Origin of the sequence: Vannielia litorea (genome assembly GCF_900142295.1) — a bacterium.
GTDB lineage: Bacteria > Pseudomonadota > Alphaproteobacteria > Rhodobacterales > Rhodobacteraceae > Vannielia > Vannielia litorea.
Map to the genome: position 1 here is coordinate 817,365 of NZ_FSRL01000001.1, position 111,329 is coordinate 928,693.

The window sequence follows — 111,329 nt, forward strand, 5'->3', positions numbered from 1 at the left end:
GCGACCTGGCCCGCGAGCGCCAGCAGATCGTCACCGATGGCGACCGGCTGGTGCAGGTCTTCATCAACCTCATCGCCAATGCCGCCAAGTATTGTGACGCGCCGGCGCCCGAACTCAGGATCGAGGTGGGCGAGGAGGGCGGCCAGATGACGGTGGACTTCATCGACAACGGCAGCGGGATTGCCGAGCGCTCGCGGGAGATCATCTTCGAGAAATTCGCAAGGCTGACCGATACCGCCGCCGCCGGAGGCGCGGGGCTCGGGCTGGCGATCTGCCGCGAGATCATGACCCGGCTGGGCGGCACGGTGGAATATCTGCCGGGCAAGGGCGGCGCCGCCTTTCGCACCCGGTTGCCGATGGCCGGGCAGGCCGGGCGTGCGGCCTGAGGCAGGGCTTGGCGCGGGGCCGGATCGCAGGCCGGGGTTAACCAATTTCAAACCTCGGCATGGCACAACGGGCCGGAATCCGCCCCGCGTGGGACATGCCCGATGGAGCCATGACCGACACATCACGAGACCCTGTGCTGCGCCGGAAGCTCGCCGCCGCCGCGCCCGACCCGGCGCTGGCCGTGGCCGGGCTGCCGCCTGTCGAAAAGGCGCTGGGCCTCGCCATGGCGCGGGTGTCGGACAGGATGATGCGGCTGGTGGTGGCCGCCGAGGCCGCCGCCCAGGCCACCCGGTCGCTGGCCGAACTGCTCGACGAGCTGCCGGCCAACGGGCTCTATGCGGTGCTGGAGGGCCCGCAGGAGGCGCAGGGCGTGATGGTGCTCGACAACGCGCTAATGGGCGCGCTGATCGAGCAGCAGACGGCGGGCGCGCTCTCGCCCGGCGCGCCGGTGGCCCGCAAGCCGACCCGGACCGATGCCGCGCTCTGCGCCGACTGGATCGACGCGGTGCTGCGCGCCCTGGCCGAAACCTACGTGGAGGCGGCGCAGGCGAGCTGGCTCTCGGGCTTCGGATTTTCGTGCCACCTGCCCGATGCCCGCCCGCTCGGCCTGATGCTGGAGGACGAGCCCTACCGCGTGCTCGATTTCGCGCTCGATCTCGGGTCCGGCGCGCGCAAGGGCGCGGGCAAGCTGATTCTGCCCGCGCTGGGCCGCGCGCCGGAGGGGCGGCCCGCCAGCACCGGCGAGCCGGGCGCGGCGCCGCATCCCGATGCCCGCGCGGCCTGGGAGCGGCGGATGGAGGCGCAGGTGATGGATGCCGAGGTCACCCTGCTCGCCGTGCTGCACCGGACCGAGCGCAGCATCGGCCAGGTGCTCGATTTCGCCCCGGGCGACCTGCTGGCGCTGCCGCCGGGCGCGTTGGGGGCGCTCCGGCTGGAAACCGGCGATGGCACGGCGGTGGCCTGCGGGCGGCTCGGCCAGAGCGCCGGCGTGCGGGCCGTGCGTCTGGTCGAGGCGGGCGAGACGGGCGAGGCGCAGGAGGATCCGCTGGGCGCGGCGATGGCGGCGCTGGACGACGAGGGGGCCGACCGCGCGGCGGGGCTGCCGAGGATGCCGGAGACGGAGCCGCTGCCCGATCTGCCCGAGTTGCCCGATCTGCCCGAACTCGACGGGTTCGACGGCATGGGCGAGGATCCGGACAGCCTTGCCGGGCTGGACGACGACGACCTGCCCGAACTGCCCGAGCTGCCGGGCGGGGGTGGCGCCGGGGCGGGCGGCCTGCCCGACCTGCCGGAGATGGCCGATCTCCCGGACCTCGAGAGCCGGACCGCCAGCTGAGGGCGCGGCGGCGCAACCAAGGGGGCCCGCCCGGCGGCGCGGATCCGACGAGGCAGGCGGTTGATCGGCTTGGAGGGCGGCGGCTTGGGCGGGTTGCCGGGCCTTGGGGCGCCTTGCGGGGCGGTCGGCCCTCGTGTCAGGCCTCGCTCTGGGCTGCGCGCGGTGGCGTTCATCGGCTTGGAGGGCGGCGGCTTGGGCGGGTTGCCGCGCCTTGGGGTGCCGCGCGGGCGGTCGGCCCCGGTGTCAGGCCTCGCTCCGGGCCGCGCGCGGTGGCGTTCATCGGCTCGGAGGGCGGCTTGGGCGGGTTGCCGCGCCTTGGGGCACCTTGCGGGGCGCTCGGCCTTGGTGAGGAGCTTCGTGGAGGGCCGCGGGTCGTGCGTTTGGTCGGCTTGGAAGGCGGCCGCTTGGGCGGCTTGCCGGGCGGCGCCGCTGCGGTCGGCCCCGGTGAGGAGCCTCGCTCTGGACCGGGCGTGCGGTGGCTATAGTCGGCTTGCACGGCGGCTTGCGGGTCTGCCGCGCCTTGGGGCGGGAGGCCGGGTGATGCGGGGGCGGTCAGCCCTGGTGCAGGGCCTCGAGCCGGGGTGTGAGCATGCCCAGGTCGTAGCCCGCGCGGGCGGCGGCCTCGATCAGCTCGGCGGGCGGCGTGTCGGGCGCGGCGCCGAGCATCCAGAGCACGGTGCAGCGGGTGCCCGACTGGCAATAGGCCAGCACCGGGCCGGGGGCGGCCTCGATCGCCTCGCGCTGCCGGGCGATCACCTCGTCGGTCATCGACGAGTGCACCACGGGGTTGACGATGAAGGTGAGGCCCGCCGCCTCGGCTGCCGCGCCCACGTCGCTGGCCTGGAGCCCGGGCGGCACCTCGCCGTCGGGCCGGTTGCAGATGATCGTGGCGAAGCCCGCCTCGGCCAGGGCCTGGACCTCGTCGGGAGAAATCTGCGGCGAGACCGAGAGCTTGGGCGTGAGCTGGCGAAGCGCTGGCATGGGTCATCCTTTCTGAGGCGCTGTCTGCTGGGGCCGGTGCAACCACCGGGCCCCTGAGGTTTGATATACCTCAAGGAAGCCCGACTGCCAGCGGTTTAGCCTCTGGACAGGGCAGCGAAGGAGGACCTCGCCGAATGACCGACCTCATGACCCGCAAGGCCGCGCTGGAGAAGCGCCTCGCCGAGCTTGACGATCGTCTGCACGAGATCCGCGACGAGCTGGTGAGCCACAACTCCGCCGATTGGGAGGAGCTGGCGACCGAGCGCGAGGAGGACGAGGTGCTGGAGGGGCAGGGGCTTCAGGGCCAGGCCGAAATGGCCGCCATCCGCGCTGCGCTGGACCGCATCGAGGCGGGCGACTACGGGTTCTGCACCCGGTGCGGCACCGAGATCTCGCAGGAGCGGCTCGACCTGCTGCCGCATACACCCTTCTGCAAGGCCTGCGCGCGCTGAACCTTCGCCCCCCGGTGACTTGTCTTTCCACGCCCGCCCGGTTTTGATGCGGCAGGCCGCGGGGCAGGCGGCGTGAGGCAGCAGAAGAGGGCGGGGCGATGGCATCTCCGGTCAAGCTCAAGGTTTTGGATGGCGTGGCGCGGATCGTGATCGACGCGCCCCCGGTGAACGCGCAATCGCTGGCGGTGCGCAGGGGCCTGTGGGAGGCCGTGCGCATGGCCGAGGCCGATCCGAAGGTGCGGGCGCTGGCGATCCTTGGCGCGGGGCGCAACTTTTCGGCCGGGGCGGAGATCTCGGAATTCGAGGGCGCGGGCCAGGAGCCGTGGTTCGGCACGGTCTTCAACCGGATCGAGGCCTGCGCCAAGCCGGTGGTCGCGGGCATTGCCGGCGCGGCGCTGGGCGGCGGGCTGGAGCTGGCGCTGGCCTGCCATTTTCGCCTGGCCGCGCCCGATGCCAAGCTGGGCCTGCCGGAGGTGAAGCTGGGGCTGGTGCCCGGCGCGGGCGGCACCCAGCGCACGCCGCGCCTGATCGGCGCGGAAGCCGCGCTCAGGATGATGCTGACCGGCGAGCCGATGGGCGCGCGGGCGGCGGAGAAGCTGGGGCTGGTGGATGGCGTGGTGGAGGGCGACCTGGCCGAGACCACGCTGGCGCTGGCCCGCGAGCTGGGGCAGGCCGGCGAGGGGCCGACCCGGCGCAGCCGCGATGCAAGGGCCGGGCTGGAGGATCCGCGCGGCTTCGAGGCGGCGATCGCCGCGGCCCGGGCGGCACTGGCTGCCGATCCGGCGCGGGCGCGGCTGGAGGCGCCGCACCGGGTGATCGACTGCATCGAGGGCGCGCTGTTGCTGCCCTTCGAGACCGGGCTGGCCTATGAGCTGGACGCCTTCGAGGAGCTGCGCGCCGGCCGCCAGTCGGCGGCGCTGCGGCATGTGTTCTTTGCCGAGCGCGCCGCGGCCCGCCCGGCGCGGCTGGGCGGAGAGAAGCCCGGCGTGGTGGCCAGGATCGGGGTCGTGGGCGGCGGCAAGGCGGGGGCCGAGCTGGCCGCGGCGGCGGCGGCGCGGGGCGTCGGGGTGCGGCTGATGGAGCAGGACACCGCCCATGTGCAGGCGGCGAAGGTGCGGATCGAGGCGCTGCTGGCCGCCGAGGTGGCGGCGGGTCGGATGAAGGCCGAGGCAGTGGCCTCGGCGCTGGAGCGTGTGACGGGCACCGAGGAGGACGACGGGCTCGCAGGCTGCGACCTCGTGATCGAGACCCTGCCCGACGAGAGCGGGCTGAAGGGCGACCTCTTGGCGCGGCTTTCGGAGCTTCTGGGCGCGGGGCCAGTGCTGGCGACCTGCGCCCGCAGCCCGGAGCTGGACCTGCTGGCCGCACCCCTGGCGCACCCTGACAGGTTCATCGCCCTGCGCTTTTCGGAGGCCGCGCACCAGGCGGGGCTGGTCGAGGTAGGGGCGCTGGAGGGCGCCTCTGGCGAGGCGGTGGCGCTGGGCTTCGGGCTGGCGCGGGCGCTGGGGCTCCAGGCCGTCTTTGCCGAGCCCGCGGTGGTGGCGCTGGTGGCCGGCGCGGGCCGGGCCGCGGCGGAGGAGCAGGTGGCGCGCGGCGAGGCCAGCGCCGAAGAGGTGAACGCGGCCTGGGCCGGGTTCGGGCTGGCGCCGCCGATGGAGGGGGCCGGGATGGCCGACCTCGCGGCGTGGCGCGCCGAGGCGCTGGTGCGGCCGGCCTGCCTTGCCATGGCCAACGCGGCTGCGCTGATGCTGGCGCAGGGCGCGGTGGAGACCGCCGCCGCGCTGGATGTGGCAATGATCGCCGCGGGGACCTTTCCGCGCGAGGCGGGCGGGCCGCTGCACTGGGCCGAGGCCGAGGGGCTGGCGAAGGTGGAGGCGGCGCTGGCGGAGCGGGCCGAAAGCCACGGCGCGGCGCTCTGGGAGCCTGCGCCGCAGTTCGGCGAGCTGGTGAAGAACGGGCTGGGCTGGGCGGATCTCTGAGGCGCCCGGCGGGCGGGCGCGCCGGCTCAGCCGAGCAGCAGGCCGATCGTCACCAGTGCGAGCCCCATGGCGGAGACCCCGAGGGCGGCCATGTTCCAGGCGCCCATCTTCTGCATGTGGGCCACCATCGCCTCGTTGGAGAGCCCGGCGTTGCGGGCCTTCATGACCGAGCGCACGCAGGCGAGGATCCCGGCCACGCCCAGGAGCGCGAGCAGGGCGCCGGGCCAGACGAGCAGCGAGAGGTCGAGGGCAGGGGTTTGTTCCATGGGCGCGGGGTAGCACCGCGCGGTGGGGCTTTTCAAGCCGTCGCGGCGCGGCTACTCAGGGCCCCGAGTTGAAGAACAGTGTTGAAGAACGAGACCGAGGCAGAAGGAGAGAGACATGAGCGACGTCTACGAGGGCGAGAGCGGGACCAGCGCGCCGAGCACCTATCGTGTGGCCGCGGACGAGCTGCGCCAGTTCATCGAGCGGTTCGAGCGGCTGGAGGCCGAGAAGAAGGACATCGCAGACCAGCAGAAGGAAGTGATGGCCGAGGCCAAGGGCCGGGGCTATGACACCAAGGTGATGCGCAAGGTGATCGCGCTGCGCAAGCGTGAGCCCGACGACATTGCCGAGGAAGAGGCCGTGCTCGACATGTACAAGCAGGCGCTCGGCATGAGCTGAGGCCCTGCGCCGACCGGGCAGATTGCGCCGCCTCCGGGCGGCGTTTTCATGTCTGCGTCATGTCTGAGGGGCGGGTTTGCTCAGGCGGCGATGAGGCCCGGCGCGGTGCCGCGCGGCTCGGCGGGCAGGTCCACCCCCCACATCAGCGAGGCGAGAAACCGGGCCTCGTAGAGCTTGAGCGCGGGCCGGGCCAGTTGCAGCGAGGATCGGCCGTCGGCCTGGGGCAGGTCAAGGCTGCCGCGCAGACCGGGGAAGACCGAGGCGATCTCGCGCTGGGCCTCGGTGCCGATCCGGGCCCGGGCGACATCGCCGAAATAGAGGCTTTCGCAGGCCAGCCCCTCGGCCTCGACCACCTCGTGCCGGGGCAGCAGGAAGTGGGCGTAGCCGATCTCGCGAAGGTTGACGAGGTCGATCCCCGGCAGGCCGACCAGGGCGCGGGCCGGTACGAAGACCTCGGCCGCCCCGAAGTGCAGCTCGGCCAGCGGATCGGCCATGAGCACCCGGTGCTGTTGCGACAGCACCAGCGGCGCCGAGTTGCCGAAGGCGCCGGCGGAAAAGCGCACCGGCGCGGCCTCGGCCCGGCCGGGCACCAGGCTCTGGCCGATCCAGAGCACCGGCTGCGCGCCGTGGTCATGGGTGAGCACGCGCTGTCCGGCGCGGAGCCGTTCCACCGGCACGGGCCCGTCCTCGGTGGCGATCCGGGTGCCGAAGCCGAAGCAGACATAGCCGTAGCTCGTGGCGGCGCTCTGGTCGGTGGTGAAGAAGCCGGGCGGGTAGCCCGGCTTGGAGTTGGCCCAGTACCAGCCCTCGAGATCGAAGCCGGGAGACCAGACCACCTGGATCACCTCGCCGCCGCTGTCGAGCCCCTGGAACACCACCGCGCCCCCCTGGTCGCCGTTGATGTCGACATGGTCGGATCGCACAACGACCGCGTCTTCCAGCAGGGTGCTGCCGTCGGTGGTTGAGTAGGAAATATCGTAGGTGTCGCCGACCGAGAACTGGTAGGGAGTCCCGTCGCCCTGGTTGGAGGAGATGGTGAGGTTGGAGTTGGCGCTGAGCGGGGAGTCGAACGTGGAGGTGCCGGGCCCGTTGTTCACGTTGGCCCCGCTGGCGATGGCAAACTCGTTGTCGAGCGCGGTGATGGTGATGGGCATCCACGGCCTCCCGTCGGTCTGACAGGGGATAGGCCGCGGGAGGCGAAGACCTGGTTAACGGCTGCCCGGCAAATCGCTAAAACTGGATGCAGTTGCGGGCACCGCGCCGCTTTGGGCGCAACATGGGAGACGCGCCGGTCAGGGCGCAACAAGAGTGACGCGCCGGTCAGGGCGCGATGAAGGTGACGCCCTCGACCATCCGGATGCGCTCGAGATCTTCGAGGTAGAGCTGGGTGAGCGTCTCCACTGTCGCCTCGTTCCAGCCGGGCAGGTCCATCACCACCTCCACCGCGTCGGGGCGGGCGTATTTGTCGAGGAAGGCGGTGACGACGCGCTGGCGCTGCTGGGGCGTCTTGACCGGGTGGGTGGCGAGGTAGCTCTCCATCCGGGTCACCCCCTCGTCCGACATGATGGTGGCGAGAAAGTCGTTTTCGCCCTCGATCGGCATCTCGGCGGGCATGCCGCCCATCTCGCGCAGGATCTCGGGCCAGATCAGGGGGGTATCCTCGTTGCACCAGACCACCAGCCGGGCGTCGGGCACGGCGGAGCGAATCGCGGTGAGCGTGTCGGACCAGCGCAGGTCGGTGGGCGTGACCCCGGTGAGAAAGCCGCCGAAGTCGGACTCTTCCTTGCAGCGCCCGAAGAGGTCGGGGATGAAGGTGGCCGGGTTGGCGATGCCTATGAAGAACTCGTTTCCGGCATCGGGAAACAGCGCGCTGATCCACTGCACCTTCTCGCCCATCTGCGGGTAGATCCGGTTTTCGGCCAGCACGGCGCGGGCGGCGCAGATGAACTGCTCGTTGGAAAACACCAGCCGGTCGGCGTGGTCCTCGTCCATCACCGCGGCCAGCACGTCCTCCTGCAGTTCGGGGGTGGCGGGCACGCCCTTCAGCGCGTTGATGGCCTCGCGCAGCACGCGGCGATAGCGGCCGGGACCGGAGACCATGGTGCCGATCTTCGCCAGCGCGCCCTTGTTCTTGAGCAGGCAGCGGAACAGCTTGTCTTCATCGGTGCAATGTGCGCCCAGGTGGTACACGACCTGCATCGGATCGTCCCCTCGTTACTCGTTTTGCCTCTTCGCCCCCGGCGATGCCGCACAGTATGGGGGATTGAGACGTAGATAAACCGCTTTCCACCGGGCGGGGAGGGGGTATTAACGGGAGCCATGAGAGAGCGGCCATGGCAGAACTGAGCACGGGGCAGGGGGCGCGGCGGCGCTGGCGGTTCGACGGCTGGTCGGCCGGGGCGGTGCTCATTGCGCTGCTGGTTCTGCTGCCGATCGCGGCGGTCGTGGTGATCGCCTTCACCCCGCGGGTCAACCTCTGGCCGCATCTCGCCTCGACCGTGCTGCCGCGCTACCTGGAAAACACCGGCGTGCTGATGCTGGGCGTGGCCGCGCTTTCGGCGGCGATGGGCACCGGGGCGGCGTGGATCGTGACCATGTACCGCTTTCCGGGGCGGCGCTGGCTGGAGTGGGCGCTGTTTCTGCCGCTGGCGGTGCCGGCCTACGTGGGGGCCTACGCGCTGGTGGACTTTCTCGAATACGCGGGCCCGGTGCAGACCGCGCTGCGCGAGGCCTTCGGCTGGGAAAGCGCGCGGGACTACTGGTTTCCGCGGGTCCGGTCGCGCGGGGCGGCGGTGCTGGTGCTCTCGGCCTCGCTCTATCCCTACGTCTACCTGCTGGCGCGCGCCGCCTTCCGCGAGCAGCCGGGCGGGGCCTACGAGGTGGCCCGCGCGCTGGGCGCGGGGCCGATCGCGCGGTTCTGGCGGGTGGGCCTGCCGCTGGCCCGCCCGGCCATCGCCGCGGCCACGGCCATCGTGATGATGGAGACGGTGAGCGACTACGGCACGGTGAACCACTTTGCCGTGCAGACGCTGACGACGGGCATCTTCTCGGCCTGGCTGGAGAGCAACAATGCCGGCGGCGCCGCCCAGCTGGCCTGCGTGATCCTGGTGCTGGTGCTGGTGCTGGTGACGCTGGAGCGGCTCTCGCGCCGCCGCGCCCGGGTGCACCAGGGCGCGCGCGGGGCCCGCCCGGTCAGCCCCGAGTCGCTGGGCCCGGTGCGCCGCTGGCTGGCCTTCGGGCTCTGCATGGTGCCCTTCGCGCTGGGCTTCCTGCTGCCGGTGGGGGTGATGCTGGAGCACGGGCTGGGCCCCAGGGCCGACTGGCTCGACCCGCGCCTGCTCGACTCGCTGGCCAACTCGCTGGTGGTGGGCGGGATCGCCGCAGTGGTGACGGTGACGGCCGGGCTCTTCATGGTTTATGGCGTGCGGCTCTCGGGCCATGCCCTGCCGCGACAGCTGCTGCCGGTCACCACGCTGGGCTATGCCGCGCCGGGTGCGGTGCTGGGCGTCGGCGTGCTGCTGCCGCTGGCCGCGCTCGACCATCGGCTCGCCGACGGCGTGCTGGCGCTCACCGGCTGGGACCCGGGGCTGATGCTGACCGGCTCGGCGGCGGCGCTGGTCTTTGCCTATGTGGTGCGGTTCTTCGCCATCGCCCAGGGCGCGGCGGATGCGGGCTTCGGGCGGATCTCGCCCAACATCGCCCACGCCGCCCGCTCGCTGGGGCGCAGCCGGCGCGGCGTGCTGGGCGCGGTCTACCTGCCCTTGATGCGCGCCTCGGTGGGCACGGCGCTGCTGCTGGTCTTCGTGGACTGCGTGAAGGAGCTGCCCGCGACCCTGCTGCTGCGTCCGTTCAACTACTCGACCCTCGCCGTGCGGGTCTACGAGGAGGCCTCGCTGGAGCACCTGCCCCAGGCCGCCCCGCCCGCGCTGATGATCTGCGCGGTCGGGCTGGCGGCGGTGGCCCTGCTGGCGCGGGCGAACCGCTAGGGTCTTGCACGAGACGGAAGCGCAGGCTACCTCTCCCGCCGAGTGCCCCTATAGCTCAGCTGGTAGAGCAACTGATTTGTAATCAGTGGGTCCGCGGTTCGAGTCCGTGTGGGGGCACCATCTCGCTGGCTGGCACAGAGGTATAACGGGCCGCTGCTCTGGTGCGGGCATGGCCTGGTGTTGTGCTGCGTTGGGTCAGGGCAGGCGGGTCTTGTAGTCGCTGACCAGAAGGTGCGTGGGGGCTTCGTCTTCCTCGATCTCGGCAAAGCGGCCGATGGGGTCGCGGAAGATGTTGTCGGTTTCGTCGTCGTTGACGGTCGAGACCTCGCCGATCAGCACGTCGCCGCCTTCGCCCCAGAAGGCGTGCCAGTCGCCCGGGCGCAGCGTGACGCTCTCGCCCGGGGCCAGGTGCAGCTTTTCGCCGGGGGCGTAGTCGTGGCGCAGGCCGTCGAGCCAGACGGTGCCGCCCCTGTCCTCGGCATAATTCCCGGCGTCGTCGGAGCCGTAGAGCTCCACCACCAGCGTGGCGCCGCCGCGGTTGATGATGTCTTCGGCCTTGAGGGCATGGGTGTGCATCGGCGAGAGCTGGTCTTGCCGCGAGATCAGCAGCTTCTCGGCGTAGCACATGCCGCCGCCGCGTTGCAGGTCGCCCAGCAGGCCGTTGCGCAGGGTGAACAGGAACAGGCCCATTTCGTCAAACCGGCCATCGCCGTAGTCGGTGATGTCCCAGCCGCAGCGGGCGTCGATCACGTGGCGCGCGTCGGTGGCGCGGGCCTTGAACTCCTCGGGCGTCCAATAGGCGAAAGGCGGCAGGGTGAAGCCGTTGGCGCGGATCATCTCGTCGGCCGCGGCCATGATCTCGTTGATGCGGGAGCGTTTCATGCGGCCATCTCGCAGGTGTTGAGGATCTCGATCACCATGGCGGCGGTCCAGGTGAAGTGGGGGCCGCCGCAGGGTTCGGCGGTGATCGGGTCGTGGTATTCGGCAAAGCCGCTGGTCTCGATCAGCCGCAGGCAATCGCCGATGATGCGGGGGACGATCTCGCCTTGCCCGGCCCGCGCCAGCCCGTCGGCCACCATGTAGTTGACGATCAGCCAGACCGGCCCGCGCCAGTAGCACGGCCCGTCGAAGGCGGCGTGGGTCGGGTCGTGGCTGGGGATCAGGTAGTTGCAGCTCTTCGCCAGGGTCTCGATCCGCCGCACCAGCGCGGCGGCGCGGTGGTGCGGGATCGGGGCGAAGGCGGTGAGGATGCCGCCGACGGAAGGGCTCTCGATCGGGGCACCGATGGCGCGGTCGTAGCAGACGTATTGGCCCAGCGGCTCGTGCCAGAGGGTTTCCAACGCCTCGATGCCCTTTTCGGCCATGGCGCGGGACTCGGCGGCGATCTCCTCCATGCCCAGCCGGGCGGCGAGGTCGGCCGTGTCTTCGCAGGCGCGGATCAGGATGGCGTTGAAGCCGGGATCGACCACCAGGAAAGGCGAGGCGTCGTGCATCTTGCTGGTGTCCCAGCCGAGGCTGCGGAACTTCTGCACCAGCCAGATGTAGCGCTTGTACTGCTCGTCGGTGGGGCGGTGCGCGGGGTTGGCGTGGCTGGTGTCGCGGCGGGTGAAGCTGCCGACGCCCTCTGTGGGCACGCGCTCGAAGGCGGCGTCCCAGTCGGCGGAGTTGTCACGGCCGGATTCCCAGGGGTGCACGATCGCCACCAGCCCGGTGCCCTGCGGGTCGCGGCAGCGATAGAACCACCGGTGCCAGGCGTGGATCTTCGGCAGCATGGCGCGGGCCTTCTCCTCGGCCAGCGCCCTGTCGCGGGCGCGGTCGAAGATACGGCGCACGGCGAAGCCCGCGACGGCGGGCTGGGTGATGCCGGTGGTGGGAACCTCGCGGCCGGTGGACCAGACATCGGGGCCGGGAAAGTAGCCATCGTCGGGCTGGTGGAAGATGATGTGGGGCACCATCCCGTCGTCCCATTGATGGGCCAGCAGGGTCTCGATCTCGAGCCAGGCGCGGGGCTCGTCGTAATGCGCAAAGCCCAGGGCGCTGAGCGCGGAATCCCAGTTCCACTGGAAGGGATAGAGCCCGTGGGTGGGCACCGTGTAGGTGCCGCGGTCGTTGTCGCTCAGCACCTGGCGGGCGTGGCGGATCATCTCGTCATGGTTCATGGATTTGCCTTTCACGCCACGGCCTTGGTTGTTTCGGGGTCGAACCAGCGGATGCGGTCGGGCTGCGGCGCCAGCGTCAGCGTCTCGCCGGGCTTGACCACCATGTCGCTGTCGAGCACGGCACGGAACAGCTTGCCGTCGACATCGCAGGTGACCAGCAGGTGCGCGCCCAGCGGCTCCACGATCCGGACCCTGGCCTCCAGCCCCTCGGTGGCGGGCTGGATGTCTTCGGGGCGGATGGCGAATTGCAGCGGGCGGTTGGCGGCGCCCTTCGGGCCGTCGATGACCCGGCCCGCCACGTTCCACTTGCCGTCTCCTGCGGAGGTGGCGTCGAGAAAGTTCATCGGCGGGTTGCCGATGAAGCTGGCGACGAACTCGGCCGCCGGGTTGCGGTAGACCTCGATGGGCGTGGCGGCCTGGACGATTTCGCCGCTGTGCATGACGCTGATCCGGTCGGCCATCGACATGGCCTCGACCTGGTCGTGGGTGACGTAGACGGCGGTGGTCTTGCTCTCGGCCAGCACGCCCTTCAGCTCGGCCCGCATCTCCATGCGCAGAAGCGCGTCGAGGTTCGAGAGCGGCTCGTCCATCAGGATCACGTCGGGCTCCATGGCGAGCGCGCGGGCCACGGCGACACGCTGGCGCTGGCCACCGGAGAGCTCGCCGGAGTAGCGCTTGAGCAGCATCTCGATGTGCATCAGCCCGGCGACCCGCTCGACCCGTTGCCTGACCACGTCGTCGGGCAGCTTCTGCATCCTGAGGCCGAAGCCGATGTTCTCGAAGACCGTCAGGTGCGGGAAGACCGCGTAGTTCTGGAACACCATGGCGATGCCGCGATCCTTGGGCGCGAGGTGATCGACGCGCTTGCCGCCGATCCAGATCTCGCCCTCGGTCGCGGTTTCGAGGCCGCAGATGATGCGCAGGAGGGTGGTCTTGCCGCAGCCCGAGGCGCCGAGAAGCACCATGAATTCCTGGTCGGCGATTGTCAGGTCGATGTCGTGCAGCGCGGTGTAGGCGCCGAAGGACTTCTGGACGTTCTTGATCTGGATTTCAGCCATATCATCGGTTCCTTTCGTGAAACGCCCCGCGTCAGCGGTTGGCGATGCCCCACATGGCGAAGAGGTACTTGCGCACCGCGAAGATGAAGATCAGCGCGGGCACGACGAGGATGAAGCCACCTGCGAACTTCAGGTGCAGCGGCGAGGTGTCGAGGCTTTGCAGCAGGAAGGCGGTCAGCGTGCGGTTCTCGATGGTCAGCACCGCGGCGGCAAAGACCTCGTTCCAGGAGATCACGAAGGCGAAGATCGCCGATGCGGTGATTCCGGGCAGGATCAGCGGCAGCACCACCTTGGTGAAGGCGGTGAACCGTGTGCAGCCCAGCGTCCACGCGGCCTCCTCGAGCTCCAGCGGGATGCCGGAGAAGAGCGAGAAGGTGATGAGCACCGCGAAGGGGATCGCCAGGGTGGTGTGCACCAGCGCCAGGCCGAAGGCGGTGTCGTCGAGGCCGGTCTGGATGAACATGACCGCGAGCGGCAGCGCCAGGAGCGGCAGGGGGAAGGCCCGTGTCAGCAGGATCAGCAGCCGGAACAGCTCCTTGCCGCGGAAGTCGAAGCGCGAGAGGGCATAGCCTGCCGGCGCGCCGATGGCGATCGACATCACCATCGTCATCGCCGCCACGATCACCGAGTTCTTCAGCGCGTCCAGCATGCCTGCGAACTGCAGGAAGAAGGAGAGCGAGCCGAGGTCGAACTCGGGGAAGAACGGCTTGGGAAAGCTGTTCACCGTGTCGGGCGAGGAGAGCGTGTTGATCGCCAGGAAGTAGATCGGCACGAGAACCCAGGCACAGAGCAGGACCACGCCGGCGACGTAGAGTCTCCGCCCGGCGCTGCGGGTGTCTTTCGCGGCGGGGGCTTCGGTGGCAACAGTGGTCATATCGTTGCTCCTTTCGGAACGCGCAGGGCGCGCAGGATGACGAGGGTCGCGGCGATGGAGATGACGAGGATGATCAGCGCCATGGCCGCCGCGGCGCCGTTGTTGAGAAGGTCGAACTGGTAGGCATAGGTCTCGCCCATCAGCACCGGGAAGAGCGTGCCGCCAAGGGCCGCCACCACGGCGAAGACCTCGAAGGCCATGATGACCCGCAGCACCAGCGCGGTTTGCAGCGAGGGCCGCAGCATCGGCAGGGTGATGCGCAGGAAGCGCTTCCAGGGCGATGCGCCGAAGACCTCGGCCGCCTCGTAATATTCCTTGGGGATCAGCCCGATGCCCGCGACGAGAATGACCAGCATGATCGCGGTCGCCCGCCAGATCTCGGCCAGGGCAATGGCGATGAAGACCAGCCCGGGGTTCTGGAAGGTCAGCAGGTTGACCGGCTTGTCGACGATGCCGACGCCCTGCATCATCGAGTTGAGAAAGCCCGACTGCTCGAAGATCGCCAGCCAGATCAGGCCGGCGGCGAGGTCGGAGATGCCCAGCGGGATGGTCCAGACGTAGAGCACCAGGTCGCGGCCGCGCTTCATCTTGGTGACCATGGTGGCCATCAGCAGCGAGAGTGCCAGCTGGATCGGCACGACGGCTGCGGCCAGCAGCAGGGTGTTCTTCAGCGAGATCGGAAACTTCCAGTAGCTCACCACCTCGCGGAAGTTGTCCATCGTGAAGCCCGCGCCGGTGGTGAAGGCCTGCTTTGCGACCAGCACGAAGGGGTAGATGAAGAACAGGCACAGAAACAGCGTCACCGGCAGGATCAGCACGTAAGGCAATATTCGAGCGTTCATGGAATCGCTCCTTGTTCCGACGCATGTCGCGCCTTGGGTGGGATCATCGGGGGCAGGGGGTGTGTCCGGACCCAGGGGAGCCCGGACACGAGGGGTGAGAGGGGGCAGGGAGGCCCCCTCCGGGAGGTCACTCGACCGGGCATGCGCCTTCGGACGGGGCGTCCGGGGCCCAGCAGGGGGCGCCGGTCTCGTTCATGATCGCCGCGAGGCGGCCCTTCTGATCTTCCAGCACGGCTTCGATCGGCTGGCCGGCGAGCACGATCCGCTCGAAGGTGTCGACGTAGATGCGGTTGAAGTCGCCGCCCATCTCGCCGAGGCCGGCGGGCAGGAGGCCCGGGTTGGCATCGGCAGAGGCCGACATCTTGGCCACGGCCTCACCGGCGGCCTTGACCGAGGGCGGCAGGTCGTCGGGCAGGTCGACATCGACCACCGGGAAGAAGTTGGTGGCCTTCAGCGTGGCGATCTGGGTTTCGGGCTTCATCAGATGCGCCAGGAGGGCCTTGGAGGCCTCCATGTCGGGCGCGGTGCGCGGGATGGCGACACCGGCCAGAACCGGCATGAAGCCGCGACCCTTGGGGCCTGCGGGCGCCGGGAAGGCGACAAAATCGTCGGGCCGCTCGTTGAAGGCATTGGCCAGGCGCGAGGTGTGATCGAAGACGATCCAGGCGTCACCGGAGAGCAGTTGCTCCTGCATGAAGGAGAAGTTGGTCGAGCCGGGGTTGGTGTGCGCCCAGAGCTCCTTCATCTTTTCCCAGGCGGTGACCGCGTCGGCCGAGGCGAAGGTGCGCACCACGCCGTCGGTGTAGGACGGGTAGAGATAGCCCTGGAAGAAGCGGTGCTTCAGGCCCTTGGGGCCGGCGGGGAAGCCGAACTTGGGCTCGCCTGCCGCCTCATGCGCGTTGGCCGCCCATTCGATCAGCTGGTCATAGGTCAGCGCGTCGATATCGGCGCCCTCGGGGAGATACTGCAGCGCCTCCTTGTTGGCCGCCATGATGTAGCTGGCCTGCATCCAGGGCATGTACTGCAGGGTGTCGGTGCCGAGCTTGGCGAGATCGTTGAAGGTGCCCGAAGCCGACATCATGCCGGTATCGCCAAGGTCGACGAGGTCATCGGGGTTCATCGCGGAGAAGTTGCCGTGCAGCGCGCCGAGGAGTCCGATGCTGCCCGATCCGGCTTGAAGCTCGGCGTCGAGGCGGGTGATGAAGGGGCCAAGCTCGTTGGACTGGTAGTCGACGGCGTCGTCATGGCTGGAGAGCACCTGGTCGCGCATCGCCTGCTGCTCCTCGACCGGGTTCGCCTGGGTCGACCAGAACAGCACCTCGGCCTGGACCGCGCCGGCGGCCACGGCAATCGCAATGCCGGACGCAGCGCCGGCAATCTTGGTGTGAAAAGACATTCATTCCTCCCGAATGTGAATTTCGGAGCCCGACCTGTGGGCCGACCCCATCGTCATCGAGCCGACCCTGAACATGCGCTCGGGGGCAGGTCTGCCATCGCGTGAAGGGCGGCGAGGTTTTCACCGTGCGACTCACCCTGTGCACTGCGGTCAGTGTGATATAACGATATACCTTATGTCAAACGAGGAAATCTCGCTGCGCCGCAGAAACGCCAATATCTGTCCAGTTCCGCTTGCTATTCCTTAATAATCGGGCCAGCATCGAGATAGAACGTTATATCAATGACCGGAAAAATGGCCTTCAAACCCACGTTGAGCAGTGTCGCCAAGGAAGCGGGCGTTTCGATTCCCACGGTCAGCCAGGTGATGCGTGGCAAGGGGCGCATTTCTGAAAAGACGCGGCAGAAGGTGCTGAAGGCCGCCGAAAAGCTGCACTACATCCCCGACAGCCGCGCCGCCTCCATGCGCTCGGGCGAGAACCGCGAGATCGGCTTCGTGCTCAACCAGTTCGCCAACCCGTTCAACGCCGAGGTGGTCTCGGGCGCGGTCGATCTGCTGGAGGCGGAGGGCTACCTGCTCTCGATCCTCGACACCCGCGACGATGCCGCGCGGCAGGGGCGCCAGCTCGAGGCCTTCATCCGCAACGGCCGGGGAGGGCTTATGTGGGTGCCCGCGCTGAATACGCCGGAGGAAACATTCGACCTGCTGCGCGCCCACGGGATCCCCACGGTCACCTTTCTGCGCCAGTCGGGAGACAGTCTTGACCATGTCGGCGTGCGCAACGCGGTGGCGACCGAGACGGCCACGACCTATCTCGCCGATCTGGGCCACCGGCACATCGCCTATCTTGGCGGCACCGACATGACCTCGGTGCGGCGGCGCCGGATCACCGGCTACGAGCGGACCCTGGCGGCGCGGGGGCTTGGCCCGGCCATCATCTGGCCCTCGGCCGACACCAAGCGCGCCGGGCTCGACGCGATGCTGGAGTTGCGCGCGGCGCATCCCGAGGTGACGGCGGTGGTCTGCAACGGCGACATGGTGGCGCTGGGTGCCTGCCTTGCGCTGACGCGCTCGGGGCTTACGCCTGGCAGAGAGGTTTCCGTCGTCGGCTTCGACGACATCAGCGATGCCGCCGTGGGCACGCCCGCACTGACCACGATGGCGGTCTCGCCCCAGAAGCTGGGCCGCAAGCTGGCGCAGGTGCTGATGGACCGGATCCGCGAACCCGACATGCCGGTGAGCGTGTCGGAGATCGTGGCCGAACTCGTGGTCCGCGAAACCACGGGGCCTGCACCGCGGTAGCGCAGGCTGGCACCCTCGCCGGGCCTTGCGCTGATGTCAGGCGTCGGTGTCCCGGGCGGTTCGGTTGAGCGCGACAGGGCGGGAGAGGACGGCGAGCGTCTTCAGAAACCTGGTCTCCACGCAGATGAGAACCCTGTGAAGGCGGCGGCAGAACCGCCTGCGTTGGCGCGGTTTCCGCGTCGGCATCTTCATGGCTGATAAACGGCGACACGCACAAAATAGTCGACGATCTGACGGTCATGATATAACAATCAGTGACGAATCGCGTTTTTGGGAGGTCGGGATGCGGGGCATTTCGGCGGCTTCGGCCGGACGGGAGAGATTTGCGCAGGGCGTGGGCGCGGCATGAGCCGTTTGCCCGACATCCTGCTCATCACGACGGACCAGCAGCGCGGCGACTGCATCGGCGGCGCCGGGCGGAGGGTTCGCACACCCAACATCCAGCGCATTGCCGACCGGGGCGCGCGCTTTGACACCTGCATCACACCGCATCCGATGTGCCAGCCCGCCCGGGCCTCGATCCTCACGGGCAAGCTGCCCTATTCGCATGGGGTCCGCGACAATGGCCGCAACCTCGACCCGGCGCTGGCAGAGGAGGGGATCGGCGCGATCCTCGGGCGCGCGGGCTACGAGACGCGGTTCATCGGCAAGGCGCATCTGTCGACGCATGAGACCTTCGAGCCGACCGGGTTTCCCGAATGTTACGAGTCGGTTGCGCAGTTTGAGGACACTTGGGCCGGGCCCTACATGGGGTTCGAGAACGTGGCGCTGACCCTGCGGCCGCACCATCATTGCGGCTGGAAGGACAAGCCCTTCACCCTGCACTACGAGGATTTTCTCGATCAGGACGGGCAGGGCGGGGCGCGTTGGGCCCGTGCGAAGGAGGCAAGGCCCCCGCTCACCACGCACAAGCAGGTCTGGCGCTCGGCGCTGGAGGACGAGTGGATGTCGACCGCCTGGGTGGGCGACCGGACCGTGGAAGTGCTGGAGGAAGATCGTGACCGCCCGCTGATGGCCTGGGTCTCCTTTCCCGATCCGCATCCGCCGTTCCTGGCGGCCGAACCCTGGTCCACGATGTACGCCCCTGAAGAGGTCGACCTGCCGCCGCATCGCACGCTGGACCTGGATCGCCGGCCCTGGTGGCACCGCGCCTTCCTGGAAAGCCCGGCGCGGCGGACGCAGAAGCGCAAGCACGCCGAGGACCAGCCCTATTGGGGCAATGACGACGCCTTGCAGGACAAGGACCTGCGCGATGTGATCGCAGTCTACTACGGCATGATCGCCGCCATCGACCACCAGGTCGGGCGTGTGCTCGATCTGCTGGAGGCGCGTGGCAGGCTGGACAATACCATCGTGATCTTCACCTCGGACCACGGCGAATGGCTGGGCGATCATGGGCTGCTCCTGAAAGGACCGATGCTCTACGACGGGTTGCTGCGGGTGCCGCTGGTCATGGCGGGGCCGGGGATCGTGCCGGGGCGCTTCGATGTGCCGGTCTCGACGCTCGACCTGCGCGCCACCTTGGCGGAACTCTGCGGGCTGGAGGCCTCTGGGGATGACGGCGCTTCGCTCTCCGACGTGATGGCCGGGGCCACGCGGGAGGTGGCCCACAACGAATGGGAGGTCGATGCGGCCCGCAGCGGCGTGGACCTCGACCTGCGCACGGTGCGGTCGCGGACCCATCGGCTCTCCGTCGATCTGAAGAGCGGGGCCGGGGAGCTTTACGACCTTGCCGCCGACCCGCATGAAATGACCAACCTCTGGGATGATCCCGGCGCCGCCGCCCTGCGCGACCGGCTGACCGCCTGTATCGCGCAGGACCGTCCCGGCATGATCCCTGCCGCGCCGCGCGTCGGCTGGCACTGAAAGGCTCACCGCATGTCCAAGATCACCGCAATCGAACCGCTCCTCGCCCGCGTCGGGATCCGCAACCAGCTGCTCGTGAAGGTCTCGACCGACGACGGGCTGGTCGGTTGGGGAGAATCCGGCCTCTCGGCCCGCGAGGATGCCGTGGCGGCCACGATCCGCCATTTTGCGGAGTTCCTGGTCGGCAAGGACTCCAACCAGATCGGCCGGATCTGGCAGGAAAGCTACCGCAGCCAGTATTTCGAAGGCGGGCGGGTGCTGACCGCCGCCATCTCGGCCATCGACATCGCGCTCCATGACATCCTCGGCAAGCGGCTGGGCGTGCCGGTCTACCAGCTTCTCGGCGGCAAGCAGCGCGACGAGATCCCGACCTTTCCCAGCGCCCAGTCCAGCGACCTGGACGCCTTGATCGAGAAGGCGCGGGTGCTGGTGGACGCGGGCTGGGATTGCCTGCGCATCTATACAGGGGAGTTCAACGGCGACGGGGTCTTCGATCCGCGCCGGAACCTCAACCAGGCCACCCGGGAGCTGATCGCCCTGCGCGAGGAATTCGGCCCCGACCTGGTGCTGGGCATCGACCTGCACCACCGGCTCTCGATCGCGGAGACGGCGGATTTTTGCAACCGGTTGCCGGCGGGCACGCTGGATTTTCTCGAAGAGCCCATTCGCTGCGAAACGCCGGAGGCCTATCGCACCCTGCGCGCCATGACCAACATCCCCTTTGCCGTGGGCGAGGAGTTTGCCTCCAAGTGGCAGGCCGCGCCCTACATCGAGCAGGGCCTGACCCAATACATGCGGCTCGATATCTGCAACATCGGCGGCTTCACCGAAGCGATGAAGGTCGCCGGCTGGTGCGAGCGCCATTACATCGACCTGATGCCGCACAACCCGCTCGGCCCGGTCTGCACTGCCGCCACCATCCACATGGCTGCGGCGGTGCCCAACTTCAGCTGGGCGGAAACCCGGCAGGGGCCGACCGAGGACCTGGGCTTTCACGATCCGGAGCTGTTTCCGGTTCAGATCCCGCTCGAGGGCATCACCTACAGGGTGCCCGACAGGCCGGGGCTGGGTGTCGAGGTCGATGAAGAGAAGATCCGGGCCTCGCAGCCCACCCATGTCGAGCCGCCGCACCTGTGGCGGCCGGATGGCTCTGTCACCAACTGGTGACGTCGTTCAACGGAGGAGGAGAAGACAGATGAACACGTGGTTGACACGCACGGCGCTCGCCGGAGCGCTGGCCCTCGCGGCGGCAAGCCCGGGGCTGGCGTTCGAGGAGGCGCCGGAGCTGGCCGAGAAGGTCGCCGCGGGCGAGTTGCCCCCGGTCGACGAGCGCCTGCCGTCCGAGCCCCTGGTGATGGACACGATCGAGGGCCCCGGCGAATACGGCGGCACCCTGCGCCGCGCCATCCTGGGCGGCGGCGATCAGCACAACATGGTGCGCACCATCGGCAGCGACAACATGGTGCGCTGGTCCCCGGACTGGACCGAGGTGCGCCCCAATATCGCCAAGTCCTGGGACATCTCCGAGGACGCCTCGAAATTCACCTTTCACCTGCGCGAGGGCATGAAATGGTCGGACGGCGCGCCGTTCAGCGCCGATGACGTGCTGTTCTGGTACGAGGACATCTTCAGCGATCCCGCACTGACCCCCAACAAGGACTCGACCTTCGTGGGGCCGGAGGGGCCGGTCACGGTGCGCAAGATCGACGACTACACCGTCGAGTTCGACTTCGGCGCGCCCAACGGGCTGTTCCTGCAGGGGCTGGCCTATGGCTTTGGCTACCACGCCACCGCCTATCCGCGGCACTATCTCAGCCAGTTCATGCCCAAGTACAACGATGATGTGCAGGCGCTGGTCGATGCCGAACCCGCGGCGGCCGACTGGGTGCAGCTGTTCAACCTCAAGGCCGGGCCGATGGACACGCCGCTGTTCTGGCAGAACCCCGACCGCCCGACGCTGCACGCCTGGCACCTGACCAATGCCTATGGTGCGACCGACCGGGTCGAGGCGGTGCGCAACCCCTACTACTACAAGGTCGACAGTGAGGGGCAGCAGCTGCCCTATATCGACCGCATCACCTATGACCAGGTGGAGGACGTGGAGACGATCCTGCTCAAGGCCTTCAACGGCGAGATCGACTACATGCTGCGCCATATCGGGCGGCCGTCGAACAAGGCCTCGCTGACCGACAACATGGAGCGCGGCCAGTATCGCTTCTTCGACGTGGGCGACCTGCCGGCCAACATCATGATCCTGATGATGAACCTCAACCACACCGATCCGGTGAAGCGCGAGGTCATCACCAACAAGGATTTCCGGATCGGCGTGAGCCACGCGATGAACCGGCAGGAGATCATCGACCTGCTCTACTTCGGGGTCGGCGACCCGGCCCAGACGGCACCGGTGAAGGGCTCGGATCTCTACAACGAGACCTGGGCCAAGCAGTTCACCGAATACGATGTCGACAAGGCCAACGAGTATCTCGACCGGGTGCTGCCCGAGAAGGATGCCGAGGGCTACCGGCTCGGCCCGGACGGCCAGCGCTTTTCGCTGATCTTCCTGGTCGCGGATGTGTTCGGCCTGCAATATCCCGACGCGATGGAGCTGATCGCGGGCTATGCGCGCGACGTGGGGCTCGACTTTCAGGTTCGTGCCACCGACCGGTCGCGGCTGATCGAGCTGCACACCTCGAACGATTTCGACGCTTACCTGTGGAACTGCTCGGGCGGGCAGGCGGATGCCTACCTGACGCCGATCTGCTACGTGCCCACGATCTCCAACTCGGTCAGCTGGGCCCGCGAATGGGCGGCCTGGGGCGTCGATCCGTCGACCGGCGAAGAGCCGCCGCAGCACGTGAAGGATATCTTCGACACCTACAAGCAGGTGCGTTCGGCGGCCACGCCGGAGGAGCAGAAGGCGCTGATGACCGAGGTCATCGGCATGGCGTCGGACGCGCTCTTCACCATCGGCCTGGTGCAGCCCGAACCGGTCTTCGGCATCGCGCGCAACAACGTGCGCAACGTGCCCGATCCGCTGCCGATTGCCGGGCAACTCTGGTTCCCGGCGCCCTATACCGCGCAGATGTACTTCGAAGGCGGCGACAACCTGCCGTGACCTGAAGTACCCTGAGGGGCGCCCGCCAGATCCTCCCGGCGGGCGCCCCCACCACCCTGCAACGCACCGGAGACGACATGGGCGGTTTCATTCTGCGGCGGGTTCTCTACATGATCCCCACCGTGTTCCTGGTCTCGATCGTGACCTTCATCATCATCCAGCTCCCGCCGGGCGACTACCTCGACACGCTGGCTGCGGAGATGGGCGAGGCGGGGGGCGACAACGTGGCCGTCGTGGAGCAGCTGCGCGCGCAATACGGGCTGGGTGAGCCCATGTACGTGCAATACTGGAAGTGGATGACCGGCATCCTGCTGGAGGGCGATTTCGGCATTTCCTTCGAGAAGAACGTGCCGGTGACCGATGTGATCTGGGACAGGCTGGGCTGGACCTTCGCGATCTCGGTGCTGACGCTGCTCTTCATCTGGGCCGTGGCACTGCCGATCGGCATCTACTCGGCGGTGCGCAAGTATTCGGCGGGCGACTACATCGCCACGCTGCTGGGGTTCATCGGGCTGGCGATCCCGAACTTCCTGCTGGCGCTGGTCATGATGTACGTGGCCTTCAAGTATTTCGGCCAGTCCGTCGGCGGGTTGGTCAGCCCGGAGTACCTCAACCAGCCATGGACCTGGGCCAAGGTCGTGGACCTGTTGCAGCACATCTGGATGCCGATCTTCGTGGTCGGAACCTCGGGCGCGGCCGCGCTGATCCGGATCATGCGGGCCAACCTGCTCGATGAGCTCTACCGCCCCTATGTCGTCACCGCCCGCGCCAAGGGCATGTCGGAATTCCAGCTGCTGATGCGCTATCCCGTGCGCGTCGCCCTGAACCCCTTCATCTCGACCATCGGATGGATCCTGCCCACGCTTGTCTCGGGCGAGATCATCGTGGCCGTGGTCATGAACCTGCCCACCACCGGCCCGCTCCTGCTGCGCGCGCTCCTGGTGCAGGACATGTACCTGGCCGGGTCGCTGATTCTGATCGTCAGCCTGCTGACGGTGATCGGCACGCTGCTGTCGGATGTTCTTCTTGCCTGGGTCGACCCGAGGATACGGTACCAATGAGCGCCATCGACACCGCCCCCGAAACTCTCGCCGCCGAGTCGGTGAAATCCCCGGCGCTGCTGGGCCCATGGGCACTGATGTGGCGCCAGTTCCGCCGCCACAGGATCGCCTATCTCAGCCTCTACCTCGTTGGCTTCATCTACTTCGTTGCGCTCTTCGGCGAGTTCCTGGCCCCGGCCAACTACCTCGAGTCCAACACGCGTGCGCCCTTCGCGCCGCCGCAAGGCATCCATCTCTTCACGGCGACCGAAGAGGGGGGTGGCGCGTTCCTGCTGCACGCCCGCGGCCTGAAGATGGAGATCGACCGCGAGGCCATGCGGCGGCACTTCGTGGAAGACCCCGAAAAGGTCATTCCGCTGGGATTTTTCGTGAAGGGCCACGCCTACAAGCTGCTCTGGCTGATCCCGACCGACCGGCACTTCTTCGGGCCGAAGGACCCTGCCCAGACGGTCTACTTTTTCGGCGCCGACCGGCTGGGCCGGGATATCCTGAGCCGCATCATCATGGGCACGCGGATTTCCATGTCGATCGGGCTGGTCGGGGTGGCTGTCTCGCTCATCGTCGGCGTCAGCCTTGGCGGGCTGTCGGGTTATTACGGCGGCTGGGTCGACAATGCCATCCAGCGGCTGATCGAGTTCTTGCGGTCAATCCCGACGATCCCGCTCTGGATGGGGCTGGCCGCGGCGATCCCGCTCGACTGGCCGCCGCTGCGCACCTACTTCGTGGTGACGCTGATCGTGTCGATGATCGGTTGGACGACGCTGGCCCGCGAGGTGCGCGGCAAGTTCCTGTCGCTGAGGCATGAGGACTTCGTCATTGCCGCGCGGCTGGACGGGCTCAAGGACTGGGAGGTGATCCGAAAGCACCTGGTGCCCAGCTTCGCCAGCCACATCATCGCCTCGCTCACCCTCGCGGTGCCGCTGATGATCCTCGCGGAAACCTCGCTGTCGTTCCTCGGCATCGGGTTGCAACCTCCCATCGTGTCCTGGGGCACCCTGCTGAAGGAGGCGCAGAACATCCGCACCATCATCGAGGCGCCCTGGCTGCTGATCGCGCCCGGCTCGGTGATCGTGGTCGCCGTGCTTGCCCTCAACTTTCTTGGAGATGGCCTACGTGATGCCGCCGACCCCTATGCACAGTGAAGCGCAAAAACCGCTGGTCGAGATCAAGGGTCTCAAGACCCATTTCTTTACCGATGACGGGCTGGTGAAGGCGGTCGAGGGTGTCGATCTAGATATCCTGCCCGACCGCACGCTCTGCCTGCTGGGGGAGAGCGGCTGCGGAAAGTCGATCCTGGCGCGGTCGATCCTGCGCATCGTGGACGCGCCGGGGCGGATCGTGGGGGGCAGTATCCTCTACCACGCCGCCGATGGCCGCACCGTGGACCTGGCCCGGGCGAGGGCCGGGTCGCGCGAGCTGAGGGCGATCCGGGGCAGCGACATTGCGATGATCTTCCAGGAGCCGATGTCGTCGCTCGGGCCGATCCAGAAGATCGGCAAGCAGATCACCGAAACCATCCGCCTGCACCGCGACGTGAGCAAGGCCGAGGCGCGCGAGGAGGCGATCGACATGCTCGCCCGCGTCGGCATTCCGCGCCCGGCGGAACGGTTCGAAGCCTACCCGTTCGAATTGTCGGGCGGGATGCGGCAGCGGGCGATGATCGCCATGGCCCTGTCCTGCCAGCCGCGCCTGCTGATCGCGGACGAACCGACGACGGCGCTGGACGTGACCACGCAGGCGCAGATCCTGGAGCTGATCGCCGAGCTGAAGGACGAGTTCAGGATGGCGGTCATGCTCATCACCCACGACCTCGGCGTGGTGGCCGAGGTCGCCGACGACGTGGCGGTGATGTACATGGGCAAGATCGTGGAAAAATCGGATGTCTACGGCCTGTTCGAGGCTCCGCAGCACCCCTACACCCGCGCGCTGCTCAATTCGGTCCCGCGCATCGGGGTGACGACGGGCGCGCGCTTGCCGGCCATTCGCGGCATGGTCCCGCACCCGCTGGCGCGGCCCTCGGGCTGCACCTTCCGCACGCGCTGCGACCATTTCATGGAAGGCATCTGCGACCTGCGCGAGCCGCAGCTGAAGCCGCGGGGGGAGGGCCAGGTGGCCTGTTTCCTGCACGAGGAGGAGGCGCGTGCCGATGTCTGAGGCCATTCTCGAGGTCAAGGACCTGACCATGACCTTCGGCAGCACCCGGGGCGGCTGGTTCTCCAAGCCGAAGCAGGGTTTTGTCGCGGTCGATGCCGTGTCTTTCGAGGTTCGGCGCGGCGAGACCTTCGGGATCGTCGGTGAGAGCGGGTCGGGCAAGACCACGCTGGGCCGCTGCATCCTGCGCGTTCTCGACCCGAGTTCCGGCAGCATCCGGTTTCGGCCCAAGGACGGGGACGAGGTGGAGCTGGTCAGCGCGCCGCTGGACCAGATGCGGCAGGTCTGGCGCAAGCTGCGCATGATCTTCCAGGATCCGCAGGCCTCGCTCAACCCGCGCCTGCGGGTGATCGACGTGGTGGGGCAGGCGTTGCAGAAATCCGAGGGGCTGAAGGGCAGGGCGCTCGCCGAACGCGTGGGCGAGTTGCTGGAGAACGTCGGCCTGCGCAAGGAGTTCATGCACCGCTACCCCAACGCCTTTTCCGGTGGCCAGCGGCAGCGGCTGGGCATTGCCCGCGCGCTCTCGACCGGCCCCGAGCTGGTGGTGGCGGATGAGGCGGTTTCGGCGCTGGACGTGTCGATCCAGGCGCAGACGCTGAACCTGTTGCAGGATCTGCAGGGCGAGTTCGACCTGACCTTCCTGTTCATCGCGCACGATCTTGCCGTGGTCGAACACATCTGCGACCGCGTCGCGGTGATGTATCGCGGCCAGTTCGTCGAGGTGGCCGATACCGGCACCCTCTTCGCCGCGCCGCAGCACCCCTATACCCGGGCACTTTTGCAGGCGGTGCCTGTCGCCGATCCGCGCCAGCGCCGCCGCAGGGCGGGCGCGGCCGAGCCGGTTGACGTGGGCGTGCCGCCCAAGGGGTGCCAGTTCAGCCCGCGCTGCCCCCATGCGACCGAGGTGTGCCGCGCAACCAAGCCCCCGGCGCGGCGCGTCCACGGCGCCGACGTGCTGTGCCACTACGCGGGGGAGATATGAAACCCCGCACCCTGCCGCTCTGGCACAGGGTGGGGGGCGCCGCTATGATGCCAGGGCGTTTAACCAGAACGAAGACAGCATGAGAACCGGCGACCAGATTGCAGAAGTTCCGCTTTATGATGCGATCCTCGACGACATCTACAGCGGTCGGCTGGCCGGTGGTCAGCGGTTGAAGGTTTCGGAAATCGCCGAACGCTACGGCACCAGCACCAGCCCGGTGCGCGAGGTGCTGCGCCGGATGCAGGGCGAAGGCTTTGTCGAGATCCATCCCAACCGGGGGGCGACGATCAAGCCCACCGACGCCGGGTCGATCCAGAACATCTTCGAGGTTCTGCAGATGCTGGAGCCCTATTTCGTGAACTGGTTCGCCGATTACGCGCCGCCCGAGCTGCTCGACGAGCTGGAAGACATCCAGGCCCAGATCAAGCGGATTCCGCACAGCGAGCAACGGGCGTTTCGCAAGCTGGATTTCCAGTTTCACGAGATCTTCTGCCGGGGTCACTACAACCAGACGGCGGCCGAGATCTGGCGCAACCTGCGCACCTCGCTCAACGTGCAGGCCGCCCGGTTGCGGATCTCGCCCGCGCGCTACGAAGCGATCAAGGAAGAACACGACCAGCTGGTCGTGGCGCTACGGGCCAACGACGTGGCCCGCGCCGACACTGTGATCCGCAAGCATGTCGACGGCTCCTTCGTGCAGATGTCGCAGCAGATCCGGGCGATGGGCATCCCGAACGGCACGAGGGGCTGAGGCGGGGCGCTCAGAGGTCGTCGCCGAAGGTTTGGCAGACCTGGTCCCAGGCCTCTTCGAGATGGGTCCGCAGGGCGGTTTCGGCGGCGTCGGGGTCGCGCATCAGGATGGCGTCGAAGATCCGCTCATGGGCCTCGAAGTTGGCCCGGTTGCGCTCGGGCAGGCGCGGCATCCGCGACCATTGCGGCGCGAGCCAGGTGACATAGGCCTTGTGCAGCGCCGGCAGCACCGGGTTGCGCGGAATCTCGTAGAGCAGCGCGTGGAAGGCCCGGTCGGTGCGGTAGAACTCCTCGCTGTCGTCGATCGCCACCTGGTTGGCCTCGAGAGCGGCCTTCAGCGCGGCGATGTCGTCCTTGCGGGCCTGTTGCGCCGCCTGTCGGACCAGCGCGCCCTCCACCAGGATGCGGGTGTCGAAGAGGTTCTTCACCCCGCCGGAATTGTTGAGGAGATGGTGCACGACCGATTCCATGGCCGAGATCGCGGCGTCGTAGCCGGGCTTGCGCACGATCGGGCGATGACGCGGGCGCGCTTCGAGCAATCCCTGTTTCGACAGGCTCTGCACCGCTTCGCGCACCACGGTGCGGCTGATGCCGAACTCCTCCATCAGGAGGCGCTCGGGGGGCAGGGGCGTGCCGTCGGAATATTCGCCGGACTGGATCTTCTCGGACAGGCTGCGCACCACGGTATCGGCGGCGCGTCCTGCTCTGCGTTCCCTGGTTTCTGCCATGAAGGTCTCCGTGATCCGTTGGAGGCTACAATATCCCCATCACCAGGTCGGCGCACCTGTCGCCCAGCATCATGGCAGGAGCCTGTGTGTTTCCGGCATTGATGCCTGGCATGGCCGAAAGGTCGCAGACCCGCAGCCCGTTTATCCCGCGCACGCGCATCCGGGGGTCGAGCACCGCCATCGGGTCGCCGTCACGCCCCATCCGGGCGGTGCCGGCGGGGTGGTAGTTGGTTTTCACGAAACGGCGGCAATGGGCGCGCAGGCTCTCGTCGTCGCGCTGGTCGGGGCCGGGCAGCATCACCCGGTCGATCTTGTCGGCCAGGGGCGCCTCGTCGAAGGCGCGGAGAAAATAGCGCTGGCCCGCGATCATCTCGTCCATGTCGGCGGGGTCCTTCAGCAGGTTGGGCGAGACCAGCGGCATGGCGGCCGGATCGGCCGAGGCCAGGCGCACCTCGCCGCGCGAGCGCGGCTTGACGACGACGGTGGTGACGGTGAGCCCGTGGCCGTCTTCCACCAGGTCGCGGGTGTCGCGGTCGACATAGACGATGGGCACGCAGAAGGCCTGGATGGTCGGTTCGGCCTCGGGGTCGGCGGGATTGACGAAGGCCCCGGCCTCGACCCCCGCCGAGGTCACCGGGCCGGAGCCGAAGAGCTTGAATTGCAGGCCGTTGAGCAGCATCCGCCAGCCGTCGCCCTGCTTGTAGTAGCCATAGGGGCCGTTGACCCGCGCGGTGATCGGCACCTCGGGGTGGTCGACAAGGTTCTGCCCGACGCCGGGCAGGTCGGCGAGGCAGGCGATGCCGTGCTCGGCCAGGTGATCGGCGGGGCCGATGCCCGACAGCATCAGGATCTTGGGCGTGATCAGCGACCCGGCGGAGAGGATCACCTCGCCGGAACAGCGCACCTGCCGTTCGCCGCTCTTGTCGCGGTAGGTGACGCCGACGGCGCGGCCGTTCTCGATGTCGATGCGCGTGACCTCGGCCTGCAGGCGCACGGTGAGGTTGGGGTTGTTCTCCTGCGGCGTCACATAGGCATAGGCGGCCGAGGACCGGCGGCCGTTGCGGTTCATGAACTGGTAGAAGCCGACGCCGGTTTGCCGCGCGCCGTTGAAATCGTGGGTATAGGGCAGGCCCAGCCCCTGCACCGCCTGCACGAAGAGCCGCGAGAGGCTGTCGATGTGGCCCGGGTCCGACACCAGCAGAGGCCCCTCGGCGCCGTGGCGGTCGTCCATCAGGCGGTTGTTGCCCTCCATGCGCCGGAAGTGCGGCAGCACCGCCTCCCAGCTCCAGTCGACGGGGTCGTTGCTGCCATGCAGGGCAAGGTTCCAGCCATCGTAATCCGAAGGCCTTCCGCGCATGTAGACCTGCGCGTTCACCGAGGATCCGCCGCCCAGGACATGGCCCTGCGGGATGTCGTGCACCCGACCGTCCAGATGCGGCTGCGGGATGGTCTTGTGATAGCGCATGAAGCGGGTGCCGTTGATCATCTTGAAGATGCCTGGCGGCATGTCGAGCAGGGGGTGACGGTTGGAATGGCCGGCCTCCAGAAGGAGCACCCGGGCACCGCCCTCGGCGGCGAGTCGGCCCGCGGCCACGCAGCCCGCGGCGCCTCCGCCAACGACGATATGGTCAAAGTTTTCCATCGCGGCCCCGATGTTTAGACGTACCAAAATCCAAGTATAGTTAGACCTTTCTGCCAGAACTACGCAATGAGTAAAAAATTTGTTGACGTTGTGACTCGTTGAGCTGATGTTTACGCAAGTTTGGTCAGACCAAAGGAAAGCAGATGGGTTTTGACGCCTCCCTCCCCGTTACCGCGCAGATGCTGATTGGCGGGCAGTGGGTTGCGGGCCGTCCGGGTGCGGTCATCGAGGTGGAGAACCCGGCGGATGAATCCGTGATCGGCACCATCCCCGACGGCACCGCCGAAGACGCGGCCCGCGCCGTCGAGGCGGCGCGCAGGGCGCAGGCCACCTGGGCGGCGCGCCCGGCCATCGAGCGGGGCCGCGCGGTGCGCAGGCTGGCGGCGCTGGTGTCGGAGCGGTCCGAGGAGCTGGCCGGGCTCATCACCCGCGAACAGGGCAAACCGATCGGGCAGGCGCGGGGCGAGGTGGGGGCGGTCATCGGCTTTTTCGAGCAGGCGGCGAGCCATGCCCACAGGATCGAGGGCGACATCGTCACCTCCGACAACCCCGATGAGGAGATCCAGATCAGGCGCCATCCCCATGGCGTCGTGGTCGGGCTGACCGCCTGGAACTACCCGGCGGCGCTGGCGGCGCGCAAGATCGGCCCGGCGCTGGTGGCGGGCAATACCTTCGTGCTGCTGGCGCATGAGATCACGCCGTTCTCGGGCCTCTTCATCGCCGCGCTGGCCGAAGAGGCGGGCATTCCGGCCGGGGTCATCAACGTGGTGACAGGGCGGGGCCCGGTGGTCGGGCAGGCGCTGGTCGAGCATCCCGATACCGGGCTCATCACCATGACCGGCTCCAACCGTGCGGGGCGCGAGATCTTCCGCGCGGCGGCGGAGGGCATGAAGGTGCTGCGGCTGGAGCTGGGCGGCAAGGCGCCCTTCATCGTCATGGAGGACGCCGATATCGACCGGGCGGTCGCCGCGGCGGTCACCGCGCGCTACACCAATTGCGGCCAGATCTGCACCTGCAACGAGCGGATGTACCTGCATCGGGACATCGCCGACCAGTTCCTCGAAAAGTTCGTGGCGGCCTCGCGTGCGCTCCGCATCGGCGACCCGATGGGCGACCCCGACATGGGGCCGAAGGTGAGCGGGCCGGAGGTCGACAAGATCAAGTCCATCGTCGATGCCGCCGTGGCGCAGGGGGCCGAGGTGCTGCTGGAGGGCGGGCCGCTGACCGAAGGCGAATACGCCAAGGGCCATTGGTATGCGCCCACGGTTCTGGAGCTGAAGGACAATGCCTCGCCGGTGATCGCGCAGGAGGTCTTCGGACCCGTCGTTCCGGCGGTGCGGGTGGCGGATTTCGACACGGCCCTGCACCTGGCCAATGACACCGACTACGGGCTTTCTGCCTACGTCTTCACGCAGGACCACCGCCGGCTGATGCAAACGCCCTATCGGCTGAACTTCGGCGAGATCTACGTCAACCGCGCCAACGGCGAGCAATTCCAGGCCTTTCACAACGGCTGGAACCACTCGGGCCTGGGCGGCGAGGACGGCAAATACGGTTTCGACGGGTACCTGCGCAAGCAGACCCTTTACATGAACTGGGGCTGACCCGGTTTGCCGCGGCAAGCACAAGAACGCCGCTTTTTCTGGGAGGATATGACATGAAGAGACGTATGGTTCTGGGCACCGCGCTGACGGCGCTGGTTGCGGTCGGCGCGGGCATTGCCGGCGCCGAAACCCCGCCGCTGGAGCAGAAGGACCGCTACAAGGTCGGCTTTGCGCAGATGGAGAGCAACAACCCCTGGCGCATCGCGGAAACCAAGTCGTTCCACGACACCGCCGAGGCCTGCAACTGGGACCTGATCGCCACCGATGCCGCAGGCTCCGCCGCCAAGCAGGTGGCCGATGTGGACAGCATGATTGCCCAGGGCATCGACGTGTTGTTCCTGCCCCCGCGCGAGGAAAAGCCGCTGATCCCGGCCGTGATGAAGGCGAAGGCCGCCGGCATCCCGACCTTCCTCGTCGACCGCTCGGTCGACCCGAACGTCGCCCAGGCGGGCGAGCATTTCGTGGCCTTCCTCGGCTCGGACTTCATCGACCAGGGCAAGCGCGCGGCGGAATGGCTGATCGAGAACTTCGAAGGCGAGAAGGGCGTGATCGTGGAGCTGGAAGGCACCACCGGCTCGTCGCCCGCAAACGACCGCAAGAAGGGCTTTGACGACCGCATCGCCGAGGACGGCCGCTTCGAGATCGTCGCCAGCCAGACCGGCGATTTTGCCCGCGACCTGGGCCGGCAGGTGATGGAAACGCTGCTGCAGGCGCACCCGGACGTGAACGTGGTCTATGCTCATAACGACGAGATGGCGATCGGCGCGATCCAGGCGCTCGAACTGGCGGGCCGCAAGCCCGGCGAGGACGTGACCATCGTGTCGATCGACGGCACCCGCGACGCGCTCCAGGCGATCATCGACGGCAAGATGGGCGTTACCGTGGAAAGCTCGCCCTTCTTCGGGCCGCTGGCCTGCGAGGTGATGAACAAATACGCCGCCGGTGAAGAGATCCCCGGCTGGGTTCAGGTCCAGGACCGCATCTTCACCATCGAGAACGCCGCCGAGCATATCGACGAAGCCTACTAAGGCCAATTGCTGGCGGGCCCCTGTGATGCGCCCGCCAGCCTTCAGCATCGGATGCACAATGACTGACCTCATCGAGATGATCGGCATCGAGAAGTCCTTTGCCGGGATCCGGGCCTTGCAGACTGCGAGCCTGAGCATCCGGCCGGGCGAGGTGCATGCCATCATCGGGCAGAACGGCGCGGGCAAGTCCACGCTCATCAAGATCCTGACCGGCGTCTACCGGCGCGATGCGGGCGAGGTGCGGATGAACGGCGCGCCGCTGGCGATCAGCACCCCGCGGGAGGCGCAGGATGCAGGCATCGCCACGATCTACCAGGAACTCAGCTTGGTGCCCCTGCGCAGCGTGACCGAGAACGTCGTCATGGGCTATGAGCCGCGCACGCGCCTGGGGCTGATCGACTGGAAGGCCGCCCATGCCCGCACCCGCGAGATCCTGGCCCGCTTCGGCGTGGAGATCGACGTGACGCGCCAGCTGGGCAGCTATTCGACAGCCATTCAGCAGCTGGTGGCCATCGCGCGGGCGGTGTCGCTCGATGCCAGGCTGGTCATAATGGACGAGGCGACCTCGTCGCTCGACGACCAGGAGATCGCAACGCTGTTCTCGGTGGTCAGGAGCCTCAAGGCGGCCGGGGTGGCGGTGATCTACATCTCGCACTTCCTGAACGAACTCTACCAGGTCTGCGATCGGGTCACGATCATGCGCGACGGCCGGTCGGTTGCCACCCATGAGGTTGCCCAGACCACGAAGCTGGGGCTGGTGTCGGAGATGCTGGGCCGCGATGCCGGCGAGATCGAAGCCGCCGGCCTGACCGCGCTGTCGGGCGGGCACGGCGATCCGGGCGAGGTGTTGCTGGAGGCCCGGGGCATGCGCAGCAAGACCGGGTTGCGCGACACTTCCTTCAGCATCCGCAAGCGCGAGATCGTGGGCCTTGGCGGGCTGCTCGGCTCGGGCCGGACAGAGGCGGCGCGGGCGGTCTTCGGCCTCGATCCGCTGGCCGAGGGCGAGGTGCGGCACCACTCCGGCGCCCCCGTCGACACCCCGGCGCAGGCCATCGCGCTCGGCATGGGCTTTCTGACCGAGGACCGAAAGGCCGACGGGATCATCCCGCACATGTCGGTGCGCGAGAACATCACCCTCGCCCTGCTGCCCCGGCTGACCCGCATGGGCATGGTGGACCGCGAGCGCGAGCGCAAGCTCGTGGCGCATTACATCGAGGCGCTGCAGATCAAGACCTCGGGCATGGAGCAGCCGATCCGCGAACTGTCGGGCGGCAACCAGCAGAAGGTGCTGCTGGCCCGCTGGCTGGCGCTGGAGCCCGAGATCCTGATCCTCGACGAGCCCACCCGCGGGGTCGACGTGGGCGCGAAATTCGAGATCCAGTCGATCATCCGCAAGCAGGTGGCCGAGGGGCTGGCGGTGCTGCTCATCAGCTCGGAATTCGAGGAGCTGGTGGAGGGCGCCGACCGCATCGTGGTGTTGCAGGATGGGCGCTCGGTCAGCGAGTTGCAGAACCCCGGCGTGACCGAAGGCGCGCTGATCAACGCCATCGCGCACCACCACGAAAGGAGCGCCGCGTGACCCAGGCCATTGCCACCCTGCGCGGGCGGTTCGACCCGTCGCGCCACGGCGCCTTGCTGGCGCTGGTCGTGATCGTGCTGTTCAACTTCGCGGTGACGCCGAACTTCTTCCAGGCGCAGACGCTCTTCGTCAACATCAGCCAGGTGGCCACCATCGCCATCGTGGCGATGGGCATGACGCTGGTGATCGCGACCGGCGGCATAGATCTGAGCGTCGGCGCGATCATGGCGCTCGCGGGCGCGCTGGCGCCGCTGATCTTCCTGTCGGATTTCGCGGCGGCCAACCCCGCGCTGGGGCTGGCGGCGTCGATCCTCGTGCCGATCCTCGTTGCCCTGTGCTGTGGCGTGTTCAACGGCGTTCTTGTCAGCGTGCTGAACGTGCAGCCGATCGTGGCGACGCTGATCTTCTTCATCTCCGGCCGGGGGTTTGCGCAGGTGCTGACCAACGGCAACCTGCAGACATTCACCAACCCGTCCTTCAGCTACCTCGGCACCGGCAGGGTGCTCGGGCTGCCGTTTCAGGGCTGGCTGGTGCTGCTGATCGCGCTGGTGCTGTTCTGGGTGGTCACCCGGTCGCTCTTCGGGCGGCAAGTGCTGGCGGTGGGCGGCAACGAACGCGCGGCGCGGCTGGCGGGCATCCCCGTGCACCGGGTCAAGATCGGGGCCTATGTGATCTGCGCCGGTCTTTCGGGGCTGGCGGGGCTGATCGTCGTGGCGATCAACTCGGCCTCCGACGCGGCGCGGATCGGCAACCTGATGGAGCTCGACGCCATCGCGGCCGCCGTGGTGGGCGGCACGCTGCTGCAGGGCGGGCGTGCGCCGATCTTCGGCGCGGTGCTCGGCGCGATCATCATCCAGCTGGTGAAATACACCCTGCTGGCCAACGGGATCGCGGACGAGGTCGCGCTGATTGCGAAGGCCGGCATCATCATCGCCGCCGTTTACCTGCAACAGGCGCGCAAGGAGTAGGCCATGCTGGACACGACCGCTTTCGACCTGCGCCGGTACCTTCAGGGCGGGGGCCATTCCTTCGGGGCCTGGGTCGCGCTGGTGGCAGTGATCCTCTTCGGAGTGTTGCGCTACGAGAACTTCGCCGGGGCCTACAACATCTCGTCCTTCCTGAACTACAACGCGATGTTCATCGTGATCTCGGTGGGCATGTGCTTTGTCATCCTGACCGGGGGCATCGACCTTTCGGTGGGGTCGGTTGCGGCCTTCACCTCGGTCCTGGCCGCCTATCTCTCGCCCTACGGGTTACAGGTGGCGCTGCCGGGCGCGGTGCTGGCGGGGCTGGCGATCGGAGGGCTGAACGCGCTTTTCATCGTTGCCATGCGGATCCCGCCCTTCATCGCGACCCTGGCCACCATGCTGGGCGCCAAGGGCGGGGCGCTGGTGATCTCGGGCGCGCAGACGATCTCGATCGACTGGGGGTCGAACTTTACCAAGCTGGGGATGGAAAACGCCTTCGGCCTGCTGCCCTGGACCATCGTCATCACCGCCATCGTGGTCGTGGCGCTGTGGGTCGTGCTGGAGCGCACCTCGCTCGGGCGCACGGTGCTTGCCGTCGGCGGTGGCGAGGATGCCTCGACCATGATGGGGCTCGGCGTGAACCGCGCCAAGGTGTTCGTCTATGCGCTCAGCGGGGCCTGCGGCGGGCTGGCCGGGGTGTTCCTGGCCTCTGGTTTCGGCGCGGGCCAGCCGCTCGAAGGGGTGGGGTGGGAGCTGTCGGCCATTGCCTCGGTCGTGGTCGGCGGAACGCTCCTGACCGGCGGCATGGGGTCGGTCGGGGCGACGGTGGCCGGGGCGTTGCTGCTGGGGCTGGTCTTCAACATCCTCAACTTCGAGAATGGCCGGGGTGTCATCAGCCTCAGCGCCTATTGGCAGATGGTCATCCGGGGCGGGTTCCTGTTTGCCGTGATCCTGCTGCAAAGCCAACTGGCCAGCCGAACCAAGGGAGCCACGCGATGACGAAGATAACCGGGGTCAAGGCACGCCTGTTCAACGTGCCGCTTGCGGAGGTCCTGAGCGATGCCAAGCACGGCGATCACACGCATTTCGAGCTGATCACCGCCACCGTCACGCTGGAGGACGGCAGCGAGGGCACGGGATACAGCTATACCGGCGGGCGCGGGGGCCAGGCGATCACCGCCATGATCACACATGACCTTGCGCCCTTCCTGCTGGGCCGCGATGCCGAGGACGTGGAGGCGCTCTACGAGGCGATGCAGTGGCATGTGCATTACGTCGCGCGTGGCGGCATTGCCTCCTTTGCCATTTCGGCGGTGGATATCGCGCTGTGGGACCTGCGCGGCAGGCGCAGCGGCCAGCCGCTGTGGAAGATGGCGGGCGGCGCGGCGTCGCGCTGCCGGGCCTATGCCGGGGGGATCGACCTGAATTTCCCGTTGCCCAAGCTGCTGGACAGCATTCGTGGCTACCTAGCGCGCGGCTTCAACGGGGTGAAGATCAAGATCGGACAGCCCGAGCTGGCCGAGGACGTGGCCCGGATCAAGGCGGTGCGCGAGCTGATCGGGCCGGACGTGGCCTTCATGGTCGATGCCAACTATGCGATGAGCGTGGAGCAGGCCATCGAGGCCGCCCGCGCCTTCGAGCCCTTCGACCTGACCTGGTTCGAGGAGCCGACGATCCCCGACGATTACAAGGGCTATGGCCGGATTGCCGAGGAAACCGGCATGCCGCTGGCGATGGGGGAGAACCTCCACACGATCCATGAGTTCGAATACGCCTTCGAGGACGCGCGGCTTGCCTTCATCCAGCCCGACGCCAGCAATTGCGGCGGCATCACCGGCTGGCTGCAGGTGGCCGAGTTGAGCCGCAAGCACGGCCTGCCGGTTTGCAGCCACGGGATGCAGGAGCTGCACGTCAGCCTTGTCGCGGCCCAGCCCAACCCCGGCTGGATCGAGGTCCATTCCTTTCCGATCGACGAATACACCCGCCGCCCGCTGGTGGTGGAGGATCACCTGGCCGTGGCGCCGGACACGCCCGGAACAGGCGTGGAATTCGACTGGGACAAACTCAACGCAGCACATGAGGACATGAACCGATGAGCACCATCACCGCCGCCTATTACCGCGGAAACAAGACCTTTGCCGTCGAAGAGGTCAACGCGCAGCCCCCCGCCGCAGGCGAGGTTCAGGTGCGGGTGGCCTATTGCGGCATCTGCGGCACCGACCTGCACGCCTATCACGGCAACATGGACGCCCGCATCGGTTTCGAACGTATTCTCGGCCACGAGATGTCGGGCCGCATCGCGGCGGTGGGCGAGGGCGTCGAAGGCTGGTCCGAAGGCGACGCGGTCGTCGTGCGCCCTCTCGACCCCGGCGCGCCCAACCCGGCGACCGAGGCCGGCTACGCCCATGTCAGCCACAACATGAACTTCATCGGGCTCGACAGCGACGGCGCCTTCCAGCAGCTGTGGAACGTGCCCGCCTTTACCCTGCACGCCCTGCCCGAAGGGCTGCGGCTGGACCATGCGGCCCTGATCGAACCGGCCGCCGTGGCCTGCCATGACGTGCGCCTCTCGGGCCTCGCTCCGGGCGAGGACGTGGTCGTCATCGGCGGCGGGCCGATCGGCGTGCTGGTCGCCATGGTGGCCCGCGACGCGGGCGGCAAGGTCGTCATCTCCGAGGTCAACGAACACCGCCTCAAGATCGCGGGCCAGCTGGGCTTCGACACGATCAACCCGGTGAAGGAGGATCTGCCCGCGCTCATCAACGCCCGGACCGGCAACAAGGGTGCCGACGTTGTCTTCGAGGTATCGGGCACCCAGCCCGGCGTCGACGCCATGACCGCCGTCGCCGCCACCCGCGCCCGGATCGTCATGGTGGCGATCCATGCCAAGAAGCCGTCGGTGGACATGTTCCAGTTCTTCTGGCGCGAGCTGAAGCTGATCGGCGCGCGGCTCTACGAGCCCGAGGACTACGACAAGGCCATCACGCTGGTCGCCTCGGGGGCCATTGACGCGGACACGATGATTACCGACGTCAGCCCGCTGTCCGAGATCCAGGCGGCTTTCGAGAGGCTGGACAACAGCCCGACCGCGCTGAAGAGCCTCATCAAGGTGGGAGAGGTGGCATGAGCGACCTGAGCATGTTCGACCTGACCGGCAAGACCGCCGTGGTGACCGGTGCCAAGCGCGGCATCGGGCGCGGCATGGCCGAGGCGCTGGCGCAGGCGGGGGCCGATATCGTGGGCGTCAGTGCCTCGCTGGCGCCCGGCTCCGAGGTGGAACAGGCGGTGACCGCGCTGGGGCGAAAGTTCACGCCCTACCAGTGCGATTTCTCCGACCGGAAGGCGGTGACCGCATTGGCCGCGCAGTTGCAAAAGGACGGCGTGGCGCCGGATATCCTCGTCAACAACGCGGGCACCATCAAGCGCAAGCCTGCCGCCGAGCACCCGGACGACTGGTGGGATGAGGTGATCGAGGTGAACCTCTCGGCGCAATTCGTGCTCAGCCGCGAGATCGGGCGCGGCATGGTGGAGCGCGGGCGGGGCAAGATCATCTTCACCGCCTCGCTGCTGACCTTCCAGGGCGGCATCACCGTGCCGGGCTATGCGGCCTCGAAAGGCGGCATCGGCCAGTTGACCAAGGCACTGGCCAACGAATGGGCCGGCAAGGGGGTGAACGTGAATGCCATCGCGCCGGGCTACATTGCCACCGACAACACGCAGGCGCTGCAGGACGATCCGGCGCGGTCAAAATCCATCCTCGAGCGCATCCCCGCCGGGCGCTGGGGCAGGCCGCAGGATTTTGCGGGCCCGGTGGTCTTTTTGGCCTCCGCGGCCTCGGACTACGTCAACGGCGAGATCCTCGTCGTGGATGGGGGCTGGATGGGCCGGTAGATCATGGGCGTGCCGGCCCCCTCGGATGCGGGGGGTCGGCGGAAGGGGGAGCAGGGGGCCTTTGAGCGATTTCAGGCGAAGATGCGCTCCAGCGCGTCCACCTCGACCCCGAGCCCCGGAGCCTCGGAGAGCGTGACCCGGCCATCAGTGAGGTCGAGCGGAAAGACGGCATCGCGGAAGGTGTTTTCATTCGCGTCGCACTCCAGGAGCCCGGGCCCGCCCGCCGCCGCGAGCAGGTGGGCAGAGGCCGCCAGCGCGACCCCACCCCCCAGCGAGTGCGGGCAATAGGCCAGCCCTTCCGCCACGACCTGCTGCGCCACGGGCAGACATTCGGTGATGCCGCCCCACTTGGCGACGTCGGGCTGCACCACGTCCAGCCATTTGCCGCCTGTGGCCGCGTCATAGTCCGCCCGGGTCAGAAAGTTCTCGCCTCCGGCCAGCGGCACGGGTGTGGCGGCCTTGAGCGCTTGCCAGGCGGCGGTAGGCGTATCGACGGGCATCGGTTCTTCCATCCACCGGGGGCGATGGTCTGCGATCCAGGCCAGGGCGGCCTGCGCCTGATCCGGTGCCCAGCCCTGGTTGGCGTCGAGCATGAAGCTCTCGCCTGCGCCCATCTCCGCCGCGAGGGCTTCGACATTGGCACGGTCGGTGGCCTCGCCGAAGCCGACCTTGAGCTTGAAGGCCCGGTGCCCCGCTGCCCGAGCGGCGGCGACGGTGCCCAGCACGCCCGTCGGGTTGATGCCGCTGGCATAGGCCGGGATCTGGCGGTTCGTGCCGCCCATCAGCGCATGGAGCGGCAGCCCGGCGCGGCGCGCGGCCATGTCCCAGACCGCGATATCGACACCGGCGATGGCTTGGGCGATCGGCCCCGGTTCGCCGGTTTGCAGCCGCAGGATGCGCAGCGCGGCGGTGAGGGTCGTGTAGCAATCCTGCGGGCTGGCAAAGTCCTTGCCGGTGATCCGGGGGGCGATCTCGGTCTCGACAAGCCTTGCGCGATGCTCGGCGCCGCAGACCGGGAAATTGCACCAGACCTCACCGTACCCCTGCACGCCCGAGGCCTCCGTGACCCGGACAAGCAGGGTGGGCCGGTCGCGCATGAGGCCGAAGGAGGTTTGAACGGGCGTCGAGATCGGGGTTCGCACCAGCCTGGTTTCGACGGCCGTCAGCTGCAGGGGCATCAGGGTCATGGGTGCCTTTCAGTAAAGCCGCAGGGCGTTGCCCCTGTAAATCGCCTTCCGGCCCGCGCTGGGCACCTCGGCGGCCTCCAGGGCCTCGTCGAGCAGGTTACGCCAATGGCCCGGCGTGGCCAGAGCCGTGGCGACGGGCCAGTTGCTGGCGTAGAGCAGGCGATCGCTGCCGAACAACGCCAGCATCGCATCGAGGTGGCGGGTTGTCAGGGCGCGGTCGTGCTCGGGCGTGCCGTCGAGCGGCAGGCCGGACAGTTTGACATGGAGGTTGGGCAAGCCTGCGAGCGGGGCGATGGCGGCACGCCAGCTGTTGAAATGCGCCGGGTCGCCGTCGGGCAGGCCGAAATGCGCAAGAACGACCGGCAGCTCCGGCTGTGCCGCAGCGAGCGCCGCGACCGCGCCGAAGAGCGGCGGCGGTGCCAGCACCTCGACCAGGGCGCCGTGATCGCGCAGGGCACCGCAGGTCTGGAGCGCGGCCGCGCTGCGCAGGTAGCCTTCGGGGTCGGCGTCGAGCAGGGGGGTGAAGCGGAGGCCGCGAAAGGCGGGGTCGCGCGCCTGTTCGGCCAGTTGCCTGCCGCAGTCGGGGTCGCGCAGGTCGACCCAGCCGACGACCGAGCGAAACACCTGGTGCCGGTGGCAGAGATCGAGGCAATGCAGCGCGTGCTTCACGGTGGCGGGGCCGTGGACCAGCACGGCACTTTCTGCACGGGTTTGGGCCAGCACGGGGGCGAGGTCTTCGGGCAGGAAGGCCTTGCCGGTGAGCGCGGGAAACTGCCTTTCGGCGATGAAGGTTTCGCCGCGGCTGCGGTCCCAGATGTGGACATGGGCGTCGATGGCGGTGATGGGCACGTCAGCTCTCTCCGGTGGGGGCGGGGATGCCCAGCTCCGCCAGCGCGGGCCAGAGCGTGGCGGGCAGGGGGGCGGCGAGGTCGGCAAGGTTGGATTGCAGGCCGGCCGGATCGGTCAGCCCCAGCACCAGCCGCGTGACCGCCGGGTGGGCGGCGCTGTAGTGCAGGGCGGCGCGCTTGAGCGGGATGCCCTGCGCCGCGCAAACGGATTGTATCGCGCGGACCCGGGCCCGCGTTGCCTCGTCCGGGGCCTGGTAGTCGAAGCGCGTTGTCGCGTCGTCGGGGCCGGTGGCGAGGATGCCGGAGTTGAAGGGCGCGGCCAGCTCCACCTCGACGCCCCGCGACAGGCAGAGCGGAAACAGCTCGTCCGCCGCCGACTGGTCGAGCAGGGTGAAGCGACCGGCGACCATGAGCACATCGGGCTCCGCCGCGCGCAGCAGGGCCAGATGCGTGGCGGCGACATTGCTGCCGCAGCCGATGGCGCCCACAAGGCCTTGCGACTTCAACTCGGCCAGCGCGGGCAGGGCGCCCTTCAGGGCCGCGCCGATGTGGGTGTCGCAGTCGTGGACGAAGGCGATGTCGAGCCGGTCCACGCCCAGCCGCTCGAGGCTGGCCTCGACGGAGCGCAGGGTGGCGTCGCGGGAGTAGTCGCGCCAGTCGCCGGGGTTGTCCTTGGGGTTGGTGACGGCTGCCGCATAATCGCGGTAGCGCCCGACCTTGGTCGAGAGCGCGTATTCATCTCGCGGAAGGCCCCTCAGAAGCCGCCCCAGGCGCTCCTCCGACAGCCCGCCGCCGTAGAGCGGCGCGGTGTCGAAGCGGCGGATGCCCAGCTCCCAGGCGGCGGCCATCATGCGCTCGGCCTGTGCATCGGGGATCGGGGCGGTGTTGGTTGTGCCCAGCAGGCCGAACCCGAGGCCCACGGGCTTGACGGATGAGCTCATCGGATGCGCTTTCCGCTCTCTGGGTCGAAGAAATAGGCGTGGGTCATGTCGAAGGACAGCTCTTGCGGGCGGCCTTCGGCAAGCTCTGTCCGCCCGCCGGTCTTGCCGATCATGTCGTGGCTGCCGGCGCTGAAATGCACCAGCTTCTCCGTGCCGAGCTGCTCGATCAGGGTAACCGGCAGGGTGATCGGCGCGCCGCCGGGCTGGTCGGATGCGGGGCGGATGTCATCGGGGCGGATGCCGCAGATGACGCGCTCGCCGGGCCGGATGCGCTCGGGGGTGGCGCAGGCGATCTCGCTGTCGCCCAGCTTCAGGCCCGTGGGCGTGACCATGCAATCGACGAGGTTCATCGGCGGGCTGCCCATGAACCCGGCCACGAAGACGGTGTCGGGGTCGTGGAAGATCTCGTCCGGCGTGCCCTGCTGCTCGATCCGCCCGTCGCGCATGATGACGATGCGGTCGGCCAGGGTCATGGCCTCGACCTGGTCGTGGGTGACGTAGATGATGGTGTTCTCCAGCCGCTGGTGCAGGCGCTTGATCTCGGCCCGCATCTGGCCGCGCAGCTTGGCGTCGAGGTTGGACAGCGGCTCGTCGAACAGGAACACCTCCGGGTCGCGCACGATGGCCCGGCCCATGGCAACGCGCTGGCGCTGGCCGCCTGAAAGCGCACCCGGCTTGCGGTCGAGCAGTTGCGTGAGTTCGAGGATCTCGGCCACCTCGCGCACGCGGCGGTCGATCTCCGGCTTGGGCATCTTCGAGAGTTGCAGCGAAAAGGCCATGTTGTTGTAGACCGTCTTGGACGGGTAGAGCGCGTAGTTCTGGAACACCATCGCGATGCCGCGCTCCTTGGGGCGCAGGCCGTTCACCACCCGGTCGCCGATGGCGATCTCGCCGCCCGAGATGGTCTCGAGCCCGGCCACCATGCGCAGGGTGGTGGACTTGCCGCAGCCCGAGGGGCCGACGAGAACGCAGAACTCGCCGGGCTCGATCGAGATGTCGATCCCGTGCAGCGCCTGCTGGGCGCCATACATCTTTACGAGGTTTCGGATTTCAATGCGTGACATGGGGACTCCGGGGCTTACAGACGGCGCGCTTCGTTGCGCAGGTAGAGCAGCGTGAAGGCCGCCGAGATGATGAGGATGGAAACGGCGACGGTGGCCGCCTGGGCAAACTGGAAATCCACGAAGGCGAGGCGGAAGGTGAGCGTGGAGAGCACTTCGGTTGCGCGGCCCGGTCCGCCGCCGGTGGAGAGCCAGACCAGCGGGAAGAGCTGGAAGGTCCAGATCAGGTCGAGCAGGGCGACGCCGTAGATCACCGGTTTCAGCTGCGGCAGGGTGACGTGCCAGAATTTGTGCCAGAAGCCCGCGCCGTCGATCTCGGCGGCCTCGTAGAGCTCGCGCGGGACGGTCTGCAGGCCGGAGAGAAAGCTGACCATGATGAAGGGATAGCCGCGCCAGGTGGAGATCAGCAGCAGCGACCACATGGCGAGGTCGGGATTGCCCAGCCAGTCGAGCGGCTCCGATGTAAGGCCCAGCCATTGCAGGACGTAGTTGACCAGTCCGAAGGGATTGAGCAGCAGTTGCCAGTTCAGCGCCACGACCACGGCGGTGAAGATCCAGGGCAGCACCAGCATGGAGCGAAAGAAGGTGCGGGCGCGCGGGTTGATATCGGCATTGACCAGCAACGCCAGCCCGATGCCGACGACCATGTGTCCGGCCACCGAGCCGATGGTGAAGACCAGGGTGTTGAGCCCCGCGCTCCAGTAGCCGGGATCGGTGAGCAGCGTGGTGTAGTTGTCGAGGCCCACCCAGGTGGGGTTCCGCTCGACGATGACGTTGTCGTAGAGCGAATATTCGACGACCTTGTAGAGCGGCACCGAGAGCAGCGCCCCGAGAATCACCAGCCCCGGCAGCAGGAACAGGTAGGGCGTGCCACGTGTGGTCATCTGGCGAAGCATTGCAGTCACTGGTTCGTCCTCATGGGCAGGGCGGGCCGGGCGCGCGTATGCGCCCGGCCCTGTACGATCACTGGGCGTGTTACTTGGCGAGGTCCAACCAGCGCGCCTGGACGGCGGCTGCGGTCTCTTCGGGCGTCTTGTCGCCGCGCAGCATGGACTGGATTTCCTCGGTCATGACCGACCAGCTGCCGGCCGCCTTGGGCGACTGGCGCATTTCCTCGACGGGTGTGTCGCCTTCGAGGATCTCCATCTGCTTGAGCAGCGTCTCGTCGGCGCCCTCGCGGACCATGTCCAGCGCGGCGAGGTTGCCGGGCAGGGCGTTGGCGGCCTTGGCGGCGCGGGCGTTGACCTCGGGCGAGAGCAGGTAGTCGACGAAGGTCCAGGCGTCTTCCTTGTTGTCGCTGTCGGCGGAGATGCCGATTTCCCAACCGTGGACGCGATAGGCCTTGTCGCCGTTCGAGGGCACACGCACCAGCGTGTAGTCGAGATCCGGGTTGCGGCCGGTGATCGAGCTGGAGTGCACCCCCGGCGAGATCAGGAAACCGGTGCGCCCGGCGATGAACTCCTCGAGATCGACACCGCCGGTGCGCGATGCCGCGCCCGGCGCGATGCCGCCCGCGTCGTTCATGTCCTTGAGGAATTGCAGCGTCTCGACGACCTTGGGATTGTCGAAGTTGGGGGTGGTGCCGTCCATGATCCGCCCGCCATTGGCGTAGAGCAGCGGCAGGAAGGTCAGGATCGGCCCGTTCGAGGGCGGCTGCGAGGAAAACGGCATCCCGATGCCCGAGGTGCCATCCTCCAGCGCCGAGATTGCCTTGGCCTGAGCGGCGAACTCCTCCCAGGTCGCGGGGGGCGCGTCGAAGCCGGCCTTGCGCACCAGGCCCATGTTGACATGCATCACGAAGGGAAAGGCGTTGAGCGGCACCATCCAGCTGTGCCCGTCGATCTGGCCCAGGGGCGCTTCGACCAGGTCCTCCGTCGCAAAGCTGTTGCCCTCGCGGGCCAGGTATTCGTCGAGCGGCTCGAGGATGCCGATATCGAGAAACTCCTTGGTCCAGGGCATGTTGAGGCCGAGCACGTCGGAGCCCACGCCGATGGCGTTGTCGGTCACGATGCTTTCGCGCACCTTGCCGAAGGGCTGGGTCACCAGCTTGACGGTGATGTCGGGGTGCTTGGCCTGGAAGTCGGCGACCAGCTCGTCATAGAAGCCGGTCGAGTCCTCCGCGGCAAACCATTGCAGCCATTCGATCTCGCCGGCCTGTGCGGCCAGCGGGGTCAGCGCCGTCGCGGTGGCGAGCGCCCATGCGGTGAAACGGGTCTTCATCATCGGTAGTCTCCTCCTTGGTGGTCGCGGGGCGCTCTTGCCCCGCGGAATGGGCTCTTCACCCCTTGACGCCGCCCGCGGACAAACCGCCGACGACAAATCTCTGGACGAGCATGAACAGGATCAGCACCGGCAGGGAGCCGATCACCGAGAACGCCATCATCTCGTCCCACTTCAGGCCGAACTCGCCGACCATCATCGAAATCCCCACCGGCACGGTGCGCATGTCCATCGACCGGGTCAGCGCCAGCGCGAAGAGGAACTCGTTCCAGGCCAGCAGAAAGGTGTAGACCGCGGTCGAGATGATCCCCGGCAGCGCCACGGGCAGCAGCACCCGCACCAGCACGCCCAGCGGGGTGCAGCCGTCGATGGTGGCGGCCTCGTCGAAATCGCGCGGGATGGTGTCGAGGTAGCCGTTCATCATCACGATGGAGTAGGGCAGCGCGAAGGTCAGATAGGTCAGGACCAGGCCCCAGAGCGTGTCGTAGAGGCCCAGAAAGACGATCACGCCGAAATAGGGGATGAGCAGCGTGATCGTTGGCACCATCTGGGTGGTGATGACGAAGAGCTTGGCCACCCGGTCGCCGAAGAAGCGATAGCGCGAGAAGCCGAAGGCCGCGAGCGTGCCGATCACCAGCGACAGGAAGGTGACCGCCAGCCCGACGAGGTAGCTGTTGAGCAGGAAGGTGCGGAACTTCGGGTCGGTCAGCACCTTGGCATAGCCGCCCCAGTGGAACTCGTCCGGAAGCAGGCGCGGCGGCAACGAAAAGGTCTCGGTCGTGGGTTTCAGCGAGACCGAGATCATCCAGAGGATCGGAAACACCAGGATGAAGGTCACCACCGTCAGTGCGGCATAGGTCCCTGCCTGCCGCCAGCGACGCCGGCGTTCCTCGTTGACGGCACGGCGCGCGGCCGAGGGGTGGGCGGTATCGGCCATCAGAGCACCTTCAGCGTGGCATTGTCGATGAAGTCCCAATCCAGCGCGATCCCGAGCCCCGGCGCCTGCGGCAGGTGGGCGTGGCCCTCGCGGATGTCGATCGGGTTTTTCAGGCCGATGGCGAAGAGATGCTCGGGCACCAGCACCTCGAAGAACTCGTTGTTGCGTATGGCGGCGGCGCAATGCAGGTTCACCAGCTCCAGCGGGTGATAGATCGCGGTGTGGATCTCGCAGTTGATGCCATGGGCCTCGGCCAGGTGCGCGGTCTTCATCAGCCCGGTGATCCCGCCCGACCAGGAAGCATCGCCGCGCACGATGTCGACCGCGCGGGTGGCCACCAGCTCGGCCACGCCGGCGGGATGGTTCTCGGCCGTCTCGCCGCCGACGATGGGGATGCGCAGCTGGCGCGTGAGTTCACGCATGGAGCCGTGGCATTCGTCGAACATCGGCTCTTCCAGCCAGTAATAGTTCAGCTCTTCCAGCATCTTGCCGAAGTGCAGGTTCTGCTGGAAATTGAAGTTGCTGACAGGGTCCGACATCAGCCGGAAGTCGGGCCCGACCGCCTCGCGGCAGGCGCGGTGGGCCTCGAAGGCCACGTCGATATCCGCCGGCGGGTGCAGCTTGTAGGCGGCCCAGCCCCTGGCCTGAAGCTCCCTGGCCTCCGCGGCATAGGCCTCGGCGGTGGGCAGGGTCAGCGAGGAGCCGTAGATCGGCACCGAGTCGCGCACGGCGCCCAGGTGCTTGTAGAGCGGCAGGCCCGCCTTCTGCGCCTGGGCCAGGTGGCAGGCGATGTCATAGGGCGCATAGGCATAGGCGGGGGTGAAGTTCCAGGCGCGGTTGAAGCGGCGGTAATCGTGCCAGTGCTTCTCGCGGTAGTCCGGGTCGCGCCCGAGGAAGAAGGGGCGCAGAAGTTCCGCCGAGACCGCCCCCATGGCCAGCGCACTGCGGCCGGCAAAGCCGAAGGTCTCGATGCTCATCCCCTCGTCGGTATCGAACCGCATGGCGAGAAACTCGAAGTCGATCGGCTTGCCGTCCTTCAGGCTGTACGCCTGATCGGGCTCGTGGCGGCAGGCGCGGATTTCGATGTTGGTGAACTTCATGGGGAACTCCTTCAGCCGGCCACGTAGACGGCGTGTTCGGTCGTATAGAAATCGAGTGTGGAGGGGCCGACGGACCCGGTGCCGAGGCCCGAGGCCTTGATGCCGACGAAGGGCATGTTGTCATCCGGCGCGGTGCCGTGGTTGACGTGGATCATGCCGGTTTGCAGCTCGGCGGTGGCGCGGTTGGCGAAGTCGAGCCGGTCGGTGAAGATCGCGCTGGTGAGGCCAAAGACGGTGGCATTGGCCAGCCGCAGGGCCTCGTCGTCGCTATGGTAGCGGGTGAGGGTGAGGACCGGGCCGAAGATCTCCTCCGTCGAGGCCGGGTTCTCGGCATCGTCGGTGGCCAGCAGCGTGGGAGCAAAGAACAGGCCCTCGGGCGCGTCGGGCAGGGTCAGACGGGTGCCTCCGGTAAGAACCGTTGCGCCGTCGAGCTCGGCGGCCCGGACAAGCCGGGTGATCTTGTCGAGCTGCGCCTGCGTCGTGATCGGGCCGAGGGTGGTCTGGGGATTGCGCCCCGGTCCCGGTTTCAGCTCGGACAGGCGGCGGGTGAGCCCTTCGGCGGCGGCCTCGTGGTGATCGGCATGGACGATCACCCGGCTGATCGAGGTGCAGCGCTGGCCTGCGCATTGGAAGGCCGCGCCGGTGATCGCGTCGAGCGCGGCATCGAGGTTGGCGACCTTGTCGACGATCACCGCGTTCTTGCCGCCCAGCTCCAGCGAGACAGGCACCAGGTTGGCGCCCGCGACGGCGCCGATCTTGCGGCCGGTGGGGACGGAGCCGGTGAAGGAAATGGCGTCGATCCCGGAGGCCACCAGGCGCGCCGCCACATCGCCTGCGCCATTGACGAGGCAGAGCGCCCCTTCGGGCAGGAGGTCGTGGGCCGCGCGGACAAGGCGCATGGCCGCGGCGGGAGTGTACTCGGAGGGTTTCAGCACCACGGCATTGCCGCTGGCCAGCGCGGGGACCAGCTTGCGCAGGGGCGTCAGCACCGGAAAGTTCCACGGCGTGATCGCCAGCACCACGCCGCGCGGGCGTCGCTGGATCGTGTTGGTCCAGCCCGGCGCTCGGCCCGGCAGTGTCTGGCCGCCATGGGCGCGGGCAAAGCCCAGCATCTGCCGTGCCTCGCGCAGGGCCTTGCCGATCTCGGCCTTGGACTCGGCCAGCGGTTTGCCCTGTTCGTCGGTCATGTCACCGGCAAGCGCATCGGTTTCGCTCTCGATCCGGCCCAGCCATGCGGCCAGCAGGTCGCACCTCTGGTTGGCGGTCTTCGCGGACCAGGCGCCGAACCCCCGGCGTGCCGTGGCGAGGGTGTGCGCCACCTCCGCCGCCGAGGCCGCGCCGTAGCGGCCCACGATTTTGCCAAGCGCCGGGTCGCGGGTTTCGAAGCCTGCGCTCCCGGTCCAGTCGGCTGCGACGGGCAGCACCGGCGGCTCTACTCTCGGGGTGCTCATGCTGTTTCTCCTGCGGCTTTCAACCCTGCGATCACGGCCTGTGCCCCGCCGCGCAGCATCGTCTGGTCGGACCCTGCCGGAACCACCTGCGCGCCGCGCTTCACCAGCCTGTCGACTTCGAGGCCCGGCGCAGGCAGCGCGCCGAAGATCTTGCCGGCGGCCAGCGTGGCCTCCAGCACCCGGTCGAAGGCCTCGCGGAACGGCGGCGCGGTGAACTGGCGGAAGAGGCCCATGGAGGCCGACAGGTCGTTGGGGCCGACAAACACGCCGTCGAGCCGGTCGATGGCGAGGATGTCATCGAGGTTGGCAACCGCCTCGGGCGACTCGATCTGCACCAGCACGGTCAGCGCGGCGTTGGCATGGGCGAAGTAGCTCTCCGCCGCATAGCCCCAGTCGGCGGCCTGGATCGCGCCGACGGCGACGCCGCGCCGGCCTTCGGTGGGAAAGAGCGCGTTGTCGAGGATGTGCCGTGCCATCGCGGCGGTGTCCACCTGCGGCACCAGCAGGCAGTTTGCGCCAAGATCGAGGCAGCGCTTGACGCTGCCGGCATCATGATCGGGCAGGCGCACCATGATGGCGGTGTCGAAGGCGGCCAGCGCCTGGACCTGCGCGGCCAGCCCGTCGAGCCCGCCGCGCCCGTGCTCCAGGTCGATCAACAGGTAATCCAGCCCGGCGCCCGCCATCAGGCAGGCGGCCTCGGGCGAGCCCAGGGTCGACCATGCGCCGGAGACCGGACGGCCCGCGGCCAGTTTCTCCCTGAACATGCGGCCCTTTTCGAGAGTTCGCGGCAATCTGTCGGTCATTGGGTTTCCTTTGGTGTCGCATAGGCGCTGACGAGGTTGTGCGTGTGCACATGGGCGCCTGCCGGGATGTCTTGCGTGGCGCGTCCGATGGGCCAGCCGCCGCGGTGGAGGGTTTCGCCCGCGGCGATGTGCCGGAGGGCGATCTTGTGAAAGGCGGGAATGGTCGCCTGCGCGGTGAAGACGCCCGTGGCGGTTTCGACCTGCGCACCGGGCTGCGCCGCGGCCAGCAGGTAGGCGACCATGTCGTCGGGCCGGACCGTGTGGGCCTTGATGCTCATATGGCGGCCCCGAAGCGGCTGATGGATTCTGCGCCTTCGCCCATGATCTCGCCGAAGGTGAGCTGGCCCGAGGCCGTGGCGGCGATGCGGGCGATCAGATCGGTGGCGATGTCTTCCGGCGGTCGGCCTGCAAGTGCGGCGGAGGCGTCGAAGTCGATCTGGCAGGGCAGGTTGCCCGCCGTGGCCGCGTTGGCGGTGAGCTTCAGGGTCGGCGCCAGGGCGCTGCAATAGCTGTTGCCGAGCCCGGTGGTGAAGAGGATCATCTGCACCCCGGCGGCGACGAAGCCGGTCAGCGATTCCGGCGAATAGCTGGGCGCATCCATGAAGTGCAGGCCCGGTGTGGCGGGTGCTTCGGCATAGCCGAGCACCGAGTGGATGGGCCGTGCGCCGGCTTTCAGCACCGCGCCGCTGGCCTTTTCCTCGATGGTGCTGAGCCCGGCCTTGATATTGGCGGCATTGGGGTTGGTGCCCAGCAAGTCCACCCCGGCGGCACGGGCCATCGCCAGCCTCTCGGCCACCGCCCGCTTCAGCGCGGCGCCCACCTCGGGCGTGGCGGCACGGCGGGCAAGCTCATCTTCGGTGCCCAGCCATTCGATGGTTTCGCCCAGCACCACGCTGCCGCCCGCGTCCACCAGCCAGTCGGCGACGTGACCCAGCAGCGGGTTGGCGGCGAGGCCGGAGGAGGGGTCGGAGAGCCCGCATTCGAAGCCGAGGAACAGGTTGGAGATGGGGCAGGGCCGGGGGCGCTGGGCCGAGAGATCCCGCAGCAGGTGCGCGCCCGCCAGGATGGCGCGATGGCTGAGCAGATGCGCGTCATGGCCGGTGTCATCCAGCCCCAGCGCCGCGAAGGGTCGGCGTGATGCCTCTGCCACCGCGATCATCTGGTTCAGCCGGGTGCGGTCTGCTCCGATCAGGAGCACCGCGCCGGCGTTGGGATGGGTCGCCATGCCCGCCAGCGCGGCGCTGTGAAAATCCGCATCCGCGCCGACCATGCCCATGCCATACATCGTGGTGGCAAAGACTGCGCCGGGCAGGGCCATGGCGACGCGACGGGCGGCGGCATCGGTCAGCCCGGTGCAGTTGAGCACCAGCAGGTGATTGCGAATGCCGGGCCGTCCCTGAGGCCTTGGATAGCCGAGGAAGGTGTCTGCCGAACCCATTGTCAGAAGTCCAGCCGTTGGCCGGGGCCCACGTTCGACCGATTCGGGCACGTCTTGGCGCTTGCGGGCAATGGCAGCGCACTCGGGACCGAAGCAGCCAAGGCGGTGAAACTCCAGCGAAACAAGGTATCCTCCCAGGTCGGACCGGCTATGCTCTTAAAGAAGCGCTTTGCTAAGCTCTCAGTAAGGATTTGACAGAGTCGGCCCCGCAAGTCAATTATCCCCGTACGTTCGCAGAAGGAGCCATCCGGCATGACCGCCCCCCAACGTCATGGCCATCCCGCCAGATCGAAATGCCCCTGGAAGGGCGCGGCCGCGTGGCCTCCTTGCGGACCCCGCCGCCAGCGCCTTGGAGAACGCGCGTGACCGATGACGTGCAAGCGACCCAGGATGCGGAGGCGGCCCAGGCGATCCCGGTTCAGAGATCGGGCGCCTATGAGCGCTTTCTCAAGTGCCTGATGCAGGGGGTCTTCCGTCCGGGGCGGCTGGTGACCCAGAATGACATCTGCGAAGCCACGGGCTCGACCATCACCGCGGTCCGCGAGGCGCTGAAACGGCTCGAGGGCGAGGGGATTGTCGAGTTGATCGCCAAGAAGGGCGTGATCCTGCACGAGATCACCGCGGATGAAGTGCGCGAGATCTACCAGCTGCGCAAACTGATCGAGGTGCCTGCCGTGCGCAGCTACGCGCTGGACCACGATCCTGCGGAGGTCGAAACGCTCCGGCGCAAGACACGCGAGGTCATGGGCGCGCCGATGGACACCCCCGAGCAGCGCCAGGCGCTGGTTCAGCGGCGGACCAAGCTGGATTGGGACCTGCACCAGACCTTTCTGAGCGCCCTGCGCAGTACCCTGATCGATGACATCTTCCGCAATCTGGAAACCCGGCAGATGCTGGTGCGCCTGCAACTCCCGCCGCGCTACCTCAGCCACGGCGAAGCCTTTGCCGAGCACCTCGAAATCCTCGATGCCATCGACGAGCAACTGCCGGAAAAGGCTGCAGAACTGCTGGAGCGCCATCTCGATACCGCGCAGCAACGCTTCCTCGACGCAATCGAGTACTGAAGGCGGCGGCGGGCCTGTCCGGCCGGGTCGCGCGGGGCTTTGGGGGCCCGCATCCCTGGGGCACCCCCGGGGCCTCCATGTCAGGCCGCAGGCGTGCGGGCCCATCGTGACGATCAAGGGGAGGTGGGGCGGCGGAGGCAAGAGCCGGGGCGGCGGGGAAGGCGTTGCCGGGTTGGCGGTGGCCGCGGGTCAGCCGCTTTTGCGCTCCGGTGTTTCGGCGGGCATGGTGCGGCCTTCTGCCAGGAGTTTCGGCAGGATCGTCTTCCAGGTTTCCAGCATGGTCCGAAAGTAGGCCGGGTCGTCCTTCAGCACGGTTTGCACGCCCATGCCGCGCACCAGGCAGACGGTCATGTTGAGCGCCACGAGGGTCGGCTCCCGGTGGCCTTCGGCGCGCTCCTCGAAGGCCTCCCAGATGCTGTTGAGCGCGGCGTGGAACTCCTTGACCACCGGCATCATCCCGGCGCGCAACTCGCGATCGGTGCGGGCCTCGTTGATGAACTCCAGCGACAGGTAGAACACCCGGCCGGAGAACATCTGCCAGAGAAACTCCACGAAATCGCCCAGGCTCACCTCGCCCTCGTGCACCTGCGAGGCGACCGCCCGGATCTCGGCGGTGGCCTCCAGCAGCAACTCCTCCATCGCCGTGACGATGATCGACGAGCGCGACGGGAAGTGGTGCAGCATCGCCCCGCGCGAGACCCCGGCGCGCTGGGCGAAGTCATTGGTGGAGGCGGAGTTGTAGCCCTTGTCGAGGATCGCATCGAGGGTGGCGTCGATCAGTTTCTTGCGGGTCGCGATGCTGCGGGCCTGGGCCGGTTTCTCGGCCTGCCGTTTTTCCGCTGTGTGTCTTGCCATCTGTCCCTCCTCGGATCGGGCAAGTCCCTAGCATCAATATGCCAGCGACGGGAGCCAGAGCGTGAGGATCGGGAAGGCGATGAGGATGACCAGGGTGAGCAGGTCCATCGCCAGGAACCAGGTGATCCCCCGGAAGATCTCGGGCAGGGTCACGCGGTTGTTGAGCGCTCCGTTGATCATGTAGACGTTCAGCCCGATCGGCGGGGTGATGAGCCCGATCTCCAGCAGCTTGATGACGATGATGCCGAACCAGACCGGGTGGATCCCGGCCTCGTTCACCAGCGGCACCAGGATCGGCAGGGTGAGCAGCAGCAGGCCGATCGAGTCGATCAGCATGCCCAGCACCAGAAAGATCACGGTGACGGCGAAGAGGATCCACCAGGTCTCGGTGCTGACCGAGAGGATGGCGTCGGCAAAGGCGCGCGGAAAGCCGGAGAGCGCCAGGAAGCGGGTGAAGAACAGCGAGCCGATCAGGATGATGAAGATCGAGCCGGTGGAGATCACGGCCTGGGAGACCGCCTCGAACAGCGCCTTGCGGGTGAGCTTGCGCCGGACGATGGCGATGACGAGGGCGAAGAAGGCGCCGAGCGCGCCGGCCTCGGTGGGCGAGAAGACCCCGCTGAAGATGCCGCCCAGCACCACGAGGATGAGGGTGGGCAGGGGCCAGACATCGCGGAAGGCCTCGCGCCGCTCCTCGGGGGTGGGGTTGAACGCCACGGTACCGGCGAGGCTTGGCTTCAGCTTTACCCGGATCATGATCATCGCCATGTAGATCAGCGCCGAGAGCAGCCCCGGGATGAACCCGGCCATGAAGAGCTGGCCGACCGAGACCTGGGCATAGACCCCGTAGAGGATCAGCAGCACCGAGGGCGGGATCAGCGAGCCCAGCGTGCCGGAGGCCGCGATGGTGCCGGTGGCGAGGCCCCTGTCATACCCGTTGTCGAGCATCTCGGGCACGGCCATCCGCGACATCGCCGAGGCGGTGGCGACCGAGGAGCCGGAGGCGGCGGCGAAGAAGGCACAGGCCCCCACCGAGGTGATCGCCAGCCCGCCCGGCAGACGGGCGAGGTAGAGGCGGAGTGCCAGGAAGAGGCCACGGGTCATGTCGGTCGAGGAGCAGATGAACCCCATCAGCAGGAACATCGGCGCCGCCGACAGCTCCCATTGGCCGACGTAGTCGAAGGGGGTGGCCGAGATCATGCCCCAGGCGACGTTCATGTTGAACATCACGCCGATGCCGAGGATCGACACCAGCCCGAGGGCCACGCCGATGGGCACGCGGATGGCGATGAGCGCGAGGGCGGCGGCAACGCCGGCGACGCCGATTTCGAGATTTGTCATTGGGTCGTCTCCGGGCGCGCGAAGTGCGGGCGCATCAAAGCGCCTGCCGCCGGGCAAGGGATTTCAGCAGGTTCGACAGCACCGCGAGCAGCGCCCCGGCAAAGCCGATGGGCAGCGCCCAGCGGGCCGGCCAGATGTAGAAGCGGAAGTTGCTCATCGCCTCCTCGGCGCGGGCGGTGGCCTTGATGGCATCGGTCAGCGACTGCCAGAAGAGCATGCCGAAGAAGGCGAGCCCCATCAGGCAGGCGAAGATGTAGAGCCCCAGCTGCACCGGCATCGGCATCATCTGGGCGAAGAGGTCGACGCGGATGTTCTCGTGCTTCATCTCGACGAAGCCGAAGGACAGGAAGACCAGCGCGACCATGTAGTAGAACGACACCCACTCCAGCGTGCCGACGATCTGGCCGTTGATGAAGTAGCGCACGCCCACGTCGAGGGTGATGTGGGCCATCATCAGCAGCATGACCAGGCAGGCGGCGGTGACGGTGCCGATGTTGAGCCAACGGATGGTGCTGTGGAGGAGGGTCATGGATCTGTCCTGAAGGGCAGCCGGGCCCGGCGCGGTGCCGGGCCCGGTGCGAGGTGCTTACTCGGCGCCGTAGGTGGCCGGGTCGATCTTGGAGAAGATCTCCTGCATGGCAAGGGCGGTGAGCGCGTCTTCGTCGGTGGTGTCGACATCGGCCAGCAGGTCGGCCCATTTCTGCATGGTGGCCTGGAAATCGCCGATCAGCGCCTCGGGATCGGCCACGCCGAACTCGGTGCCGGCCTTCTCCACGGCGGCGGCGGTGGTGCGGTCGCGGAACTCGGCCACGTGGTCGGCCAGGTCCTGCTCGGGCTCATAGACATTGCCGCCGGCGGCCTTGGAGGCCTCGAGGCCAGCATCCACCTTGGAGCCGTAGGCGATTACGATGCGGGCCATCGAGCGGGCCGAGGCCTCCATCAGCACGCTGCGCTGCTCGGGCGTCAGGGTGGCCCAGAAGTCGGGGTTGTAGCCCCACTGGGGCCCCGAATAGTACATGCCGGTCGAGAGCAGGGTGGTGTGCTCGGCCACTTCCATCAGCGAACGGTCCACAAGGTCGCTGGCGGCGTTGGTGGCGCAGTCGAGTGTGCCGCGCTCGAGGCCGGTATACATCTCCGAAGACGGTACGTTGACCGGGATGCCGCCGGCATCTTCGACCCAGACAGAGACGGCGGAGCCGGCGGTGCGGATGCGCTTGCCCTTCATCTCCTCGAGGTTGCGCACCGGGCTGGAGCACATCAGCACATAGGCGGGCGTGGCATAGGCGCCGAGGTAGACGAGGCCCTTGTCCTTCCACTCGGCGAGCTGGGCCTCGTTGTTCATCGAAAAGTCGGTGACGGCGAAGATCGCGGCGACCGGGTCGGAATAGGCGAAGCCCAGCTCCTGCACGGCGTTGGAAACCGGCAGGTCGGAGGGCGTGTAGATGGCGGCGTGATGGGCCACCTGCACCACGTTGTCCTGGATGCCCTGAAGCGCGGCGCGCGGGGCCAGCAGCACGGTGCCGGTGTAGACCTCGGGCACGAGGTCGCCGCCCGAGAGCTCCTGCACGAGCTCGGCCCAGCGGACGTAGCCCTCGCCCGACATCGGCACGGCGCCGTCGTAGAAGCTGTTGGCGATGAAGTTGGTTTCGGCCGAGGCCGCGCCGGTCATCATCAGGCCGGCGAGGGCGGTGCAGGTGAGGAGTTTCTTCATGGGTCTGGTCCCTGTTGGTTGAGTGGTGGGGTGCCCGCGCTCTTGCCGGGCGGGTCGGTTGGCTTGAACGTCAGATAGCGCCGCTCTCATGTGCCTCGGCCATCTCCTTGAGCGAGTTGAAGCGGAAGGTCGTCTCGGCCAGGGCGCCCGGGTCCATCGTGGCCCCGAAGCCCTGCTTGGCGTGCCGCCGGTAGATCCAGGCGTTGTCGAGCCCGTTGGCCCGGCCCGGCACGTGATCGTGAAACATGCTCTCGGCGGTGTGCAGAAGCTGCGATTTCTGCACCCCCAGCTGCCCGATCCCCGCGAGCAGGTAATCGAAGTTGCGCTGGGCGGGCTTGTAGCTGCCGATGTCCTCGGCGGTGTAGATCGCATCCCAGGCGATCCCCAGCTTCCGGGCGGCGCCGTCGAAACTGCGGTTGTCGACGTTGGAGAGCACGATCATCTTGTAGTGCTGCTTGAGGTAGGCCAGCGCCTCGGCGCTGTCTTCGAAGGCGGGCCAGTCGGGCACCGAGGCACCGTAGCGCTCGCATTCGTCCCAGTCCACCGAAAGGCCCAGCTCCTCGGCGCAGCGGCGATAGACCGTGGCCAGCAGGTCGGAGTAGCGCTTGGCCGGCGTCTGGGCCTGGGTGGCGCTCTCGTTGCGGGCGTGCATCTCGAGCACGGCGTCCTCGCTCATCTCGACGTCGAGCCGGTCGGTCAGGGGCCGCAGCCCGGCCCGCATCCCGGCCTCCCAGTCGATCAGCGTGCCATAGACGTCGAAGCTGAGGGCGGTGTAGTCGCGCAGGGCCGCCATCACAGCGATGCGGCCTGCTTGACCGCCTCCCCACCCTTGAGGATGAGCGGCATATGTGCGCCCTGGCTGGTCAGAAGCTCGAGGTTTTCGAGCGGGTTGCCCTCGACCGCGATGATATCGGCATGGGCGCCGGGGGTTATGGCCCCGATCTCGCCCTCCATCCGCAGCACGCGGGCGGCATCCACCGTGGCCGAGCGGATCACCGCATCGGCGGGCAGGTAGCGACCGCGCAGGGTGAACTCGCCCGACTGCTCTGTCTGCATCCCGCCCAGCAGGTCGGAGCCGTAGCCCATGAGCACGCCGGCCTCGTGGAACTTTTCCAACCGCTCCAGCCCGGCCTCGCGGACATCGGAGATCTTGGCCACCGATTCCGGCGGCAGGCCGAAGTCGGCGCCCGAACGATGCAGCACGTCGTAGGTGATGTTGGTGGGCACCACCGGAATACCCTCGCGGGCGATGCGGGCGATGGTATCGTCGCCGATCAGGTTGCCGTGCTCGATGCATTCGAAGCCGCAGTCCAGCGCCCGCACGATGGCCTCGTCGGAGTAGAGGTGACCGGTGGCATAGGTGCCGAAGCCCTTGGCGATCTCGACCATCGCCTTCAGCTCCTCGACCGAGAACACCAGGTAGCCGACCGGGTCGGAGGGCGAGGACACGCCGCCATCCGCCATGACCTTCACGAATTGCGCGCCGTTCTTGATTTCTTCGCGGGCGGCACGTTGCACCTCGGGGATGCCGTCGCAGACCCGGCCCATCGCGCCGAGGCTGGAGGCGTACCAGGAGACATCGCGGTTGCTGTAGGGGCCGCGATAGTCGGTATGGCCACCCGATTGCGACAGCGCCTTGCCGCAGATCACCAGGCGCGGGCCGAGAAAGGCGCCCTCGTCCACCGCCTGTTGCAGGCCGCGATCGGCGCCGCCGAGGTCGCGCACGGTGGTGAAGCCGCGCAGGATCATGTCGCGCATCAGCAGGCTGGACCGGGCCGCGACCAGCGAGGAAGGCAGGGCCGCGTTGAGGCCGAGGTTGGCGGTGGTGGCGATGACATGCACGTGGCAGTCGACCAAGCCGGGCATCACGGTGAGGCCCTTCATGTCGAGCACCGCGTCGGTGTCGGCGCTCACGCCGGGGCCGACATCGCGGATCCGGCCGTCTTCGATGACGATGCCCATGGGCTCTGTCGGCTCGGGCGCGGTGCCATCGACGATGCGGGCGTTCTTCAGCAGTTTCAGGGTCATTACTGGGCTTTCATTCGGTGTTCGGGGCGGCTCATGCGGCAGCCTGGGCGCTGTGCCAGCGGTCCAGGTAAGCCAGCACGTAGTCGAGATCGACCACATCCACGTAGCGGCGGCCGAGGTCGCGCAGGTTGTCGCGGTGGGGCTGCTCCTCGATGTCGCCCACGCAATCCTCGGGCACGAGGGTGCGGTAACGGTGCGAGAAGCTGTCGATCGAGCTGGCGCGGATGCAGCCGCTGGTGTTGCAGCCGGTGACGATCACGGTATCGACCCGCTCCTTGGCGAAGTAGTCGGCCACATCGGTGTTGAAAAAGATCGAGGGGCCCTTCTTGCACACCTTCAGGTCATAGGCGGGGTCGTAGATGCGCGGGTCCAGCTCGGCGCTGGGGTGGTCGTGGCGGAAGGTCTCGCGCACGGCGGTGATCTTCCAGTAGGGCATCTCGCGTTCGTTCATGTAGGCGGTGTTGCAGGTGGCCACCGGCACGCCCATGGCGCGGGCGGCCTTGAGCAGCTTGGCGGTGTTTTCCAGCGCCCGCATGACCAGCGGCGCGCCGCCCAGCGGGTATTGCGCCTCGGTGAAGCCCTTCTGGAAGTCCACCACCACGATGCCCGGCTTGGCGCCCAGGCCCACCGGAATCTCACCATAGCTGCGTTGCTTGTAATCGTCGGTATCGGGCATGGCGCGTCTCCTGAGTCGTTTGACACAGGGTGGGGGTGGATAAAACAATCAGTCAAGACGGTTTTTTATTTTACGGATGAAAGCCCGGTGCGGCGCGCCCGTCTGCCCAATTTCCGGGCAGGCCAGGGCAGGGCAGGGCGCGGGAGTGCGCAGTGCCGGGTCAGTAGGCGGCGCGGTAGATGGACAGGGCATCGGCCTCGGTCAGCTCGCGCGGGTTGTTCACCAGCAGGCGGGTCTGGTTCATCGCGTCGGCGGCAAGCCTGGGGAGCCTGTCTTCGGGGATGTCCATTTCCCGCAGGGTGGCCGGCAGGCCGCAGTCGCGCGAAAGCTTCGCCAGCGCCTCGCAGAAGGCCTGTGCCCGCGCCTGTCCCTCGAGGCGCGCCAGCTCGGGAAAGGCGAAGGGCGCCAGCTCGGCATAGGGCTGCGGCGCGGTGACGATGTTGAAGCGCAGCACATGGGGCAGCACCAGCGCGTTGGAGAGCCCGTGGGGGATGTGAAAGTGCCCGCCCAGCGGATAGGCCAGCGCGTGCACGGCGGCGACGGGGGAGTTGGCAAAGGCTTGCCCAGCCAGCATGGAGCCCAGCAGCATGTCGGCGCGGGCCTGGGCATCGGTGCCCTCGTGCACCGCCTTCAGCAGCGCGCCGCCCATCAGGGTGAGCGCCTGGGTCGCCAGCATCCGCGACAGCGGGTTGTTGTTGGCCGAGGCCGAGGCATAGGCCTCGATCGCATGCACCATCGCGTCGATGCCGGTGGCGGCGGTGATCGCGGGCGGCAGCCCGTGGGTCAGCTCGGGGTCGAGCAGGGCGATGTCGGGCAGCAGATGGGGCGAGACCACGCCCATCTTCTCGTTGGTGCCGGTGGTGACGATGGAGATCGGCGTGACCTCGGAGCCGGTGCCGGCGGTGGTGGGCACGAGGATCAGCGGCAGGCGCGGGCCGCGGGCGTTGCCGATGCCGTAGGCCTCGCTCAGGGCCTGGCCGCCGGGGGCCAGCAGCGCCACCAGCTTGGCCACGTCGAGCGAGGAGCCGCCGCCGAAGCCCACGATCCCCTCGGCCCCGGCGGCCCGCGCGGCCTCTGCCGCCTGCATCACCACCGCCTCGGGCGGGTCGGCCTGCACCTCGGAAAAGACGGCGACATCGACATCGGCGCCCTTCAGCGCGTCGAGCGCCCGCGCCACCAGCCCGGTGGCGACCATGCCCGGATCGGTCACCAGCAGAACCCGGCTGCCAAGTCCGGCGCGCACCAGCTCTCCCAGGTCGCGCACCGCACCGGCGCCGAAGCGGATGGATCTGGCGGTGTTGAAGGTAAACGGGTTCATGCGGGATCTCCCCTGGTCTGTGCTGCGGGCGCGGCGATGATTGCACAAATTCCCGCAAAGGCGACCCGGAGTCTGCCGCGCGCGCCGGGCCCTGCCGGACCTGCGGAGCCCGGTGGGGCAGGGGGCACCGGCGGGTCGCAGGCAGGGGGCCAAGCCCCGGGCGCGGGAGTGTGCGACGGACCCCGTCAGAAATCCCAGTCGTCGTCCTCGGTGGCGACGGTCTTGCCGATCACGTAGCTGGAGCCGGAGCCGGAGAAGAAGTCGTGGTTCTCGTCGGAGCCGGGGGAGAGGGCGGCCATGATGGCGGGGTTCACCCGGCAGGCGTCTTCGGGGAAGAGCGCCTCGAAGCCGAGGTTCTGCAGCGCCTTGTTGGCGTTGTAGTGCAGAAAGTTCTTTACGTCCTCGGTCAGCCCCAGCCCGTCGTAGAGCTGCTCGGTGTAGCGTGCCTCGATCTCGTAGAGATCGAAGAGCAGCGCGAAGGCAAAGTCCTTCAGCTCGGTGCGCTCGGCCTCGGGCAGCCGCTCCATGGCGCGCTGGAACTTGTAGCCGATGTAATAGCCGTGGATCGCCTCGTCACGGATGATGAGGCGGATCAGGTCGGCAGTGTTGGTCAGCCGCGCCCGCGACGACCAGTGCATCGGCAGGTAGAAGCCGGAGTAGAACAGGAAGCTCTCCAGAAAGACCGAGGCGATCTTCTTGCGGAGCGGGTTGGAGGCGGCGTCGTACTCGTCGAGGATGAGCCGCGACTTGGCCTGGAGATGCTCGTTTTCCGACGACCAGCGGAACGCCTCATCCACCTCCGCCGTGCGGCACAGGGTTGAAAACACGGAAGAATAGCTGCGCGCATGGACCGCCTCCATGAAGGCGATGTTGGTCAGCACGGCCTCCTCGTGAGGGGTTTGCGCGTCGGGCATGAGCGCGGGCGCGCCCACCGTGTTCTGGATCGTGTCGAGCAGGGTCAGGCCGGTGAACACCCGGATGGTGAGCTGCTGCTCGGCCTCCTTCAGCTGAGACCAGCTCTGGATATCGTTCGACAGCGGCACCTTCTCGGGCAGCCAGAAGTTGGCGGTAAGGCGGTTCCAGATTTCGAGGTCCTTGTCGTCCTGCAACCGGTTCCAGTTGATCGCGGCGGGGACGGGGCGGGCGGTGGTGACGGTGTCTTTCATGGCGGCGGTCCTTAGGCAGAACGTTGAACGGGGAATTGGAATTCTCACGAGAACTCTTCGGGGCCGAAAAATCCTCGTGAAGATCTGTCCACCTCAGAGGGTGCAGGACACGCAGCCCTCGACTTCGGTGCCCTCCAGCGCGGCCTGGCGCAGGCGGATGTAGTAGATCGTCTTGATCCCCTTCTTCCAGGCGTAGATCTGGGCGCGGTTGATGTCGCGGGTCGAGGCCTCGGCCGGGAAGAACAGCGTGAGCGAAAGCCCCTGGTCCACATGCTCGGTGGCCGCGGCATAGGTGTCGATGATCGCCTCGGGGCCGATCTCGTAGGCATCGCGGTAGAACTCGAGGTTCTCGCCGGTCATGTAGGGCGCGGGGTAGTAGACGCGGCCGATCTTGCCCTCCTTGCGGATCTCCACCTTGGCGGTGATCGGGTGGATCGAGGAGGTGGCGTAGTTGATGTAGCTGATCGAGCCTGTGGGCGGCACCGCCTGGAGGTTGCGGTTGTAGAGCCCGTGCTCCATCACCTGCGTCTTCAGCGCGGCCCAGTCCTTCCGGGTGGGCAGGGCGATGCCGAAGCGCTTGAAGAGCGCCTTCACCTCGGCGCTCTCCGGCTGCCAGCTGCGGGTCACATACTTGTCGAAGAAGCTGCCGTCGGCATAGGCCGACTGCTCGAAGCCCTTGAACCGGCTGCCCTTTTCCTGCGCCAGCGCGCAGGAGGTGGCGAGCGCGTGGTAGAGCACGGCGGCAAAGTAGACGGAGGTGAACTCCACCCCCTCGGGCGAGCCGTAGTGGATGCGCTCGCGGGCGAGGAAGCCGTGCAGGTTCATCTGGCCCAGGCCGATGGCGTGGCTCTCGTCGTTGCCCTTGCGGATCGAGGGCACCGAGTCGATCGCCGACATCTCGGAGACCGCGTTGAGCGCCCGGATCGCCGTGCCGACCGAGGCGCCGAGGTCGCCGCCGTCCATCGCGCGGGCGATGTTCATCGAGCCGAGGTTGCAGGAGATGTCGGTGCCCATGCGGGCGTAGCTCAGGTCGTCGTTGAACTCCGAGGCCTCGTTGACCTGGAGGATCTCGGAGCAGAGGTTCGACATGGCGATGCGCCCGGCGATCGGGTTGGCGCGGTTCACCGTGTCCTCGAACATGATGTAGGGATAGCCGCTCTCGAACTGGATCTCGGCCAGCGTCTGGAAGAAGGCGCGGGCGTTGATCTTCTTCTTCCGGATCTTCGGGTTGTCGACCATCTCCTCGTATTTCTCGGTGACCGAGATCTCCGAGAAGGCGCAGCCATAGACCTTTTCGACGTCATGAGGCGAGAAGAGATACATGTCCTCGTTGCGCTTGGCGAGCTCGAAGGTCACATCGGGGATGACCACGCCGAGCGAGAGGGTCTTGATCCGGATCTTCTCGTCGGCGTTCTCGCGCTTGGTGTCGAGAAAGCGCAGGATGTCAGGGTGGTGGGCGTTGAGATAGACCGCCCCCGCCCCCTGCCGCGCGCCGAGCTGGTTGGCATAGCTGAAGCTGTCCTCCAGCAGTTTCATCACCGGGATGACCCCGGACGACTGGTTTTCGATCCCCTTGATCGGGGCGCCGTGCTCGCGGATGTTGGTGAGCATCAGGGCCACGCCGCCGCCGCGCTTGCTCAGTTGCAGCGCCGAGTTGATGCCGCGCCCGATGCTCTCCATGTTGTCTTCGAGCCGCAGCAGGAAGCACGAGACGAACTCGCCCCGCGCCTTCTTGCCGGCGTTCAGAAAGGTCGGCGTGGCGGGCTGGAAGCGGCCCGAGAGGATCTCTTCCATCAGCTGCATCGCCAGCGCCTCGTCGCCACGGGCGAGTGCCAGGGCGTTCATCACCACCCGGTCCTCGTAGCGCTCCAGGTAGCGCTGCCCGTCCCGCGTTTTCAGCGTGTAGGAGGTGTAATACTTGAAGGCGCCGAGGAAGGTGGGAAAGCGGAACTTCCTGGCAAAGGCCGCCTCCCAGATCGCCCGCTGAAAGTTCTTCGAATACTGGTCCAGCACCTCGGGCTCGTAGTAGCCCTCGTCCACCAGGTAGCCCAGTTTCTCGTCGAGCGAGTGGAAGAACACGGTGTTCTGGTTGACGTGCTGCAGAAAGTACTGCCGCGCCGCCATCCTGTCGGCCTCGAACTGGATCTTTCCCTCGGCGTCATAGAGGTTCAGCATCGCGTTCAGCGCGTGGTAGTCGAGGCCCTGCGTCAGGCTGGCGTCAAGCATTGTGTTCCCCAGTATTGGTCCAGCCCGCTGCGGATGCGGGCGATGTCTGTCTCGGTGCCGGCCAGCTCGAAGCGGTAGAGCAGCGGCACGTTGCATTTGGTGGCGATCACCTCGCCGGCGAGGGCGAAGGTGGCGCCGAAGTTGCGGTTGCCCCCGGCGATCACGCCGCGCAGCAGGGCGCGGTTGGCGGCGAGGTTCAGAAAGGCGATGACCGGCTTGGCCACCGCGCCCCGGCCCTCGCCATCGGCGTAGGTGGGCGTGACGAGCACGAAGGGCTCGGTCACCAGGGGGACGGGCGCCGCCGCGCTCAGCGGCAGCCGGGTGGCGGGGAGGCCCAGCTTTTCCACCAGCCGGGCGGTGTTGCCCGACCCGCTGGAGAAGTAGACCAGATGCCCCCGCGCGCCCGTCATCGGCTCAGGAGAGCCGGCCGATCATGTCGGGGCGGAAGCCGGCCCAATGGTCGTCGCCGGCGACGACGACGGGCGCCTGCCGATAGCCGAGGCCCTGCACCATCTGCATGGCGTCGTCGTCCTCGGTGAGGTCGATCACGTCGAACGGAAGCCCGCGCGCCTCAAGAGCGCGGGTGGTCGCGGTGCACTGCACGCAGGCGGGTTTGGAATAGACGGTGATGGTCATTTTTTGTCCCCTTGGGTCTTGCCTGTTTTTCCGGCGGTGGGGACACGGAGACGGGGCTCTGCCTGATGCCCGCCTGCGCGCCCGGGCCCTCCGCCGCGGTCGTCACTCGTGCTCTGGCAGGTCTCCTGACTTTACGGCTCGAGCGCCGGTGGTTCGCCTTCCCGGTGTTGATTCACCAGTGGGTTTGAACCGCGACTCGCCGCTTACAGTTGCGGGGGCAGCGCCAGATTTTCACCGGCTTCCCTCTTCGCCCCCGAGTCTGTCCGGGGGAACCAAAGCACCACCATATTGGGCAGCGGCGGCGAGGGGTGTCAACATGTAGTGGCACGCACCGGGTGATTAATCTGTGGATGGTTTTTGCCGCGTGTCTTTTTCATCCCGGCTGGCGTTGCAATCCGCCCCTCCCGCGGAGCCGTGCGCGCGTATCCGGCTCCTTCCGCGCTGGCCCGGACCGGCCGGGGCAAAGCGGGTGCCGCCAGCCAGGCCCGCGGCTCGGCGGGCCAGTGGGGCGATCCAGTCGAGGACGCCGGGCAGGGGGTGGCGCTGCCAGATGGTCGCGGCGCAGCCCGGCCTGTGCAGCGCGGCGAGGCCTTCGGGCGTGTCGGACACCGCCAAGCCCCTGGCCGAGCCCCTGTGGCCCAGGGCCAGACCGAGCAGGACGCGCGTGCCATGGGCCGCCGGCAATCAGCCGCCGGGATCCGGGCAGGGCAGGGCGGGGCCGCGCGCTATTCTGCGGCGTGAATCGCCGTTGCCGGGAAGGACACGAGAAACTCGGTGCCCGCGCCCACCGAGGTCTGGAAGGTGATGTCGCCCTCGTGCTGGTCGACAATCTCCTTGACGATGCCCATCCCCAGCCCGGTGCCGCTGTGCCCCTCCACGTAGCTTTGGGGCGCGCGGGAGAACCGCTCGAACAGGTTGGGCTGCAGGCTGTCGGGGATCCCCTTGCCGTAGTCGCGGACCCAGAAGCCGAGCCCGCCCCGGCGCAAGCCCACCTCCACGGTGGAGCCGCGATGGGAGGCCTTGATGGCATTGGAGAGAAGGTTGCTCAGCACCTGAAGGAGGCGGTGCCGGTCGCCCCGAATGGTCTGGCTGGCACTGTCGCCAGGCACCACGGAGATGGTGATGCCATGCTCCATGGCGAAGGGACGGATGTCTTCGGCGGCCATCTCGAGGAGCGCGCCGAGCTTGAGCGGCCTGCGCTCGGTTGAGGAAGAGCGGGAGCTCAGCTGTTCGAAGACGAGGATGTCCTCCACCAGCCGCATCAGGCGGTCCAGGTTGCGGGCGGCGATCTCGAGGGTGGGTTGCAACACCGGCGAGAGCCTGGCCTTCTCGGTCGTCAGCAGCTTCACCGCGCCGTTCGCCGAGGTGATCGGCGTGCGCAGCTCGTGGGTGACCGTCGAGATCAGCTCCTCGCGGGCGCGGTCCAGCGCCTTCTGGTCGGTGATGTCGCGCATGACGCCGACGATTCCGAGCAGCTCGTCGTCATCGTCGCGCAGCGGCGACATGAACACCTCGGCCGGAAACACCCGCCCGTCCTTGCGGCGCAGTTTGACGTCGAAATGGTCGATCGTCGTTTTCTCGGCCTTGCGAAAGATCCGCTCGCCATTGGCTTTGAACTGCGCGTCATCGGGATAAAGGAATGCGGTGGTCTTGCCGATCAGCTCCTTGCGGTCGTAGCCGAGGATCTGCTCGGCGGCGGTGTTGACCATCTCGATCTCGCGATCCCGGTTCACCGCCACTACGGCGTCGGGCACGGATTCGACGATTGCGTTGAGCAGGCGGGTCTTGTCGGCCAGCTCCCTGGAGCGCTCGTGCTTGAGCCACTCCTCGCCGAGCCAGCGCCCGAACAGGCGCACCAGCTCCGCTTCATCCTCGGTGAAGGCGGCGCGGGTCGCGGGGGCGGAAAAGTTCAGCGTGCCGACCCGCCTCTTGCCCGCGCGGATGGGCACGCCGATGTAGCTTTCGAGGCCGAAGTCGACGTAGCAGGGGTGCTCGGCGATCCGCGACATGCCGGCATGGTGAAAGTGCACCACGTCATCGGCCATGAGGGTATGGGTGCAATAGGTGCGGGTGACATCGAAGGTGGCGCCGACCTCGGGCGCCCAGTCGGCCCCGCTGACGTGCTCGACGCTGTAGGTCGCGCCCCTGATGCGGCTGACGATGCCCAGTTCGAGGCCGAGGGTCTCGCAACCGAGGGTCAGCAGCTCCTCGACCTTGGTCGCAAAGTCGATGTCCGGGTCCAGCGACAGGAAGAACAGGCGCCGCAGCGCTGCATCGTGGTCGTAACCGGCGTCGCCGCGTGTGCCGCGGCTCTCCTTGTTCAGCTCGTTCATCACTCCACCCGATCTCAAGCCTGCATTGTCTTTTCGCCGGGCGTTCGATGCACCCGTTGTCGTTTGTCGTGCCGTCCTTCTTTTTTGTCGCTGCTCCGTCCTGCGGCCTTTTCAGCCGTCTTGCCCAACCTTGTCGCCCGGGACCCGGCGGTCAGGCCGGGTTCCGGGCGACCTGGAAGGAACGGTCTACCCGGCGAGCACGGCGCGCATCTCGCGGGTCATTCTCTCGACGGCTTCCGAGAGGTCTCCTTCGTGCCGCCTCTGTCTCAGGTCATCTTCCAGACGCGTCGCAAGCCGACCCAGCTGCGTGTAGCCGAGCGTGGCGGCGACGCCGGTGATCTTGTGTGCCCGGTGCGCGATATCCGCGATGGCGGCATCATCCCACAGCGAGGGCGGAATGCCCGCGATCTCCTCGAACACCGGCAGGTGCTCTTCGAGCGATTGCAGGAAGGCGACGCGCACGGGTTGCAGCATCGCGGCCAGGGCGTCGGCATCGGGGAAGCCGTGATACATGGGGTTGCCCACACCCATCACGCGCTCTTGCGGGCAGAGAACTGCGACCCGATGGACCGGGCGCGCGCGGAGTTGATCGTGTCCTCTATGGCTTCGTCGATGTTGCGGCGCGAGAAGAACGAGCCGCGGCCCGGCTTGCCGGCGCGCACGATCGGGAAGCAGTTGTTGAGGTAGGTTTCCTGATACTCTTCCAGGGCGCCGTTGATCATGCTTTCCAGCTGATCGGCGGAGACCATGGGGGCGGCTGTGGTGACGGCGATGAAATCGCCGCAGCCCGCGTAGGCGAGCACCATGTTGTGCACCTTGAGGGTGTCGACGATCACCTCGGCCACGTCGGCCATGATGTCGAGAAACTCCTCATCGGTGGTGCGGACATAGATGTTGGCGGCGTTTTCCACGCAGAACCCGACGCGTTGGCTCATGGCAAACCGCGGGCGGCCGATGGCCTTGAGGTAGTTGCGCAGCGCGTTGTAGGAGATCAGCCCGTTCACGTCGGGCGGGGTGATCGGATCCTCGAAGTCGAACTGGTGCTGGCGCGATGCGGCCTCGCTGAGCTGCGACTGCATGGCCGCGGTCTGGTTGCGCGATTCGTGGACCCGGCGGATCGACGACATGCGCGCCCGGAACTCGATGGGCTCGAGCGGCTTGGTGATGTAGTCGTCGGCCCCGGCCATGAAGGCCTTGTCGATATACTGGCGGTCGTACATGCCGGTGACCATGACGATCTGGGTCTCGCCCGTGCGGTCGAGGGACTTGAGGATGCTGGTCAGCTCGATGCCATCCATCTCGGGCATCTGGATGTCGACGAAGATGCAGTCGAAGCTGTCATCGCGGCCATTCACGATCCGCAGGGCTTCGGCGCCGGACTCGGCGACGCAGAGCTCCCTTATGTCCTGGCTGCGGAGGACGGCCTCGAAGGCCTGTCGGAACACCGGGTCGTCGTCAACGATGAGGACTTTCATATCTCCGCTCCTTTGCTGATTTGATTCGTATTGGCGCAATGTGGCAATTCTGCGATCTGTCTTGGGTGGTGTGGCCATATTGCGATTCTTCCTGAAGCTGTGTGGCGGGAGGCCGGCGGGGGCGTTGGGTTTCATCTGTCAGCTGGCGAGCGATGCGCGTCGGATCTCGGGTTCGGCGGCGGCTTCGGGGGCGGCGGCACCGGCCGGACCGTCCGGCTGCAGCATGAGCTCGAAATAGAAGGTCGTGCCGCGCTCCTCGTTGCCGAAGAAGTCTATGATGCCGTCATGGGCGGTGATGATCTGCTTGGAGATGTTCATGCCGAGCCCGGTTCCGCCGATCTTGCGGGTGTCGGAGGAATCGACCTGGCTGAACTTGTCGAACACGCGCTCGCGGTCGGCATCGGAGAGGCCCTTGCCCTGATCGATCACCGAAACCCGGACCCGGTCCGCGATGGTCTCGACGCGCACCCGCACCTTGCTGCCCTCGGGCGAGAACTTTGCGGCGTTGGAGATCATGTTGCTCAGGACCTGCTCGATCCGGGTCGCGTCGCCCTCCACGTAGAGCGGCTTGCCCGGCCCCTCGAACTCGACCCGCACCCCGAGCCGCGTGGCATAGGGCGCATTGGTATCGACCGCGTGCTCGATCTGGCTCGACAGGTCGAAGGTGGTCATGTTGAAGGGCATTCTGCCGGCCTCGATCTTCTGCATGTCGAGGATCTCGTCGATCAGGTCGATGAGGCGGGTGCAGTTGCGCTTGGCGATGGCCATGACCTGCACCGCCTTGTCGGAGAGCGGCCCTAGGTGGCCGGCATGGGCGAGGTCGATCGAGCCCTTGATCGAGGTCAGCGGCGTGCGCAGCTCGTGGCTCATGGTCGAGACGAACTCGGTCTTGGCCTTGTAGGCCTCCTGCGCCCGGTGGTTCTCGATCTTGAGCGCCTCCATCTGGTTCACGCTGGAGCGGTAGAACGAGAGGTAGATGCGCGAGCAGTCGATCACGAAGTAGAGCACGAAGACGCTGGTGAAGAGCTGGGCCCAGAGCTCGGAATCGATCCCGGCGCCGGTCACGACGATGTCGCGCACCGGGATGAAGACGAAGGCGCCGGCATAGAAGGCCAGGCGCAGGATGAGAACCGGCAGGATGTGGTGGTTGTTCATCGCGGCGAAGAGCGCGGCGGCGAAGAGGAAGAAGAGCGACATGAAATGCGTGCCGGGGCCCTGCACCACGGCGATCGCCACCGAGTAGAACACGATGACCCCTGCGCTCAGGATGGTGCCGATGCAGATCCGCCGCAGATGCTTGCGGGCGGCCTTGCGGTCCTTGCCGTCCCAGGCGAGCACCTTGCCGAAGATGACCAGGTCGTAGACCTCGGAGACCGCGATCAGCGCGCCGGTGATGAAGGCCAGTTCGAGGCTGTAGTAGTAGCCGGCGAGCACGAGCGCCGCGCCGAAAATCATCTGGCGCTGCAGCACCAGGTTCTTGCCGACCTCGGCATAGTCCTTCATCTGCCGGGCCAGGAACTCGACGTCTTCGGTTTCGAAGCGTCTCATGTTGGCTACTCTTTGATACACCCCACCACTCCGATGTTTCACGTCCCGGCAGGTCCGGGATTGTTCTCAATAGTGCGCGTAAAACACACCTTGAACGTGTTTACGGGTTGGTCGTGGCAACAATGTGGCGAAAGTTGGCAACCGGAGAGATAGTGGTAAATGGGAATCACTACTTTACGTTGAGGAAAGCATGGGGCATTTTGGGCAGATCGGGCCGAGCAAGGCCCAGAGGATCTTCCCTCAGCTGGACACTCCCGGGGTCGTCACGCATTACGCCGTGCGCCTGCCCGACAGGGAAAAACCGCTCCCGAACATGCTGGAGAACATCCTTCGCCCGTCCAGCGGGCTCAGGGCAACCACACTTTCGCTGGAGACAATGCATCACCACGGCGACCTGATGGTCAAGTACCTCAGGGCCAGGCGCGATGTTTTTATCGTCGCCAAGCGCTGGCAGCTGCCCGAAACCGCCGGCATGGAGTTTGACCAGTACGACACGCCGGAGGCCCGGTGGATCGTGGTGCACGAAAGGGACGAAGTGCTTGCCGGCATCCGGATCGCGCCCACCACCGCCCGCTGCGGCCTGCACAGCTACATGATCCGCGACGCGCAGCTCGGTCTGCTCGACGGCCTGCCGCTGGATCCGCTCTACGAGGCGGCCCCGGTCAGCCCGAAGATCTGGGAGGCGACGCGGCTCTTTCTGCTCGACAAGGTCCCGGCCCAGCGCCGCGCCGACGTGCAGCGCGTGCTCATGCTGGAGATGGCTGCCGCGGCGCGCAGGGAAGGGGCGGAGCAGGTCATCGGCATCGTTCCGGCCGTCTTCCAGCGCTGGTTGAACCGGATCGGCATGAACGCGGTGCCGGTGGGGCCGCGGTTCGAACTCGACGGCGACCGCTCGCAGGCCGCCCTGTTCGACGTTCGGGGCGAACCCGGTGCGCAATCGGGTTCCGTGAGTTAATCCTGTATCTCGGGTACGTTTTCTTGTTAGGCTACAACTGCCGGTTTAACCGGTGGGGCAAGGACGATGGGGCGCCGGGCCGAGGCCCGGTGAAGCGACAGTATGACCGAAGCAGGAGAGAAGCCGCGCATATTGCATGTCGATGACGATGACGACATCCGCGCGATCGCGCAGATCGCGCTCGAAGTCGTGGGCGGATTGACCCTGGCGCAATGCGCCAGCGGGGCCGAAGCGCTGGACATCGTCGAGGATTTCGCCCCGGACCTCTTTCTGCTCGACGTGATGATGCCCGGCATGACCGGAGAGGAAACGCTGGCCGCGCTCCGGGAGCTGCCCGGAATGGGCAGCGTGCCGGTGGTCTTCATGACCGCGAAGGCGCAGGTGAACGACGTGGAGCACCTGATGACGCTGGGCACCGCGAAGGTGATCGCCAAGCCCTTCGACCCGCTGACGCTGGCCGCGGAGATAGAGACGATCCTGGCGGAGAGCACCGCGCCGTGAGCCAGCGGCGGACGCGCGCGAGTTACTCGCGCTCGCCCGTGCCGGCCTTGCGATCCGACGATCCCGAGAACATCCGGGTGCTCAGCCCGAGCCGCGGGCGTCGTGGCACCACGGCGCCACTGCGGAGCCGGTTGCGGTCGAGATCGCGCTGGAGGCGGTGCATCAGGCTTTTCTCCGAGACCTTGGCAACGGCGGTGCGCAGGGCATCGACGGCACAGGAGCCCGATTGCAGCGGCAGGTCGGCGACGAGGTGGCTGCTCAGGTGGATCTCGCGGGGCTCGAAGCCTTCGCCGCTCACGGTGAGGGCGCCGGGCTTGGCCGGAAGGGCAGGCACGTCTGACCGGCGCCGCTTGCCGTTGACGACCACACAACCGAACACGCCATCGCCGGTGTAGCACAGGTAGTGCTGCCGCGGGGCGATGCTGCGCGAAATCCCGAGGGCAACCTCGGAGAGCAGGGCGCGGAAGGCCTCCTGCGACAGATCCTGGTAGATCTGCTCGATGTCATCGACCCGAAACGCGCAGACCGCCAGGGCAAAGACCTTTTTCGGGAGCAGGCAGAGGGCCTTCTCGAGGTCGCGCTGCGTGATGCACTGGCTGCGGGCCTCGAGATCGAGAGGTTCGGCCAGCGTCGATTGCACCAGCGAGTCGAGCCGGGTCTGAAGCGCCTCGGTGGCCTTCTCGAGGCCGAAGGACTTTTTCATGTGGTCGGTCAGCAGGCAGGCCGTCCGGATCCTGGCACCGAGTTCGAGGCCCCGGAGCGGCTTGGTCACGTAGTCCGTGGCGCCGGCCTTGAAGGCGGCATCAATGGAGGCGTCGTCGAGTCGCGCGGTGAGCATCAGGATGGGCGCGAAGCGATAGGCCGGGTTGTTCCGGATGTGGCGGCACAGCGCGATCCCGTTCTCGCCCGGCATGCAGATGTCGAGCAGGAAGCAATCGTAGGAGCTATCCTTCGCCTTGATCAGGCGAACGGCCTCGTCCGCGTTCTGGGCCGTTTCGACCTGGTCGTAGCCCGCCTCCCGGAGCACTGACTCGAGCAGCGCGAGAAAAGTGGTGTCGTCGTCGACGGCAAGGATCTTCATTTCGGCTCCTAGCGTGAATCTTTCGCCCGCCAAGCACACGGCACAGGACTTTAGCGTACTCACAAAACAATCTTAGCGAGTGGTTTCGACCTCACGCTGATCCTCGATTGCGGCGTAAGGGTGACCAGATTTGGCGCAGGCAGAGATGTTTTTGGGGTTCTTGCGGGGCCGCGGCGCGCAGCCTGGCGTGACGAGCCCGCGGGTCGGCCCCGGCAGCCGCCGGCCAGCCTGGCCCGTGCCGCCAGCGCGGGGGCTAGATGCTGTCCTTCACCCGGTCCCAGGTTCTCTTGAGGTGCGTGGCCATGGCCGTGCCGAGGCGCTGGCCGTCCCGGTCCTCGAGGGCGCGCACCATCTCCTCGTGGTCGGCCACCGCACCGGCCCAGGAATCGGGCTTCTGGTTGCCGATGTAGCGGATGCGCTTGAGGCGGGCCTGGATGTTTGCCTGCATTTCCAGCAGGGTCTCGTTCTTGGAAAGCTCCGCCAGCCGCGAGTGAAACTCCTGGTTCATCTTGTAGTAGGGCATGCGGTCGCGGGTGCGGTAGCAATCCATCATGCGGTTGTGCAGGGCGATCAGGCCGGTCACCTCCTCGTCGCTGGCGCGCTCGCAGGCCAGCTCGCCGGCCAGCTTTTCGAGATGCCCGAGAACCTCCAGCATCGAGAACACATCCTCCGGGGTCAGCTTGCGCACGATGCTGCCCTTGGAGGGCCGCACGATCACCAGCCCTTCGGCGGCCAGGGTGCGCAGGGCCTCGCGGAAGGGGGTGCGCGACACGCCCAGTTCCTCGATGAGATGCGCCTCGTCGATTCGGCTTCCGGGCTCCAGGCGCCCCTCGATGATCAGGTCTCGCACGCGGCTTGCGACCTGGTCGTGCAGGGAGCGGTTGGTAATGGCAATCGACGACGCCATCTCTAAGCCTCTGTTTTAACGACATTCGATGCGTCGCGCCGACGCCGTGCCACAGTATCCACAAGAACCTTGCAGGTCCATACCTGCCACATGTATACAAAATACATTAAGCGGATATGCGTAACGCGATCCGCAAGGGAGAGGAGTCCAAGCAATGAAAACCCTTCGTAACGGCGGATTCGCCGGTCTGGTCGTTTGTGCGATGTCGATGACCGCGGCGCCCACGCTGGCAGATACCTACATCGTCGCCGTCGGCGCGGCATCCAATAGCCTCCAGGGGCGCAGCGCGGCCAAGTTCGCCGAAGACCTGCAGGCCGAGCTGGGTGATGCCCATACCGTCGAGTTCTACGCCGACGGCCAGCTCGGTGACGAGAAGGAGCTGATGCAGAAACTCCGCCTCGGCACCGTCCAGTTCACCCTGATCTCTTCGATCATGACCAACGTCGCGCCCGAGTTCGCGCTCTTCGACATGCCGTTCCTCGTGCAGGACCGCGCCCACCTGAAAGCTATCGACGCCGAGATCGTGCAGAAGGATCTCGCCCCCAAGGCCGAGGCGGCCGGGCTCAAGGTGCTGTCGACCTGGGAGAACGGCTTCCGCCAGATCACCAACAACACCCGCCCGATCAACACGCCCGCCGACCTGGCCGGGCTGAAGATCCGCACGCCCTCTTCGGAGTGGCGCGTGTCGATGTTCAAGGAGTGGGGCGCCAACCCGACGCCGATGTCGTTCTCCGAGGTTTTCGTGGCGCTCCAGACCGGCACCATGGACGGACAGGAAAACCCGCTGACCAACATCACCGGCGCAAACTTCCAGGAAGTGCAGAAGTATCTCAGCCTCACCGGCCACGTCTACTCGCCCACCTACCTGACCAGCGGCCTCGAAAGCTGGAACGGCCTGCCCGATGACGTGAAGGCCGCCGTGACCAAGGTTGGCGCTGCGGTTCAGGACTGGTCGCTCGCAGAGGGCGAGACCGCCGACAACGAGCTGGTCGACAAGGTCAAGGCTGCGGGCATGGAGGTCAACCAGGCCGACAAGAAAGCCTTCATCGAGGCCTCCGCGCCGGTCTACGCCGCCTTTGCCAGCCAGGTCGAGGGTGGCGAAGAGCTGGTGAGCCGCGCCCAGGCGCTCGCCGAGTAACCGAGGCAGGCAGCCGGCCGGCAGGCCCGGCCGGCTGCCCCCATTCCGAAGGAAGATCTCCGCGATGGTCGCGAAATTCGAAAAGGCGCTGCTGTGGGTGATCGAGACGATCTGCCTGGCGCTGCTCATCATCCTTGCTCTCTCGGTCATCTACTCGACGACCATGCGCTACCTCGGCGCGTCGCCCTCCTGGTACGACGAGATCGCCAGTGTCCTGCTGGCCTGGCTCACCTACTTCGGCGCGACCTACGCGCTGTTCCTGCGCCAGCACATGAGCTTCGGCGGCATCGTCACCGCCCTGCCGCGAAACGCCGCCGTGGCGCTGGCGCTCGTCTCCGAGGTGCTGGTGATCGGCTTCTTCGCCGTGGTCGCCTGGTATGGCAACGCGGTGCTTGCGGTGGCCAGGTGGGACTCGCTCCTGAGCATCCGCTGGATGACGCTCGACATCGTCCAGTCGGTGATCCCGATCACCGCCATTCTCATGATCATCGGCACGCTGCTGACCATGCCCCGCGCCCTGCGCAACGCCGCGGCCGGCATCGACACCGATCACGCCGAAATCGAACAGGCCATCGCCGACGCCGAACGCGAGAATGCGGACGCGTCCCGTAAGGACGACACCAAATGATCCTGCTTTTCACCACGATCGCCCTGATCGGGCTGATCCTCATGAACGTGCCCATCGCCGTCGCCATCGGCATCGTGGCCCTCGCCGGGCTGATGCTGACCCCCGGTGGCGCGACCCTCTACGACATGGCCATCGCGCTCTATTCCGGGTCAACCTCCTTTCCGCTGATCGCGATCCCGCTCTTCATCCTGGCCGGAAACCTGATGAACACCTCGGGCATCTCGGTGCGGCTGATCAACTTCGTCACCTCGCTGATCGGCTTCGTCCGGGGCGGCCTGGGGATGGTCAACATCGGCGTGTCGATGGTCTTTGCCGAGATCTCGGGCTCCGCCGTGGCCGATGTGGCCGCGACCGGAACCGTGCTCATCCCGGAGATGAAGAAGCGCGGCTATTCGCGCACGCTCGCGGCGGCGATCACCTCCTCCTCGGCCTCTCTGGCCATCATCATCCCGCCCTCGATCCCGATGATCCTCTACGGCGCGATCGCCGAGACCTCGGTGCTCAAGCTCTTCGTGGCCGGTGTGGTGCCGGGCATCCTGGGCGGCGTCCTTCTGATGGCGGTGACCTACGTGCTGGCGATCCGCTACGACCTGCCGCGCGCCGAGGGCTTCGACCTGTGCCACATCTGGAAGTCGTTCAAGGAGGCGATCTGGGCGCTGCTGATGCCGGTGATCATCCTCGGCGGCATCTTCTCGGGCGTCGTGACCGCGACCGAAGGCGCGGGGCTCGCCGTGCTGGCGGCGCTGGTCATCGGCATCTTCATCTACCGCGATCTCGACGTGTCGCGGCTGCGCAAGGTGATGCTCGAGGGCGTCAGCCAGACCGGCGTGGTCATGCTGCTGGTGGCCACCTCGGCGGCGCTGGGGCTGTTCCTGACCCAGGCGCAGGTGCCGCAGCAACTGGCGAAGCAGATCACCGAGTTCACCACCAACCCGCTGGTCGTCCTGGCGCTGCTGAACCTGCTGCTGCTGGTGCTGGGCATGTTCCTGCACGGCGCGGCGGCGATCATCCTGGTGGTTCCGGTGGTAATGCCGCTGGTCAACGCGGTGGGCATCGACCCGATCCACTTCGGGATCATGGTCACCCTCAACCTGGCCATCGGCCAGCAGACCCCGCCGGTCGCGTCGGTGCTGATCACCTCCTGCTCGATCGCCAAAGCGGGCATCTGGGAGACCTCGCGCGCCAACCTGCCGTTCATCGGCGTCCTCGCCTTCATTCTCTTGCTGGTCACCTACGTGCCGCAGGTGTCCCTCGCTCTTACGGACCTCATCCAATGACCGAACCGAAACCACGTATCGCCATCATTCCCGGAGACCCCTCCGGGATCGGACCGGAACTGATTGCCAAGCTGCTGCACGAGGAGGGGGTGCGGGAGGCCGCAGACATCCTGCTGGTCGGAGACGAGCACCTGTGGCAACGCGGTGCCGAGCAGGCCGGGCTCGACCTCGAGCTGACCCGGATCGGCGAGGCCGAGATCGACGGGCAGGCGGGGCTCTCCTGGCTTCCGATGGAGACGATCGCGCCGGAAGAGGTGGAGGTTGCCACGCTGAGCAGGGCAGGGGGCGCGTGCAGCCTGCGCTGCCTCGACAAGGCGCTTGACCTCGCCCTCGCCGGAAAGGTCGATGGCGTGCTCTTCGGCCCGTTCAACAAGGCCGCGCTGACCAGCGCCGGGATGAACGCCGAGGACGAGCACCGCTACATGGCCCGCTACCTCGGCTTCGAGGGCTACCACAGCGAGATCAACGTGCTCGACGAGTTGATGACGACGCGGGTGACCAGCCACATCGGCCTGCGCGACGTGGCCGAGAGGATCACGGCGAAGGCGGTGGAACAGGCCATCGGCCTTGCCGAAACCACCCTGCGGCGCGCCGGCAAGGGCCGCCCCCATGTCGCGGTGGCGGCGCTCAACCCGCATGCGGGCGACAACGGCAAGTTCGGCCGCGAGGAGATCGACATCCTCCAGCCGGTGATCGAGGCGGCGCAGCGCGAGCAGCGCAACGTCTCCGGCCCCTGGCCCTCGGACACGGTGTTTCTGAAGGCGCAGCGCGGCGAGGTCGATGCGGTGGTGACCATGTATCACGACCAGGGCCAGATCGCGATCAAGCTGATGGGCTTCGACCGCGGCGTGACCGTTGCCGGCGGCCTGCCGGTGCCGGTTGCCACGCCCGCCCATGGCACCGCCTTCGACATTGCCGGACAGGGCCTCGCAAATGTCGGCGCCACCCTGCAAGCCTTCAAACTGCTGGTCCGCATGGCCACCAACCACCGTGCCGCCCGCGCGGCCGCCTGAGAGGAAGACCCCAATGACCAAGATCAAATCCATCCGCACGCGGGTCTGGAACTGGACCGGCCCGACCGTGCCGCCGACGGGCAACTTCTGCACCAACGCCTCCGATGCGCTCTGGATGAAGGGCGATGCGATGGCTTCGTTCCGCTTTCACCAGTGGCTCACCTGCGAGGTCGAGACCGAGGATGGCACCATCGGCATCGGCAACGCGGCGCTTGCCCCTTCGGTGGTCAAGAAGGCCATCGACGACTGGTATGCCCCGCTGGTGGTGGGCGAGGACCCCTTCGACTACGCCTACATCTGGGAAAAGATGTATCGCCGGACCCATGCCTGGGGCCGCAAGGGCATCGGCATGACCGCGATCTCCGCCATCGACATCGCGATCTGGGACCTGATGGGCAAGCTGGTGGGCAAGCCGGTGTTCAAGCTGCTGGGCGGGCGCACCAAGGAGAAGATCCCGGTCTATTACTCCAAGCTCTACGCCGGGCCGGTGGAGAGCATGCAGGCCGAGGCCGAGGAGGCCATGAAGAACGGCTACACCGCCTACAAGTCGCGCTTCGGCTACGGCCCCAAGGACGGGATGCAGGGCATGCGCGAGAACCTCAAGCGCGTCGAGGCGCTGCGCGAGGTGATCGGCTACGACAACGACCTCATGCTCGAGTGCTACATGGGCTGGAACCTCGACTACGCCAAGCGGATGCTGCCCAAGCTGGCCAAGTACGAGCCGCGCTGGCTGGAGGAGCCGGTCATCGCCGACGACGTCGAGGGCTATGCCGAGCTGAACGCCATGAACATCGTGCCGATCTCGGGCGGCGAGCACGAGTTCTCGATCATCGGCTGCGCCGACCTGATCCGCAAGAAGGCGGTGAGCGTGCTGCAATACGACACCAACCGGGTCGGCGGCATCACCGCGGCGCAAAAGATCAACGCCATCGCCGAGGCGGCGCAGATCCCGGTGATCCCGCACGCCGGGCAGGTCCACAACTACCACCTGACGATGGCCAACACGAACTGCCCGATCTCCGAGTATTTCCCGGTCTTCGATGTCGAGGTGGGCAACGAGCTGTTCTACTACATCTTCGAGGGCGACCCGGAGGCGGTAAACGGCTTCCTGCAGCTCGACGACGACAAGCCCGGCCTCGGCATCGAGATCACCGACAAGCACCTCGCGCATTTCGAGATCGTCGAATGAGCTGGAGCGGAATCTGGCCGGTCGCGCCCACGCCCTTCCACGACGATGGCACGCTCGACCTGGAGGGCATGAAGCGGGTGCTCGACTGCATCATCGACCAGGGGGCCGATGGCATCTGCATCCTGGCGAACTTCTCGGAGCAGTTCCTGCTTTCCGACGAGGAGCGCGAAGTGCTCACCCGCCTGTCGCTGGAGCATGTGGCGGGCCGGGTGCCGGTGATCGTGACGATCAGCCACTATGCCACGCAGATCGCGGTGGAGCGCGCGCGGCTGGCCCGGTCGCTTGGGGCCGCGGCGGTGATGATGATGCCGCCCTACCACGGCGCGCTCCTCAAGGGCACGCCCGAGCAGAGCTATCAGCAGTTCCGCGCGGTGGGCGAGGTGGGCATTCCGATCATGGTGCAGGATGCGCCGCTGTCGGGCGTCGAGCTGCCGGTGTCGCTGCTGGTGCGGATGGCCCGCGAGATCGAGCAGGTGCGCCTGTTCAAGATCGAGTGCCCGAAGGCCGCCAACAAGCTGCGCGCGCTGATCGCCGAGGGCGGTGACGCCATCGAGGCGCCGTTTGACGGCGAAGAGGGCATCACGCTGCTGGCCGACCTCGACGCCGGGGCGACCGGCTCGATGACCAGCGGCATGATCGTGGACCAGATCAAGCCGGTGATCACGCTGTACCGCGCGGGCGACATCGAGGGTGCCACCGCGGCCTACGGGCGGGTGGCGATGGCCATCAACCACGAGAACCGCCAGTGCGGCTGGCAGTCCTGCAAGCTGGCGATGGTCGAGGGCGGGGTGATCGGCTCGGAGTTCTGCCGCGACCCGATCGCGCCGCTGCACCCGGCCATCCGGCAACGGATGATCGACCTGCTGAAACCGCTCGACCCGCTCGTGCTGCGCTGGGGGAAATGAGCGGGGCACTTTCGGCCGCGCAGGGCGCGCGGCCGATCCTGCCTCACCTGAGAGACGACCAGAACGACAGCCCGATCAGCGCCGCGCCGCCCAGTCCGGTGATGACCTCGGGGATGTGCACGACGGATTGCGCAAACATCACCACCGAGAGCGCGATGATGGCGTAGAAGGCGCCGTGCTCGAGATAGCGATACTCGGCCAGGGTGCCCTTTTCCACCAGCATGATCGTCATCGAGCGCACGTACATCGCACCGATGCCCAGGCCGATGGCGATGACGAAGAGGTTCTGGCTCAGGGCGAAGGCGCCGATCACGCCGTCGAAGCTGAAGGAGGCGTCGAGCACCTCGAGGTAGAGAAAGGCCCCGACCCCGCCCTTGGCCGCCGTCCCCAGCGATTGCTGCGAACTGTCGAGCAGCCCGCCCACGACCTCGACCAGCAGAAAGGTCAGCAGGCCCCAGATCGCGGCGGAGAAGAACACCTGCACCTCGGGCCCTTCGAGCAACCGCGAAAAGCCCATCGCGACAAGCAGCACAACCGCCACCTCGACGCCGCGAATGGTGGCGTATTTGGCCATCCTCTGCTCCAGCCAGCGCACCCAGTGCACATCCTTCTCCCGGTCGAAGAAGAAGCTGAGGCCGACCATCATCAGGAAGGCCCCGCCGAAGGCTGCGATGGGCAGGTGGGCGTCATGCATGATGCGGGCGTATGCCTCGGGCTGGGCGGCGGCGAGCACCACGGCCTGCCAGGGCCCGATGTTGGCGGCGATCACCACGATCAGCAGCGGAAAGACGATGCGCATCCCGAAGACCGCGATCAGGATGCCCCAGGTCAGGAACCGGTGCTGCCACTCCGGGCGCATGTGCTTGAGCTTGTTGGCGTTGACGATGGCGTTGTCGAACGACAGCGAGATCTCCAGCACCGCAAGCACCGAGCAGATGAACACGATGCCCAGCGTGCCCGCGGCGGTGCCTGTGGTGATCCAGCCCAGCCAGGCTCCGAGCAGGATGCCGAGCGCGGTGACCAGGAAGGCCCATTTGAAGTAGGACAGCATGCTGCGACCGGACGCAGCATCGCGCCCCGCCTCCGCCGGGAGGTGTGATCCTTGTTCCATTTTGCAAACTGGTTCCAGGCGGCTGGAAGAGGTCAGGTGCCGACATCACGGAAGCGCCGCCACTTCCGCCAGAGGGGCCCGGTCACCGGTTGATCGCGCAGGAGCGCGGCCCCAAGGTAAGGCTCCGCCGCGCGTTGAGCAAGTCCTCCGTGAGCCGCCGCGCGCGGGGCGGGAGGGGGCAGAGAATCTTTTTCCTCTCCGCTGCCAAGGAATATTCTACTTTTCACTTGCCGCAACGAACGCCACCTTTTGCCGGAACACAGGTTGGCGGGGCGCCGAGGCGCGGCCCGCGCGCCACGGGCGATTTCAGGATTTCAGGGACGTGACATGACAGTTGAAACCACCGATACGCTGATCGTCGGGGCCGGGCAGTCGGGGATCGCGATGAGCGAGCACCTGCGCGACCTCGGGATTCCGCACCTGGTGCTGGAGCGCAACCGGGTGGCCGAGCGCTGGCGGTCGGAGCGGTGGGACTCGCTCGTGGCCAACGGCCCGGCCTGGCACGACCGCTTTCCGAACATGGAATTCGACGATGTCGATCCCGACAGCTTTCCGGCCAAGGAGCGCATGGCGCGCTACTTCGAGGACTATGCCGCGATGATCGACGCGCCGATCCGCACCGGCGTGGAGGTCAAGCGCGTGCGCCGGGCCGAGGGCAAGCCGGGCTACCGGGTGGAAACCTCGCAGGGCGTGATCGAGGCGCAGCGCGTGGTCGCGGCCACCGGGCCGTTCCAGGCCCCCGCCATGCCGCAGATCGTGCCCGAGAGCGCGGGGCTGATGCAGCTGCACTCCTCGGCCTACAAGAACCCCGCCCAGCTGCCCGAAGGGGCGGTGCTCGTGGTGGGTGGCGGCGCTTCGGGCTCGCAGATCGCCGAGGAGCTGCACCGCGCGGGCCGCAAGGTCTTTCTCTCCATCGGCGAGCACTATCGCCCGCCGCGCAGCTATCGCGCCCGCGACTACTGCTGGTGGCTCGGTGTGCTGGGCAAGTGGGACGAGATCAAGATCGACGCCAAGAAGAAGCACGTGGCCTTCGCGGTCAGCGGCTACGACGGCGGCAAGACCATCGACTTCCGCCGCCTCGGCAACATGGGCATCACCGTGCTCGGGCTGACCCAGGACTACGAGGGCGGCGTTCTGCACTTCGCCGATGACCTCGTGGCCAACCTCGCCGAGGGCGACCGCGCCTATCTCGAGGTGCTGCGCGAGGCCGACGATTACGTCGCCCGCAACGGCATTGACCTGCCCGAAGAGCCGGAGGCCTGGGAGATCCAGCCCGACCCGGATTGCGTGACCAACCCGGTGCTGGAGCTCGATGTGAAGGAGGCCGGCATCACCTCGGTCGTCTGGGCCACCGGCTTCAGGTTCGATTTTTCCTGGCTCGACGTGCCCGGCGCCTTCCGCGATGGCATGCCCTTCCACAAGCGCGGCATCTCCGCCGAGCCGGGCATCTACTTTCTCGGCCTGCCGGAGCTGACCAACCGGGCCTCGTCCTTCATCTACGGCTGCTGGTATGACGCCAAGTACCTGGCCACCCACGTGATGGTGCAGCGCAACTACACGGCCTATCGCAAGGACGTGTCGGTGCCGGGAGCCGAGCGCCGGGCGGGCTGAGGCCTGCGCGCATGCCATGACCAGACCGGCACCGCCTGCGCCGGTCGATGCATTCATGCAGGGCCAGGAAGGGAACGCCATGCCGAAAATCGTCTTCATCAACGGCCCCAACGCCAACCTCTACGGGCTCGATCCGAGCGGCACCTACGGCTCCGACAGCTTTGCGACGATCGAGCAGAAATGCCGGGACAAGGCCGCCGAGCTGGGGATTGATCTGGAGTTCCTGCAAAGCAACCACGAGGGCCAGATCATCGACTGGATCCAGGCCGCCCGGCGCGATGCGCAGGGGATCATCATCAACGCCGCCGGGCTGACCTATACCTCCATCGCCATCCTCGACGCGCTGATGGCCTTCGACGGCCCGATCCTCGAATGTCACATGAGCAACATCCACAAGCGCGAGCCGTTCCGGCACCATTCCTACATCTCCAAGGTGGCGACCGGCATCATCGCCGGGCTGGGCCTGCGCGGCTACCTGCTGGCGCTCGCCGCGATGGGGGAGATGGTCGGGGAGGGGGCATGAGCCGCGACATCCTCGCCTTCTATTCTGCCTTCGATCCTTTCGAGCCCTGGCGCGACGCGCTCGCCCCGCACCTGCCCGATGTCGAGATCCTGCGCGCCGAAGATGTGACCGAGCCCGAGCGCGTGCGTTTCACGCTGGTCTGGAAGCCGCCGGCAGGGTTCTTTGCCCGCTTCCCCAACCTCGCCATGGTCATCAACCTCGGCGCCGGGGTCGATCAGCTGGTGGCCCGCGACGACCTGCCCGATGTGCCGGTGACGCGGCTCTCCGACCCAGAGATGGGCCGGATGATGGCGGGGTTCGTGCTTTTCTCCGTCCTCCGCCATGCCCGCGAGATCCCCCATTTCGAACAGGCCCAACGCGAGAGCCGCTGGTCCTACCGCCACCCCAAACGCGCCGCCGATATCTGTGTGGCCGTGCTCGGGCTGGGCGAGCTGGGCCGTCTCGCGGCGGAAGAGGTGGCACGGCAGGGCTTCGACACCCACGGCTGGGCGACCCGTCCAAAGGACATTGCGGGCGTCGTCTCGCACCACGGGCCCGAGGCGCTGCGCCCGCTGCTGGCACGGGCCGACATCGTGGTCTGCATGCTCCCTCTGACCCCCGGCACCCGCGGCATGATCGACGCCGGGCTGCTCGCGGCCTTCAAGCCGGGGGCCGCCTTCGTGAACGTCTCGCGCGGCGAGATCGTCGATGAACCGGCGCTGGTGGGGGCGCTCGAAAGCGGCCGGATCGGCAGCGCCACGCTCGATGTTTTTGCCGCCGAGCCGCTGCCCGAGACCAGCCCGCTCTGGCAGATGCCCCGCGTGCTCGTCACCCCGCACCTTGCCTCCGTCGCCATCCCCGAAAGCGCCGCCGCCCAGATCGCCGCCAACATCCGCGCGATCACCGAAGGCGCACCGGTTGCAAACCGGGTGGACCCTGCGCGGGGCTACTGATTTCCGCGCAAGTCTGACCAAGATTTGGGCAGCACAAATTTCCACTCTTCAGGCGCGGCCCCCGGCGGGCCGCGTTTTGCTTTGTTTCACAGGGTTTTAGCTGGCGGAATGGAAATGCCTAACCAGCGAAAAGGAATATACAAGTTGTTGGAATTCGCGCCGCTCCGCAGCCTTGAGGCATGAGCGGACGACGGGCCCGTTGCCTTGCAGTAAGGCACAACGCGCGGCGACCAATCTCCACAACCAGCCGCCCCGGGAGGCGGAACACGCGCCCTGCGCGCATCAACGGGAGACGACGATGAAACTGCTTTCCTTTACCCTTGCCACGGTCCTTGCCGCAGTGCCGGTGAGCCACGCCTTGGCCGATACCCCGATCAAGATGGCGGTCGAAACCCCGCCGGGTGATCCGCTGAACCTGATGCTCACCACCTTCCGCGACACGCTTTCGCAGGGCGGCGGCTTTGTCCCCGACTTCTACGAAAGCGGCGCCCTGGGCGACGAGGCGGCGCTGACCGAGCTGTTGCGCGCCGGACAGGTCGACGTGGTGCCGCTGGGCTCCGACGTGGTCGAACTGGACAGCAAGTTCGCAGTGTTCGACCTGCCCTTCCTGTTTGACGACAAGGCGACCGCCCGCGCCGCGCTCGACGGGGCTCTCGGCGAAAAGCTCACCGCCTCGCTGCGCGAGACAACCGGCCTTCAGGTGCTGGCCTACGGCGAGCTGGGCTTCCGGGCCATCTCCAACTCCGTCCGCCCGATCGAAACGCCTGCCGACCTTGCGGGCCTCAAGCTGCGTACCCCCGGCTCGCAGACCCGGATCATGGCCTTCACCGCGCTGGGCGCCGCCCCCACCCCGATGCCATTGGGCGAAGTCTACGTGGCGCTCCGTCAGGGCGTGATCGACGGGCAGGAAAACCCGCTCTCGGTGGTCAAGGAGTTTTCCTTCGACGAGGTGCAGGAGTTCGTGTCCCTCACCAACCACGTCTACACGCCGATCACGCTGGCCATGGCCGGCTCGGCCTGGGACGCGCTCACGCCCGAGGAGCAGGCGGCGGTGACGGCGGCGGCCAAGGCGGGCGCCGAGGCGACGCGGGTGCAATCCGATGAAAGCGACGCCTCGCTGGTCTCGGAGTTCGAGGCCGCGGGCCTCAAGGTGAACACTCCCGACCTCGCCGCCTTCAAGGAGGCCGCGGCCCCGCTGCGGGCCGAGTTCGCCGCCATCATCGGCGAAGAGTTCCTCTCGGACGTGGAAGGTAGCCTGAAGTGACCGGGGCATCGGATTTGACGAGCGGGGGCCGCAAGGCCCCCGAATTCATGCAGGACGGCGATGGCCACCGCGCCCGGATCGGCCTGATCTTCATGGCCTCTTCCGTCGTCATGGAAGCAGAGATGTGGGCGATGGCGCCCCAGGGCGTGTCGGTGCACACCACGCGGATCAAGCTTCCCAAGGTGACGGTCGAGGGCATCCAGGCGATGATGGATGCGCCCGAGCTGGAGCAGGCCGCACGGCTGCTGGCCTCGGCTCCGCTCGATGTGCTCTGCTTCGGCGGCACATCGGCCTCCTTCCTGCATGGCACCGCCTACGACAAGGCGCTGATCGCCAGGATGAAGGACTGGGCCCCCGGCCTTGCCATCAACACCGCCTCCACCGCCTCGCTCGCGGGGCTTGCGGCGGTGGGGGCCGGGCCGGTGGTGCTGGCCACGCCCTATGTGGACGAGGTGCATGCCCGCGCGATCCGGTTTCTGGAGGAGAACGGCCACAAGGTTCTGGCCAGCGACAACCTGCGGATCGACGAGGATCAGGCGCTGGCGGAAGTGCCGCTGGAAAAGGTCTTCGACATGGTCTGCGAGATGGATCACCCCGAGGCCGAGGCTGTCTTCATCAGCTGCACCAATTTCCGGACAGCCGGGGTGATCGACGCGCTCGAGAAGGAACTGGGCAAGCCGGTTGTCAGCGCGGTGCAATCCTCTTTCTGGCATGCGCTTCGGCTGGCGGGGGTGGAGGATGACTGCCCCGGTTACGGGCAGCTCTTCAGGCAGCCCCTGCCAGGGGCCGTCGCATGATGGGCGCGGGAGAGCCTGCGGAGGCGCCGTCTCCGGGTGGCGCCCCCGCGCGCTGGGCCAGGCAGGCTCTGGAGGCGCTGGCGGCGGCGCTGATGGGCGGCATTGCCCTGCTGGTGCTGGCCAACGCGCTGGGGCGATACCTCTTTGGCAAGCCACTGCCATGGAGCGAGGAACTGGTCATCACCGCGATGATCTGGGTGGCTTCTACGGGGCTGCTGCTGGGTGCGATCCGCGGCAGCCTCATCACCTGCGACGTGCTGGTGGCGCGCCTGCCACCCCGTGCCTGCCGCCTGCTGGCGGTGGCCTGCGGCGTGATCGGCGCCGGGGCGCTTGGCTTCTTCGCATGGCAGATCCGGGCCTACCTCGGCCTCTTCGGGGGCGACGTGACCCCGATCCTGCGGATGCCCAAGGGGCTTGGCATCTCGGCGTTGATGCTGGCGATGGCGGGGATGGGCGGGGTGCTCCTGTTCCGCGCGGCGCGGCTGATGGCACGGGGTGCACGGCCATGATGGGGCTTGCAGCCGCGACCATCATCACGCTGTGCGGGCTGGCGCTTGCGGGCTTTCCGGTCATCGTTGCGCTGGCGGCCTCCGTGGTGGTGTTTCTCACCTTCTCGGGCGGTTGGATGCTGGCAATGCCGCAGCAGACCCTGGCGGGCCTCTCCGACCCGATCCTCGTGACCCTGCCGCTCTTCATCCTTGCGGGCGGCATCATGAACGCAGGCGGCATTGCCGACCGGCTGTTTGCCTTTGCGGGTGCGCTGCTGGGCTGGATGCGGGGCGGGCTGGCCCATGTGAACGTGGGCGTGAGCCTGATGTTCGGTGGCATGATCGGCACCTCGGTGGCCGACCTTGCGGGCAGCGGCTCGGTGATAATCCCCAAGATGAAGCAGGCCGGCTATCCCGGCCCCTTCTCCGCCGCGCTCACTGCCACCTCCTCGGGCATCGGCGTGCTGGTGCCGCCCTCCTCGCCGATGATTCTCTACTCGGCCGTCACCGGAACCTCTCTGGGCGCGATGTTTCTCGCCGGTGCGGTGCCGGGCCTGCTGATGGCGCTGGTGCTGATGGCGACCGTGGGGCTGCTCGCGCGGCGGCACGGGTGGAAGCCCTCGCAGGGGTTCGAATGGGGCGAGCTGATGCGCACCGGGCGGGCCGCGATCCTGCCGATGGGGATGCCCGGGTTGATCCTCGGCGGCCTCGTCTTCGGGCTCTTCACCCCTTCGGAGGCGGGCGCCTTCGCGGTGGCCTATGCGCTGTTCCTGTCGATGGTCGTCTACCGCAGCCTCGATCTGCGCGGTCTTTACCGTGTTGCGGTGGATGCCGCCGTGCTCACCGGCGAAGTGCTGATGGTGGTGGGCCTGTCGACCGCGCTGGGCTGGGCCTTGAGCCAGGCAAGGGTGCCGGTCGCGCTGGCCGAGCTGATGCAGGTGCTGTTTCCCTTCGAGAACGACGTGCTGCAAATTCTCACCCTGCTGCTGCTCGCGCTGGTGGCGGGGATGGTGCTCGATCCGCTGATCCCGATGATCATGCCGGTGTTGCTGCCCTCGCTGCTCACGCTCGATGTGGACCTCGTCCATTTCGGCGTGCTGATGGTCGTGACGGTGGCAATCGGGCAGGTGACGCCGCCGGTGGCATTGGCGCTGCTTGTGGCGGCCCGAATAGGGCAGGAGGAAGTGCTGGCCGTGACCCGGGCCAACATGCCCTTCCTCCTCGCGCTCGTCGGGTTGCTGATCCTGCTGGTTCTCGTGCCGCAGCTCTCGCTCTGGCTGCCGGGCGTCCTGATGTAGCCGCGTCCACCCGATCAGGCCTGGCCGGCGCAAGGGGCATCCTTTCGGGGGTGCCCCTTTTCGATTGTCGTCACGGGCCTCGCGCGCAATCGTCGCGGGTGCAAACTTTGCGCAGACGGCGATGCCACTGCCCAAAAATCCATCGCGCCAGTCCGGGGCTGTTTCGGCGGTTCAAGCCGGCTTGCTATAAACCATAGCATTTTCAATGTGTTGCCCCGTGCCTTCGAAGAAACCTAGCCAGCGCGAAGGATTATTGAAATGTCGCCCGCCGCACCGGTCTGCAAACCTTCTGGGCAGGGGAACAGGCACCACGGAAGGGGGCAGCATGCAGGAACGACGAGGGGAGCGGTGCAAGACCGTCGCACCACGCAGGCCTGCCCCGAACGCCACCACCTGACCACGAGGCGGAGACCCCGCCGCAGACCGACACCATGGAGACCAGCATGAACCACCCTCTCGTCGCCGCCCTGGCGCTTACCGCTCTCGGCACCGCCGCCGGGGCCGAGACCCTCACCGTCAGCACATGGGGCGGCTCGTTCCGCGACCTGATCGACGAGACCATCGCCAGGAAGTTCACCGAGGAGACCGGCGTCGAGGTCGAATACATCACCGGCGGCACCATCGACCGGCTGAACGCGGCCCAGCTCAACAAGGACGCGCCCGAGAGCGACGTGACCTTCACCACCTCGCACATCGGCTGGCTCTACCAGAACGGCGGGCTCTTCGAGGAGCTCGACATGGGCAAGATCCCCAACGCCTCCAACCTTGTCGAACAGGCCAAGATCAGCCCCGGCCACATCGGCGCCTGGGCCTATGTCTACACCATCGGCTACCGCCCCGACATGCTGCCCGAGGGCATCGACTTCGACAGCTGGGAAGACCTGTGGTCGCCCGAGCTGGCCGGCTCCATCGCCGCGCCCGACTTCGACCCCTCGCACATCATCGCCGTTTCGGCGCTGCTCTCGGGCTCGGATGCCGAGAACTGGGAGGACGGGCAGGAGAAGCTGTTGGCGCTCAAGCCCAACTTCAAGGCCTTCTACACCAATGACGCCAACTCCCAGCAGCTCATCTCCACCGGCGAGACCCCGGTGCAGATCATCCTGTCGATGAACGCCTACCACATGAAGAACGAGGGCGTGGACATCGCGCTCGCCATCCCGTCGGAAGGGGCGGTGCTGGGCGTCGATACAATGGGCATCACCGCAGGCACCGAGAAGGCCGAGCTGGCCTATCAGTTCATCAACGCAGCCCTGGATCCGGAGGTGCAGGCCCAGATCGCCCAGATCAAGAAGGGCAGCCCGGTGGTGACCGGGGTGGAGCTGCCCGCCGAGGTGGCCGAGCTGCCGGGCGTCTTCACCACCGCCGAGCAATGGGACAGCCAGGCGCTGATCATCCCGCACGCGCTGCGCGCCGAGAAGACCGCCGAATGGCGCAAGTGGTTCTCCGAGAACATGATCGCCAACTGATGTTCCCGCGCCGGGCCGGAGACCCTCACCTCCGACCCGGCACCTTTTTCTGACATGAAGAACACCATGACCAAGCGACCGTTTCTGGGCTGGTTCGTCACCCCCGCAGGGCTCATCGCCATCGGCATCGCCGCCTCCTTCCTGGCGATCGTGCAATACAGCCTGCGGGCCCATGTGCCGGGCATGCTCGATCCGGGCGGCTTTACCTTCGAGAACTTCACCACGCTGCTGAAGCCCGCCTACGGCAAGGCCTTTCTGACCACGGTGCTGCTCTGCTTCTGGACGGCGGTCTTTACCCTGCTCATCGGCTACCCGCTGGCCTTCGCCATGCTGCGAACCCGCTCCGGCTGGCTCCGCGGCGCGATGCTGATCATCACCCTCACGCCGCTGTTTCTGGGCGAGGTGGTGCGCACCTATTCGTGGATCATCGTGCTGGGCAACCAGGGCTTTCTCAACTCGGCGCTGCTCGGGCTCGGCCTGATCGACGAGCCGATCTCCTTCATGTTCACCATGACCGGCGTGGTCATCGCGCTGGTGCACTTCACCCTGCCGATCGTCACCATCATGCTGGCCGCCGCCATCGCCCATATCGACCGCAGGCTGGAGCAGGCCGCCTTCAGCCTGGGCGCCGGGCGGGTGCGGGTGTTTCTCACCGTCACCCTGCCGCTCTCGGTGCCGGGCATCGTGGCCGCCAGTTCCACCGCCTTCGCCTGGACCTTCTCGGCCTTCGCCACCCCGCAGATGATCGGCGGCGGGCAGGTGGTGACGATCTCGACTCTGGTCTACCAGGTCGGCTTCGCCTCCTTCAACTTTCCGCTCGCCGCCTCGCTCTCGCTCGCGGGCCTGCTCTTTACCGTGGCCGTGCTGAGCCTCTTCAACCTCGGCATGAAGCAGATCGAGCGGCAGGGAGCCCATTGAGATGAAACGCACGCCCCTCGATCACCTGCTCGACTGGTCCGGCCGCATTCTCGTGGCGCTGATCCTCGGCTTCGTGCTGCTGCCCTTCGTGGTGGTGCTCATCGCCTCCTTCAACCACTCCAGCATCCTCAGCTTCCCGCCGCAGGACTGGTCGCTGCGGTGGTATGCGAGGGTTTTCGAGTATGACGACTTTGCCGACGGGGCGAAGAACTCCCTCGTCATCGCCGCCTTCGGCTCCACCCTGGCGCTGATCGCGGGCACCGGCTTTGCCTACGTGCTCAACCGCTACGAATTTCGCGGCAAGGCGACATTGCACGCGGTGCTGATGTCGTCGCTGGTGATCCCCAACTTCACCATCGGCCTCGGCCTGCTGATCCTCGCGGCCTCCGTCTCGATCCCGCGCAGCATGGGGCTGCTGGTGTTCCTGCACATCACCATCGTGCTGCCCTTCGTGGTGCGCTCGGTCTACGTGAGCCTGCAGAACTTCGAGCGCCAGCTCGAGGCCGCCGCCGAAAGCCTCGGCGCCGCGCCGCGCCGGGTGCTGCTCACCGTCACCCTGCCGCTGCTGCTGCCCGGCCTCGCCGCCGGCTGGCTCTTTGCCGCGATCCTGTCGTTCAACGAGTTCACCGCCTCGCTCTTCCTGGTCAACCAGCGCACCCAGACGCTGCCCGTGGCCATGTACAACTACGTGCGCGAATACGCCGACCCCACGCTGGCCGCCCTCTCGGTGCTCTACGTGGTGGCCGTCGCCGCGATGCTGATCCTCGCGCATGTCATCTTCCGGCTCGAAAAGGTCTTGAATGTTGATTGATCCCAAGCTGCACCAGCCCGCCGGGGCCGTGCCCGCCCAGCCTCCCGCCCGGACCGCCGTCAAGATCGACGGCGTATCCAAGAGCTTCGATGGCACCCTGGCGCTGGAGCCCTCCTGGCTGAAGGTCCGCAAGGGCGAGTTTCTCACCCTGCTCGGCCCCTCGGGCTGCGGCAAGACCACGCTGCTGAATCTCGTCGCGGGGTTTCTGGAGCCCGACAAGGGCGAGCTGTTCATCGACGATGCGCTGGTGACCCAGGTGCCGGTGCACCGCCGCGAGATCGGGATCGTCTTCCAGAACTACGCGCTGTTTCCGCACATGGATGTGGTCAGGAACGTCGAATACGGGCTGCGCACGCGCGGCGTGGCGGCATCGGAGGCCCGCGCGCGGGCGATGGAGACCCTCCGGCTGGTGAAGCTCGAGCAATTCGCGGACCGGCGACCCAGGCAGCTTTCGGGCGGGCAGCAGCAGCGCGTGGCCCTGGCCCGCGCGCTGGTGATCCGGCCCAAGGTGCTGCTGCTCGACGAGCCGTTCTCGGCGCTCGACCGCAACCTCAGGGCCGCCATGCAGATCGAGCTGAAGGAGATCCAGCAGGGGCTCGGTGTGACCACCATCTTCGTCACCCACGACCAGGGCGAGGCGCTCTCCATGTCCGACCGGATCGCGGTGATGTCGAAGGGCCGCATCCGCCAGATCGGCACGCCCGAGGAGATCTACGCCAGCCCCGCCGACCGCTTCGTGGGCACCTTCGTGGGCGACGCCAACCTGCTCAACGGTACCGTCACTGCCCGCGAGTCCGGCACTCTCACCCTCGACCTCGCGGGCACCTCCCTGACCCTCCCCGAAAGCGCCGCCCCCGAGGCCGGTGCCGGGGCGCAGGTCGAGCTCTTCGCCCGCCCCGAGGCCTGCCGGCTCGTCGCTCGCGGCACCCCCGGCGCCCTGCCGGCCACGGTGAGCTTTGCCGTCTACCAGGGCGCCCATGTCGAGCTGCATCTGGCCTGCCCGGCCGCCGTGGACGGGCAGCTGATGCTGCGCCTGCCGGTGGGCAACCTGCCGAAGGTGGGCGAAGCGGTGGCCGTGGCGCTGCCCGAGGCACCGGTCGTCTTCACGGGAGCGTCGCAATGAAAGCCATCGTCGCCAGCCAGCCCGGCGGCCCCGAGGTGCTCCGGCTGACCGACCGCGAGCGCCCCGAGCCCGGACCGGGCGAGGTGCTCATCGCCGTGGCCGCCGCCGGGGTGAACCGGCCCGACATCATGCAGCGCTCCGGCGCCTTGCCGGCCCCGCCCGGCGTGACCGATGTGCTGGGGCTCGAGGTCTGCGGCACCGTCATCGCGCTGGGCGAGGGGGTCGAGAGCCCCGCCCCGGGCGCAACCGTCATGGCCCTGCTGAACGGCGGCGGCTATGCCGAATACGCCATCGCCTCCGCCGCTCTCTGCCTGCCGGTGCCCGAGGGCATCAGCCCCACCGAGGCCGCCGTACTCCCCGAAGGCCTCTTCACCCTCTGGCACAACCTCTTCGAGCGCGGCCGCCTCGCGCCGGGCGAAACCGTGCTGATCCACGGCGGCGCCTCGGGCATCGGCACGCTGGGCATCCAGCTTGCGCAGGCCGTGGGCGCGCAGGTCATCACCACCGCCGGCGGCGCCGAGAAATGCGCCCGGCTGGAGGCCATGGGCGCCCGCGCCATCGACTACCGCAAAGGCCCCCATGCCGCGCCCGTGCTGGAGCTGACCGGGGGCAGGGGGGTCGAGGTGGTGCTCGACATCACCGGCGGCGAGGCCCTGGCGCAGAACCTCGACTGCCTGGCGCCCGAAGGCCGCCACGTGAGCCTGTCGTTCATGGCCGGGCCGCAGGCGCAGGTCGACCTGTCGAAGGTCATGCGCAAGGGCCTCTGGCTCACCTCCTCCACGCTGCGCCCCAAGCCTGCCCACGAGAAGGCCCGGCTGGCCCGCGCCGTCACCCGCCACCTGCTGCCGCTCCTCGGCCCCGGCAAGGTGGCGCCCGTGCTCTCCCGCAGCTTTCCGCTGGCCGAGGCGGCCCAGGCGCATCGCTGGCTCGAGGGCGGCGAGAACTTCGGCAAGGTGGCGCTCGACGTCGCCGCGCTCCCCGATTGACCCAACCCTGAACGGACCAAGATGGAACATCACCGCATCCGCCCCTTCAACACGCGCGACACCTACCCCGAGCAGAAGCTCGACAACGACCTCGCGCAGGGCGTCGTCACCCGTGGCGGCAGGATCGTCTGGCTGCGCGGACAGTGCCCGCAGGAGCTGGACACCGCAGAGAACATCGCGAGCCATGACCCGGTGGAGCAGACCCACAGGGTGATGCAGAACATCCGGCAGCTGATCGAGGAGGCCGGCGGGCGGATGGAGCACCTGGTGAAGGTGGTGGTCTACATCACCGACGTGCGCCACCGCGAGGCGGTCTACCGGACGATGGGCGAGTACATCAAGGGCGTGCACCCCGTCTCCACCGGGCTGGTGGTGCAGGCGCTGGCCCGGCCCGAGTGGCTGGTCGAGATCGACGGCACCGCCGTCATCCCCGACTGAGGGAGCGGCCCGCATGACCTTTTCCCTCGTGGCCCATTGCCCGCAGACAGGCCAGTTCGGCATGGTCGTCTCGTCCTCCTCGCCCGCGGTGGCGGCGCGCTGCGCCCATGCGCGCGCCGGCGTGGGCGTGGTGGCCTCGCAAAACGTGACCGACCCGCGCCTGGGCCCCCATGCGCTCGACCTGATGGAACGCGGCGCGACCGCCCGCGAGGCGGTGTCGATCCTCGAGCGCACCGGCTCGCACATGGAATACCGGCAGGTTCTGGCGGTGGGGAAGTCGGGGCAAAGCGCCGTCTACTCCGGCGAGAAGGTGCTGGGGCTCTGGTCCTCCGCGCAGGGCAATGATGTGGCGGCGGCGGGCAACCTGCTGGCCGATGCGGGCGTGCCCGAGGTGATGGTGGGCCGCTTCCTGCACAGCGCCGGGCCGCTGGGCGACCGGCTGATCGGGGCGCTGCGTGCCGGGCTGGAGGCGGGTGGCGAGGCGGGGCCGGTGCATTCGGCCGGGCTCCTGCTGGTCGACAGGCAGAGCTGGCCGCTCGCGGAGCTGCGCATCGACTGGACGGACGCCTGCCCGGTCACGGCGCTCGAAGCCGCCTGGGCCACCTACAAGCCCCAGATGGCCGACTACGTGGCCCGCGCGCTCGACCCCTCCGCCGCACCCTCCTACGGCGTGCCGGGCGACGCGTGACGCCGCGACCGGGCCGCACGCGGGGCATCGCGCTTTGCCGCCGCCCGCGCTAGGCTCGCCCTGACCCCCTCGGAAGGACGGATATGCCCCTGCGTTTCACCCTGCGACAGCTCGAATACTTCGTGGCCGTGGGCGAGGCCGGAAGCATCTCGCTGGCCTCCGAAAAGGTGAATGTCTCGGCGCCCTCCATGTCCTCGGCCATCGCCCAGCTCGAGGCGGGGTTCGGCGTGCAGCTCTTCACCCGCCGCCACGCCCAGGGCTCGGTGTTGACCGAGCCGGGCCAGGCCTTCATGGAGCAGGCGAAGAAGATCCTCGCCGAAGCCGACAAGCTCAACGACCTCGCCCACATCGTCTCCGACACGGTGCGCGGCTCGCTCCGGGTGGGCTGCCTGCGGACCTTCGCGCAGATCCTCATCCCCCAGCTGCGCCGCCAGTTCGAGGACAAATATGCCGATGTGGATTTCAGCCAGCTCGAGCTCGACCAGGCCGAGATCTTCGAGGGCCTGCGCAGCGCCCGGATCGACATCGCGCTGACCTACGACCTGGCCCTGGTGAGCGACATCGCCTTCGAGCCGCTGGTCAAGCTGCCACCCTACGTGATGCTGCCGCCCGAGCATGCGCTGGCCAGCCGCAGCACGTTGGACCTGGCCGATCTCGTCGATCACCCGATGGTGCTGCTCGACCTGCCGCACAGCTCCGATTACTTCCTGTCGCTCTTCCGCAGCCTCGGGCGGCGGCCGCAGATCATCGAGCGGACGCGCGAGATGGCGGTGCAGCGCAGCCTCGTGGCCAACGGCTTCGGCTTCGGTCTGGCCAACATGCGCACGGTCTCCGACACCGCGCCCGACGGCAAGCCGCTGATCTTCCTGCCGCTCTCGGGCAATCCCGAGCCGCTGAACCTGGGCATCGCCACCACGCGGGCGGTGCATGTGTCACGTCGGGTGCAGGCCTTCATCGACCATTGCCACGACCTGGTGGACGCCCGAAGGCTGCCCGGCCTCGTAACCTAGGCCGCGCCGCTGGCCCGCAGACGCGGCAGAAGCTGCCGCAGCGCCGTGGGCACGACGAGCGCGAGGCCGATGGCGGTTGCGGTCAGGCTCGGGGCCACCAGCAGGATCGCCGCGAAGGTCAGCACCAGCCGCTCGATGCGCCAGAGCGGCGCGTAGAGCCAGCCCGACACCGCCGAGGCCAGGATCCAGATGCCCGCGACCGCGCCGAAGAAGGCCAGCGAGAAGGCCTCCCAGGTAAAGCCGTCGGTCACGATCAGCAGCGCCGGCTGGAAGGCGAAGACGAAGGGCACCAGTGCCTTGCCCATCGAGAGCCGGAAGGCGGTGTTGCCTGCCTTGAAGGCATTGGCATTGGCGATGCCCGCGCCCGCATAGGCCGCCATCGCCACAGGGGGCGTCACATCCGCGAGCACGCCGTAGTAGAACACGAAGTAATGCGCCACCATCTGCTGGACGCCCAGCATGCCGAGGATCGGCGCGGCCACCGCGACCATGATGATGTAGTTCGCCGTGGTCGGGATGCCGCAGCCCATCAGGATGCAGACGATCGCCGTCAGGATCAGCGTGAAGAGCAGGGTCATGCCGTCGACGCTCATCACCTCGAAAGGCAGGAAGGCCAGCGTCTCCTGCAAGCTCACGGCCCAGCCCTGGGCGATGGAGGTCACCATGTAGGCGATCTTGAAGCCCACGCCGGTGAGGGTGACCACGCCGATGACCACGCCCACGAGCGCGGCGGCGGCGGTGACCGAGAGCGACTGCCTGGCACCGAGGATGAAGCCCTCCCAGACGCCGTGCAGCGTGCCCTTGATGCCACCGAGGAGGCCCGAGGCCATGACCTGCTGGATCGCCATCACGACGATGCAGGCCGAGATCGAGTAGAAGGCGGCGGCAAAGGGGGTGCGCCCCGAGAGCAGCACCGCCACGAGGATGATGAGCGGCACCACCGAGAGCCAGCCGGCCTTCAGCACCTTCCAGGCGTTGGGCAGTTCAGCGGGCGACAGGCCGCGCAGCCCGAGGCGGCGGGCTTCGAGGTGAACCTGCACCAGCACCCCGAAGAAGTGCATGAAGGCAGGCACCAGCGCGGCGGTCAGGATCGTGGTGAGCGGCACGCCGAGGTATTCGATCATCAGAAAGGCCACGGCCCCCATGACCGGCGGCGTGATCTGCCCGCCGGTCGAGGCGGCGGCCTCCACGGCGGCGGCGAAGTGGCGGGGGTAGCCGATCCGGATCATCGCCGGAATCGTCAGCGAGCCGGTGGTGACGGTGTTGGCGATGGAGGAACCCGAGATCGAGCCCAGCAGCGCCGAGGACAGCACCGAAACCTTGGCCGGGCCGCCCGCGTAGCGGCCGGCGAGCGCGGAGGCGATGTCGATGAAGAGCTGGCCCAGCCCGATCCGGGTGGCCATGACGCCGAAGAGCACGAAGTGGAACACATAGGTGGCGATCACGCCGAGCGCGGTGCCGTAGATGCCCTGCGAGGTCAGGTAGAGGTGGTTGACGATGTTCGACCAGCTCGCGCCGGGATGCACGAAGATGCCGGGCATGGACTTGCCGAAATAGGCATAGGCGATGAAGAGCATCGCGATCACCGGCAGGGGCCAGCCCATCGAGCGGCGCACCGCTTCGAGCAGCACCACGATGAGGATGGTGCCCATGACCACGTCGATGGGCAGCGGGTTGCCGACGCGGAAGGCGAGATCGGCGTAGATCCAGGGCACGTAGAGCGCGGCCGCGAGGCCTGCGAGGCCCAGCACCCAGTCGTAGAGCGGCAGGCCCAGCGGGGTGAGGGCGGAGTTGCCCAGCTCCTTTCGGCCGAAGGCGGAGAAGCTGAGGAACACCACCAGCAGCGTCACGCCGAGGTGCAGCCCGCGATGCACCGTGGCCTGCGGAATGCCGAAGCCCGCGGTGTAGAAGTGGTAGCAGGAGAGCACGAAGAGGATCGCGCCGGTGGCCAGCGTCAGCGGCCAGACCAGCAGGCGGAACCGCAGCTCCGGGTCGAATTCCTCTTCGATCGCCTGAAGCTCGTCGGCACTCAGTTCGCGGATGTCATCCATGGATCTGCGCTCTTCGGCCATCGGTCTCGCTCCTGTCGGGGTAGGGAAAGGGGGCCGCGACGTGGCGCGCGGCCCCCCTTGATGTCGTCAGACGGTCGGCATGGTGCCGCGGCCCGTCACTTCAGCAGGCCGGCTTCCTTGTAGAACTTCTCGGCGCCCGGATGCAGCGGGATGCCGACGCCGTTCAGCGCGGTCTCCTTGGTGATCGACTTGCCCTTGGCGTGGCCGGCGTCGAGTTGCTTGCGGGTGTTGTCGTTCCACAGCGCCTTGGTGATGCCGTAGATCAGGTCTTCGGGCTGGTCGGCGCTGGTGATCCACTGCGCGCCCACCGAGAGCGTGTTCACGTCATCGGCGTTGCCCTCGTAGGTGCCACCGGGCACCGTGTCGGCGGCGAAGAAGCCGTAGGTCTCGCAGATCGACGGCGCTTCCTCGCAGGAGATCGGCACCAGCTTCACATCGTGCTGGCTGGCCAGCTCCGAGATCGCGCCGGCGGGGTAGCCGCCGACGAAGAAGAAGGCGTCCATCGCGCCGTCGCGCATGCGGTCGGCGGCCTGGTCGGGCTTGAGGTACTCGGGCTGGATGTCGGCCTCGCTCAGGCCGTATCCCTCGAGGATGATCTTGGCGTCAACCAGCGTGCCGGAGCCCGGCTCGTCCATCGACACCTTCTTGCCCTTCAGGTCGGCCACCGAGCTGATGCCCGAGCCCGCCGAGGCCACGAGGTGGATGCTCTCGGGGTAGAGGTTGGCGATGGCGCGCAGGCTCTCGACGGGCTCCTTGCCCTCCCAGATGCCGGTGCCGGTATAGGCCCAGGTCGCCACGTCCGACTGCGAGAAGCCCGATTCGAGCGTACCGCCGGCGATGGCGTTGATGTTGGCCACGGAGCCGTTGGCCGAGAGCGCCGAGGCCACGAGACCGGGCACGCCGCAGGAGCCGCCCTCGTCGCAGCCGCGCGAGCCCGGCGGGTTGGAGATGGCGTTGGCCAGCAGGCCGCCGATCGGGTAGTAGGTGCCCGCCGTGCCGCCGGTGCCGATGCGGAAGAAGGCCATTTCCTGCGCCGAGGCTGCGGAAACGGTGAGGCCCAGCGCGATGGCCGCGCCGGTGAGCATGTTCAGGGGCTTCATGTGAGTGCCCTCCCTGTTTGTTATGACTGGGGCGAGCCTATGTCCAACAGCGGGGCAATCTCAAGAGCACATCTGCAAGTGCCTGCCTCCTAACGGAAAACACCCGCCGCGCGGCGGATGCTCCCTCTTGTTCGGGCCCTGGCGGGATCGGGCCGGTTCAGCGGGCCGGAGCCTGTGCACGCCGCGCCCGCGCTTCCATCCGACCCGGGTCGCAGAGCCCTCTGCCGCCCGGCCGCCGAGAGGTCTAAAGTCGCGCCATGACTGATTCCTCCTCCGACACCAAAGACATCCACCGCGCCGACCGGCACTTCCTCCACCCCTGGGAGGACGTGACCGCCATCGGCGAGACCCCCCGCACCGTGCTGACCGACAGCGAGGACATCTACGTCACCGACAGCGACGGCAAGCGCATGATCGACGGGCCGGGCGGCATGTGGTGCGTCAACGTGGGCCACGGCCGCGAGGAGATCATCGAGGCCTGCGCCGCCCAGATGCGCCGTCTCAGCTACTTCTCGCCCTGGTCGATGGCCTCCGACGTGGCGGCCAACCTCGCCAGGCGCCTGGCCGCGCTGGCGCCGGGCGACCTGAACAACGTGTTCTTCACCACCGGCGGCTCCACGGCGGTGGATTCCGCGCTGCGCTTTGCCTTCTTCTACAACAACTGCCTCGGGCGGCCGGAGAAGAAGCACATCATCTCCAGGGTCAACGCCTATCACGGCTCCACCTACCTCACCGCCTCCTGCTCGGGAAAGATGCGGGAGAAGGCGGAGATGGACATGATCGAGGATCACATCCACTTTCTGTCCTGCCCCAAGCCCAAGGACCGGCCCGCAGGCCAGTCGCTGGAGGCGTTCCGCGACGAGAAGGTGGCGGAGCTGGAGGCGATGATCCTGAGCGTCGGCCCCGAGAAGGTCGCCGCCTTCATCGCCGAGCCGGTGATGGCCTCGGGCGGGGTGATCGTGCAGCCCGAGGGCTACCTTGCCGCCTGCGCCGAGGTCTGTGCCCGGCATGACGTGCTCTTCATCGCCGACGAGGTGGTGACGAGCTTCGGGCGGCTCGGGCACTACTTTGCCTCCGAGAGCGTCTTCGGCGTGCAGCCCGACATGCTGACCACCGCCAAGGGCCTGACCTCGGGCTACCAGCCGCTGGGCGCGCTCTTCATCTCCGACCGGCTGATCGCCGAGATCACCGCGGCCACCAACGAGGGCAAGGGCTTTACCTCCGGCTTCACCTATTCGGGCCACCCGGTTGCCTGCGCAGCCGCCATGGCCAACCTCGACATCTTCGAGCGCGACGGGCTGCTGGAGCACGTTCGCCGCATCGCGCCCTATTTCGAGCGCGCCCTGCGCTCGCTTTCCGACATTCCGGTGATCTCCGACATCCGGGTGATGGGCCTGATGGCGGGCATCGAATGCGAGCTCGACCCGGCCAACCCGGATGAAGACCGAGACATGGCCTTCGCCGCCCGCGTCGATGCCGCCTGCCAGCGCCACGGGCTGCTCCTGCGCCCGGTCTACAACGCCTGCGTGATGTCGCCGCCGCTCATCATCACCGAGACCCAGATCGACGACATGGTCCGCATCCTGCGGCGGGGCTTCGAAGAGGCCCTGGCGGCGTGAGCTTTCTCGCCGTCCTCGCAAATCCGATCCTGCCGGTCTTCGCCATCCTCGCGCTGGGCTGGGGGCTGGGCAAGGGCGGGCAGCTGAGCGAGGAATCCGCCCGCACCATCAACCGTTTCGCCATGACGGTGCTGGTGCCCATCGTGGTGCTCGACCTGCTGTGGAACGCCCCGTTCGAAACCTTCCGCCTCACGCCCATCCTGCTCTACTCGGCGGCGCAGGTCATCCTCTTCGCGCTGGGCTACCAGCTGGCAAGGCGGGTCTTCGGGGCAGGGCCGGGGGAGTCGGTGATCCTGGGATACGCGGGGATCTTCGCCAACAACGTCTTCTACGGGCTGCCCATCGGCGTGCTGCTCTACGGCGAGGGCGGAGTGCTGCCGATCACCATGGTCGTGGTGCTCGACAGCACCATCAGCTTCGGGGGCACCATGTTCGTGCTCCAGGCCCTCAAGCTGGGCCGGGTCTCTCCCGGCGCCGTGCTGGCCATCTTCGCCCGCACGCCCACGCTGCTGGCGATCTTCGGGGGCTCGGCGCTGGGCATCGCGGGCGTGCCGGTGCCGGCGCCGATCCAGACCTTCCTCGATTTCAACGGCGTCGCCGCCGCGCCGGTGGCGCTGTTCTCGCTGGGCGTGGTGCTGAGTGCTGTCGCCTTTCGCTTCGATCCGGCGGTGGCGGTGGTGAGCGCCATCAAGCTTGTGGTGTTTCCCGCGCTCGTCGCGCTCCTGCTGACCCTCTTCGCCGGCGGATGGGAGGCCAACCGCCTCTTCGTCTTCGCCGCCGCGCCGCCGACGGGCGCCATGGCCATGAGCCTCGCGCTGCTCTACGACGTGCCCGCGGCGCGGGTGGCGCAGGTCATGGTCTGGACCGCCTTTCTCAGCCTCTTCGTGCTCGCCGCGCTCGCCTGACCCGGCCCGGCCGGGGTTGACCTTGCCGGGGCGCGGGAGCAGGCTCGCCGCGCAATTCGCAGCCATCGGAGACCGCCATGAACGTCCAGTCCCCCAACGATCTCAGAGCCTTCTGGATGCCCTTCACGGCGAACCGCCAGTTCAAGCAGAACCCTCGGATGTTCGTCGCCGCGAAGGACATGCATTACACCACTGCCGATGGCCGCGAGGTGCTCGACGGAACGGCGGGGCTGTGGTGCTGCAACGCGGGCCACGCGCGGCCCAGGATCGTGGAGGCGGTGCAGGCGCAGGTGGCCGAGCTGGACTATGCCCCCGCCTTCCAGATGGGCCATCCCAAGGCCTTCGAACTGGCCAACCGGCTGGTCGACATGGCGCCCGAAGGCATGGACCACGTGTTCTACACCAACTCCGGCTCCGAGAGCGTGGAAACCGCGCTGAAGATCGCCCTGGCCTATCACCGGGCGCGGGGCGAGGGGCAACGCACCCGCCTGATCGGGCGCGAGCGCGGCTATCACGGCGTGAATTTCGGCGGCATCTCGGTGGGCGGGATCGTGAACAACCGCAAGTTCTTCGGCTCCCTGCTTGCCGGCGTCGACCACCTGCCGCACACCCACCTGCCCGAGAAGAACAGCTATTCGCGCGGCGAGCCCGAGCATGGCGCCGAGCTGGCCGACGACCTGGAGCGCCTCGTGGCGCTGCACGGCCCCGAGACCATCGCCGCCGTGATCGTCGAGCCGATGGCCGGCTCGACGGGCGTGATCCTGCCGCCGAAGGGCTACCTGGAGAAGCTGCGGGCGATCACCCGCAAGCACGGCATCCTGCTCATCTTCGACGAGGTCATCACCGGCTTCGGTCGCCTCGGTGCGCCCTTCGGCGCCGATTACTTCGGCGTGACGCCCGACATGATGACCACCGCCAAGGGCATCACCAACGGGGTTGTGCCGATGGGCGCGGTGTTCTGCTCCGGCGCGATCCATGATGCCTTCATGCAGGGCCCCGAGAACGCCATCGAGCTGTTCCACGGCTATACCTACTCGGGCAACCCGCTGGCCGCCGCCGCGGGGCTCGCCACGCTGGAGACCTACCGCGAGGAGGGGCTCTTCGACCGCGCCGCCGAGCTGGCGCCCTATTTCGAAGACATGCTGCACGGGCTGAAGGGGCTGCCCCACGTGATGGATATCCGCAACCTCGGGCTTGTCGGCGCGGTGGAGCTGGAGCCCGTGGCGGGCGCGCCGACCAAGCGGGCCTTCGAGGCCTTCCTGGCGGCCTACGAGGAGGGCGTGCTCATTCGCACCACGGGCGACATCATCGCCCTCTCGCCGCCGCTGATCATCGAGAAAGGCCAGATCGACCGGATCGGCGAGGTGCTGTCCAAGGTGCTCAGGGCGCTGCCGTAACGTTGATCCGGGCGCATCGCCATAATCGGGTCTGACCCGAGGATCCGCCGGCCAGAGATCCTCGGGTCGAGCCCGAGGATGGCGGCCTGACACGGAGACCCCATGAACCACATCGAGCTGGTGATCTTCGATTGCGACGGGGTGCTCGCCGACAGCGAGGTCATCTCGGCGCGCGTGCTGGTGGAGGCGCTGGCGCATCACGGGCTCACCGTGACCCCCGAGCACGTCTACCGCAACTTCGTGGGCCAGAGCTTCCCCAAGGTGGCCGACAAGATCCGCCGCGACTTCGACCTCGACCTGCCGCCGAGCTTCGAGGCGGCGTATCGCGGGCGGCTTGTGGAGGAGTTCGCCGCCGGCCTCAAACCCACCGTCGGGGTGCATGACATGCTGGCCCAGCTCGGCTGTCGCTCCTGCGTGGCCACATCCTCCTCGCCGCCGCGGGTGGCCCGCACGCTCTCGCTCCTGGGCCTGACCGACCGGTTCGAGCGGGTGTTCACCGCCTCCGAGGTCAGCGCCGGAAAGCCCGCGCCAGACATCTTTCTCCATGCCGCCGAGTGCCTGAACGCAAAGCCGGAAACCTGCCTGGTGATCGAAGACAGCAAGGCCGGCCTGATGGCGGCGCAGGCGGCGGGCATGGAGGTCTGGCGCTACACCGGCGGCGCCCATTTTGCCGGGTTCTCCGCCGCCGAGATCGACACGCCGCCCGGTCTTCCTGCCTTTGACAACTGGTCTGCTTTCTATCAAATGGCGCCCGAGTTGAGAAAAGACACCTGACAAGGAGGGCGGATGGCACGCGCCACGGGCGAAACGGCAAGGCTCGATGATGCCGCCCGCGCGGGCTGGCTCTACTACGTGGCCGGCAACACGCAGGACGAGATCGCCCGCAAGCTGGGGGTGAGCCGCCAGTCGGCGCAACGCCTGGTCAGCCTCGCTGTGTCGGAAAAGCTGGTGAAGTTCCGGCTCGACCACCCGATCGCCCGCTGCATGGATCTCGCCGCCGCCCTGACCGAACGGTTCGACCTGCAATTCTGCGACGTGGTGCCGACCGATCCGGCGGCGCCCGAGCTGGCCACCGGCGTGGCCGCCGCGGGGGCGGCGGAGATGGAGCGCTGGCTGCGCGACCCCGAGCCGCGGGTGATCGGGCTGGGGACCGGGCGGATGCTGCGGGCCTGCGTCGAGCAGCTCCCGCGCATGGATTGCCCCCAGCATCACCTCGTCTCCCTCGTCGGCAACATGAGCCCCGACGGCTCGGCCACCGCCTACAACGTGGTCGTCCGGCTGGCCGAGAAGGTCGGCGCGCCGCACAACCCGATGCCGCTCATCGCCGTGGTGCGCTGTGCCGACGACCTCAAGCTGATGCACGCGCAGGAGCCGGTGGAGAACACGCTGGCGCTGGCCGCGCGGGCCGATGTGACCTTCGTCGGCATCGGCCATATCGACGCGACCTCGCCGCTCGCCGTCGACGGCTTCATCAGCCCCTCCGAGAGTGCCGAGCTGATCGAGAAGGGCGCGGTCGGCGAGATGGTGGCCTGGGCCTTCGACGCCGAAGGCCGCCAGATCGAGGGGCTGACCAACGCCCGCGTTTCCTCTGCCCCGCTCGAACCGGGCACCGCGCGGCGGGTCTGCGGTCTGGCGCTGGGCCATGCCAAGCAAAGGGCGATTCTGGGCGCCTTGCGCGGAAAACTGATCAACGCGCTCATCACCGACGAGGCGACGGCCGAGGCCGTGCTCGCCCTGGCCTGATCGCCAACCCCCTGCCAGATCACGAAAATTTGCGCACCCGCCAGCGGGGTCGTGCCTCTTCTTTGCACCTGCAGGACGAGGGGATTGACAAATTGGCGTCGAATAGGTGAGTATTTGCCCACTACGATAGCATTTGCCCACTACGGGCTCTGGGAGGACATCAATGACTTGCACCCTTCGCGCTCTTCTGGGCGCAACGGCCCTTTGCGCGGCCGGCTCCATCGCCACTGCCGAAACCCTGACGATCGCCACCGTGAACAACGGCGACATGATCCGGATGCAGGGGCTGACCGCGGACTTCACCGAGAAGACCGGCCACGAGGTGGAATGGGTCACGCTGGAAGAGAACGTTCTGCGCCAGCGCGTTACCACCGACATTTCCACCAAGGGTGGTCAGTTCGACATCATGACCATCGGCATGTACGAGACCCCGATCTGGGGCGCCCAGGGCTGGCTCGTGCCGCTCGACGATCTCTCCGCCGAATATGACGTGGATGACATCCTGCCCGCCATGGCGGGGGGCCTCTCGGTCGATGGCACGCTCTATGCTGCGCCGTTCTATGGCGAGAGCTCGATGGTGATGTACCGCACCGACCTCATCGAAGCCGCCGGCCTCGAGATGCCCGACGCGCCGACCTGGGACTTCATCAAGGAAGCCGCCGCGGCGATGACCGACAAGGACGCCGAGGTCTATGGCATCTGCCTGCGCGGCAAGGCCGGCTGGGGCGAGAACATGGCCTTTCTCACCGCCATGTCCAACTCCTTCGGCGCCCGCTGGTTCGACGAAGAGTGGAACGCGCAGTTCGACAGCGACGCCTGGAAGACGACCCTCACCTTCTACCTCGACCTGATGAACAACTACGGCCCTCCCGGTGCAGCCAACAACGGCTTCAACGAGAACCTGGCGCTGTTCCAGCAAGGCAAGTGCGGCATGTGGATCGACGCCACCGTGGCGGCCTCCTTCGTGACCAACCCCGATGACAGCACCGTGGCCGACAAGGTCGGCTTCGCACTGGCACCCGACAACGGCCTCGGCCCGCGCGGCAACTGGCTCTGGGCCTGGGCCCTGGCCATCCCGGCCGGCTCGCAGAAGGTGGATGCCGCCAAGCAGTTCGTCGAGTGGGCGACCTCCAAGGAGTACATCGAGCTGGTCGCGGCCAACGAAGGCTGGGCCAACGTGCCCCCGGGTGCCCGCACCTCGCTCTATGAGAACCCCGAGTACCAGAAGGTGCCCTTTGCCAAGATGACGCTCGAAAGCATCAACTCGGCCAACCCGACCCAGCCGACCGTGGACCCGGTTCCCTATGTGGGTGTCCAGTTCGCCGCGATCCCCGAGTTCGCCGGCATCGCCACCCAGGTGGGTCAGGAGTTCTCGGCGGCGCTGGCCGGCCAGCAGTCGGCGGATGATGCGCTGGCCAAGGCTCAGGACCTCGTGAACGAGGAAATGGAAGCCGCAGGCTACAAGTAAGCCTCGGCGGAGGGCGGGCCGGGCCGCGCAAGGCCCGGTCGAACCGGTAACGAGTGCCCTGTTTCAAGGCCCGTTCACCCCGTCCTCCATCCAAAAGAGCGGGTTCTCCCGCGCGCGCCGGGTGCCATCTCCCAGAGGGGTGCCCGGCCACCTTCTCCGGCCCGAGCAGGACCTTCTGATCCGGCCCGGGCCCTTCGGGAGACAGGCTCTCCCGCACGCGAAACGATCCGATCGTCAATGCCGCCGCCGGCATGGCCACAGGGCCACGGGAGCGGCACCCCAGGAGGAGACACCCATGGCGACCCAGCATTCCCGCTCCGCCGCAAGGTTGATGAACGCCCCCGCTGTCTTCGTGCTGCTGGTCTGGATGCTCATCCCGCTCTGCATGACGCTCTACTTCTCCTTCACCGATTACCGCCCGCTGCGCGGCGTGTTCGACTGCTGCGTGGGCTTCGAGAATTACGGCCGCTTCCTCGGCTCCTCGGCCTTCATCGACTCGGTGCTGACGACCCTGTTGATGGTCGGCGGCATCCTGGTCGTCACGGTGGTCGGCGGCGTGCTGCTGGCGCTCCTGCTTGACCAGCCGATGTGGGGGCAGGGGATCGTGCGGATCCTCGTCATCGCGCCCTTCTTCGTCATGCCCACCGTCTCGGCGCTGGTCTGGAAGAACATGTTCATGAACCCGGTCAACGGGCTCTTCGCCTACCTGTGGAAGTTCTTCGGGGCGACGCCGATAGACTGGCTCTCCGAGATGCCGCTGTTCTCGATCGTCTGGATCGTCAGCTGGCAATGGCTGCCCTTCGCCACGCTCATCCTGCTCACCGCCGTGCAGTCGCTCAGCTCCGAGCAGCTCGAGGCCGCCGAGATGGACGGGGCCAGCGCGCTCAGCCGCTTCTACCATATCATCCTGCCGCACCTGGGCCGGGCGATCACCGTGGTGATCCTGATCCAGACGATCTTCCTGCTGTCGATCTTCGCGGAGATCTTCGTCACCACCAACGGCGCCTTCGGGACCCGGACGCTCACCTACCTGGTCTACCAGCGTGTGCTGGAAAGCCAGAACATCGGGCTGGGCTCTGCGGGGGGTATCCTCGCCGTGATCCTCGCCAACATCGTCGCGATCTTCCTGATGCGGATCGTCGGCAAGAACCTGGACAACTGAGGGAGGGCTGAGCACATGGCACGCGCCGTCACGACACAACGCAAGGTCATTACCACCGCCGCGGCATGGATCATCGGCCTGGCGATCTTCTTCCCGATCCTCTGGACCGTCCTGACCAGCTTCAAGACCGAGGCCCAGGCGATCGCCGATCCGCCGATCTGGTTCGGCTTCGACTGGACGCTGGAAAACTACGAGGTGGTGCAGGAGCGCTCCAACTACCTCCGCTTCCTGATGAACTCGGTGATCATCGCCGTGGGCTCCACGGTTCTCGGCCTGCTCATCGCGATCCCCTCGGCCTGGTCGATGGCCTTCGTGCCCGGCAAGCGCACCAAGGACGTGCTGATGTGGATGCTCTCCACCAAGATGCTTCCGGCCGTCGGCGTGCTCTTTCCGATCGTGCTGATCGCGCGGTTCCTCAACCTCTACGACACGCACATCCTGCTGATCGTGGTGCTGATGCTGATGAACCTGCCGATCATCATCTGGATGCTCTACACCTACTTCAAGGAGATCCCGGTCGACATTCTCGAGGCCGCGCGGATGGACGGCGCTTCGCTGAAGTCCGAGATCATCTACGTGCTGACGCCGATGGCGCTGCCCGGCATCGCCTCGACCATGCTGCTCAACATCATCCTGGCGTGGAACGAGGCGTTCTGGACCTTGAACCTCACCACCACGAAGGCCGCACCGCTCACCGCCTTCATCGCCAGCTATTCCAGCCCCGAGGGCCTGTTCTACGCCAAGCTCAGCGCGGCTTCGACCATGGCCATCGCGCCCATCCTCATCATGGGATGGTTCAGCCAGAAGCAACTCGTGCGCGGCCTCACCTTCGGCGCCGTCAAGTAAAGGAACGTAATCATGGGACGCATTACTCTGGACAAGGTCGCCAAGAGCTTCGGCGAGGTCAACGTGATCCCGCCGCTGGATCTGACCATCGAAGACGGCGAGTTCGTGGTCTTCGTCGGCCCCTCGGGCTGCGGCAAATCCACCCTGTTGCGGCTGATCGCCGGGCTCGAAGACGTGTCGGGCGGCCAGATCCGCATCGACAGCAAGGACGCCACCCACACGCCGCCCGCCAAGCGCGGCCTGGCGATGGTGTTCCAGTCCTACGCGCTCTATCCGCACATGTCGGTGCGCAAGAACATCGCCTTTCCGATGAAGATGGCAGGCGTGGACCAGGCCGAGCAGGACCGGCGCATCGACTATGCCGCCAAGGTGCTCAACCTCTCCGACTACCTCGACCGGCGCCCGGGCCAGCTCTCGGGCGGGCAGCGCCAGCGGGTCGCCATCGGCCGGGCCATCGTGCGCGAGCCCGCGGCCTTCCTCTTCGACGAGCCGCTCTCCAACCTCGACGCGGCGCTCCGGGTGAACATGCGGCTCGAAATCTCCGAGCTGCACAACAACCTGAAGACCACGATGATCTACGTCACCCACGACCAGGTCGAGGCCATGACCATGGCCGACAAGATCGTGGTGCTGCACGCCGGGGTCATCGAGCAGGTCGGCTCCCCGCTCGAGCTTTACCAGAGCCCGCGCAACCTCTTCGTCGCGGGTTTCATCGGCTCGCCCAAGATGAACTTCTTCGCCGGTGCCGAAGCCGCCAAACATGACGCCGTCACCATCGGCGTGCGGCCCGAGCACCTCGACGTGAGCACCTCGGAAGGCCTGTGGAAGGGCACCGTCGGCGTGGCCGAGCACCTCGGCTCCGACACCTTCCTCTACATCCACCCCGAGGGCGTGGAGACCGTGGACGACACCATCACCGTGCGCGTCGACGGCGAGATGGCCCTGCGCCACGGCGACAGCGTCTGGCTGACCCCGCAGGACGGCAAGATGCACCGTTTCGACGGCGCCGGTCTGCGCATCGGATGAACGGCCTTTCGGGCAATCGCAGCACGATCCCCGGGGCAGCACCCCGGGCGATCGGGCGGCGCCTCGCTCACCGCGTCATCGCGCAAAAGGCGACGCCGGCGATTGCCGAAAGGGACAAGGCGCAGGCCGATCACATCGCCGCGCAGAGCCAAAACGTGGACGGCGGGAATTGGATAAGTTGATGGCCGTAACTCTTTCGAACGACACCCTCAAGGCACTTCCCGGGGGCGTTGCCGTCCCGGAGTATGACCGCGCGGGCCTCACTCCCGGCATCCTGCACATCGGTGTCGGCAACTTTCATCGCGCTCATATGGCCTGGTATCTCGACCGGCTCTTCGCGCAGGGCGAGGGCCATGACTGGGCCATCGTCGGCGCCGGCATCAAGCCGTTCGACGCCGCCCGCCGCGATGCGCTGGCCGCGCAGGACTGGCTCACCACGGTGGTCGAACTGGATCCGGCGGCCCTCACCGCCCGCGTGACCGGCGCCATGGTGGACTTCTGCGAGATCGACGGCGCGGCGCTGGTGGCACGGCTCACCGACCCCGCCATCCGCATCGTTTCCCTGACCGTCACCGAGGGCGGATACTTCGTGGATGCCGAGACAGGCGGCTTTGACAAATCGAACATCGAGATCGCCGCAGATGCCGCCGACCCCGATAGCCCCAAAACGGTATTTGGTCTGCTCGTCAAAGGCTTGAAGGCCAGACATGATGCAGGCCTGCCACCCTTCACCGTGATGTCTTGCGACAACCTGCCTGAAAACGGCCATGTCGCCAAGGCCGCCGTGGTGGGCATGGCCGAGCTGATCGACCCCGCGCTGGCCGGGTGGATCTCGGCCAATGTCGCCTTTCCCTGCGGCATGGTCGACTGCATCACCCCCGCCACCGGCCCGCGCGAGATCGCGCTGGTGAAGGAGCGCTTCGGGGTGGATGACAAGGCCCCCGTGGTCTGCGAACCCTTCCGCCAATGGGTGCTGGAAGACACCTTCCCCCAGGGCCGCCCCGCGCTCGAAAAGGTCGGCGTCGAGTTCGTGCCCGACGTGGCCCCCTACGAGACGATGAAACTGCGCATCCTCAACGCGGGCCACGCCGCCATCGCCTATCCTTCCGCGCTGCTGGGGCATCATTTCGTGCATGAGGGCATGCAGGATCCGGACGTGGCGGCCTGGCTCAAGGCGCTGATGCGCGCCGAGGTGATCCCCGTGCTGCCCGAGATCGGCGGCGTGGACTTCGACGCCTACCTCGAGAAATCCGCCGAGCGCTTCGCCAATCCCGAGATCGGCGACACCATCGCCCGGCTCTGCCTCGACGGCTCCAACCGGCAGCCCAAGTTCGTGCTTCCCACCGCCCGCGAGGCGCTGGAGGCGGGCTCCGCGATCCAGGGCCTGGCGCTCGAGGTCGCCCTCTGGTGCCGCTACTGCATCGAGACGACGACCGGCAGGATCACGCTGGAAGACGAGCGCGCCGAAGCGCTTCAGGCCGCCGCCCTCAGGGCGCAGACCGACCCTTCCGCCTTCCTCGGCCTCACCGATATCTTCGGCCGCCTCGGCGAAGTCCCGCGGTTCGTCGAGGCCTTCGCCGCCGGGCTCGCGGATCTCGATGAGAAAGGCGTGCGCCCGGTGTTGCAGGAGTATGTCGCGGCCCAGGGCTAGGGCAGGGGCGCCCGGCTGAAGCTGTCGGACCAGAACTGAAGCAGCAGCTCCCGCCGGCCCGGATCGCGGGCGACCAGCAGCACCGGCGAGAGCGGGATGAACCGCCGTGCCGAGCTGGCCAGCCCGGTCTGGTCGGAGTCCATGTCGGTCACCAGCCCCGCGCCCGCCAGCAGCGCCTGCCCCTCGGGGCCGAGCAGGAAGTCGAGCAGCCGCGACGCCGCCGCCCGCTCGCCCGCGCCCTTGGGAATCATGTAGCCCCGCGACAGCACCAGCGTGTAGTCCTCCGGCAGGATCATCCCCACCTGCGGCGCGCCCGCGCTTGCCACGTAGGAGCCCAGCACGTTGTAGGCGATCAGGTAGCGCCCCTCCGCCACGCCCGAGATGATCTCGGCCGAGCAGCAGGTGGCCACCGCCTCGACCCGGCTGAAACTCTCCAGCAGCGCGCCGAAGGTGGTGGCCTCGAGGCTGTCGGAATAGGCAAAGAGATAGCCCAGCCCGCTCTCGGCAATGTCGTAGGTGGCGATCCGGTTGCGGTGGAGCTCGGGCCGCGCCCGCAACGCATCGAGCAGGGCAAACCGCGAGCGCGGCACGTCTGCCGCGTCCAGAAGCTCGGTGTTGTAGGCAATCACCGCCGGTTCGGTGGTGACGCCCCAGAGCTCGTCGCGCCAGCGCCGCGAGCCGGGCAGCGCCTCGGTCAGCTCCGAGCTGTAGGGCAGGGCGCAGGCGGCATTGACCAGCCAGACCATCTGCTGCACCGCCGAGGACAGCACCGCATCCGCCTGTCCCTGGCCCGCCGCGCAGTCATCCCGGCTCAGCTCGAAGAGGTCGTTCGAGCCCCATTGCTCGTAGCGGATCGCCAGCTCGGGGTTGAGCGCGGCAAAGCGCTCCATCACCGGCCGGATGATGGCGATGTCGGTGGTGGAGCGCATCACGAACTCGGTCTCCCCCGCGCCGAAGGTCGCCGTTGCCTCCTGCGCGGCGAGCGGGCCGGGCAGGAGCGCGAGGGCCAGCAGCAGCGCCTTCATGCCTCCTCCTCCGCCTGGTCAGCGGGCAGCACCAGCGCGGCACGGAAGCCCGCGGCGGTCCGTTCCATCTCGACCGTGCCGCCAAAGGCGCTCGCCACCTTGGCCACGATCGAAAGCCCGATCCCCGTGCCCTGTTCGTGGCTGTCGGCGGTGCGGTTGAACCGGTCGCCCAGCCGGGCGATCACCCCGGCATCCGGCCCCGTGCCGCTGTCCTCCACCCAGAGCACCGCGCGGTCGCCCTCGCGCGTGGCCCCGATCGCCACCGGCGGCCGCCCGTGCCTGAGGGCATTGCCCAGAAGGTTCTGCGCCGCCTCCTGGAGCGAAAACGCATCGGCCCGCACCAGCACCGGTACATCCCCGATCTCCAGCCGCAGCTCCGCCTCGGGGGCCAGCACCGCGTGGTCGTCGCGCTCCATCACCTCCAGCGCCACCTCGCGCAGGTCGACGCGGGTGCGCGGCACGCTGTCGGTCCGGTGCACCACCAGCGCGCGGCTCAGGAGCTGGTCGAGCAGGGTGCGCAGCGAGCGGGTGCGGGCGAGCAGGCGGGCGAGGGCGCGGCGGCGCGCCTCCTCGTCCACCTCCTGCACCGCGCTCTCGCTGTGCACCTGGATCGCGGCCACCGGCGTGCGCAGCTGGTGCGCGGTGTCCGAGATCAGCCGGCGCATCGCGTCGACCTGGCCGTCGAGCCGCCCCATGAACCGGTTCATCGCGCCCAGCATGACACCCAGCTCGCGGGGCAGGGTGTCGGCGGGCATCGGCGTCAGGTCGTAGGGGTCGCGGCTGGAGAGATCGGCCACGAGCGCATCGAGCGGGCGCAGGGCGGAGCGGACGACGAGCGCGGCAAACAGGGTCAGCATCAGGCCCGCGGCGGCCATCGGCAGCAGCGCGTCGAGCATGAGTGCGGTGGTCATGGCGCTGCGGGCGCGCAGGGTCTGGCCCACCACCACATCGACCGAGCCGGCGAAGTCGCGCTCCACGAAGGCGCGCGTAACCAGCACGAACCGCGCCGCCTCGCCGTCGAGCGCGGCATCGAAGAAGCGGGCTTCCGCCCCGCCGCGCTCGGGCGGCGCAACCGAAAGCGCGGCCCCGAGGCCGGTGATCAGCGCCCCGTCCG

Annotated in this window: 105 protein-coding genes, 1 tRNA gene and 1 riboswitch (2 of these 107 cut by a window edge); of the genes, 59 read left to right on the forward strand and 47 right to left on the reverse strand. The window is 67.6% G+C overall.

Annotated elements, in window-relative coordinates:
* Both BUR94_RS04205 and BUR94_RS04210 read left to right on the forward strand, forming a co-directional pair.
* Positions 1-386 carry the final stretch of an ATP-binding protein gene (locus tag BUR94_RS04205; RefSeq protein ID WP_074254989.1) on the forward strand. 2,299 nt of this gene lie to the left of the window's left edge, so only the last 386 of its 2,685 coding nucleotides appear in the window; its start codon lies off the left edge, out of view; its stop codon occupies positions 384-386.
* 95 nt (positions 387-481) lie between these two features.
* The gene (locus tag BUR94_RS04210) at positions 482-1,723 is read left to right on the forward strand and encodes a FliM/FliN family flagellar motor switch protein (RefSeq protein ID WP_139301219.1); all 1,242 of its coding nucleotides are present in this window, start codon (positions 482-484) and stop codon (positions 1,721-1,723) included.
* Between the two features lie 552 nt (positions 1,724-2,275).
* Here the strand turns inward: BUR94_RS04210 and BUR94_RS04215 are convergent.
* Positions 2,276-2,704: a protein tyrosine phosphatase family protein gene (locus BUR94_RS04215; RefSeq protein ID WP_074254991.1), complete on the reverse strand. Its 429-nt coding sequence runs from the start codon at positions 2,702-2,704 to the stop codon at positions 2,276-2,278.
* 134 nt (positions 2,705-2,838) lie between these two features.
* Between BUR94_RS04215 and BUR94_RS04220 the strand changes: the two genes are divergently transcribed.
* Complete coding sequence (locus BUR94_RS04220) at positions 2,839-3,156, forward strand: TraR/DksA family transcriptional regulator (protein ID WP_074254992.1); 318 nt, start codon at positions 2,839-2,841, stop codon at positions 3,154-3,156.
* 98 nt (positions 3,157-3,254) lie between these two features.
* On the forward strand, positions 3,255-5,135 hold the full coding sequence (locus BUR94_RS04225; protein WP_074254993.1) for an enoyl-CoA hydratase-related protein: 1,881 nt from the start codon (positions 3,255-3,257) through the stop codon (positions 5,133-5,135).
* 26 nt (positions 5,136-5,161) lie between these two features.
* Here BUR94_RS04225 and BUR94_RS04230 read toward each other — a convergent pair whose 3' ends face one another.
* On the reverse strand, positions 5,162-5,401 hold the full coding sequence (locus BUR94_RS04230; protein WP_074254994.1) for a hypothetical protein: 240 nt from the start codon (positions 5,399-5,401) through the stop codon (positions 5,162-5,164).
* Between the two features lie 115 nt (positions 5,402-5,516).
* Between BUR94_RS04230 and BUR94_RS04235 the strand changes: the two genes are divergently transcribed.
* On the forward strand, positions 5,517-5,798 hold the full coding sequence (locus BUR94_RS04235; protein WP_074254995.1) for a DUF2312 domain-containing protein: 282 nt from the start codon (positions 5,517-5,519) through the stop codon (positions 5,796-5,798).
* A gap of 80 nt (positions 5,799-5,878) precedes the next feature.
* On the opposite strand, the gene BUR94_RS04240 is transcribed toward BUR94_RS04235, so the two are convergent.
* Both BUR94_RS04240 and BUR94_RS04245 read right to left on the reverse strand, forming a co-directional pair.
* Positions 5,879-6,952 (reverse strand): Hint domain-containing protein, encoded by a 1,074-nt coding sequence (locus tag BUR94_RS04240; protein WP_074254996.1) that lies wholly within the window; start codon positions 6,950-6,952, stop codon positions 5,879-5,881.
* A 166-nt stretch (positions 6,953-7,118) separates the two neighbouring features.
* A complete protein-coding gene (locus BUR94_RS04245) occupies positions 7,119-7,997 on the reverse strand; it encodes a hypothetical protein (RefSeq protein WP_074254997.1) in 879 nt (292 codons plus the stop codon).
* Between the two features lie 134 nt (positions 7,998-8,131).
* Between BUR94_RS04245 and BUR94_RS04250 the strand changes: the two genes are divergently transcribed.
* Together BUR94_RS04250 and BUR94_RS04255 are read left to right on the forward strand one after the other, a co-directional pair.
* Positions 8,132-9,784: an ABC transporter permease gene (locus tag BUR94_RS04250; protein WP_074254998.1), complete on the forward strand. Its 1,653-nt coding sequence runs from the start codon at positions 8,132-8,134 to the stop codon at positions 9,782-9,784.
* A 44-nt stretch (positions 9,785-9,828) separates the two neighbouring features.
* A tRNA-Thr gene (locus tag BUR94_RS04255) sits at positions 9,829-9,904 on the forward strand.
* 75 nt (positions 9,905-9,979) lie between these two features.
* Here the strand turns inward: BUR94_RS04255 and BUR94_RS04260 are convergent.
* From BUR94_RS04260 to BUR94_RS04285, 6 genes are all read right to left on the reverse strand, one after another.
* A complete protein-coding gene (locus tag BUR94_RS04260; protein ID WP_074254999.1) occupies positions 9,980-10,666 on the reverse strand; it encodes a D-lyxose/D-mannose family sugar isomerase in 687 nt (228 codons plus the stop codon).
* The gene (locus BUR94_RS04265) at positions 10,663-11,943 is read right to left on the reverse strand and encodes an amylo-alpha-1,6-glucosidase (protein WP_074255000.1); all 1,281 of its coding nucleotides are present in this window, start codon (positions 11,941-11,943) and stop codon (positions 10,663-10,665) included. The genes BUR94_RS04260 and BUR94_RS04265 overlap by 4 nt, the downstream gene beginning before the upstream one ends.
* Before the next feature lie 11 nt (positions 11,944-11,954).
* Positions 11,955-13,001: an ABC transporter ATP-binding protein gene (locus BUR94_RS04270; RefSeq protein ID WP_074255001.1), complete on the reverse strand. Its 1,047-nt coding sequence runs from the start codon at positions 12,999-13,001 to the stop codon at positions 11,955-11,957.
* Between the two features lie 31 nt (positions 13,002-13,032).
* A complete protein-coding gene (locus BUR94_RS04275; protein ID WP_074255002.1) occupies positions 13,033-13,875 on the reverse strand; it encodes a carbohydrate ABC transporter permease in 843 nt (280 codons plus the stop codon).
* Positions 13,872-14,717: a carbohydrate ABC transporter permease gene (locus tag BUR94_RS04280; protein WP_074255003.1), complete on the reverse strand. Its 846-nt coding sequence runs from the start codon at positions 14,715-14,717 to the stop codon at positions 13,872-13,874. The genes BUR94_RS04275 and BUR94_RS04280 overlap by 4 nt, the downstream gene beginning before the upstream one ends.
* 127 nt (positions 14,718-14,844) lie before the next feature.
* Positions 14,845-16,113, reverse strand: a complete 1,269-nt coding sequence (locus tag BUR94_RS04285; RefSeq protein ID WP_074255004.1) for an ABC transporter substrate-binding protein — start codon at positions 16,111-16,113, stop codon at positions 14,845-14,847.
* A gap of 294 nt (positions 16,114-16,407) precedes the next feature.
* Between BUR94_RS04285 and BUR94_RS04290 the strand changes: the two genes are divergently transcribed.
* From BUR94_RS04290 to BUR94_RS04330, 9 genes are all read left to right on the forward strand, one after another.
* Positions 16,408-17,415, forward strand: coding sequence for a LacI family DNA-binding transcriptional regulator (locus BUR94_RS04290; protein WP_074255005.1), 1,008 nt, complete (start codon positions 16,408-16,410; stop codon positions 17,413-17,415).
* Between the two features lie 345 nt (positions 17,416-17,760).
* Positions 17,761-19,281, forward strand: coding sequence for a sulfatase family protein (locus BUR94_RS04295; protein ID WP_074255006.1), 1,521 nt, complete (start codon positions 17,761-17,763; stop codon positions 19,279-19,281).
* Positions 19,282-19,293: 12 nt separating this feature from the next.
* Positions 19,294-20,448 carry a mandelate racemase/muconate lactonizing enzyme family protein gene (locus tag BUR94_RS04300; RefSeq protein WP_074255007.1) on the forward strand — a complete coding sequence of 385 codons (1,155 nt, stop codon included), beginning with the start codon at positions 19,294-19,296 and terminating at the stop codon, positions 20,446-20,448.
* Between the two features lie 28 nt (positions 20,449-20,476).
* Positions 20,477-22,396 carry an ABC transporter substrate-binding protein gene (locus BUR94_RS04305; protein WP_084192907.1) on the forward strand — a complete coding sequence of 640 codons (1,920 nt, stop codon included), beginning with the start codon at positions 20,477-20,479 and terminating at the stop codon, positions 22,394-22,396.
* A 77-nt stretch (positions 22,397-22,473) separates the two neighbouring features.
* A complete protein-coding gene (locus BUR94_RS04310) occupies positions 22,474-23,457 on the forward strand; it encodes an ABC transporter permease (protein WP_074255008.1) in 984 nt (327 codons plus the stop codon).
* On the forward strand, positions 23,454-24,599 hold the full coding sequence (locus BUR94_RS04315; protein WP_074255009.1) for an ABC transporter permease: 1,146 nt from the start codon (positions 23,454-23,456) through the stop codon (positions 24,597-24,599). Before BUR94_RS04310 ends, BUR94_RS04315 begins: the two co-directional genes overlap by 4 nt.
* Entirely contained in the window at positions 24,589-25,611 is a 1,023-nt protein-coding gene (locus tag BUR94_RS04320) for an ABC transporter ATP-binding protein (RefSeq protein ID WP_074255010.1), read from the forward strand. Before BUR94_RS04315 ends, BUR94_RS04320 begins: the two co-directional genes overlap by 11 nt.
* Positions 25,604-26,590, forward strand: coding sequence for an ABC transporter ATP-binding protein (locus BUR94_RS04325; protein WP_074255011.1), 987 nt, complete (start codon positions 25,604-25,606; stop codon positions 26,588-26,590). Before BUR94_RS04320 ends, BUR94_RS04325 begins: the two co-directional genes overlap by 8 nt.
* A 79-nt stretch (positions 26,591-26,669) precedes the next feature.
* Complete coding sequence (locus BUR94_RS04330) at positions 26,670-27,341, forward strand: GntR family transcriptional regulator (protein WP_074255012.1); 672 nt, start codon at positions 26,670-26,672, stop codon at positions 27,339-27,341.
* A 10-nt stretch (positions 27,342-27,351) separates the two neighbouring features.
* On the opposite strand, the gene BUR94_RS04335 is transcribed toward BUR94_RS04330, so the two are convergent.
* Together BUR94_RS04335 and BUR94_RS04340 are read right to left on the reverse strand one after the other, a co-directional pair.
* Positions 27,352-28,068 carry an FCD domain-containing protein gene (locus tag BUR94_RS04335; RefSeq protein ID WP_074255013.1) on the reverse strand — a complete coding sequence of 239 codons (717 nt, stop codon included), beginning with the start codon at positions 28,066-28,068 and terminating at the stop codon, positions 27,352-27,354.
* 25 nt (positions 28,069-28,093) lie between these two features.
* Positions 28,094-29,710, reverse strand: a complete 1,617-nt coding sequence (locus BUR94_RS04340; RefSeq protein ID WP_074255014.1) for a GMC family oxidoreductase — start codon at positions 29,708-29,710, stop codon at positions 28,094-28,096.
* Between the two features lie 143 nt (positions 29,711-29,853).
* On the opposite strand from BUR94_RS04340, the gene BUR94_RS04345 reads away from it, so the two are divergent.
* Genes BUR94_RS04345 through BUR94_RS04380 form a run of 8 tightly spaced genes read left to right on the forward strand, consistent with a single transcriptional unit; the run spans position 29,854 to position 38,780 of the window.
* On the forward strand, positions 29,854-31,314 hold the full coding sequence (locus BUR94_RS04345; RefSeq protein WP_074255015.1) for an aldehyde dehydrogenase family protein: 1,461 nt from the start codon (positions 29,854-29,856) through the stop codon (positions 31,312-31,314).
* Positions 31,315-31,367: 53 nt separating this feature from the next.
* Positions 31,368-32,342: an ABC transporter substrate-binding protein gene (locus BUR94_RS04350; protein WP_074255016.1), complete on the forward strand. Its 975-nt coding sequence runs from the start codon at positions 31,368-31,370 to the stop codon at positions 32,340-32,342.
* A gap of 58 nt (positions 32,343-32,400) precedes the next feature.
* Entirely contained in the window at positions 32,401-33,921 is a 1,521-nt protein-coding gene (locus tag BUR94_RS04355) for a sugar ABC transporter ATP-binding protein (protein ID WP_245794374.1), read from the forward strand.
* Positions 33,918-34,889 (forward strand): ABC transporter permease, encoded by a 972-nt coding sequence (locus BUR94_RS04360; protein ID WP_084192909.1) that lies wholly within the window; start codon positions 33,918-33,920, stop codon positions 34,887-34,889. Before BUR94_RS04355 ends, BUR94_RS04360 begins: the two co-directional genes overlap by 4 nt.
* 3 nt (positions 34,890-34,892) lie before the next feature.
* Entirely contained in the window at positions 34,893-35,888 is a 996-nt protein-coding gene (locus tag BUR94_RS04365) for an ABC transporter permease (protein ID WP_074255017.1), read from the forward strand.
* Complete coding sequence (locus BUR94_RS04370; protein WP_074255018.1) at positions 35,885-36,985, forward strand: mandelate racemase/muconate lactonizing enzyme family protein; 1,101 nt, start codon at positions 35,885-35,887, stop codon at positions 36,983-36,985. Before BUR94_RS04365 ends, BUR94_RS04370 begins: the two co-directional genes overlap by 4 nt.
* A complete protein-coding gene (locus BUR94_RS04375) occupies positions 36,982-38,016 on the forward strand; it encodes a zinc-dependent alcohol dehydrogenase (protein ID WP_084192910.1) in 1,035 nt (344 codons plus the stop codon). Before BUR94_RS04370 ends, BUR94_RS04375 begins: the two co-directional genes overlap by 4 nt.
* Positions 38,013-38,780, forward strand: a complete 768-nt coding sequence (locus BUR94_RS04380) for an SDR family oxidoreductase (RefSeq protein ID WP_074255019.1) — start codon at positions 38,013-38,015, stop codon at positions 38,778-38,780. The genes BUR94_RS04375 and BUR94_RS04380 overlap by 4 nt, the downstream gene beginning before the upstream one ends.
* 71 nt (positions 38,781-38,851) lie before the next feature.
* On the opposite strand, the gene BUR94_RS04385 is transcribed toward BUR94_RS04380, so the two are convergent.
* The 12 genes from BUR94_RS04385 to BUR94_RS04440 all read right to left on the reverse strand — a co-directional run bounded on the left by BUR94_RS04385 (position 38,852) and on the right by BUR94_RS04440 (position 50,766).
* Positions 38,852-39,967 (reverse strand): mandelate racemase/muconate lactonizing enzyme family protein, encoded by a 1,116-nt coding sequence (locus tag BUR94_RS04385; RefSeq protein ID WP_074255020.1) that lies wholly within the window; start codon positions 39,965-39,967, stop codon positions 38,852-38,854.
* Positions 39,968-39,976: 9 nt separating this feature from the next.
* Complete coding sequence (locus tag BUR94_RS04390) at positions 39,977-40,816, reverse strand: amidohydrolase family protein (RefSeq protein ID WP_074255021.1); 840 nt, start codon at positions 40,814-40,816, stop codon at positions 39,977-39,979.
* A 1-nt stretch (position 40,817) separates the two neighbouring features.
* Entirely contained in the window at positions 40,818-41,756 is a 939-nt protein-coding gene (locus BUR94_RS04395; protein ID WP_074255022.1) for an aldo/keto reductase, read from the reverse strand.
* Positions 41,753-42,820, reverse strand: a complete 1,068-nt coding sequence (locus tag BUR94_RS04400; RefSeq protein ID WP_074255023.1) for an ABC transporter ATP-binding protein — start codon at positions 42,818-42,820, stop codon at positions 41,753-41,755. The genes BUR94_RS04395 and BUR94_RS04400 overlap by 4 nt, the downstream gene beginning before the upstream one ends.
* 14 nt (positions 42,821-42,834) lie before the next feature.
* Positions 42,835-43,701 carry a carbohydrate ABC transporter permease gene (locus BUR94_RS04405; RefSeq protein WP_175570422.1) on the reverse strand — a complete coding sequence of 289 codons (867 nt, stop codon included), beginning with the start codon at positions 43,699-43,701 and terminating at the stop codon, positions 42,835-42,837.
* A gap of 91 nt (positions 43,702-43,792) precedes the next feature.
* Complete coding sequence (locus BUR94_RS04410) at positions 43,793-45,040, reverse strand: ABC transporter substrate-binding protein (protein WP_074255025.1); 1,248 nt, start codon at positions 45,038-45,040, stop codon at positions 43,793-43,795.
* A 55-nt stretch (positions 45,041-45,095) separates the two neighbouring features.
* The gene (locus tag BUR94_RS04415; protein ID WP_074255026.1) at positions 45,096-45,974 is read right to left on the reverse strand and encodes a carbohydrate ABC transporter permease; all 879 of its coding nucleotides are present in this window, start codon (positions 45,972-45,974) and stop codon (positions 45,096-45,098) included.
* On the reverse strand, positions 45,974-47,074 hold the full coding sequence (locus BUR94_RS04420; protein WP_074255027.1) for an enolase C-terminal domain-like protein: 1,101 nt from the start codon (positions 47,072-47,074) through the stop codon (positions 45,974-45,976). The genes BUR94_RS04415 and BUR94_RS04420 overlap by 1 nt, the downstream gene beginning before the upstream one ends.
* 11 nt (positions 47,075-47,085) lie before the next feature.
* Positions 47,086-48,525, reverse strand: coding sequence for an aldehyde dehydrogenase family protein (locus tag BUR94_RS04425; RefSeq protein WP_074255028.1), 1,440 nt, complete (start codon positions 48,523-48,525; stop codon positions 47,086-47,088).
* Positions 48,522-49,328 (reverse strand): HpcH/HpaI aldolase family protein, encoded by an 807-nt coding sequence (locus BUR94_RS04430; RefSeq protein ID WP_084192912.1) that lies wholly within the window; start codon positions 49,326-49,328, stop codon positions 48,522-48,524. The genes BUR94_RS04425 and BUR94_RS04430 overlap by 4 nt, the downstream gene beginning before the upstream one ends.
* Entirely contained in the window at positions 49,325-49,606 is a 282-nt protein-coding gene (locus tag BUR94_RS04435) for a UxaA family hydrolase (protein WP_074255029.1), read from the reverse strand. Before BUR94_RS04435 ends, BUR94_RS04430 begins: the two co-directional genes overlap by 4 nt.
* Positions 49,603-50,766 (reverse strand): UxaA family hydrolase, encoded by a 1,164-nt coding sequence (locus tag BUR94_RS04440; RefSeq protein WP_074255030.1) that lies wholly within the window; start codon positions 50,764-50,766, stop codon positions 49,603-49,605. Before BUR94_RS04440 ends, BUR94_RS04435 begins: the two co-directional genes overlap by 4 nt.
* A 362-nt stretch (positions 50,767-51,128) precedes the next feature.
* Between BUR94_RS04440 and BUR94_RS04445 the strand changes: the two genes are divergently transcribed.
* Entirely contained in the window at positions 51,129-51,830 is a 702-nt protein-coding gene (locus BUR94_RS04445) for a GntR family transcriptional regulator (protein WP_074255031.1), read from the forward strand.
* A gap of 189 nt (positions 51,831-52,019) precedes the next feature.
* Here BUR94_RS04445 and BUR94_RS04450 read toward each other — a convergent pair whose 3' ends face one another.
* The 16 genes from BUR94_RS04450 to BUR94_RS04525 all read right to left on the reverse strand — a co-directional run bounded on the left by BUR94_RS04450 (position 52,020) and on the right by BUR94_RS04525 (position 69,143).
* Positions 52,020-52,685, reverse strand: coding sequence for a TetR/AcrR family transcriptional regulator (locus tag BUR94_RS04450; RefSeq protein WP_074255032.1), 666 nt, complete (start codon positions 52,683-52,685; stop codon positions 52,020-52,022).
* A gap of 33 nt (positions 52,686-52,718) precedes the next feature.
* Positions 52,719-54,026: a TRAP transporter large permease gene (locus BUR94_RS04455; RefSeq protein WP_074255033.1), complete on the reverse strand. Its 1,308-nt coding sequence runs from the start codon at positions 54,024-54,026 to the stop codon at positions 52,719-52,721.
* Between the two features lie 34 nt (positions 54,027-54,060).
* Entirely contained in the window at positions 54,061-54,555 is a 495-nt protein-coding gene (locus BUR94_RS04460; protein WP_074255034.1) for a TRAP transporter small permease subunit, read from the reverse strand.
* Between the two features lie 57 nt (positions 54,556-54,612).
* Entirely contained in the window at positions 54,613-55,737 is a 1,125-nt protein-coding gene (locus BUR94_RS04465) for a C4-dicarboxylate TRAP transporter substrate-binding protein (RefSeq protein WP_074255035.1), read from the reverse strand.
* Between the two features lie 70 nt (positions 55,738-55,807).
* Positions 55,808-56,530 carry a haloacid dehalogenase type II gene (locus tag BUR94_RS04470; RefSeq protein ID WP_074255036.1) on the reverse strand — a complete coding sequence of 241 codons (723 nt, stop codon included), beginning with the start codon at positions 56,528-56,530 and terminating at the stop codon, positions 55,808-55,810.
* Positions 56,530-57,765, reverse strand: coding sequence for a metal-dependent hydrolase family protein (locus tag BUR94_RS04475; RefSeq protein WP_074255037.1), 1,236 nt, complete (start codon positions 57,763-57,765; stop codon positions 56,530-56,532). Before BUR94_RS04475 ends, BUR94_RS04470 begins: the two co-directional genes overlap by 1 nt.
* A gap of 31 nt (positions 57,766-57,796) precedes the next feature.
* Positions 57,797-58,441 (reverse strand): isochorismatase family protein, encoded by a 645-nt coding sequence (locus BUR94_RS04480; RefSeq protein WP_074255038.1) that lies wholly within the window; start codon positions 58,439-58,441, stop codon positions 57,797-57,799.
* A 160-nt stretch (positions 58,442-58,601) separates the two neighbouring features.
* Positions 58,602-59,759, reverse strand: coding sequence for an iron-containing alcohol dehydrogenase (locus tag BUR94_RS04485; RefSeq protein ID WP_074255039.1), 1,158 nt, complete (start codon positions 59,757-59,759; stop codon positions 58,602-58,604).
* A 185-nt stretch (positions 59,760-59,944) separates the two neighbouring features.
* Positions 59,945-60,925 (reverse strand): class 1b ribonucleoside-diphosphate reductase subunit beta, encoded by a 981-nt coding sequence (gene nrdF / locus BUR94_RS04490; RefSeq protein WP_074255040.1) that lies wholly within the window; start codon positions 60,923-60,925, stop codon positions 59,945-59,947.
* Between the two features lie 93 nt (positions 60,926-61,018).
* Positions 61,019-63,151 (reverse strand): class 1b ribonucleoside-diphosphate reductase subunit alpha, encoded by a 2,133-nt coding sequence (gene nrdE / locus BUR94_RS04495; protein WP_074255041.1) that lies wholly within the window; start codon positions 63,149-63,151, stop codon positions 61,019-61,021.
* Entirely contained in the window at positions 63,133-63,561 is a 429-nt protein-coding gene (nrdI, locus tag BUR94_RS04500) for a class Ib ribonucleoside-diphosphate reductase assembly flavoprotein NrdI (protein WP_074255042.1), read from the reverse strand. Before nrdI ends, nrdE begins: the two co-directional genes overlap by 19 nt.
* A gap of 4 nt (positions 63,562-63,565) precedes the next feature.
* On the reverse strand, positions 63,566-63,787 hold the full coding sequence (nrdH, locus tag BUR94_RS04505; RefSeq protein ID WP_074255043.1) for a glutaredoxin-like protein NrdH: 222 nt from the start codon (positions 63,785-63,787) through the stop codon (positions 63,566-63,568).
* Between the two features lie 98 nt (positions 63,788-63,885).
* Positions 63,886-64,079: riboswitch (cobalamin riboswitch) on the reverse strand.
* A 433-nt stretch (positions 64,080-64,512) separates the two neighbouring features.
* The gene (locus tag BUR94_RS04510) at positions 64,513-66,120 is read right to left on the reverse strand and encodes an ATP-binding protein (RefSeq protein WP_074255044.1); all 1,608 of its coding nucleotides are present in this window, start codon (positions 66,118-66,120) and stop codon (positions 64,513-64,515) included.
* Between the two features lie 186 nt (positions 66,121-66,306).
* Positions 66,307-66,651: an Hpt domain-containing protein gene (locus BUR94_RS04515; RefSeq protein ID WP_074255045.1), complete on the reverse strand. Its 345-nt coding sequence runs from the start codon at positions 66,649-66,651 to the stop codon at positions 66,307-66,309.
* A complete protein-coding gene (locus BUR94_RS04520; protein ID WP_074255046.1) occupies positions 66,651-67,595 on the reverse strand; it encodes a response regulator in 945 nt (314 codons plus the stop codon). Before BUR94_RS04520 ends, BUR94_RS04515 begins: the two co-directional genes overlap by 1 nt.
* A gap of 138 nt (positions 67,596-67,733) precedes the next feature.
* Positions 67,734-69,143 (reverse strand): sensor histidine kinase, encoded by a 1,410-nt coding sequence (locus tag BUR94_RS04525; protein WP_074255047.1) that lies wholly within the window; start codon positions 69,141-69,143, stop codon positions 67,734-67,736.
* 190 nt (positions 69,144-69,333) lie between these two features.
* Here BUR94_RS04525 and BUR94_RS04530 point away from each other — a divergent pair, with 190 nt between their 5' ends.
* Both BUR94_RS04530 and BUR94_RS04535 read left to right on the forward strand, forming a co-directional pair.
* Positions 69,334-70,098 carry an acyl-homoserine-lactone synthase gene (locus BUR94_RS04530; RefSeq protein ID WP_084192915.1) on the forward strand — a complete coding sequence of 255 codons (765 nt, stop codon included), beginning with the start codon at positions 69,334-69,336 and terminating at the stop codon, positions 70,096-70,098.
* A 102-nt stretch (positions 70,099-70,200) separates the two neighbouring features.
* Positions 70,201-70,599 (forward strand): response regulator, encoded by a 399-nt coding sequence (locus BUR94_RS04535; protein WP_074255048.1) that lies wholly within the window; start codon positions 70,201-70,203, stop codon positions 70,597-70,599.
* A gap of 22 nt (positions 70,600-70,621) precedes the next feature.
* Here the strand turns inward: BUR94_RS04535 and BUR94_RS04540 are convergent, their stop codons facing one another.
* On the reverse strand, positions 70,622-71,680 hold the full coding sequence (locus BUR94_RS04540; RefSeq protein WP_074255049.1) for a response regulator: 1,059 nt from the start codon (positions 71,678-71,680) through the stop codon (positions 70,622-70,624).
* A 253-nt stretch (positions 71,681-71,933) separates the two neighbouring features.
* Positions 71,934-72,587: a GntR family transcriptional regulator gene (locus BUR94_RS04545; RefSeq protein ID WP_074255050.1), complete on the reverse strand. Its 654-nt coding sequence runs from the start codon at positions 72,585-72,587 to the stop codon at positions 71,934-71,936.
* Between the two features lie 154 nt (positions 72,588-72,741).
* Between BUR94_RS04545 and BUR94_RS04550 the strand changes: the two genes are divergently transcribed.
* The 6 genes from BUR94_RS04550 to BUR94_RS04575 all read left to right on the forward strand — a co-directional run bounded on the left by BUR94_RS04550 (position 72,742) and on the right by BUR94_RS04575 (position 78,737).
* A complete protein-coding gene (locus tag BUR94_RS04550) occupies positions 72,742-73,725 on the forward strand; it encodes a TRAP transporter substrate-binding protein (protein ID WP_074255051.1) in 984 nt (327 codons plus the stop codon).
* A 64-nt stretch (positions 73,726-73,789) separates the two neighbouring features.
* Positions 73,790-74,353 (forward strand): TRAP transporter small permease, encoded by a 564-nt coding sequence (locus tag BUR94_RS04555; RefSeq protein ID WP_074255052.1) that lies wholly within the window; start codon positions 73,790-73,792, stop codon positions 74,351-74,353.
* Positions 74,350-75,630, forward strand: coding sequence for a TRAP transporter large permease (locus BUR94_RS04560; protein WP_074255053.1), 1,281 nt, complete (start codon positions 74,350-74,352; stop codon positions 75,628-75,630). Before BUR94_RS04555 ends, BUR94_RS04560 begins: the two co-directional genes overlap by 4 nt.
* Positions 75,627-76,643 (forward strand): 4-hydroxythreonine-4-phosphate dehydrogenase PdxA, encoded by a 1,017-nt coding sequence (locus BUR94_RS04565; RefSeq protein WP_074255054.1) that lies wholly within the window; start codon positions 75,627-75,629, stop codon positions 76,641-76,643. Before BUR94_RS04560 ends, BUR94_RS04565 begins: the two co-directional genes overlap by 4 nt.
* Before the next feature lie 13 nt (positions 76,644-76,656).
* Positions 76,657-77,832 carry an L-rhamnonate dehydratase gene (locus tag BUR94_RS04570; RefSeq protein ID WP_074255055.1) on the forward strand — a complete coding sequence of 392 codons (1,176 nt, stop codon included), beginning with the start codon at positions 76,657-76,659 and terminating at the stop codon, positions 77,830-77,832.
* Positions 77,829-78,737: a dihydrodipicolinate synthase family protein gene (locus tag BUR94_RS04575; protein WP_074255056.1), complete on the forward strand. Its 909-nt coding sequence runs from the start codon at positions 77,829-77,831 to the stop codon at positions 78,735-78,737. Before BUR94_RS04570 ends, BUR94_RS04575 begins: the two co-directional genes overlap by 4 nt.
* 43 nt (positions 78,738-78,780) lie before the next feature.
* Here the strand turns inward: BUR94_RS04575 and BUR94_RS04580 are convergent, their stop codons facing one another.
* On the reverse strand, positions 78,781-79,848 hold the full coding sequence (locus tag BUR94_RS04580) for a DUF475 domain-containing protein (RefSeq protein WP_074255057.1): 1,068 nt from the start codon (positions 79,846-79,848) through the stop codon (positions 78,781-78,783).
* A gap of 327 nt (positions 79,849-80,175) precedes the next feature.
* Between BUR94_RS04580 and BUR94_RS04585 the strand changes: the two genes are divergently transcribed.
* From BUR94_RS04585 to BUR94_RS04655, 15 genes are all read left to right on the forward strand, one after another.
* On the forward strand, positions 80,176-81,459 hold the full coding sequence (locus BUR94_RS04585; protein WP_074255058.1) for a flavin-containing monooxygenase: 1,284 nt from the start codon (positions 80,176-80,178) through the stop codon (positions 81,457-81,459).
* 79 nt (positions 81,460-81,538) lie between these two features.
* The gene (locus BUR94_RS04590; protein WP_074255059.1) at positions 81,539-81,982 is read left to right on the forward strand and encodes a type II 3-dehydroquinate dehydratase; all 444 of its coding nucleotides are present in this window, start codon (positions 81,539-81,541) and stop codon (positions 81,980-81,982) included.
* On the forward strand, positions 81,979-82,914 hold the full coding sequence (locus BUR94_RS04595; protein WP_074255060.1) for a 2-hydroxyacid dehydrogenase: 936 nt from the start codon (positions 81,979-81,981) through the stop codon (positions 82,912-82,914). The genes BUR94_RS04590 and BUR94_RS04595 overlap by 4 nt, the downstream gene beginning before the upstream one ends.
* 298 nt (positions 82,915-83,212) lie before the next feature.
* A complete protein-coding gene (locus BUR94_RS04600; RefSeq protein ID WP_074255061.1) occupies positions 83,213-84,178 on the forward strand; it encodes a TRAP transporter substrate-binding protein in 966 nt (321 codons plus the stop codon).
* Positions 84,179-84,225: 47 nt separating this feature from the next.
* Positions 84,226-84,975 (forward strand): maleate cis-trans isomerase family protein, encoded by a 750-nt coding sequence (locus BUR94_RS04605; protein ID WP_074257582.1) that lies wholly within the window; start codon positions 84,226-84,228, stop codon positions 84,973-84,975.
* Positions 84,972-85,484, forward strand: coding sequence for a TRAP transporter small permease (locus tag BUR94_RS04610; RefSeq protein ID WP_074255062.1), 513 nt, complete (start codon positions 84,972-84,974; stop codon positions 85,482-85,484). Before BUR94_RS04605 ends, BUR94_RS04610 begins: the two co-directional genes overlap by 4 nt.
* Entirely contained in the window at positions 85,481-86,761 is a 1,281-nt protein-coding gene (locus BUR94_RS04615) for a TRAP transporter large permease (protein ID WP_084192916.1), read from the forward strand. The genes BUR94_RS04610 and BUR94_RS04615 overlap by 4 nt, the downstream gene beginning before the upstream one ends.
* 443 nt (positions 86,762-87,204) lie before the next feature.
* The gene (locus BUR94_RS04620) at positions 87,205-88,227 is read left to right on the forward strand and encodes an ABC transporter substrate-binding protein (protein ID WP_074257584.1); all 1,023 of its coding nucleotides are present in this window, start codon (positions 87,205-87,207) and stop codon (positions 88,225-88,227) included.
* 66 nt (positions 88,228-88,293) lie between these two features.
* A complete protein-coding gene (locus BUR94_RS04625; RefSeq protein WP_074257585.1) occupies positions 88,294-89,145 on the forward strand; it encodes an ABC transporter permease in 852 nt (283 codons plus the stop codon).
* Position 89,146: 1 nt separating this feature from the next.
* The gene (locus tag BUR94_RS04630; RefSeq protein WP_074255063.1) at positions 89,147-89,956 is read left to right on the forward strand and encodes an ABC transporter permease; all 810 of its coding nucleotides are present in this window, start codon (positions 89,147-89,149) and stop codon (positions 89,954-89,956) included.
* A complete protein-coding gene (locus tag BUR94_RS04635) occupies positions 89,946-91,079 on the forward strand; it encodes an ABC transporter ATP-binding protein (protein ID WP_084192917.1) in 1,134 nt (377 codons plus the stop codon). Before BUR94_RS04630 ends, BUR94_RS04635 begins: the two co-directional genes overlap by 11 nt.
* Positions 91,076-92,065: an NAD(P)H-quinone oxidoreductase gene (locus BUR94_RS04640; RefSeq protein WP_074255064.1), complete on the forward strand. Its 990-nt coding sequence runs from the start codon at positions 91,076-91,078 to the stop codon at positions 92,063-92,065. Before BUR94_RS04635 ends, BUR94_RS04640 begins: the two co-directional genes overlap by 4 nt.
* 21 nt (positions 92,066-92,086) lie before the next feature.
* Positions 92,087-92,503, forward strand: coding sequence for a RidA family protein (locus BUR94_RS04645; RefSeq protein WP_074255065.1), 417 nt, complete (start codon positions 92,087-92,089; stop codon positions 92,501-92,503).
* A 13-nt stretch (positions 92,504-92,516) separates the two neighbouring features.
* The gene (locus BUR94_RS04650; protein ID WP_074255066.1) at positions 92,517-93,191 is read left to right on the forward strand and encodes a DUF1028 domain-containing protein; all 675 of its coding nucleotides are present in this window, start codon (positions 92,517-92,519) and stop codon (positions 93,189-93,191) included.
* Between the two features lie 83 nt (positions 93,192-93,274).
* The gene (locus BUR94_RS04655) at positions 93,275-94,201 is read left to right on the forward strand and encodes a LysR family transcriptional regulator (RefSeq protein ID WP_074255067.1); all 927 of its coding nucleotides are present in this window, start codon (positions 93,275-93,277) and stop codon (positions 94,199-94,201) included.
* Here BUR94_RS04655 and BUR94_RS04660 read toward each other — a convergent pair.
* Positions 94,198-96,273 (reverse strand): TRAP transporter permease, encoded by a 2,076-nt coding sequence (locus tag BUR94_RS04660; protein ID WP_074255068.1) that lies wholly within the window; start codon positions 96,271-96,273, stop codon positions 94,198-94,200. The two genes, BUR94_RS04655 and BUR94_RS04660, sit on opposite strands and share 4 nt — an antisense overlap.
* 95 nt (positions 96,274-96,368) lie before the next feature.
* Positions 96,369-97,373: a TAXI family TRAP transporter solute-binding subunit gene (locus BUR94_RS04665; protein WP_074255069.1), complete on the reverse strand. Its 1,005-nt coding sequence runs from the start codon at positions 97,371-97,373 to the stop codon at positions 96,369-96,371.
* A 257-nt stretch (positions 97,374-97,630) separates the two neighbouring features.
* Here BUR94_RS04665 and BUR94_RS04670 point away from each other — a divergent pair, with 257 nt between their 5' ends.
* The 11 genes from BUR94_RS04670 to BUR94_RS04715 all read left to right on the forward strand — a co-directional run bounded on the left by BUR94_RS04670 (position 97,631) and on the right by BUR94_RS04715 (position 109,190).
* Positions 97,631-98,992 carry an aminotransferase gene (locus tag BUR94_RS04670; protein WP_074255070.1) on the forward strand — a complete coding sequence of 454 codons (1,362 nt, stop codon included), beginning with the start codon at positions 97,631-97,633 and terminating at the stop codon, positions 98,990-98,992.
* On the forward strand, positions 98,989-99,897 hold the full coding sequence (locus tag BUR94_RS04675; RefSeq protein WP_074255071.1) for an AEC family transporter: 909 nt from the start codon (positions 98,989-98,991) through the stop codon (positions 99,895-99,897). The genes BUR94_RS04670 and BUR94_RS04675 overlap by 4 nt, the downstream gene beginning before the upstream one ends.
* A gap of 77 nt (positions 99,898-99,974) precedes the next feature.
* Positions 99,975-101,294, forward strand: coding sequence for an omega-aminotransferase AptA (gene aptA, locus BUR94_RS04680; protein ID WP_074255072.1), 1,320 nt, complete (start codon positions 99,975-99,977; stop codon positions 101,292-101,294).
* A 102-nt stretch (positions 101,295-101,396) separates the two neighbouring features.
* The gene (locus BUR94_RS04685; RefSeq protein WP_074255073.1) at positions 101,397-102,068 is read left to right on the forward strand and encodes an HAD family hydrolase; all 672 of its coding nucleotides are present in this window, start codon (positions 101,397-101,399) and stop codon (positions 102,066-102,068) included.
* Between the two features lie 12 nt (positions 102,069-102,080).
* Positions 102,081-103,037: a sugar-binding transcriptional regulator gene (locus BUR94_RS04690; protein WP_074255074.1), complete on the forward strand. Its 957-nt coding sequence runs from the start codon at positions 102,081-102,083 to the stop codon at positions 103,035-103,037.
* Positions 103,038-103,200: 163 nt separating this feature from the next.
* Entirely contained in the window at positions 103,201-104,505 is a 1,305-nt protein-coding gene (locus tag BUR94_RS04695) for an ABC transporter substrate-binding protein (protein ID WP_074255075.1), read from the forward strand.
* A 295-nt stretch (positions 104,506-104,800) separates the two neighbouring features.
* Positions 104,801-105,667, forward strand: coding sequence for a carbohydrate ABC transporter permease (locus tag BUR94_RS04700; RefSeq protein WP_074255076.1), 867 nt, complete (start codon positions 104,801-104,803; stop codon positions 105,665-105,667).
* Between the two features lie 15 nt (positions 105,668-105,682).
* The gene (locus BUR94_RS04705; protein ID WP_074255077.1) at positions 105,683-106,513 is read left to right on the forward strand and encodes a carbohydrate ABC transporter permease; all 831 of its coding nucleotides are present in this window, start codon (positions 105,683-105,685) and stop codon (positions 106,511-106,513) included.
* Between the two features lie 12 nt (positions 106,514-106,525).
* The gene (locus BUR94_RS04710) at positions 106,526-107,539 is read left to right on the forward strand and encodes an ABC transporter ATP-binding protein (RefSeq protein WP_074255078.1); all 1,014 of its coding nucleotides are present in this window, start codon (positions 106,526-106,528) and stop codon (positions 107,537-107,539) included.
* The gene (locus tag BUR94_RS20405) at positions 107,536-107,721 is read left to right on the forward strand and encodes a hypothetical protein (RefSeq protein WP_139301221.1); all 186 of its coding nucleotides are present in this window, start codon (positions 107,536-107,538) and stop codon (positions 107,719-107,721) included. Before BUR94_RS04710 ends, BUR94_RS20405 begins: the two co-directional genes overlap by 4 nt.
* Positions 107,721-109,190 (forward strand): mannitol dehydrogenase family protein, encoded by a 1,470-nt coding sequence (locus BUR94_RS04715; RefSeq protein WP_074255079.1) that lies wholly within the window; start codon positions 107,721-107,723, stop codon positions 109,188-109,190. Before BUR94_RS20405 ends, BUR94_RS04715 begins: the two co-directional genes overlap by 1 nt.
* On the opposite strand, the gene BUR94_RS04720 is transcribed toward BUR94_RS04715, so the two are convergent.
* Both BUR94_RS04720 and BUR94_RS04725 read right to left on the reverse strand, forming a co-directional pair.
* On the reverse strand, positions 109,187-110,215 hold the full coding sequence (locus BUR94_RS04720) for an ABC transporter substrate-binding protein (RefSeq protein ID WP_074255080.1): 1,029 nt from the start codon (positions 110,213-110,215) through the stop codon (positions 109,187-109,189). The two genes, BUR94_RS04715 and BUR94_RS04720, sit on opposite strands and share 4 nt — an antisense overlap.
* On the reverse strand, positions 110,212-111,329 hold the 3' portion of the coding sequence (locus tag BUR94_RS04725; RefSeq protein WP_074255081.1) for a sensor histidine kinase. 286 nt of this gene lie beyond the right edge of the window; only the last 1,118 of its 1,404 coding nucleotides appear in the window; its start codon lies off the right edge, out of view — the gene reads right to left on this strand; the stop codon is at positions 110,212-110,214. Before BUR94_RS04725 ends, BUR94_RS04720 begins: the two co-directional genes overlap by 4 nt.

What these genes read in the sequence shown, in the direction of transcription:
- BUR94_RS04620 (WP_074257584.1), top strand. Translation starts at nt 87,205, where the DNA reads ATGAACCACCCTCTCGTCGCCGCCCTGGCGCTTACCGCTCTCGGCACC.
- BUR94_RS04370 (WP_074255018.1), top strand. Translation starts at nt 35,885, where the DNA reads ATGACGAAGATAACCGGGGTCAAGGCACGCCTGTTCAACGTGCCGCTT.
- BUR94_RS04425 (WP_074255028.1), bottom strand. Translation starts at nt 48,525, where the DNA reads ATGAGCACCCCGAGAGTAGAGCCGCCGGTGCTGCCCGTCGCAGCCGAC.
- BUR94_RS04700 (WP_074255076.1), top strand. Translation starts at nt 104,801, where the DNA reads ATGGCGACCCAGCATTCCCGCTCCGCCGCAAGGTTGATGAACGCCCCC.
- BUR94_RS04480 (WP_074255038.1), bottom strand. Translation starts at nt 58,441, where the DNA reads ATGCCCGATACCGACGATTACAAGCAACGCAGCTATGGTGAGATTCCG.
- BUR94_RS04475 (WP_074255037.1), bottom strand. Translation starts at nt 57,765, where the DNA reads ATGACCCTGAAACTGCTGAAGAACGCCCGCATCGTCGATGGCACCGCG.
- BUR94_RS04310 (WP_074255008.1), top strand. Translation starts at nt 22,474, where the DNA reads ATGGGCGGTTTCATTCTGCGGCGGGTTCTCTACATGATCCCCACCGTG.
- BUR94_RS04215 (WP_074254991.1), bottom strand. Translation starts at nt 2,704, where the DNA reads ATGCCAGCGCTTCGCCAGCTCACGCCCAAGCTCTCGGTCTCGCCGCAG.
- BUR94_RS04235 (WP_074254995.1), top strand. Translation starts at nt 5,517, where the DNA reads ATGAGCGACGTCTACGAGGGCGAGAGCGGGACCAGCGCGCCGAGCACC.
- BUR94_RS04275 (WP_074255002.1), bottom strand. Translation starts at nt 13,875, where the DNA reads ATGACCACTGTTGCCACCGAAGCCCCCGCCGCGAAAGACACCCGCAGC.
- BUR94_RS04570 (WP_074255055.1), top strand. Translation starts at nt 76,657, where the DNA reads ATGACCAAGATCAAATCCATCCGCACGCGGGTCTGGAACTGGACCGGC.
- BUR94_RS04440 (WP_074255030.1), bottom strand. Translation starts at nt 50,766, where the DNA reads ATGGGTTCGGCAGACACCTTCCTCGGCTATCCAAGGCCTCAGGGACGG.
- BUR94_RS04580 (WP_074255057.1), bottom strand. Translation starts at nt 79,848, where the DNA reads ATGGAACAAGGATCACACCTCCCGGCGGAGGCGGGGCGCGATGCTGCG.
- BUR94_RS04400 (WP_074255023.1), bottom strand. Translation starts at nt 42,820, where the DNA reads ATGTCACGCATTGAAATCCGAAACCTCGTAAAGATGTATGGCGCCCAG.
- BUR94_RS04660 (WP_074255068.1), bottom strand. Translation starts at nt 96,273, where the DNA reads ATGGCCGAAGAGCGCAGATCCATGGATGACATCCGCGAACTGAGTGCC.
- BUR94_RS04300 (WP_074255007.1), top strand. Translation starts at nt 19,294, where the DNA reads ATGTCCAAGATCACCGCAATCGAACCGCTCCTCGCCCGCGTCGGGATC.
- BUR94_RS04655 (WP_074255067.1), top strand. Translation starts at nt 93,275, where the DNA reads ATGCCCCTGCGTTTCACCCTGCGACAGCTCGAATACTTCGTGGCCGTG.
- BUR94_RS04350 (WP_074255016.1), top strand. Translation starts at nt 31,368, where the DNA reads ATGAAGAGACGTATGGTTCTGGGCACCGCGCTGACGGCGCTGGTTGCG.
- BUR94_RS04600 (WP_074255061.1), top strand. Translation starts at nt 83,213, where the DNA reads ATGAAACTGCTTTCCTTTACCCTTGCCACGGTCCTTGCCGCAGTGCCG.
- BUR94_RS04460 (WP_074255034.1), bottom strand. Translation starts at nt 54,555, where the DNA reads ATGACCCTCCTCCACAGCACCATCCGTTGGCTCAACATCGGCACCGTC.
- BUR94_RS04375 (WP_084192910.1), top strand. Translation starts at nt 36,982, where the DNA reads ATGAGCACCATCACCGCCGCCTATTACCGCGGAAACAAGACCTTTGCC.
- BUR94_RS20405 (WP_139301221.1), top strand. Translation starts at nt 107,536, where the DNA reads ATGAACGGCCTTTCGGGCAATCGCAGCACGATCCCCGGGGCAGCACCC.
- BUR94_RS04520 (WP_074255046.1), bottom strand. Translation starts at nt 67,595, where the DNA reads ATGAAAGTCCTCATCGTTGACGACGACCCGGTGTTCCGACAGGCCTTC.
- BUR94_RS04610 (WP_074255062.1), top strand. Translation starts at nt 84,972, where the DNA reads ATGATGGGCGCGGGAGAGCCTGCGGAGGCGCCGTCTCCGGGTGGCGCC.
- BUR94_RS04630 (WP_074255063.1), top strand. Translation starts at nt 89,147, where the DNA reads ATGAAACGCACGCCCCTCGATCACCTGCTCGACTGGTCCGGCCGCATT.
- BUR94_RS04665 (WP_074255069.1), bottom strand. Translation starts at nt 97,373, where the DNA reads ATGAAGCCCCTGAACATGCTCACCGGCGCGGCCATCGCGCTGGGCCTC.
- BUR94_RS04330 (WP_074255012.1), top strand. Translation starts at nt 26,670, where the DNA reads ATGAGAACCGGCGACCAGATTGCAGAAGTTCCGCTTTATGATGCGATC.
- BUR94_RS04575 (WP_074255056.1), top strand. Translation starts at nt 77,829, where the DNA reads ATGAGCTGGAGCGGAATCTGGCCGGTCGCGCCCACGCCCTTCCACGAC.
- BUR94_RS04550 (WP_074255051.1), top strand. Translation starts at nt 72,742, where the DNA reads ATGAAAACCCTTCGTAACGGCGGATTCGCCGGTCTGGTCGTTTGTGCG.
- BUR94_RS04430 (WP_084192912.1), bottom strand. Translation starts at nt 49,328, where the DNA reads ATGACCGACAGATTGCCGCGAACTCTCGAAAAGGGCCGCATGTTCAGG.
- BUR94_RS04240 (WP_074254996.1), bottom strand. Translation starts at nt 6,952, where the DNA reads ATGCCCATCACCATCACCGCGCTCGACAACGAGTTTGCCATCGCCAGC.
- BUR94_RS04545 (WP_074255050.1), bottom strand. Translation starts at nt 72,587, where the DNA reads ATGGCGTCGTCGATTGCCATTACCAACCGCTCCCTGCACGACCAGGTC.
- BUR94_RS04415 (WP_074255026.1), bottom strand. Translation starts at nt 45,974, where the DNA reads ATGGCCGATACCGCCCACCCCTCGGCCGCGCGCCGTGCCGTCAACGAG.
- BUR94_RS04210 (WP_139301219.1), top strand. Translation starts at nt 482, where the DNA reads ATGCCCGATGGAGCCATGACCGACACATCACGAGACCCTGTGCTGCGC.
- nrdF (WP_074255040.1), bottom strand. Translation starts at nt 60,925, where the DNA reads ATGAAAGACACCGTCACCACCGCCCGCCCCGTCCCCGCCGCGATCAAC.
- BUR94_RS04450 (WP_074255032.1), bottom strand. Translation starts at nt 52,685, where the DNA reads ATGGCAAGACACACAGCGGAAAAACGGCAGGCCGAGAAACCGGCCCAG.
- BUR94_RS04290 (WP_074255005.1), top strand. Translation starts at nt 16,408, where the DNA reads ATGGCCTTCAAACCCACGTTGAGCAGTGTCGCCAAGGAAGCGGGCGTT.
- BUR94_RS04340 (WP_074255014.1), bottom strand. Translation starts at nt 29,710, where the DNA reads ATGGAAAACTTTGACCATATCGTCGTTGGCGGAGGCGCCGCGGGCTGC.
- BUR94_RS04320 (WP_074255010.1), top strand. Translation starts at nt 24,589, where the DNA reads ATGCACAGTGAAGCGCAAAAACCGCTGGTCGAGATCAAGGGTCTCAAG.
- BUR94_RS04690 (WP_074255074.1), top strand. Translation starts at nt 102,081, where the DNA reads ATGGCACGCGCCACGGGCGAAACGGCAAGGCTCGATGATGCCGCCCGC.
- BUR94_RS04455 (WP_074255033.1), bottom strand. Translation starts at nt 54,026, where the DNA reads ATGACAAATCTCGAAATCGGCGTCGCCGGCGTTGCCGCCGCCCTCGCG.
- BUR94_RS04285 (WP_074255004.1), bottom strand. Translation starts at nt 16,113, where the DNA reads ATGTCTTTTCACACCAAGATTGCCGGCGCTGCGTCCGGCATTGCGATT.
- nrdH (WP_074255043.1), bottom strand. Translation starts at nt 63,787, where the DNA reads ATGACCATCACCGTCTATTCCAAACCCGCCTGCGTGCAGTGCACCGCG.
- BUR94_RS04465 (WP_074255035.1), bottom strand. Translation starts at nt 55,737, where the DNA reads ATGAAGAAACTCCTCACCTGCACCGCCCTCGCCGGCCTGATGATGACC.
- BUR94_RS04565 (WP_074255054.1), top strand. Translation starts at nt 75,627, where the DNA reads ATGACCGAACCGAAACCACGTATCGCCATCATTCCCGGAGACCCCTCC.
- BUR94_RS04560 (WP_074255053.1), top strand. Translation starts at nt 74,350, where the DNA reads ATGATCCTGCTTTTCACCACGATCGCCCTGATCGGGCTGATCCTCATG.
- BUR94_RS04615 (WP_084192916.1), top strand. Translation starts at nt 85,481, where the DNA reads ATGATGGGGCTTGCAGCCGCGACCATCATCACGCTGTGCGGGCTGGCG.
- aptA (WP_074255072.1), top strand. Translation starts at nt 99,975, where the DNA reads ATGAACGTCCAGTCCCCCAACGATCTCAGAGCCTTCTGGATGCCCTTC.
- BUR94_RS04220 (WP_074254992.1), top strand. Translation starts at nt 2,839, where the DNA reads ATGACCGACCTCATGACCCGCAAGGCCGCGCTGGAGAAGCGCCTCGCC.
- BUR94_RS04270 (WP_074255001.1), bottom strand. Translation starts at nt 13,001, where the DNA reads ATGGCTGAAATCCAGATCAAGAACGTCCAGAAGTCCTTCGGCGCCTAC.
- BUR94_RS04295 (WP_074255006.1), top strand. Translation starts at nt 17,761, where the DNA reads ATGAGCCGTTTGCCCGACATCCTGCTCATCACGACGGACCAGCAGCGC.
- BUR94_RS04260 (WP_074254999.1), bottom strand. Translation starts at nt 10,666, where the DNA reads ATGAAACGCTCCCGCATCAACGAGATCATGGCCGCGGCCGACGAGATG.
- BUR94_RS04385 (WP_074255020.1), bottom strand. Translation starts at nt 39,967, where the DNA reads ATGACCCTGATGCCCCTGCAGCTGACGGCCGTCGAAACCAGGCTGGTG.
- BUR94_RS04540 (WP_074255049.1), bottom strand. Translation starts at nt 71,680, where the DNA reads ATGAAGATCCTTGCCGTCGACGACGACACCACTTTTCTCGCGCTGCTC.
- BUR94_RS04705 (WP_074255077.1), top strand. Translation starts at nt 105,683, where the DNA reads ATGGCACGCGCCGTCACGACACAACGCAAGGTCATTACCACCGCCGCG.
- BUR94_RS04515 (WP_074255045.1), bottom strand. Translation starts at nt 66,651, where the DNA reads ATGGGTGTGGGCAACCCCATGTATCACGGCTTCCCCGATGCCGACGCC.
- BUR94_RS04470 (WP_074255036.1), bottom strand. Translation starts at nt 56,530, where the DNA reads ATGGCGGCCCTGCGCGACTACACCGCCCTCAGCTTCGACGTCTATGGC.
- BUR94_RS04435 (WP_074255029.1), bottom strand. Translation starts at nt 49,606, where the DNA reads ATGAGCATCAAGGCCCACACGGTCCGGCCCGACGACATGGTCGCCTAC.
- BUR94_RS04405 (WP_175570422.1), bottom strand. Translation starts at nt 43,701, where the DNA reads ATGACCACACGTGGCACGCCCTACCTGTTCCTGCTGCCGGGGCTGGTG.
- BUR94_RS04395 (WP_074255022.1), bottom strand. Translation starts at nt 41,756, where the DNA reads ATGAGCTCATCCGTCAAGCCCGTGGGCCTCGGGTTCGGCCTGCTGGGC.
- BUR94_RS04335 (WP_074255013.1), bottom strand. Translation starts at nt 28,068, where the DNA reads ATGGCAGAAACCAGGGAACGCAGAGCAGGACGCGCCGCCGATACCGTG.
- BUR94_RS04380 (WP_074255019.1), top strand. Translation starts at nt 38,013, where the DNA reads ATGAGCGACCTGAGCATGTTCGACCTGACCGGCAAGACCGCCGTGGTG.
- BUR94_RS04245 (WP_074254997.1), bottom strand. Translation starts at nt 7,997, where the DNA reads ATGCAGGTCGTGTACCACCTGGGCGCACATTGCACCGATGAAGACAAG.
- BUR94_RS04535 (WP_074255048.1), top strand. Translation starts at nt 70,201, where the DNA reads ATGACCGAAGCAGGAGAGAAGCCGCGCATATTGCATGTCGATGACGAT.
- BUR94_RS04590 (WP_074255059.1), top strand. Translation starts at nt 81,539, where the DNA reads ATGCCGAAAATCGTCTTCATCAACGGCCCCAACGCCAACCTCTACGGG.
- BUR94_RS04645 (WP_074255065.1), top strand. Translation starts at nt 92,087, where the DNA reads ATGGAACATCACCGCATCCGCCCCTTCAACACGCGCGACACCTACCCC.
- BUR94_RS04250 (WP_074254998.1), top strand. Translation starts at nt 8,132, where the DNA reads ATGGCAGAACTGAGCACGGGGCAGGGGGCGCGGCGGCGCTGGCGGTTC.
- BUR94_RS04315 (WP_074255009.1), top strand. Translation starts at nt 23,454, where the DNA reads ATGAGCGCCATCGACACCGCCCCCGAAACTCTCGCCGCCGAGTCGGTG.
- BUR94_RS04710 (WP_074255078.1), top strand. Translation starts at nt 106,526, where the DNA reads ATGGGACGCATTACTCTGGACAAGGTCGCCAAGAGCTTCGGCGAGGTC.
- BUR94_RS04650 (WP_074255066.1), top strand. Translation starts at nt 92,517, where the DNA reads ATGACCTTTTCCCTCGTGGCCCATTGCCCGCAGACAGGCCAGTTCGGC.
- BUR94_RS04325 (WP_074255011.1), top strand. Translation starts at nt 25,604, where the DNA reads ATGTCTGAGGCCATTCTCGAGGTCAAGGACCTGACCATGACCTTCGGC.
- BUR94_RS04605 (WP_074257582.1), top strand. Translation starts at nt 84,226, where the DNA reads ATGCAGGACGGCGATGGCCACCGCGCCCGGATCGGCCTGATCTTCATG.
- BUR94_RS04635 (WP_084192917.1), top strand. Translation starts at nt 89,946, where the DNA reads ATGTTGATTGATCCCAAGCTGCACCAGCCCGCCGGGGCCGTGCCCGCC.
- BUR94_RS04640 (WP_074255064.1), top strand. Translation starts at nt 91,076, where the DNA reads ATGAAAGCCATCGTCGCCAGCCAGCCCGGCGGCCCCGAGGTGCTCCGG.
- BUR94_RS04355 (WP_245794374.1), top strand. Translation starts at nt 32,401, where the DNA reads ATGACTGACCTCATCGAGATGATCGGCATCGAGAAGTCCTTTGCCGGG.
- BUR94_RS04720 (WP_074255080.1), bottom strand. Translation starts at nt 110,215, where the DNA reads ATGAAGGCGCTGCTGCTGGCCCTCGCGCTCCTGCCCGGCCCGCTCGCC.
- BUR94_RS04510 (WP_074255044.1), bottom strand. Translation starts at nt 66,120, where the DNA reads ATGAACGAGCTGAACAAGGAGAGCCGCGGCACACGCGGCGACGCCGGT.
- BUR94_RS04530 (WP_084192915.1), top strand. Translation starts at nt 69,334, where the DNA reads ATGGGGCATTTTGGGCAGATCGGGCCGAGCAAGGCCCAGAGGATCTTC.
- BUR94_RS04225 (WP_074254993.1), top strand. Translation starts at nt 3,255, where the DNA reads ATGGCATCTCCGGTCAAGCTCAAGGTTTTGGATGGCGTGGCGCGGATC.
- BUR94_RS04685 (WP_074255073.1), top strand. Translation starts at nt 101,397, where the DNA reads ATGAACCACATCGAGCTGGTGATCTTCGATTGCGACGGGGTGCTCGCC.
- BUR94_RS04715 (WP_074255079.1), top strand. Translation starts at nt 107,721, where the DNA reads ATGGCCGTAACTCTTTCGAACGACACCCTCAAGGCACTTCCCGGGGGC.
- nrdE (WP_074255041.1), bottom strand. Translation starts at nt 63,151, where the DNA reads ATGCTTGACGCCAGCCTGACGCAGGGCCTCGACTACCACGCGCTGAAC.
- BUR94_RS04585 (WP_074255058.1), top strand. Translation starts at nt 80,176, where the DNA reads ATGACAGTTGAAACCACCGATACGCTGATCGTCGGGGCCGGGCAGTCG.
- BUR94_RS04525 (WP_074255047.1), bottom strand. Translation starts at nt 69,143, where the DNA reads ATGAGACGCTTCGAAACCGAAGACGTCGAGTTCCTGGCCCGGCAGATG.
- BUR94_RS04555 (WP_074255052.1), top strand. Translation starts at nt 73,790, where the DNA reads ATGGTCGCGAAATTCGAAAAGGCGCTGCTGTGGGTGATCGAGACGATC.
- BUR94_RS04485 (WP_074255039.1), bottom strand. Translation starts at nt 59,759, where the DNA reads ATGAACCCGTTTACCTTCAACACCGCCAGATCCATCCGCTTCGGCGCC.
- BUR94_RS04670 (WP_074255070.1), top strand. Translation starts at nt 97,631, where the DNA reads ATGACTGATTCCTCCTCCGACACCAAAGACATCCACCGCGCCGACCGG.
- BUR94_RS04305 (WP_084192907.1), top strand. Translation starts at nt 20,477, where the DNA reads ATGAACACGTGGTTGACACGCACGGCGCTCGCCGGAGCGCTGGCCCTC.
- BUR94_RS04695 (WP_074255075.1), top strand. Translation starts at nt 103,201, where the DNA reads ATGACTTGCACCCTTCGCGCTCTTCTGGGCGCAACGGCCCTTTGCGCG.
- BUR94_RS04345 (WP_074255015.1), top strand. Translation starts at nt 29,854, where the DNA reads ATGGGTTTTGACGCCTCCCTCCCCGTTACCGCGCAGATGCTGATTGGC.
- BUR94_RS04420 (WP_074255027.1), bottom strand. Translation starts at nt 47,074, where the DNA reads ATGAAGTTCACCAACATCGAAATCCGCGCCTGCCGCCACGAGCCCGAT.
- BUR94_RS04410 (WP_074255025.1), bottom strand. Translation starts at nt 45,040, where the DNA reads ATGATGAAGACCCGTTTCACCGCATGGGCGCTCGCCACCGCGACGGCG.
- BUR94_RS04265 (WP_074255000.1), bottom strand. Translation starts at nt 11,943, where the DNA reads ATGAACCATGACGAGATGATCCGCCACGCCCGCCAGGTGCTGAGCGAC.
- BUR94_RS04230 (WP_074254994.1), bottom strand. Translation starts at nt 5,401, where the DNA reads ATGGAACAAACCCCTGCCCTCGACCTCTCGCTGCTCGTCTGGCCCGGC.
- BUR94_RS04625 (WP_074257585.1), top strand. Translation starts at nt 88,294, where the DNA reads ATGACCAAGCGACCGTTTCTGGGCTGGTTCGTCACCCCCGCAGGGCTC.
- BUR94_RS04365 (WP_074255017.1), top strand. Translation starts at nt 34,893, where the DNA reads ATGCTGGACACGACCGCTTTCGACCTGCGCCGGTACCTTCAGGGCGGG.
- BUR94_RS04595 (WP_074255060.1), top strand. Translation starts at nt 81,979, where the DNA reads ATGAGCCGCGACATCCTCGCCTTCTATTCTGCCTTCGATCCTTTCGAG.
- BUR94_RS04280 (WP_074255003.1), bottom strand. Translation starts at nt 14,717, where the DNA reads ATGAACGCTCGAATATTGCCTTACGTGCTGATCCTGCCGGTGACGCTG.
- nrdI (WP_074255042.1), bottom strand. Translation starts at nt 63,561, where the DNA reads ATGACGGGCGCGCGGGGGCATCTGGTCTACTTCTCCAGCGGGTCGGGC.